52 protein-coding genes and 1 pseudogene are annotated in these 83,169 nt (G+C 46.6%); 29 read left to right on the top strand and 24 right to left on the bottom strand.

Translation table 11 applies throughout. The features are described from left to right. Positions 1-83 precede the first annotated feature (83 nt). The 3 genes from QT984_RS19340 to QT984_RS19330 form a co-directional block, all read right to left on the bottom strand. Positions 84-1,346 carry an MFS transporter gene (locus QT984_RS19340; protein WP_333053478.1) on the bottom strand — a complete coding sequence of 421 codons (1,263 nt, stop codon included), beginning with the start codon at positions 1,344-1,346 and terminating at the stop codon, positions 84-86. Between the two features lie 242 nt (positions 1,347-1,588). After that, on the bottom strand, positions 1,589-2,770 hold the full coding sequence (locus tag QT984_RS19335) for a PepSY-associated TM helix domain-containing protein (RefSeq protein WP_333053477.1): 1,182 nt from the start codon (positions 2,768-2,770) through the stop codon (positions 1,589-1,591). 273 nt (positions 2,771-3,043) lie between these two features. Continuing rightward, positions 3,044-5,812: a TonB-dependent receptor domain-containing protein gene (locus QT984_RS19330; RefSeq protein WP_333260278.1), complete on the bottom strand. Its 2,769-nt coding sequence runs from the start codon at positions 5,810-5,812 to the stop codon at positions 3,044-3,046. A gap of 551 nt (positions 5,813-6,363) precedes the next feature. Here QT984_RS19330 and QT984_RS19325 point away from each other — a divergent pair. The 11 genes from QT984_RS19325 (at position 6,364) to QT984_RS19275 (ending at position 43,094) form a co-directional block, all read left to right on the top strand. Next, positions 6,364-6,528 carry a hypothetical protein gene (locus QT984_RS19325; RefSeq protein ID WP_333053475.1) on the top strand — a complete coding sequence of 55 codons (165 nt, stop codon included), beginning with the start codon at positions 6,364-6,366 and terminating at the stop codon, positions 6,526-6,528. A gap of 94 nt (positions 6,529-6,622) precedes the next feature. Further along, positions 6,623-15,325: an amino acid adenylation domain-containing protein gene (locus tag QT984_RS19320; protein ID WP_333374692.1), complete on the top strand. Its 8,703-nt coding sequence runs from the start codon at positions 6,623-6,625 to the stop codon at positions 15,323-15,325. Between the two features lie 101 nt (positions 15,326-15,426). Beyond that, complete coding sequence (locus tag QT984_RS19315) at positions 15,427-20,115, top strand: amino acid adenylation domain-containing protein (RefSeq protein ID WP_333374690.1); 4,689 nt, start codon at positions 15,427-15,429, stop codon at positions 20,113-20,115. Between the two features lies 1 nt (position 20,116). Then, positions 20,117-23,389 (top strand): amino acid adenylation domain-containing protein, encoded by a 3,273-nt coding sequence (locus tag QT984_RS19310; protein WP_333374688.1) that lies wholly within the window; start codon positions 20,117-20,119, stop codon positions 23,387-23,389. A 204-nt stretch (positions 23,390-23,593) separates the two neighbouring features. After that, positions 23,594-25,282 (top strand): pyridoxal-dependent aspartate 1-decarboxylase PanP, encoded by a 1,689-nt coding sequence (panP, locus tag QT984_RS19305; RefSeq protein WP_333209374.1) that lies wholly within the window; start codon positions 23,594-23,596, stop codon positions 25,280-25,282. Then, on the top strand, positions 25,269-26,813 hold the full coding sequence (locus QT984_RS19300; RefSeq protein ID WP_333374685.1) for a condensation domain-containing protein: 1,545 nt from the start codon (positions 25,269-25,271) through the stop codon (positions 26,811-26,813). The genes panP and QT984_RS19300 overlap by 14 nt, the downstream gene beginning before the upstream one ends. A gap of 173 nt (positions 26,814-26,986) precedes the next feature. Continuing rightward, entirely contained in the window at positions 26,987-28,045 is a 1,059-nt protein-coding gene (locus tag QT984_RS19295; RefSeq protein WP_333374683.1) for a TauD/TfdA family dioxygenase, read from the top strand. 147 nt (positions 28,046-28,192) lie between these two features. Then, positions 28,193-31,435, top strand: coding sequence for an amino acid adenylation domain-containing protein (locus QT984_RS19290; protein ID WP_333374681.1), 3,243 nt, complete (start codon positions 28,193-28,195; stop codon positions 31,433-31,435). A 136-nt stretch (positions 31,436-31,571) separates the two neighbouring features. Then, on the top strand, positions 31,572-37,307 hold the full coding sequence (locus QT984_RS19285) for an amino acid adenylation domain-containing protein (protein WP_333374679.1): 5,736 nt from the start codon (positions 31,572-31,574) through the stop codon (positions 37,305-37,307). Positions 37,308-37,498: 191 nt separating this feature from the next. Beyond that, the gene (locus tag QT984_RS19280) at positions 37,499-41,848 is read left to right on the top strand and encodes an amino acid adenylation domain-containing protein (protein ID WP_333374677.1); all 4,350 of its coding nucleotides are present in this window, start codon (positions 37,499-37,501) and stop codon (positions 41,846-41,848) included. Positions 41,849-41,906: 58 nt separating this feature from the next. After that, positions 41,907-43,094, top strand: coding sequence for an aldo/keto reductase (locus QT984_RS19275; RefSeq protein WP_333053463.1), 1,188 nt, complete (start codon positions 41,907-41,909; stop codon positions 43,092-43,094). Positions 43,095-43,398: 304 nt separating this feature from the next. On the opposite strand, the gene QT984_RS19270 is transcribed toward QT984_RS19275, so the two are convergent. The 7 genes from QT984_RS19270 to QT984_RS19240 form a co-directional block, all read right to left on the bottom strand. Further along, the gene (locus QT984_RS19270; protein ID WP_333053462.1) at positions 43,399-44,439 is read right to left on the bottom strand and encodes a tetratricopeptide repeat protein; all 1,041 of its coding nucleotides are present in this window, start codon (positions 44,437-44,439) and stop codon (positions 43,399-43,401) included. A gap of 450 nt (positions 44,440-44,889) precedes the next feature. Then, a complete protein-coding gene (locus QT984_RS19265) occupies positions 44,890-45,663 on the bottom strand; it encodes a BMC domain-containing protein (protein WP_333053461.1) in 774 nt (257 codons plus the stop codon). A gap of 348 nt (positions 45,664-46,011) precedes the next feature. Beyond that, on the bottom strand, positions 46,012-46,701 hold the full coding sequence (locus tag QT984_RS19260; RefSeq protein WP_333374674.1) for a carbon dioxide concentrating mechanism protein: 690 nt from the start codon (positions 46,699-46,701) through the stop codon (positions 46,012-46,014). Positions 46,702-46,990: 289 nt separating this feature from the next. Continuing rightward, positions 46,991-48,628 carry a ribulose bisphosphate carboxylase small subunit gene (locus QT984_RS19255; protein ID WP_333053458.1) on the bottom strand — a complete coding sequence of 546 codons (1,638 nt, stop codon included), beginning with the start codon at positions 48,626-48,628 and terminating at the stop codon, positions 46,991-46,993. A gap of 118 nt (positions 48,629-48,746) precedes the next feature. Then, positions 48,747-49,052, bottom strand: a complete 306-nt coding sequence (locus QT984_RS19250; protein WP_006635057.1) for a EutN/CcmL family microcompartment protein — start codon at positions 49,050-49,052, stop codon at positions 48,747-48,749. A 404-nt stretch (positions 49,053-49,456) separates the two neighbouring features. Further along, complete coding sequence (locus tag QT984_RS19245; RefSeq protein WP_006635058.1) at positions 49,457-49,798, bottom strand: carbon dioxide-concentrating mechanism protein CcmK; 342 nt, start codon at positions 49,796-49,798, stop codon at positions 49,457-49,459. A gap of 96 nt (positions 49,799-49,894) precedes the next feature. Further along, positions 49,895-50,206: a carbon dioxide-concentrating mechanism protein CcmK gene (locus QT984_RS19240; protein ID WP_006635059.1), complete on the bottom strand. Its 312-nt coding sequence runs from the start codon at positions 50,204-50,206 to the stop codon at positions 49,895-49,897. A 623-nt stretch (positions 50,207-50,829) separates the two neighbouring features. On the opposite strand from QT984_RS19240, the gene QT984_RS19235 reads away from it, so the two are divergent. Continuing rightward, the gene (locus tag QT984_RS19235; protein ID WP_333053457.1) at positions 50,830-52,704 is read left to right on the top strand and encodes an NAD(P)H-quinone oxidoreductase subunit F; all 1,875 of its coding nucleotides are present in this window, start codon (positions 50,830-50,832) and stop codon (positions 52,702-52,704) included. 123 nt (positions 52,705-52,827) lie between these two features. On the opposite strand, the gene QT984_RS19230 is transcribed toward QT984_RS19235, so the two are convergent. Next, complete coding sequence (locus QT984_RS19230) at positions 52,828-53,439, bottom strand: Uma2 family endonuclease (RefSeq protein WP_333053456.1); 612 nt, start codon at positions 53,437-53,439, stop codon at positions 52,828-52,830. 230 nt (positions 53,440-53,669) lie between these two features. Between QT984_RS19230 and QT984_RS19225 the strand changes: the two genes are divergently transcribed. Further along, positions 53,670-55,184 carry an NADH-quinone oxidoreductase subunit M gene (locus tag QT984_RS19225; RefSeq protein WP_333374672.1) on the top strand — a complete coding sequence of 505 codons (1,515 nt, stop codon included), beginning with the start codon at positions 53,670-53,672 and terminating at the stop codon, positions 55,182-55,184. 312 nt (positions 55,185-55,496) lie between these two features. Continuing rightward, positions 55,497-56,663, top strand: a complete 1,167-nt coding sequence (locus tag QT984_RS19220; protein ID WP_333374670.1) for a CO2 hydration protein — start codon at positions 55,497-55,499, stop codon at positions 56,661-56,663. A gap of 482 nt (positions 56,664-57,145) precedes the next feature. Here the strand turns inward: QT984_RS19220 and QT984_RS19215 are convergent, their stop codons facing one another. The 5 genes and pseudogenes from QT984_RS19215 to argB all read right to left on the bottom strand — a co-directional run bounded on the left by QT984_RS19215 (position 57,146) and on the right by argB (position 61,259). Further along, positions 57,146-57,865 carry a PHP domain-containing protein gene (locus QT984_RS19215; protein ID WP_333053453.1) on the bottom strand — a complete coding sequence of 240 codons (720 nt, stop codon included), beginning with the start codon at positions 57,863-57,865 and terminating at the stop codon, positions 57,146-57,148. A 266-nt stretch (positions 57,866-58,131) separates the two neighbouring features. After that, a pseudogene (locus tag QT984_RS19210) lies at positions 58,132-59,241 on the bottom strand (IS630 family transposase). A gap of 278 nt (positions 59,242-59,519) precedes the next feature. After that, positions 59,520-59,765, bottom strand: a complete 246-nt coding sequence (locus QT984_RS19205) for a hypothetical protein (RefSeq protein ID WP_333053452.1) — start codon at positions 59,763-59,765, stop codon at positions 59,520-59,522. 155 nt (positions 59,766-59,920) lie between these two features. After that, positions 59,921-60,163: a DUF4926 domain-containing protein gene (locus tag QT984_RS19200; protein ID WP_333053451.1), complete on the bottom strand. Its 243-nt coding sequence runs from the start codon at positions 60,161-60,163 to the stop codon at positions 59,921-59,923. 184 nt (positions 60,164-60,347) lie between these two features. After that, positions 60,348-61,259: an acetylglutamate kinase gene (gene argB / locus QT984_RS19195; protein WP_333053450.1), complete on the bottom strand. Its 912-nt coding sequence runs from the start codon at positions 61,257-61,259 to the stop codon at positions 60,348-60,350. Between the two features lie 246 nt (positions 61,260-61,505). On the opposite strand from argB, the gene QT984_RS19190 reads away from it, so the two are divergent. Then, entirely contained in the window at positions 61,506-62,297 is a 792-nt protein-coding gene (locus QT984_RS19190; RefSeq protein ID WP_333053449.1) for an HAD family hydrolase, read from the top strand. A 196-nt stretch (positions 62,298-62,493) separates the two neighbouring features. On the opposite strand, the gene mreD is transcribed toward QT984_RS19190, so the two are convergent. The 3 genes from mreD to QT984_RS19175 all read right to left on the bottom strand — a co-directional run bounded on the left by mreD (position 62,494) and on the right by QT984_RS19175 (position 64,958). Beyond that, positions 62,494-63,060: a rod shape-determining protein MreD gene (gene mreD, locus QT984_RS19185; protein ID WP_333053448.1), complete on the bottom strand. Its 567-nt coding sequence runs from the start codon at positions 63,058-63,060 to the stop codon at positions 62,494-62,496. Then, positions 63,057-63,863 carry a rod shape-determining protein MreC gene (gene mreC / locus QT984_RS19180; RefSeq protein ID WP_333053446.1) on the bottom strand — a complete coding sequence of 269 codons (807 nt, stop codon included), beginning with the start codon at positions 63,861-63,863 and terminating at the stop codon, positions 63,057-63,059. The genes mreD and mreC overlap by 4 nt, the downstream gene beginning before the upstream one ends. Positions 63,864-63,950: 87 nt before the next feature. Further along, positions 63,951-64,958, bottom strand: a complete 1,008-nt coding sequence (locus QT984_RS19175; RefSeq protein ID WP_333053445.1) for a rod shape-determining protein — start codon at positions 64,956-64,958, stop codon at positions 63,951-63,953. Positions 64,959-65,288: 330 nt separating this feature from the next. On the opposite strand from QT984_RS19175, the gene QT984_RS19170 reads away from it, so the two are divergent. The 3 genes from QT984_RS19170 to QT984_RS19160 all read left to right on the top strand — a co-directional run bounded on the left by QT984_RS19170 (position 65,289) and on the right by QT984_RS19160 (position 66,761). After that, on the top strand, positions 65,289-65,648 hold the full coding sequence (locus QT984_RS19170) for a single-stranded DNA-binding protein (RefSeq protein ID WP_190663675.1): 360 nt from the start codon (positions 65,289-65,291) through the stop codon (positions 65,646-65,648). A 47-nt stretch (positions 65,649-65,695) separates the two neighbouring features. After that, on the top strand, positions 65,696-66,217 hold the full coding sequence (locus QT984_RS19165) for a tetratricopeptide repeat protein (protein ID WP_333211668.1): 522 nt from the start codon (positions 65,696-65,698) through the stop codon (positions 66,215-66,217). A gap of 178 nt (positions 66,218-66,395) precedes the next feature. Next, entirely contained in the window at positions 66,396-66,761 is a 366-nt protein-coding gene (locus tag QT984_RS19160; protein ID WP_333053442.1) for a hypothetical protein, read from the top strand. On the opposite strand, the gene tnpA is transcribed toward QT984_RS19160, so the two are convergent. Beyond that, positions 66,758-67,156 (bottom strand): IS200/IS605 family transposase, encoded by a 399-nt coding sequence (gene tnpA, locus QT984_RS19155; protein ID WP_333053441.1) that lies wholly within the window; start codon positions 67,154-67,156, stop codon positions 66,758-66,760. The genes QT984_RS19160 and tnpA overlap by 4 nt on opposite strands. A 52-nt stretch (positions 67,157-67,208) precedes the next feature. Between tnpA and QT984_RS19150 the strand changes: the two genes are divergently transcribed. The 8 genes from QT984_RS19150 to QT984_RS19115 all read left to right on the top strand — a co-directional run bounded on the left by QT984_RS19150 (position 67,209) and on the right by QT984_RS19115 (position 74,774). Next, complete coding sequence (locus QT984_RS19150) at positions 67,209-68,396, top strand: transposase (RefSeq protein ID WP_333053440.1); 1,188 nt, start codon at positions 67,209-67,211, stop codon at positions 68,394-68,396. Between the two features lie 75 nt (positions 68,397-68,471). Continuing rightward, positions 68,472-68,678, top strand: coding sequence for a hypothetical protein (locus QT984_RS19145; protein ID WP_333260253.1), 207 nt, complete (start codon positions 68,472-68,474; stop codon positions 68,676-68,678). Between the two features lie 4 nt (positions 68,679-68,682). Further along, complete coding sequence (locus QT984_RS19140) at positions 68,683-68,886, top strand: hypothetical protein (RefSeq protein WP_333260250.1); 204 nt, start codon at positions 68,683-68,685, stop codon at positions 68,884-68,886. Between the two features lie 138 nt (positions 68,887-69,024). Then, entirely contained in the window at positions 69,025-70,329 is a 1,305-nt protein-coding gene (locus QT984_RS19135; RefSeq protein ID WP_333339915.1) for a metallopeptidase TldD-related protein, read from the top strand. A 213-nt stretch (positions 70,330-70,542) separates the two neighbouring features. Next, positions 70,543-71,367 carry a DUF3153 domain-containing protein gene (locus QT984_RS19130; protein ID WP_333053436.1) on the top strand — a complete coding sequence of 275 codons (825 nt, stop codon included), beginning with the start codon at positions 70,543-70,545 and terminating at the stop codon, positions 71,365-71,367. A gap of 199 nt (positions 71,368-71,566) precedes the next feature. Beyond that, positions 71,567-71,956: a LapA family protein gene (locus QT984_RS19125; RefSeq protein WP_333211675.1), complete on the top strand. Its 390-nt coding sequence runs from the start codon at positions 71,567-71,569 to the stop codon at positions 71,954-71,956. An 87-nt stretch (positions 71,957-72,043) separates the two neighbouring features. Continuing rightward, entirely contained in the window at positions 72,044-72,859 is an 816-nt protein-coding gene (locus QT984_RS19120; protein ID WP_333053434.1) for a segregation/condensation protein A, read from the top strand. A gap of 751 nt (positions 72,860-73,610) precedes the next feature. After that, positions 73,611-74,774 (top strand): NDP-sugar synthase, encoded by a 1,164-nt coding sequence (locus tag QT984_RS19115; protein WP_333053433.1) that lies wholly within the window; start codon positions 73,611-73,613, stop codon positions 74,772-74,774. 392 nt (positions 74,775-75,166) lie between these two features. On the opposite strand, the gene speA is transcribed toward QT984_RS19115, so the two are convergent. The 3 genes from speA to QT984_RS19100 form a co-directional block, all read right to left on the bottom strand. Beyond that, positions 75,167-77,176: a biosynthetic arginine decarboxylase gene (speA, locus tag QT984_RS19110; RefSeq protein WP_333231378.1), complete on the bottom strand. Its 2,010-nt coding sequence runs from the start codon at positions 77,174-77,176 to the stop codon at positions 75,167-75,169. Positions 77,177-77,486: 310 nt separating this feature from the next. Next, on the bottom strand, positions 77,487-78,638 hold the full coding sequence (locus tag QT984_RS19105) for a helix-turn-helix domain-containing protein (protein ID WP_333053431.1): 1,152 nt from the start codon (positions 78,636-78,638) through the stop codon (positions 77,487-77,489). A 155-nt stretch (positions 78,639-78,793) separates the two neighbouring features. After that, positions 78,794-79,384: a DUF3611 family protein gene (locus QT984_RS19100; RefSeq protein ID WP_333053430.1), complete on the bottom strand. Its 591-nt coding sequence runs from the start codon at positions 79,382-79,384 to the stop codon at positions 78,794-78,796. Positions 79,385-79,551: 167 nt separating this feature from the next. On the opposite strand from QT984_RS19100, the gene QT984_RS19095 reads away from it, so the two are divergent. The 3 genes from QT984_RS19095 to QT984_RS19085 all read left to right on the top strand — a co-directional run bounded on the left by QT984_RS19095 (position 79,552) and on the right by QT984_RS19085 (position 81,311). Then, the gene (locus tag QT984_RS19095) at positions 79,552-79,722 is read left to right on the top strand and encodes a hypothetical protein (protein ID WP_172186391.1); all 171 of its coding nucleotides are present in this window, start codon (positions 79,552-79,554) and stop codon (positions 79,720-79,722) included. Positions 79,723-80,485: 763 nt separating this feature from the next. Then, positions 80,486-80,779 (top strand): hypothetical protein, encoded by a 294-nt coding sequence (locus tag QT984_RS19090; RefSeq protein WP_333053429.1) that lies wholly within the window; start codon positions 80,486-80,488, stop codon positions 80,777-80,779. Between the two features lie 103 nt (positions 80,780-80,882). After that, entirely contained in the window at positions 80,883-81,311 is a 429-nt protein-coding gene (locus QT984_RS19085; protein WP_333053428.1) for a heavy metal-responsive transcriptional regulator, read from the top strand. 444 nt (positions 81,312-81,755) lie between these two features. Here the strand turns inward: QT984_RS19085 and QT984_RS19080 are convergent, their stop codons facing one another. Further along, a complete protein-coding gene (locus QT984_RS19080) occupies positions 81,756-82,679 on the bottom strand; it encodes a fused MFS/spermidine synthase (RefSeq protein WP_333374665.1) in 924 nt (307 codons plus the stop codon). Positions 82,680-83,169 lie beyond the last annotated feature (490 nt).

Raw genomic sequence — 83,169 nt, 5'->3', positions numbered from 1 at the left:
ACTCGCAGCGGAGTCAGGCTAACCGTCCCTGGATAGGAGAACCTATCCATTTAGGCTAAACGAATCGCACACCGGAAACGATATTATCCATCGCGCAACAGCCGGCAAGCATACCCACCGACGGCAACAAGCAATAAGCCCAGCGAGGAGATAGCGTATAACAAAGCCATGCCAGCACCCGCACCTGTCCCCAGAATTGGGCCAAAAATAGCTGCTAAAAAACCGGACGGTTGCATGGCGGGTTCAAAGACGCGATCGGCAAGTGGCCCTGCGATCAATAAACCGATCGCAGACGCCAATTGCACGATAACTGCTCTGGTAGCAAAAACGCGCCCCTGTACTTCTGGTGCGACTTTCGCCAACCAAATCGCCTCGTTGGAACTGCCGAGGATGGGGAAATTGAAAGACGAACAAAATTGAGCGGGAATCCAGATAGAAAGGGCCTGGCCGAAAGCAAAGACTATTTTACTCAAGCCCGCGCCTGCCATGCCGAGCAGAAAGCCCCGGATTCGGCGTTTGGGGCCGCCCCATATACTGACGATCGATGCTCCTAAAACGCCGCCGGCGCCGGCGGCTGAAAGGATAGTACCGAGGATTCTGGCATTGTTGTCGGTGCGTGCCAGAATCATCGGTGAGTAGAGGGCCGCGCCGATGTCGTGAGCGAACCAGAATAGCGACACGGACACCAGCAAGGCAAGCAGGCTGGGACGATCGACGATGTAGCGGAATCCGAAGCTGAGTTCTTGCCATAGGTGAAAGCGAGTCGCTTGGGGATTGGAAGCGATCGCGGGCTGTGGTATTTTGACAGATACTAGGGTGGCGATCGCGATTGTAAAAGTTGCCAGGTCGATCGTAAAAATCCCGCCGGGCCCGATCGCAGAATAGAGAATCCCCGCCAGTGTCGGAGCAATAATACTCGCGCCGTAATTTGCCAAAAAACTTAAACTGCTAGCGCGGCTGTAATGCTTTTCTGGCATCATTGTGGCGATCGCTGCTGAGTAAGCTAACTGCTGAATTTGGTCAAAAATTCCGTTAATCGCAGCCGCTACATATATATGCCATATTTGCAGGTTTTGGCTGATATAAAGTAATAGGATAGTGAGCGTTAACAGAGCTGAAACCGCATCACCTATCCCCATCAAAAATTTTCGATTCCAGCGATCGACGAGAATGCCAGCAACCGGAGCGAGCAAGATGCGCGGCAATTGAGTAAAAAACATCAACAAAGCCAAAGCTGTCGCTTGACTGGTAGAGTCCCAAATCCAAATAGTCAGCGCAAACGCGGACATAGCGCTGCCAATCATCGAAGCAGTTTGTCCGAGCCAGAGTTGAATAAATTTTTGCATTAAAGAAGCGATTGATAGGATTTAAAATTGAGAGAATCGGGGTTTTTAGGCAGGAGAATGACCGAAAGCATCCAGGATACAAGCCTCCGGATTCATTCCTTCGCAGACTCAGGACCCAGAAATAAAAAACCTGTATCCGAGAAACTTGCCGAACGTATTTATCTCGCGCAAGTCAATGCTTCAATCTAAAATCGAAAATCGAAAATCGATTGACACCCGCATAAAACCACACATTGCTCTCATTAAAACCAAGGCCATTGCTGGCTAAGGGGAGATAATTCTTCATATTGCTGTCTCGCCTCCTTGCGGTAAAATTTCACCAAATGCCGCTGTCGCCACATCAGTACGCCCGTAACAAACAGTACGATCGCTGCTAATCCTGCGATCGTGTGTACCAGCCGCAAGTAAATTCCGCCATAGCTGCCAATATGTAGCGGATAAAGCGAGTTGAGAATTCGATTTGCGACAGAAGCTGAATTTACGCTGTCAGCCTGCAATATTTCGCCACTGTATTGGTCGAGATAAATGGTGCTAACCCCGTTTGGATGCGGCTCGTTGGGAAATTTTTTCCGTACTTTAAAAATGCCTTCAGGCGTCAAAGGCAGAGAAATAAAAGTAGTTTTAGCTTCGGGCCAAACGGTATTAACTTGGTGTAAGATTTCGTCAATGTTTTGCCTCGAACTGCTAGAGTGGGGATGAGAATTCAAGGCGGGCTGTGGCTTTTCATTGGTTAGCCAATACAATGTCGATTCAACCGGCGCATAAAAAATTATCGCTGTCCCTGTAGCGGAGATGAGTATGAGAAAAGCGACCGATACAATGCCAGAAACGTTATGTAAATCAAATACAGTCCGCTGCCAGTGAGCTTTCCAATTAACAGAAAATCCGCGAGCCAAATTGCGCCAGCCAGTCCACAATACCAAACCACTAAAAGTTAGGCATAGCATTACTAGACCGCAAATACCGACCACAAGATGACCGAATTCTCCTCCCGCTAATTCCGCGTGTAACGTAAAAATAAAACCTGTAAAAGTTTCTTTCTTAAGGCGCGAACCATTAATTTTTCCGCTGTAAGAATTGACATAAACGTTAACTATTTCTTCACTCTTAGACAGCATTGAAACTTGGCAAATATCCTTCCCTGAGCGTGGCAGCAAAATACTAAGAGCTTGATTTTGCGGATAAGCTTTTTCGACAATATGCAGGACATTTTCCAGCGGTATTCGTTCGGCTTGAGGAATTACTTGCAGGAGTTGGGGATTGAAGAACCGATCGATTTCTGGACTAAAAACCAGCAAGCTGCCCGTTAAAGCAATTACTGCTAGAAATATTCCTACTACCAACCCCAAATACAAGTGCAGTTTGAATGCGAGTTTGCGGAACTTCATCTCTAGATTTTTCTCAAAGCCGTTAACTGTTATCATTAAGGTAAAATCGGTAGTCCGACAGGGAATGAATTCCCTGTCTCAAAGCTAAAGTCCTCGCTATGAGGACTGAGAAAAACACTTTTCAACTCATTAGTCCTCTTTTAGAGGACTTTAGCTATTAGACAGGGGTTTCAACCCCTGGCGGACTGGCGGACTAGCGGGTGGCCGCGAGGACTGGCAGACTAACAGCTTAAATTGACACCAATGGGTTCTTGGAGTGTCCCTACGGGGGATATTGAATCTACTTCATAAACCTGCAATCTGCTGTAATTACCAGTTAAGGCGGTAATTAACACTGAGAGTCAAACCTCTGCCTGCATAATTAGCGCTGTCCGATCCAAATCCAGCTAAGTATTGGGAGATCACGGGAAAATATTGATTATTCAATAAATTCTCGACTTTGACTTGTAGCAGCCCCGATCCAATTTTAACCGCGCTGACGTAATCCAGTGTGAGATAGCTGCTAATCGGGCCGCCATCCGAGCCGTCTTTGAAGGCTTGATCGCGATTTCCAGAATATAATAACTGTAACCGATTGTTCCATCCCGGCAAAGTTTCGTTTTGAACATAAGCTGTTAGCTTGAGGGGTGGAATTCTGCTGCTATCGAGGGCGATGTAACGGTTGTCCTCCTCATATTCGCCATGAAGATAGGTAGCAGTCCCGCCGATCGACCATGCTCGTGCAGGTTGCCAATCCACAGTCCCTTCTAAGCCGTAAATGCGTTCTGGGGCGCGGATTAGTTCCAGGCGACCTGTGTTGCCAACTGGTTGAAAACTGATTCCTAGATCGGAGGTATTGTAAAAAGCGGCAAGCGACATTTGCACGGATCGCCACCCTCCTCGAATGCCAATTTCGTAGCTGTTGACTTTTTGCGGTTGAGTTACTTCTAACGAAGATTCAATTCCCACAAAATCGTCGGGGGGTTGGCGGAGAATGCGACCGAAATCTGGAACTGAGAAACCTTGAGAAAAGTTGCCAAATACGTTGAAGGTGTCATTAATTTTATAGACAGCCCCTGTATTAAATAGGGTGGCGTTAAATTTGCGATCGCCTCCTTCGATCTGGCGATCGTTAAAAGTGGTATAATCATTGACGTTTAACCCGACGCGTTCGTGACGTATCCCCCCACTTAGAATCACGATATCGTCAATATTCCATTCCAATTGACCGAAAAAGCCAAGGCTGTTGTAAGTGTAAGGAGGGACGAAAGGACGCTCGGAAATTTTCCGGTAAACCCTGCCACCACTTGCGTCAACTCTCTCTGGGTCGTACAGGTCGAAACGCTGTTTGCTATCTTCAGTAACATAGTCTGAACCCCAAGTTAATCGAAGATTTTCGGCACTGGATAAAGGAGTGGTGACCGCAAGCCTTCCTCCTATTTGTTCGTTCTCGGCTCGCGAACGAGCAACGCCGACAAACGGGCCAAAGAAATCGGACGTGCGAAAATCAGAGGGAACACTTACATTGGAATTCGTTCGATAGTAAATTTGACTTTGAAGGCTGCTGCCAAAAAGGTTTTGGTTGGTGTAACTGAGGTTGAGCTGTGTACTTCTATTTCCCGGTGTTTCCCCGTCAATATCCAAATCTCCGGTTCGGATGGCGCGGGCTTTTTGCCGTCCTTCCTGGTCGTCAACACTAAAGTCTGGAATCACATTGGGATCTTGAGTTTCCCGATAGTGATTGACAGTTAGTTGCAGCCGCTGGTTGGTGTCCAAATCTACCCCGACTTTGCCCATCACGTTGAAGAGGGTGCTGCTATCTCCGCCGAGTTCAAAATAGGGAATGCGCGAGCCTTTGGCATCGTAAAAAGCTCCACTTCTAGAGAGCGAGACAGTGCCCGTCAGATCGACATTGCCACTTCGGCCAGAAACCGTCTGCTGAGCGTTAAAGCTTAGAGCATCATCCGTGTTTGTTAAACCGCTACTGACGCCCACTTCAGTAACAGCACTTAGCCTTTCCTCAGTTGGCCGACGAGTAATAATATTAACCACGCCACCTGTAGCCTGAGCGCCGTAGATTGCTGTAGACCCCCGCACTACTTCAATGCGTTCGATCGCGCTGGGATCGATGTTTCTAAATTCTCTGCCAAACGATTGAAGATTGGTCGTTTGTGGCACGCCGTCAATCAGAACGGAAACATCCCTACCCCGCAAAGTTTGTCCATAAGTTGTAGTAAGTTGAGTCGGAGGCGCGAAACCGGGAACCTGATTTGCCAGAGCTTCCCCGATATTTCTCGATTGCCCTACCTGCTGCTGAAGTTCTTCGGAGTCTACCACCGTTATAGAGCGTGGCACGTTGGTCACTCTTTCGGCAGTTCGTGTTGCAGTGACGACGATTTCAATCGGGTCTCTCCCCGCCGGTGGTGTCCCAGGTGGCTGCGCTGTAGGCGGCAAGGGTTCTCCGGGTGTTCCAGGTGGCTGCGCTGTCGGCGGCAAGGGTGATCCGGGTGTCCCAGGTGGCTGCGCTGTAGGTGGCAAGGGTTCTCCGGGTGTTCCAGGTGGCTGCGCTGTCGGCGGTAAAGGTTCTGCAGGTATCTCTACCGGCTGCCCTGTCTGTGGGAAGGGTGCTGCAGGTGCCCCCGGCCGCTGTGTTGTAGGAGCAGGTGCCCCCGGGCGAGCCGTCATCTCCGAGGTGGGTTTTAAGCTGAGAATCAGACCCGCAGCATTAGGAATCACCCGTGCCACTGGTTGACCCCTCTCGCCAACGACTTTGATTCGGATGCTGTTGTTATCTAAAGGAGTAACGGTGACAGAAGCAATTCCGGCTGCAGGCTTGTCTTGACGAAACTCATTTCCCCCCGGTAGTCGCAGTTGAGCGGTGATGACATCAGCTTGTAAAGTTTCGCCAAAGCTGGCGCTGAAGACTTGCAGGGGTCTTCCATCTTCAGTATCTAGGATGATTTCAATGCCTTCTGACGTGGGCTTGAGGCGAACGCCCGTCACCTGCGCGATGTTGGAAGCGCACGCCGACTGAGCGACTAACGCCGACACGACTCCTGCCAGCCCAAGGCTATTTAATAATTTCTGCGATCTCTTCATTACTATTTAATCAACAATTAATGGAACTTCGGATATGTGGTTTGCGTTGCTTGCACAACAAAATGTGTGAGTGAGAGCGTTGCTGCTCTTCTCTGGCTCCTAAAACTGACCTGCGGAAGATACGACCTAGTTGTCGGGCGCAGTTCGATCCGATTCTCCCGTCGCTAGCAGCCTTTGTCTGGGAACACAGCAGGCGCGTGAGGGCGAAAGCCTCAGTCCGGTGGCGCTCTGGACGATCGACCACGGTTGGCACCTTCCTCGGTTAAAGGAAGTAGCCACTGGGTGCTTAATGAGAAAGTGCCTTAATTAGATAACAGAGCACTTGCATCTGTCAAGAGTTAACTAATGAAAATTTATTGCAGTTTAAGATAGGGGGTCTCACCCCTCTGTCGAGTTACACGCCACTTGCCTATTATGGTTGTTTGTCAGGGCTAGACAAACGATCGCCTAAAATGCTATGGCAAGAGTTAGAAAATATTGTCATATAGGGAAGGATAGGAGTCAATAAAGTTTTTCAACTACTCTTGACAATAAATATCATCTAGCCTACTATGCTTAAAGTCGATAGCCGTAAAGCCCCTGAAGCTGATATCGAAGCTGGCTCGGACCCAAATCGCCCCGGAGCCATTGCCGAACAGCCCGATCGACAACAAAACGTGAAAAGAAGCGCTAATACACGGATTGAAGACTCAAACGCGCTGATGAGAGACTCGTAACGCCCGAAAGCTATTCACAGAAAGTCTATGTGGAAAGAATTTGGCGGGACTGGTTGGCGTACTGCAAACAAGATTTATTAGGTAAAAAGAATCGATGAGTGACGCAAGAATTGAGGGAAACCAACTCACCGAAAGTTGTACGAATTTAGTAGAACTCCTACAAAACAGAGCGTTACACCAACCAGAGCAGAAATATACATTTCTGTTAGACGGAAAAACTGAAACCGCCAGTTTGACTTATCGAGAGTTAGATGCGATCGCCCGATCGCACGCCGTGCGACTTCAGACATTGGGGCTCAGTGGCGAACGAGCCTTACTGCTTTTCCCGCCAGGATTGGACTATCTCGCCGCCTTTTTTGGATGCTTGTACGCCAAAGTGATCGCGGTTCCCCTCTATCCACCGAAGCTGAAACGGAATTTAGCGAAAATTAGTGCGATCGCCCTAGATGCAGGAGCAACAGTTGCGATCGCACCCGCGCGACACCTGGAAAATTTAGAACAGCTATGCGAACAAGCGCCGGAACTCAAAGGGCTGCGCTGGCTGAGTGCAGAGGCGCTTTCGGATGACGGCGAAAAGTGGAAGCAGCCACCCATCCATCCCGACGAAGTAGCTTATCTTCAGTACACTTCCGGCTCAACCTCCACCCCCAAAGGCGTAATGGTGAGCCACGCCAACGTTTTGTACAACATCGAATACATTCACCGAGGCTTCGATCACGATGCCGAAAGCGTTGCCGTAACGTGGCTTCCCCCCTTTCACGACATGGGGTTAATTGACGGATTGCTCAAACCTTTGTATCTGGGAATTCCCTCTTACTTCATGCCGCCAGCGGCGTTTATTCAGAACCCGATGTGCTGGTTGGAAGCGATTTCGCGTTACAAAGCTACCCACAGCGGCGGGCCAAATTTTGCTTACGACTTGTGTGCTAGCAAAATCAGCAAAATGTTGCTAGCACAATTTGAGGATGATTATTGTGGGGTAGGCGTCGGGCCTGCTGTGAAAATACACCGGACGGGCGGGACGCCCATCCCACAAAACAATCAAAATCATCCCGCTATTATGCAGCGCGAAATTTTGGGCGATGGCCAAAAAATGCTCGACTTGAGTAGTTGGCGCGTGGCCTATAACGGTGCAGAACCCATCCACAAAGAAACCCTAGAGCGATTTACCAAAGCTTTTGAGCCCTGCGGTTTTCAGGCCGATGCCTTTTGTCCTGCTTACGGAATGGCAGAAACTACGCTAAAAATTGCCACGGTTCGCAGCGGGACAACACCGACTTTCTTACCTGTTGACGCTGGGGCGCTGGAAAATAATCACATTGTAGAAGTTGTCGAAGGCGAGGGGGGCGCGAGAACTTTAGTCGGCTGCGGTTTCCCTGAATTTGGCACTAAAGTTGCGATCGTCAATCCCGAAACTCTGACACAATGTCAGCCGCAACAAGTCGGAGAAATTTGGGTAGCTGGCGAAACAGTGGCGCGAGGCTATTGGAATCGCCCAGAAGAGACAGAAAAAACCTTTCAAGCATATCTTTCAGATACCAGCGAAGGGCCATTTTTGCGAACAGGAGATTTAGGCTTTTTACGCGATCGAGAACTGTTTATTACAGGGCGACTCAAAGATTTAATTATCATCCGAGGTCGCAATCTTTACCCCCAAGATATAGAAAGAACAGCAGAACGCAGCCATCCCAGTTTGCGGCCGGGGGCGATCGCGGCATTCTCGGTGGAAGTCGCAGGCGAAGAACAGCTCGTTATCGTGCCAGAATTACAATCTCGCAAAGCGCCGGATAATGCCGAGGAAATTATCAGCGCCATCCGCGAACGCATTGCTCAAGAATATGAAGTGCAAGTTTATGGAGTAGTGCTGATTAAGCCCGGAAGCATTCCGAAAACGACCAGCGGTAAAATTCAACGTCGCGCCGCCTATGCTGACTTTCTAGCTGACAATTTGGAAGTTGTTGCCAGTAGCATTTTAGAGCTAGCTGATTCGGTAGAAATCGACAATCAACTAACGCGAGAAATTCTGCTGACAGCCGAGTTAGAAGAACGGCAGCCGCTGCTTGAGGCTTACCTTTGGCAGCAGGTAAACCGCCGGGTAATGAATTCCCCGGCTAATAGCCAAAGTCGGCTAAAGCCGACTGAAATCGATCGACCTCTCAGTAGCTTTGGACTAGATTCTTTAAGAATTTTTGAGTTAAAAAATCAGATAGAGAGCGACTTTGGCGTTACTGTATCGGTTGCCGATTTGTTTGAAGATAGGAGCATTGCTCGACTGGCAGTGCAAATTCTAGAGCAACTGACAGGAAATACCAAAGCAGTCGTCCCAAGGCCAGTTTCTCGCCTACAAAATATTCCCCTGTCTTTTGCCCAAGAGCGCTTGTGGTTCTTCGACCAATTGGAACCCGGAAACCCGTTTTATAACCTCTGCGGTGCAGTTCAGATCACAGGGCAACTTAATGCAGAAGCACTTAGGAAAAGTATTGAGAAAATTATCGAGCGACACGAGATTTTAAGAACTGCGTTTGCTGGTGTTGAAAAAGAACAGATACAAGTTATTTTTGATGCGAAAAGTTTCCCATTACCGCTGATAGATTTGAGCCATTGCTCCCCTGCGAAACGCGAGAAAAAAGCGCAAAAAATGTCGGCGGAAGAAGCACAATTGCCCTTTGATTTAACTCAAACTAATCTGATCCGTGCCAAACTTCTACGTTTATCTGAAACAGAACATACCCTGCTTTTATCTGCCCACCATATCATTTTTGATGGATGGTCTTTGGGCGTATTTTTACGGGAATTAGCGGCATTTTATGAAGAATTTACTAATAAGAGTTTAGCCGATATTCCACCTCTGCCAATTCAGTATGCAGACTTTGCAACTTGGCAGCGCCAACAAATGCAGGGAGAAATATTAGAAACTCAACTTACTTACTGGAAGCAGCAGTTAAGTGGCAGCGCAGCGGTGCTAAATTTACCAACAGACTTTTCTCGTCCCGCTGTTCAAAGTTACAAGGGAGGTCGGCAATTATTTGAATTGCCAGAGCACTTAACCGAGGCAATTAGGCAATTGAGTCGCCGCGAAAAAACTACTTTCTTTATGACATTGCTGGCGGCATTCAAAACACTGCTTTACCGCTACACGGGCCAAGAAGATATCCTCGTCGGTTCACCAATTGCCAGCCGCAACAGCAGCGAAACCGAATCATTAATTGGATTTTTTGTCAATACTTTAGTTTTGCGGACTGACTTAAATGGAAATCCCACTTTTCGAGAGTTGCTGAGTCGAGTGCGAGAGGTTGCATTAGGCGCTTACGCGCATCAAGATGTACCGTTTGAGAAGTTGGTAGAAGAATTGCAGCCGAATCGAGATTTAAGTCACTCGCCGTTATTTCAGGTGATGTTTGCCTTTCAAAATGCCTCCGAATTCGCCTTAGAATTGCCCGGTTTAAGCCTGAACTGCCAACAGATTCACAGCGGCACAGCCAATTTCGATTTAACCTTGGAATTAGAAGCCACAGCAACGGATATTAGAGGCTGGTTTGAATACAGCTTAGACTTATTTGAATCGGCTACAATTGCGCGAATGGCAGGACACTTTCAGAACTTATTAGAAGGCATCGTGGCGAATCCCTCCGCGCGTCTATCAGATTTGCCCCTGCTTGCAGAAACAGAACGCCAGCAACTTCTATTTGAGTGGAATAACACTGGGATAAATTACTCCCAAAATGAGTGCGTTCACCGTTTGTTTGAAGCGCAGGCTGCGAAAACACCTGATGCGGTTGCGGTGCAATTTGAATGCCAAAGTTTGACTTATCGAGAACTGAACGATCGCGCGAATCAACTTGCCCATTATTTGCACTCTTTCGGCGTAAAACCAGATGCGATAGTCGGCGTTTATATGGAGCGATCGCTCGATGCGATCGTCGGGATTTTAGGCGTATTAAAAGCAGGCGGCGCTTATTTGCCCCTCGATCCCATCTATGCTAAAGAACGACTCGCCTTCATGTTAGAAGACGCTGGCGTTCAGGTACTGCTAACACAAGCAGAATTAAAAGCAGAAACGCCAGCCCAAAATAATATCTCTGTGATTTGCTTGGATGCAGAATGGCAGACGATCGCTCAACAAAACAAGTCAAATCCTGAAAGCGCCGTTTTGCCAGAAAACCTAGCTTATATCATATATACATCCGGGTCTACCGGCAAGCCAAAAGGAGTGATGGTGCAGCATCAATCTTTGGCGAATTATACCCAAGCTGCAAGTGTCGAATATGGCATCGAACCAGGCGATCGCATTCTCCAATTCGCTTCCCTCAGCTTCGACGCCAGCGCCGAAGAAATCTATCCCTGTTTAACGCGAGGCGCAACATTGGTACTGCGCGGAAATTCCATGTTAGACAGCATTTCTTCCTTCCTGAAAAAATGCCGGGAATGGCAAATCACCGTCTTAGATTTACCAACCGCTTACTGGCGCGAATTAACCGCCAGACTCAGCACCGAAAAAGCAGAATTTCCCCCATCAGTGCGCTTGACAATCATTGGCGGAGAAACCGCACTTTCAGCATCCCTGAATCAGTGGCAAAAATGCGTATCAGAAAAAGTGCGGCTAGTCAATACTTACGGCCCCACAGAAACAACCATTGTCGCCACGTGGTGCGACACTCTCCCCTCTGCGCCCTCTGCGCCCTCTGCGGTTAAAAACTCCCCAAAAACCTTGCCGATCGGACGCCCAATTCCAAATGCCCGCACCTATGTACTCGATGCTAACTTGCAACCCGTTCCCATCGGAATTCCCGGCGAACTATATATCGGAGGTGCGGGCGTTTCCAGAGGCTATCTCAACCGTTCAGAGTTGAATCGAGAAAAATTTATTCCCGATCCTTTTAGCAGCAAACAAGGCGTTCGCCTTTACAAAACAGGCGATTTAGTCCGCTATCTCCCCGACGGCAATTTAGAATTTCTCGATCGCACCGATCGCCAAGTAAAAATTCGCGGTTTCCGCATAGAGTTAGGAGAAATCGAATCCACACTCAGCCAACATCCAGACGTGCAAGAAGCAGTCATTCTCGCACGTGACGAAGATTCAGGCGGAAAGCGTTTAGTTGCTTACCTCGTTTTAAACTCAGCACTCAGCATTGGCAACTCCGCACTGATTAAAAATCTGCGTTCTTTTCTCCGGGAACAACTGCCAGATTATATGGTGCCTGCCAGTTTCATGTTTTTAGAAGCCATGCCATTAACGCCAAACGGCAAGGTAGATTTCAAAGCTTTTCCCGCACCGGAAACCAACAGTTTAGATGCAGATTTTATCGCTCCTGAGACTTTAGAAGAACAAGTATTAGCGGAGATTTGGGCTGAGGTTCTGGGTTTAAAACAGGTGGGAATTAATGACAATTTCTTCGAGTTGGGAGGTCACTCTTTGCTGGCAACTCAACTGATTGCCAAGGTGCGCGATCGCTTTCAAGTCGAGCTATCGTTGCGCTGCTTGTTTCAATCCCCCACAGTCGCTAGTCTAGCAGCGACGATCGCGGAAACTAAAAGCGAGCCAGATCGACAACCTATTAAATTACTGCCGACAATCGCCCCCGATCCTCAAAATCGCTACAAACCATTTCCGCTCAATGAAATGCAGCAGGCTTACTGGATCGGGAGAAATAGCTTCTTTGAAATGGGCAATGTGGCCATTCACGGCTATGTAGAAATTGAAAGCGACTCGTTAGATTTAGAGCGGTTTAGCCTCGCGTGGCAGCGAGTTGTACAGCGTCACGATATGCTGCGGGCGATCGTACTTCCGAATGGACAGCAGCAAATTCTGGAAAACGTACCCGCTTATAAAATTGAGGTTTTGGATTTGCGATCGATCGATCCAGAGGTTGCGGGCGAAAAACTCGAAGCAATTCGCGATCGCCTTTCCCACCAAGTGCTACCGCTCGATCGCTGGCCGCTGTTCGAGATTTGCGCTTCGCAAATAAACAATCGCCGCATCCGGCTCCACATCAGCATTGACGCCTTGTGCATAGACGGCTGGAGTTTTCAAATTTTGTTTGGCGATTTGGTAAAGTTTTACCGCAATCCCCATAGTGCGATCGCGCCATTGCAACTGTCTTTTCGCGACTGCGTGTTAGCGGCGATCGCTTTAGAAAACTCCCCATTTTACCAGCAATCCTTAGATTACTGGCGCACTCGCCTCAAAACCCTGCCACCAGCACCGGAATTGCCCCTCGCAAAACACCCGAATTCCTTAACGCAGCCGCGATTTAAACGCTGGAGCGATCGCTTAGATTTCTCAACTTGGGAGCGCCTCAAAACGCGCACAGCTCGCGCCAGCCTCACTCCTACGGGTTTATTGCTGGCCGCCTATGCGGAGGTTCTGTCTCTGTGGAGCAAAACGCCTCGGTTTACCCTCAACGTGCCGCGCTTTAATCGGTTGCCTTTGCATCCTCAAGTTGAGGAGATTATTGGAGAATTTGCGTCATTTACTCTGCTAGAAATAGATAACTCCAAGCGAGAGAGTTTTGAAGTACGAGCCAAGCGATTGCAAGAACAGCTTTGGCAAGATTTAGAACACCAATATGTCAGCGGCGTGCGCGTTTTGCGAGAACTCGCTCAAGCGCAAGGTACAACTGCAGCGCTGATGCCAGTCGTGTTTACGATCGATCCGCAAAACGCGCCTGGGGAAGATTCTTCTATCTTTTCTCTGATTCAAGAATTGGGAGAATTGGTTCACATTATCGGTCAAACTCCGCAAGTTTGGATAGACGCGCAATTTACCGAAACTGCTGAGGGGCTTTCTTTTAGCTGGGATGCAGTGGAAGAACTTTTCCCGCCAGGGATGATTGACGAGATGTTTGACGCCTATTGCCGCTTGTTGCAACGCCTCGCTAACGAGGAGGAAACTTGGCAGGAAACCGTGTCGTTTCAGCAAGCTTTTGCTAACAGCATTGAAGCACCCATTCCCGATGGATTGCTGCACGAATTGTTTGCTGAGAAAGTCGCCTTGCGATCGCACGAACCAGCCATCATTACGCGCGATCGTACCCTCACTTACGAGGAACTATATCGGCGATCGAATCAAGTCGGTCATCGCTTGCGAAAGCTGGGAGCTCGCCCTAACCAGTTGGTTGCCGTTGTCATGGAGAAAGGATGGGAGCAAATCGCCGCTGTCTTGGGAATTCTAGCCTCTGGAGCCGCTTATTTGCCTATCGATGCGGCGCTGCCCAAAGAGCGGCTTTGGTATTTATTGGAAAATGGTGAAGTTGAGATTGTTTTGACGCAATCTCAGTTAAATCAGCGATTGGAATGGCCGGAAAATGTGCGGCGAATTTGTCTTGATACTGAGGAATTAGCAACAGAAAGCGGCGAAGCTTTGGAATCAGTGCAGGAAGCGGAAGATTTAGCGTATGTGATTTATACTTCCGGCTCAACTGGCTTGCCGAAAGGCGTGGCGATCGCCCATCGCGGTGCAGTCAATGCGATCGCTCAGACCAACCAAGTGTTTAATGTGGCCGAGTGCGATCGCGCGATCTCCGTCACCGCACTGCACCACGATATGTCGGTTTACGATATCTTCGGCATCCTAGCAGCCGGAGGAGCGATCGTCATTCCCGATGCCGCCCAACGGCTAGACCCCGCTCACTGGGCGCAATTGATGGTAAAAGAGCGCGTCACCATTTGGAACTCGGTTCCCCCGATGATGGAAATGCTGCTCGATTACGCTGGCGGACGTTCTGAAGTGTTGCCAGAGTGCTTGCGCTGGGCGTTTCTCGGCGGAGATTGGATTCCAGTCACACTGCCTCAGAGGTTAAGGGCGATCGTCCGTGAATGTCGCGTTGTCAGCGTTGGCGGGCCAACCGAAACTACCCTTTGGAACATCTGGTATCCGGTAGAAACTGTTGACCCTTCTTGGAAGAGCATTCCTTACGGATCGCCGATCGCCAATACACGCTATTACATTTTGAATCAAAGGCTGGAAGACTGTCCTGTCTGGGTTGCTGGCGAGATGTGCTGTGCCGGAGTTGGACTGACAAAAGGATACTGGCGGAATGAAGAAAAAACCCGCGCCAGTTGCCTCACGCACCCCGTCACGGGCGATCGCTTGTACCGAACGGGAGATTTAGGGCGCTTCCTCCCTGACGGCAATATCGAATTTTTAGGGCGAGAAGATTTCCGCCTTAAAATTCGAGGATTCCGCATCGAACCAGGAGAAATTGAAGCTGCTTTGAACGAGTACCCAGCAGTGAAAGCATCCATTGTCACCGCCTTCGGAGAAAATCACAGTCAAAAGCGCTTAGTAGCATATATCGTTCCCCAACAAAACGCGGTCCCTGCGGTTGAAGAATTGCGCCAATTCCTGAGTGAAAAACTGCCAGATTATATGGTGCCGTCTGCATTTATAATTCTGGACGCGCTGCCGCTTTCGGCGAACGGCAAAGTTAACCGCAAGGCACTGCCTGAACCGGATGCCGCAATTCCCGAAGCAAAGATTTTTGTCGCACCGCGCACCCCTATTGAGGCAATGTTAGCGAGAATTTGCTGTGAGGTTCTCTGTATCGAACACTTAAGCATTACCGACAACTTTTTTGAACTAGGAGGAAATTCGCTGCTGGCAATTCAATTAGCAGCAAAGGTACGAGAATCTTGTCAGATAGAATTGCCTTTGTGCGATATTTTTGCAGGACGATCGCTCGCCGTACTTGCCGAAAATATTAATGATGCCAAAAACAAAAATGTGGTCGTTGAAGAACCCGCGATCGCGCCTGTTTCGCGATCGGCGTACCGCATGAAACTGTCCTCTTTGCGCTAACCACAAATCAGTGATGAATCATAGGTTAGCAGCCAATAACTCATAACCAATCCGCAAATATCGGCTGCAATCCCAATTACCAATTACCAGTTACTAATCCAATGACGGTGCATTTTTCCGAAAAACCTCTAACAGATACTCGCGACTCGGCAAATACTGCGGAAGAAGAAGTATTTGCATTTCCCACCTCTTTTGCTCAGCAAAGACTGTGGTTTATCGACCAATTTGAACCGGGAAACCCTTTTTACAACCTTCCGGCGGCTGTGTTACTAAAAGGCAGGCTAAATGTAGTAGTGCTTGAGCTAAGTTTCAAGGAAATTGTGCGCCGTCACGAAGCTTTGCGGACGACATTTGCCACTGTAGACGGTCAACCCGTGCAGGTAGTTGGTCAGCAATTTAATTTCGGGCTGCAAGTTTTAGACTTGCAAAAATGGGCGGAAAGTGAGCGAGAAAAAAAAGTAAAACAACTAGCTGCAGAAGAAGCTAGCAAACCTTTTGATTTAACCAAAGGGCCGCTGTTGCGAGCTAGTTTGCTACAGTTAGATGCTGAGGAATATGTCTTGCTGCTGACGCTACACCACATTATTTTTGATGGCTGGTCAATCGGAGTCTTTCTGCAAGAATTAGCAGCACTTTACGAAGCGTTTTTGATTGGCAAACCATCCCCACTTCCCGAACTTTCCATACAGTACGCCGATTTTGCTATTTGGCAGCGGGAATGGCTTGCGGGCGATCGCCTGCAAACTCAACTTAACTACTGGAAAAAGCAACTCAGCGGCGCTCCCCCCTTGCTGGAATTGCCAGCCGATCGCCCTCGTCCCCCCGCGCAAACCTATCGGGGCGCGAAAGAATCATTCCTCATCCCCAGAACGCTAGCGTCAGCCCTCAAAAAGCTCAGCCGCCAGGAAAATGTCACCCTGTTTATGACGCTGCTAGCAGCCTTTAAAACGTTGCTCTATCGCTATACAGGACAGGCAGATATCCCCGTTGGCTCTCCCATCGCCAACCGCAACCGAGCGGAAATTCAAGGGCTAATCGGGTTTTTTGTCAATACTTTGGTATTGCGAACTGATTTGTCAGGCGATCGCACTTTTCGGCAGTTGCTCGATCGCATTCGGGAGGTGAGTTTAGAAGCTTATGCTCACCAGGATTTGCCGTTTGAGAAACTGGTTGAAGAGTTGCAACCCGATCGCAATTTGAGCTACAATCCTCTGTTCCAAGTTGCTTTTGTTTTGCAAACTGCACCTGTTGCTGCGGAATCAATAGCCGGACTAAATCTCACTCTTTTAGATGTTGAGAATCAGACAGCAAAAGTAGACTTAACGCTGTATTTAGAAGAAAAGCAGGAAGAAATTAGCGGTCAGTTTGAATACAGCACCGATTTATTTGATGCGGTAACAATTAGGCGGATGGCGGGGCATTTTCTCACGTTGCTGGAGGGCATAGCTGCCAACCCAGATCGGCGGATTGAAGAGCTACCGTTGCTGGGGAAAAAAGAGCGGCATCAGTTATTAGTAGAGTGGAATGACACCCGCGCCGATTATTCGAGCGATCGCTGCATTCATCAATTATTTGAAGCGCAGGTCGATCGAACTCCCGATGCCATTGCAGTCGTATTTGAAGAGCAAAAACTCACCTACCGCGAACTGAATGAACGAGCGAACCAACTCGCGCATTACCTGCAAAAACTCGGCGTTAAACCCGAAGTTTTGGTGGGAATTTGTGTCGAGCGATCGCTTGATACGATCGTCGGTATTCTCGGAATTTTAAAAGCCGGGGGCGCTTACGTTCCGATCGATCCAGCCAACCCTCGCGATCGCCTTGCTTTTATACTCGAAGACGCGCAGGTAAATGTGCTGCTGACTGAGGAAAAGTTGTTGCAAACCCTTCCCAAATGCAGCGCCAAAATCCTTTGCCTCGATGCGGATAAAAGTGCTTTCTCCCAACACAGCAAAGAAAATCCCGCCAGCGGCACCACTGCCGAAAATCTCGCCTATATCATCTACACTTCTGGCTCAACTGGCATCCCCAAAGGCGTTTTAGTGCCTCACTCAAACGTCGTCCGCCTGTTTGCTGCTACCCAGTCGTGGTACAACTTCAACGAGCAAGATGTGTGGACGCTGTTTCACTCTTATGCTTTTGACTTCTCAGTCTGGGAAATTTGGGGCGCTTTACTCTACGGCGGGCGACTCGCGATCGTCCCTTATTCAGTCAGCCGATCGCCCCAAGATTTTTACAGCTTGCTATGCAAAGAACGAGTCACAGTTCTCAACCAAACTCCTTCTGCATTTTACCAGTTGATAAAGACAGAAGAATCTGTCGGAATTGGCGAAGATTTAAGCCTGCGCTTAGTAATTTTTGGGGGGGAAGCTTTAGACTTGCAAAGCTTAAAACCTTGGTTCGACCGGCACGGCGATCGGCATCCCCAACTTGTCAATATGTATGGCATTACAGAAACAACTGTCCACGTCACGTATCGGCCCCTGACTGCCGCTGATTTAAGTAAAAATGCCAGCCTTATTGGCCGGCCAATTCCTGACTTGCAAGTTTACCTGCTCGATCGCAACTCCCAACCCGTTCCGATCGGCATCCCTGGGGAAATTTACGTTGGTGGTGCTGGCGTCGCGCGGGGCTATCTCAATCAGCCAGAATTAACTGCCGATCGGTTTATTTCAAACCCATTTAATGACAGTTTGAAAGCGCGGTTGTACAAATCGGGAGACTTAGCTCGCTATCTGCCAAATGGCGATATTGAATACTTGGGACGAATTGACCACCAAGTAAAAGTGCGCGGTTTCCGCATCGAATTAGGAGAAATTGAAGCAGCGCTAGGACAGCATCCAGATGTCGCCCAGGCTGTGGTTGTAGTGCGAGAAGATGTACCGGGCGATAAGCGCTTGGTAGCTTATATCATTGCTAACTCAACAGCACAAAATAAGCCTTCAATACTGATTCACGAACTGCGCTGCCTTCTGAAAGAAAAATTGCCGGAATACATGGTGCCTGCTGCTTTCGTGACGCTGGAGGCGCTGCCTTTAACAAACAACGGTAAAGTCGATCGCCAAGCACTACCTGCACCGGATCGCGATCGGCCAGAACTCGAAGAGGCATTCGCCGCGCCAAGCACGGGTATTGAGAAAATTTTGGCAGAAATTTGGGCGCAAGTATTGGGGTTAGAACAAGTGGGAATTGACGACAATTTCTTTGAATTGGGCGGCGATTCTATCCTCAGCATTCAAGTCATTTCTAAAGCCAATCAAGCCGGGTTGCGGCTCACTCCAAAACAACTGTTTCAACACCAAACCATTGCACAGTTAGCAGCCGTCGCCGATACAGATGGAACCCAACAATCGGAACAGGGATTAATCATTGGCGAAGTGCCTCTGACACCGATTCAGCACTGGTTTTTTGAACAAAATCTCTCCGATCCGCACCACTGGAATCAGGCGGTGCTTTTAGAGTTGTGGCAACCTCTCGAACCTGCATTAATTGAGTCCGTTTTGCAAGAATTGCTGAAGCACCACGACGCGCTGCGCCTGCGTTTTGTGCGAGGAGAATCTGGCTGGCAGCAGGAACTCGCCCATCCCGACGAGGTTGCGACCTTTACCTGCATTGATTTGTCGTCGCTACCTCCAGAAGAACGAGAAGCCGCTTTCCAAACCGCCGCCACTCAGTTGCAAGCCAGTTTGAATTTGTCAGAGGGGCCATTACTTCGCGCTGCCCTATTTGACTTCGGCAAACATCAGCCAAATTGCTTGTTATTGGCCATTCATCACTTAGCGGTTGATGGGGTTTCGTGGCGAATTTTAATTGAGGATTTCCAGACAGCTTACGGGCAGATTAGCCGCGACGAAACAGTGGCGCTACCGCCCAAAACAACCTCCTTTAAGCAGTGGGCAGAACGCTTGCATGAGTGGGCGCGATCGCCCGAATTGCAGGGAGAGTTCGATTACTGGCTCGCCCTTTCTCACCAACCAACTTCTCCCTTGCCAGTCGATTATCCAAATGCAGACAATATAGTTGCATCTGAAAAGACAGTATCCGTTGCTTTGAGTGTTGAAGAAACAAAACTGCTCTTGCAAGAAGTACCTGCCGCCTACCGCACTCAAATTAATGATGTATTGCTAACTGCTTTAGGTCAAGCATTTGAACGCTGGACAGGCAATAACTCACTTTTACTTGACTTAGAAGGTCACGGGCGCGAAGATATATTTGAGGGAGTAGATTTGTCGCGCACAATCGGCTGGTTCACATCTGTTTTTCCCGTCCTGTTGAATTTAAAAAAACCTGCCGATCTAGGAGCAGCAATTAAATCAGTGAAAGAGCAATTACGCGCCGTGCCTAATCGCGGCGTTGGTTGCGGTGTCCTAGAATATTTAAACCCAGAAAATGTAAAGAATTTGCACAAATTGCCGCAAGCTGAGGTAAGCTTTAACTATCTCGGACAGTTTGACCAAGTGCTGCCGAAATCTTCATTATTTATGCTGTCATCCGAGCCTGTTGGCCCCCTTCGCAGCCCGCGCGGAAATCGGCGTTACCTGCTGGAAATTAACGGATTTGTTGCCAGCAACAAGCTGCAATTAGATTGGACGTACAGCGAAAGCATTCACCGACGAGAAAGCATTGAAAATTTGGCAACGGGCTTTATAGAATCGCTGCGATCGCTAATTCAATACTGTCAGTCCCCCGACGCCGGTGGCTGCACTCCTTCTGACTTTGCAGAGTTTAAGTGGAGCCAGTGGAACCAGGACGATTTAGACAACATTACCGCAATTTTGGCAGAGCTTTAATATGACCAAAGGCAATATCGAAGATTTTTATCCCCTCTCCCCAGCGCAGCAGGGCATTCTCTTTCATTCCCTTTACCAGCCAGAATCGGGCGTATATTTCGGGCAACTGCTGTGCGTCTTGCGCGGCGATCTCAATGTTTCTGCGTTGAGAAATAGTTGGCAAAAAGTTGTAGAGCGACATCCCATTTTGCGGACTTGTTTCCTGTGGGAAAAATTGAAAGAACCCGTGCAAGCGGTGCGTAAGCAGGCTGCATTATCTTGGCAGCAGATGGACTGGCGATCGCTCTCGGCCTCCGAACAACAACAGCAGCTAGAAACGTTCCTAAAAGCCGATCGCGAGCAGGGCTTTGACTTGAAATCAGCTCCCTTGATTCGCATTACACTGGCGCAGTTAGAAACAGATAGTTTTCAGTTTATTTTGAGCCACCACCACTTGGTTTTAGATGGGTGGTCGCTGGCGATCGTGCTTGAGGAAGTTTTTGCATTTTATCAAGCCTTCTCCCAGGGCGAGGAATTGCACCTCAAACGCCCTCGCCCTTATCGGGATTACATCGCGTGGCTGCACCAGCAAGATTTATCTGCGGCGGAGTCATTTTGGCGGCAAACTCTCAAAGGTTTTGCAGCTCCAACTGCGATCGGCCGGGGCAATATTGTCGCGGGAAACCGTTTAGAAAGTAGTGGCGAACAGCAGGTGATATTTTCTGCAACAGCCACCGCCGCACTGCAATCTGCCGCGCGGCAGCATCAGCTAACATTAAATACCCTCGTACAGGCAGCTTGGGCGCTACTTTTGAGCCGATACAGCGGCGAGGAAGATGTGGTTTTTGGTACGGTTGTCTCCGGGCGACCGCCAGAGTTAATGGGTGCTGAATCGGTAGTGGGGCTGTTCGTAAATCCTCTGCCAGTGCGCGTAAAAATTGACCCACAGGATTCTATTTTATCCTGCTTGAAAGAACTCCAAGCGCAACAAGTTGAGGCGCGACAATATGAGTACAGCCCCCTCGTTGAGGTGCAGGGGTGGAGCGAAGTTCCTCGGAGTTTACCTCTATTTGAGAGTTTTGTCGTTTTTGAAAATTATCCTTCGGATGCTTCTTTGCAGGAGAAGATTCAAAACTTAAAAGTAGAGAATATTCGCTCCTGGGAAACAACGAATTATCCTCTAACCGTGATGGCAATGCCCGGTGCCCAATTGACGCTAAAAATTGGTTACAGTAGCAGCCTCTTTGAAGACGCTGCTATCGCGCGAATGCTCGGACACCTGCACACTTTACTGGAGGAAATGACTGCCAATCCTGAGCGGAAACTGTCAGAATTGTCCCTATTGAGCGCCGCCGAACGCCAGCAATTACTTGTCCCGTGGAACGACACCCAAGCGGATTATCCCAGAAATTCCTCAATTCACGAATTATTTGCCGCGCAAACAGAGCGAACCCCAGATGCAGTGGCTGCAATTTGCGAAAATGAACAATTGACTTACCGCGAATTGAATGCCAAAGCCAATCAAATCGCGCATTACCTGCAATCTCTAGGCGTAAAACCCGAAGTTTTGGTGGGAATTTGCTTAGAGCGATCGCTGTCGATGCTGGTGGCCATTTTGGGCATTTTAAAAGTCGGTGCCGCTTACGTTCCTCTCGATCCTGCTTATCCCCAAGAACGCCGATCGTTCATGCTGGCCGACGCAAAAGTTCCGGTGCTTTTGACTCAAAAAAACCTCCTAGAAACCCTCCCCGAACACAGCGCTAAAGTCGTCTGTATCGACGCCGAATGGCAGGAAATTTGCCGCGAGATCGATCGCAACCCCGCTGTTAAAGTGGAAGCTGAAAACCTCGCTTACGTCCTCTACACTTCCGGCTCGACAGGCACTCCCAAAGGCGTACTCGGCACCCACCGAGGCACAGTCAATCGCTGTTTTTGGAACCCCTACCCTTTTATCGAATCTGATATTTGCTGTCAAAAAACGTCCTTAAATTTTGTCGATTCGGTTTGGGAAATCTTTGCTCCTTTGCTGCATGGGTTGCCCACTGTCATTATTCGCGATCGCTCCGTCAAAGATATTAACCAATTCCTTCAAACCTTATCAAAGCAAAAAGTAACCCGACTGGTGCTGGTTCCTTCTTTGTTGCGCGCTATCTTAGATGCTTTCCCTGATTTAGACAGGCGTTTGCCTCAATTAAAGTATTGGATTTGCAGCGGAGAAACTCTGCCGATCGAACTTTGCCAGCAATTTCGAGAGCAGATGCCCCAGCGGGTATTAATCAATCTTTATGGCTCTTCTGAAGTAGCTGCGGACGTGACGTGGTACGATGCAACTCACTGTGTCGAAAAAGTGCCAATTGGTCGCCCGATCGCCAACACGCAAATTTATCTGCTCGATCGCAATTTGCAACCCGTTCCGATAGGAGTTCCCGGCGAGATTTACGTCGGGGGCGATGGATTGGCAAAAGGCTACTTAAACCGCCCCGACTTAACCTCGGAAAAATTCATTTCTAACCCGTTTGGGCAAGAAAAATTAGATTTTGTCGGTAATTATCATCAAAAACTTTTGTTCAAAACAGGCGATATCGGTTGTTACCTGCCGGATGGTAATATAGAATTTCTGGGTCGGGGCGATTCCCAAGTAAAAATTCGCGGTTTCCGCATCGAACTCGGAGAAATAGAGGCAGCACTTTCTCAACATTATTCTGTGTCCACCGCTGCTGTTTTGCTTCAGGAAAATGCACCGGGCAGTCAACGCCTAGTCGCTTACCTAGTTCCTAACTCAGGGTTCAGAAATCAGCACCCAGAACTTATTTCCGAACTGCGTTCATTCTTGAAGCAAAAACTGCCCGATTACATGGTGCCTTCAGCTTTTATGCTATTAGATGCGCTGCCACTAACGCCCAACGGAAAAATTGACCGTCTCGCCTTATCTCAAAGGTGCGATTACGTTTCTGATGAAACAGCATTCACTGAGCCAAAAACGCCCACAGAGAAAGAAATTGCTGAGATTTGGACTGCTCTTTTAGGGCTAGAAAAAGTAGGAACTAACCAAAACTTTTTTGACCTCGGCGGTCACTCTCTGATGGCAACACAGTTAATATCGCGAGTGCGATCGTGCTTTGGGGTAGAGTTAGCGATGTGCGATTTTTTTGCCGATCCCACCATTCAGAATTTAGCTGAACTAATCGAGGAAGAAATTCTGGCAAACGCCGATGCTAACCAGATAGATGAATTGCTCGATCTCTTAGAAAAAGTGGATGAAGAGTCAGCACAAACTGTGATGGTGGCTGAGTAAATATCGGGTGGGTCAAAAAACACAAAAAGCCCTTTGCTCCTTAAGGGTTCGGTGGGTAATTGGAGATTTAAAAATCCCATTTAATATCCATTCCGGTTGTATCGGAATGATTAAACCGCAGAGGACACAGAGGATACAGAGAAAGGGAAGAGAGAGATGAATAATTCCGATGTTAACGAATTTGATATAACAGGATAAATTCGCATGAGTAAACTAACAGTAAAAGCCACAAAGTCTCAAGAGGTAATGCAGCAATTAAAAGCCTCTGTTATCCCAATTGAAGAAAAGTTAATGGAGCTATTCAGTGCCTCAGAAAAGTCATTTTTGGCAGAAGAAGCAATGGAGGAGCGAATTTCTGCCCTAGTTCAAGACTTTTTGTACGCAAAAACCGCTAGTACAGATATTGACTTAGAGTTAATTATTCAGCAGTTTAGGGAAAACAAAATTCCCGCCCTTCCTACAGATGTTGGGAATTATATCGATGATTTGACCCAAACCCTCGTTGCTCATTCCATCCACACATCTTCCCCGCGATATATCGGTCACATGACGAGTGCACTTCCCTATTTTGTGCGCCCGATCGCGAAGCTTGTAACCGCGATGAATCAAAATTTAGTCAAGATGGAAACTGCCAAAGTTTTAAGCCCCTGCGAGCGCCAGACTTTGGCAATGATGCACCGATTAATTTACGATTTTTCTGAGGATTTTTATAATCAGCACATTCAAAAAAATGAGAGCACGCTGGGTATCATGGTAACGGGCGGCACCCTAGCTAATATCACCGCCCTGTGGTGCGCTCGCAACGCTTCTTTAGGGCCAAAAAATGACTTTGGTGGCATTGAAAAAGAAGGCTTGTACGCAGCTTTAGAATTTTACGGCTACAAGGGAATGGTGATAATCGGATCGAGTTTGATGCACTATTCTTTTGAAAAAGCTGCCGGTTTATTAGGCATTGGCGATCGCAATCTCCTAAAAATCCCCACCGATTCCAATCACCGGATGGATTTGGCAGCGCTGCGCCAAACTGTGGCCGAATGTCGCGATCGCAACCTGCACATTCTGGCAATTATCGGTATCGCCGGCAGCACCGATTCGGGAAGTATCGATCCGCTACCAGAAATAGCCGCGATCGCCCAATCCGCAAACGCTCACTTTCACGTCGATGCCGCGTGGGGCGGCCCCGTGCTTTTTTCCCAACGTCACCGGCACAAATTAGCAGGCATTCAACTAGCAGATTCCGTCACCATAGATGGACACAAACAAATGTATTTGCCAATGGGAATCGGCATGGTTTTATTCCGCAATCCCCAAACCGCCAAAGTTATTGAAAAAAACGCACCCTACACGGTGCGAAAAGACTCGATCGATCTAGGCAAGCGCTCTCTCGAAGGCTCTCGATCGGGTGCGAGTTTGTTCTTGCAAGCCGCCTTGAATATCATCGGCCATCAAGGCTATGAGTTTTTGATAGATGGAGGCATCCATAAAACGCAGCACTTAGCCAATTTACTTCGGGAAAATCCAGCCTTTGAATTGCTGCTAGAACCAGAAATTAATATTCTTTTATACCGCTACATTCCAGAAACATTCAGGGAAAAAGCAGCCAAAAAACAACTAACCGAAGCAGACAACCACTTCATTAATGAATTTAACGAGCGCCTTCAGGAGGCCCAGCGGCAAGCCGGTCACACCTTCGTCTCGCGAACAACCTTACAAAACACCTGTTATGGCAAAACCATTCCCATTGTTGCTTTTCGAGTCGTCCTTGCCAACCCCCTTACTACTGAAGCAGATATCAATTTTGTTTTAAACGACCAGCTAAAAATAGCAGCAAAGCTTTCCTTAACTATCACAAACAGCGACCACTGCGAGGAAGTGAATTATGATGTCTACTAATCGTTCAGAACGACTAAAAAACCTCTCGCCCCAGAAGCGATCGCTCCTCCTCAAAGCATTGGGCAAAGAGGCAGTACAGGCTGAGCAATCTAAATGTATTCCCAGGCGATCGCAGCCAAATTCTGCTCCCCTTTCTTTTGCCCAGCAACGGCTGTGGTTTCTCGATCGATTGTCTCCCGAAAACCCTGCCTACAACCTTCCGGCTGCTGTGCGGTTGCAAGGGCAATTGAATTTGTCGGCACTGCAACAAACACTCAATGAAATTGTCAGGCGTCACGAAGTTTTACGAACTGCTTTTGCAGAAATGGACGGGGAACCTGTTCAACTGATTTCTCCTTCCTTGGATTTCGCTTTGTCGGTAGTAAACTTGCGACATTTACCAGAAACTGAGCAGCAAGCTGAAATTGAGCAGCGTACTTTAGAAGAAGCCCAACGCCCCTTTGACTTAACGCGATCGCCCTTACTGCGAGGCACTTTGCTGCAACTTAGTTCGGCAGAATATGTGTTGCTGCTGACGATACACCACATTATTTCTGATGGTTGGTCTATGGGGGTATTGGTGCGAGAAGTGGCCGCACTTTATGAAGCTTTTTCCACTGACAAACCCTCTGGGCTGCCTGAACTTTCCGTGCAGTATGCCGACTTCGCCAGTTGGCAGCGGCAGCATTTCCAGGGAGAGAAATTAGAAAAACAGCTCGCTTATTGGAAACAGCAATTGGGAGGCGATTTAGCTGTGCTGTCAACAGATAAGCAGCGCTCTCCCGTGCAAACTTTCCGAGGATCGCAGCAATCTTTTGTGATTTATGCTTCTTTAACTGAGAGACTGAAAGCGCTCAACCAGCAACAAGATGTCACCCTATTTATGACGTTGTTGGCAGCATTTCAATCCTTGCTATCCTGCCAAATAAAGCAAGATAACCTCGCTATTGGCTCTCCTATTGCCAATCGCAACCGCCTTGAATTAGAGGAACTAATTGGATTTTTTGTCAATACTTTAGTGCTGCGAATTGACACGGCAGGTAATCCAACTTTCCGCGAACTACTCGATCGAACACGGGAGGTAGCGTTAGCAGCTTACGCTCACCCGGATGTTCCTTTTGAAAAGCTCGTGGAGGAATTGCAGCCGGAGCGAAATCTCAGCTATAACCCGCTGTTTCAAGTGTGGTTTGTACTCCAGAATGCACCCATGCCACCCCTGGAGTTAGCTGGTTTGACCTTGAGCATTCTGGAATCCGATGTCGGTATGTCGAGACACGACTTAAGCCTCACTCTCTGGGAGGATTCAGAAGGAATTCAAGGCTTATTTGAGTACAAAACAGACTTATTTGAGGCTGCGACTATTGCCCGAATGGTGAGAGGTTTTCAAATCCTCCTCAACCAGGTAGTCATCCAGCCAGATATCAGAATCGACGAGTTGGCAGAAATTCTTGCCGAAGCAGAAAGGCAGCACCAAATCGAGCAGCAAAAACAAATTCATCTTTCGGGAATTCAAAAATTAAAAATGGCTAAACGCAAAGTTATGAAGAGTTGAAAAGGATGGCTCATATCAATTCCGGTTGCATTAGAATGATTAAACCGCAGAGTACGCAGAGAACGCAGAGGAAGAGAACAGAGAGATGAATAGTTCCGATGCTAACGGATTTGATATCAATCTCTCAGGTTTTTTCGGGAAAAAGAGATAAATTTTTCACCAAAGCAAAAATTATGACAAATACAGAAACAAAGAATCTCAATTCCCAAAAGTTAGGATCGGTTAGGCGCAAAGCCGTCAGCCTATCCTCAGAGGAATTAGTCAAAACCGCCTACCTCCAGCCCGAAAACTTTCTACCTCTAGTGGTTCAGCCAACAGTAGAAAAATTAAATCTCGCGGGTTGGGCTGCGAACAATTGCTCATTAATTGAAACGCAGTTATGGCAGCATGGAGGAATACTTTTTCGAGGCTTTGAAGTCGGCGGGGTGAATGGTTTCGAGCAGTTTATTCAAACTCTTGCTGGCGACTTGTTGGAATATTCTTTTCGCTCGACTCCGCGTAGCCAGGTGAGCGGAAATATTTACACTTCCACCGAGTATCCTGCCGAGCAATTCATCCCCCTGCACAATGAAATGGCTTATTCTCAAAATTGGCCGCTGAAAATTGCTTTTTTCTGCGTCAAGAAAGCCGAACAGGGAGGAGAAACTCCGATCGCAGACAGCCGCAAAGTCTTTAATCGCCTCGATTCAAAGATTAGAAAAGACTTCGTACAAAAAAAGGTTATGTATGTGCGAAATTACGGCGGTGGCGTAGATTTACCCTGGCAAAATGTCTTCAATACTGATAGCAAAATAGAGGTAGAAGAGTATTGCAAAAAAGCGGGAATTGAGTTAGAATGGAAAAGTGGCGATCGCTTGAGAACTCGGCAAATATGTCAAGCTGTCGCTCAGCACCCAAAAACGCAGGAAATGGTGTGGTTTAATCAAGCTCACCTCTTCCACATTTCCAATCTCGAACCCGCCGTTCGCAAAGAGCTTTTAACTTCTTTTAAAGAGGAAGATTTACCCCGCAATGCTTATTACGGCGATGGCTCGCCCATTGAAGATTTTATATTAGACGAAATTCGTCGCTGCTATCAGCAAGAAACGATTGTTTTCCCTTGGAAAGAAGGAGATGTCTTGCTGTTAGATAATATGCTAGCCGCGCACGGACGCACGCCATTCTCTGGTTCGCGTCGGGTTGTTGTCGGTATGGCAGAACCGTTTAGGGCGTGTTTTCAAACTCTTCTGTAGGTTGGGTTAAGCGTAGCGCAACCCAACAAATCTACAAAAAATGTTGGGTTTCGTTCCTCAACCCAACCTACAATTTAAGGCAATTCAGGGGAAAGAAAATACGCCCTAGCTGTCAAGACATTTAGGCTTATGAAAGGAACTTTAGAAATGCAAAACGAAACAATCGAAGGGTTTAGACTCTCTCCACAGCAACGGCATCTGTGGGGGTTACAGCAAAATAATCCTAAACAAATCTATCGCGTTCGAGGTGCAATTTTAATTACCGGAAATCTCGACAAAAAGATTCTTAAAAAGGCGCTGCAAAATGTCGTAAATCGGCACGAAATCCTGCGGACTAGCTTTCACTGCTTGCCTGGGATGACACTACCCCTGCAAGCGATCGCCAGCACTGGTGAAGTTCCTATCTCGGAACACAATCTGAGCGGTTTGTCTCCAGAAGAACAAGAGGCTAAAATTGAAGCGCTTTTTCAGGAACTAAACCAGCTTCCTTTTGATTTTGAGCGCGGCTCACTTTGGCACATCTCTTTAGTTACTCTGGCGGAAAACAAGCACCTATTGCTGGGGAACTTCTCTGCCTTAATTGCAGATAACGTCACCCTGAAAAATTTCACCCGCGAACTCAGTCTTTCCTACTCAGCCTGCGCGTGCGGGGAAGATTTCTCTGATGAGTCAATGCAATATGCCGATATTGCTGAGTGGCAAAATGAGCTACTAGAATCAGAAGAAACGGCAATCGGCCAAGAATACTGGCGAAAGCTGAACCTTGAATCTTGGGATTTATTAACACTTCCTTGGGAAAAGAAGAATGGAGAAGCGGAATTTAAGCCACAAGTAGAAAGGGTGGAAATTCGCGGTGATTTGTTGAACAGCCTAGAAGCGATCGCCCCAAAGCACAAAAGCGATATTTCTGCCTTCCTGCTGACTTGCTGGCAAATTCTCATTTGGCGGCTTACCAGAGAGCAAAACCCGATAATCGGCGTAGCGATTGACGGCAGAAAATATGAAGAATTAGAACACTCTCTGGGGCTGCTGTGCAAATACTTACCCCTACGATGCCCAGTGCAAGACGAGTTAAATTTCTCACAAGTGAGGCAGCAAGTTGAGCTTAATCTCAACGAGATGTACAACTGGCAAGAATATTTTAGCAGGGAAGAAATCTTAGAAAACGAAAAAACCAGCAGCTTTTGGCCCGTCTGCTTTGACTTCCAAGCAGAGCCTAACAACGATGATAACTCAGACGTTTCATTTTCCCTTATTCGGCAAGATGCCTGCCTACAACCATTCAAAATCAAGCTCTCCTGCCTTCGCCTGTGCAATTCCCTAAGCGCTGAATTTCACTATGATTCCGCTTTATTTGCTGCGGCAGATATAAAGCGCTTGTCAGAACACTTTCAGGCGCTTTTAGAAAGCACAGTCAAAAATCCAGAAGTCGCTATCAGTCAGGTAGACATACTGAGCGATCGCGATCGTCACCAGCTTCTCATTGACTTTAACCAAACCCAAAAAGATTACCCGAAAAATAAATGCGTTCATCAGCTTTTTGAAGAACAAGCAGAACGCAACCCGGACAAAATTGCCGTCGTCTTTGAAAGTGAACAAATCACCTACCGAGAACTCAACGATCGCGCCAATCAACTCGCCCATCACCTGCAAAACTTGGGAGTTGAACCAGAGGTCGTTGTTGGCATTTGCCTCGATCGCTCCTTAGAAACAATCGTAGGAATGCTGGGCGTACTCAAAGCCGGTGCCGCGTATTTACCGATCGATCCAACGACCCCAATAGAGCGCAAAGCGCTAATGCTAGAAGACGCTCAGGTGAAGGTTTTGCTCGTACAACAGCGGCTCATCGAAAGCTTGCCGAAAACTCAGGCAAATATTGTTTGCATCGATACAGATATTCCCACTGTTTCTGCATCTTACACGCCCCGTGTTTCTACAGACAATTTAGCTTACGTCATCTATACTTCCGGTTCCACTGGCATCCCCAAAGGAGTCGCGATCGAACACCGGCAACTGCTCAATTACCTGCACAGCATTCAAGAAAAATTAAACCTACCAGCCGATGCCAGTTTTGCTACCGCTTCCACCTTCGCCGCCGACTTAGGAAACACAGCCATTTTCCCCGCCCTTTGTTTCGGCGGTTGCCTGCATATTATCTCCCAACAACGCGCCACCGATCCAGAGGCACTGGGTGAATATTTCTGCCGCAATTCCATCGACTGCCTCAAAATAGTTCCCTCTCACCTAGCCGCCCTTTTAAATTCCTCTCAACCCCAGTCAATTTTGCCTGGTAAACGGCTTATTTTAGGAGGTGAATCGGCCAATTGGAGCTTAATTAAAACACTTCGCAATCTGGCTCCCAGTTGCTCAGTATTCAATCACTACGGGCCAACAGAAACAACTGTAGGTGTCCTGACTTATCAAGTCGAATTTGATAAAATTGGGTGCGATTTTGACACAGTTCCCCTCGGTCTTCCGATTGCCAACACTCAGATTTATATCTTGGATTCTTACTTGCAACCAGTGCCGATCGGCGTAGCTGGTGAACTGTACATCGGCGGTGAGAATTTGGGACGCGGATATCTTAACCGCCCTGAATTAACCGCAGAAAAATTTATTCGCAATCCATTTGACACGCAAGCAAAGACGCGACTGTACAAAACCGGCGACTTGGCTCGCTATTTGCCAGACGGAAACATCGAATTTATCGGGCGAATTGACGGCCAAGTAAAAATTCGCGGTTTCCGCATTGAATTGGGAGAAATTGAGGCGGTGCTGGGGCAACATCCAGATATCGCGCAGGCTGTAGTGGTGGCGCGGGAAGATGCGCCTGGTGAAAAGCGTCTCGTGGCTTATTTTGTTTCTAATCAGAAACAAGCACCTACCCACAAGGAAATTCGCAATTTTTTAACGTCAAAATTGCCGGAGTACATGGTGCCTTCTGCTTTTGTGATACTCAAAAGTTTTCCTTTAACTTCTAATGGAAAAGTAGACCGACGAGCGCTGCCCGCACCTGATGAAATGCGACCGGAGTTGATAGGAAACTTTGTCGCGCCTCGCACAAATATCGAGGAAGTTTTAGCCGCTATCTGGGCTGAAGTTCTCAAAATTGAAAAAGTCGGCATTTACGACAACTTTTTTGAATTAGGAGGGCATTCCTTATTAGCAACTCAAGTAATTTCCAGAGTGCGCCAAGCATTTCAGGTCGAGTTGCCTTTGCACCGTTTATTTGAGTCGGCCACTGTCGCCGATTTTGCAGTAGCGATCGCGCAAAAGCAAGTCGAACAAAGCGACAGTGAAATGCTAGCTCAAGTTTTAGCAGACCTCGATCAACTGTCAGAAACCGAAATACAGGAAATTCTCGCCCAACAAGGAGTCAATCGATTTTAGATTTTAGATTTTAGATTTTAGATTGACTTGCGCGAGATAAATGCGGGGGCTTGAGGATTTGAGATTTGAGATTTGGGATTGATTCCACGCATAAATCCGGGGCATTGTACCACCTTTGAAATTCGCTTGTCAGAAAATGAGTGATTTAATCGAACGCATCGCGGCTCTTTCTCCCCAAAAGCGCGAGTTGCTGTTGCAGCGACTCAACCAGAAAAAAGAAAGCGTTTCGCTAGAAAAAATTCTGCCTCAAAGTCGAGAGTCTAACACTTTTCCTCTGTCGTTTGCTCAACAGCGATTGTGGTTTTTTGAGCAACTAAATCCCGGCAACTTTACCTATCACATCCTCGCCGCCGTGCGTTTGACGGGAACACTTGACGCGACATCTCTCGATCGCAGTCTCAACGAACTTGTCAAGCGTCATGAAGTTTTGCGAACGGCTTTTAAGACAATAAACGGCCAACCCGTTCAGGCGATCGCTTCCAATCTGGAATTGCAAATTTTAGAAATAGATTTGCGATCGCTTCCTGAAACTGAACGATCGCGCGAAGTTGAACGGTTAATCGCCGCAGAAGCAAAGCTTGCTTTCGATCTCTCACAAGCACCCTTATTGCGTGCCAAATTGCTGCACTTGAGCGATTCCAACTGGGTGCTGCTATTGAGTACGCACCACATCATTTTCGATGCCTGGTCAATGGGAATATTCATCCAGGAACTCGCCACGTTTTATCAAGCCTTTTGCACTGGCAAACCTTCTCCCCTTCCCGAACTGTCGGTACAGTACGCAGACTTTGCAAGTTGGCAGCGCCAGTGGTTGCAGGGAGAAGTTTTAGAGACGCAGCTTGCTTACTGGAAAAAACAGCTCGGAGGGAATCTCCCGGTACTAAATTTGCCAACCGATCGCCCGCGATCGGCAGTACAAACCTTCCGAGGTGCGGTGCATAAATTCACCATTCCCAAGGCGATCGCAGAGGAAATGACTCTATTAAGCCAGCGGGAAAAAGCGACTTTATTTATGACGCTACTGGCAGCGTTTAAAACATTGATCTATCGCTACACCGGGCAAGAAGATATTTTAGTCGGCTCCCCCATTGCTAACCGCAACCGACGCGAAATCGAGGAATTAATTGGCTTATTTGCTAACACCTTAGTTTTCCGCACCAATCTGTCGAGCAACCCGACTTTTAAAGACTTACTGGGCCGCGTGCGAGAAGTAGCTCTCGGCGCATATAACCACCAGGATTTGCCCTTCGAGAAACTGGTAGAAATTATACACCACGAACGAGATTTAAGTCATAATCCCCTATTTCAGGTGTTGTTTTCTCTGCGAAATGTTCGGACGCCGCAGATAAAATTGCCAGGATTGACGTTGAGCAGTTTGGAAATAGAACGGAAAACGGCGAGATTTGATTTAGCGCTTGACTTGGAGGAAGGATTAGAGGGTATTAATGCAACGCTTGAGTATAGCCAAGATTTGTTTGATGCTAGCACTGCACGACGGATAGCCGGACATTTTCTAACCTTACTAGAAAGTATAGCTGCCAATCCCGAACAGCGCATTTCACATTTGCCAATCTTGACGAAACCTGAACAGCAGCAACTGCTGTTCGAGTGGAACAATACTCAATCGAATTTTCCGCAAGATAAGTGCATACATGAACTATTTGAAGCGCAGACAGAGCGGACGCCGGATGCGATCGCAGTCGTCTTTGAAAATGAACATCTGACTTACCGGGAACTGAACGAAAAAGCAAATAACCTCGCCAGTTACTTGCAAAAAATCGGTGTCAAACCAGAAGTTTTGGTGGGAATTTATGTCGATCGCTCCCTAGAAATGATGGTAGGGCTTCTCGGCATTCTCAAGGCTGGTGGCGCTTACGTTCCCCTCGATCCAGCGTATCCACCAGAGCGCCTGGGATTCATGCTGGAAGACGCGAAAATTTCAGTGTTACTCACTCAGAAAAAGCTATTAGAAACCCTGCCCAAAAATAGCGCCTCCCTCGTGTTTCTGGACGCAGATTTGGAAGGCATATCGAGCGGCGACGAGCCACTCGTGGGTTTACAAAATTCCTCCAATTTAGCCTATGTCATCTATACTTCAGGCTCAACAGGTAAACCCAAAGGAGTGCAAATTTCCCACGCCTCTGCCGTTAACTTCTTGAGTTCTATGCGCCAACAACTCGCGATCGCAGACGGCGATGTTTGGCTAGCAGTAACATCCTTATCTTTTGACATTGCAGCGCTGGAACTGTTCCTGCCTATTACAACAGGTTCTCGCGTTGTTGTAGCCAGCCGAGAAGTGGCATCTAACGGCGAAAAGCTTTTAGAAACATTAACAAATTCTGGCGCAAGCATTATGCAAGCTACTCCAGCCAGTTGGAAAATGCTTTTAGCAGCAGGATGGCAGGGAAACAATCAATTAAAAATACTGTGCGGGGGAGAAGCTTTACCCCGACATCTCGCCAATCAGTTGCTTTTGCGCGGCGCTTCTGTGTGGAATTTATACGGCCCTACAGAAACCACGATCTGGTCAACTCTCTATCAGGTCGATCGCAAAGATGAATCAGTTTCCATCGGTCGCCCGATCGCTAACACTCAAATTTTCATATTAGACCGCTATTTAATGCCGGTTCCCGTTGGCGTTTTTGGCGAACTGCACATCGGCGGTGCCGGCTTATCTAGAGGCTACCTAAACCGACCGGAACTGACCGCAGAGAAGTTTATTCCTAACCCCTTTGCAGAAGACCCAACTCATGCTTCATTCATCCTTAATTCTTCATCGTTTATTCTTTCAGAACGCCTCTATAAAACCGGGGACTTGGCTCGCTATCTCCCAGATGGAAACATTGAATTTATGGGGCGCAGCGACAACCAGGTGAAAGTTCGCGGATTTCGCATCGAATTAGGCGAAATTGAAGCGGTACTCAGCCAATACCCAGCCGTGCGAGAAGCGATCGCACTGGTTCGAGAAGACAATCCGGGCGACCAGCGTTTAGTAGCTTATATCGTTGCTAACTCAGCACTCAAAACTCAAGACTCAGAACTTATTAATGATTTGCGCTCTTACCTGAAACAAAAACTGCCGCAGTACATGATGCCGTCAGCGTTTGTGCTGCTGGAAGCAATGCCTTTAACGCCTAACGGAAAGATCGATCGGCGATCGCTAAGAGCACCTGACACAAACACAGCCGAATTAGAGAGCAATTTTACCGAGCCTCGAACTCCCGACGAGCAATTAATAGCAGAAATTTGGGCGGAAGTTCTCGGTTTAGAGCGAGTGGGAATTCACGATAACTTCTTTGAATTGGGAGGTCATTCATTGCTGGCTACTCAGGCGATTTCTCGCCTGCGAGAAGCTTTTCAAATTGAAGTACCCTTGCGCTCTCTTTTTGAATCGCCTACCGTCGCAACAGTCACCGAAAGCCTCTTGCAATATCGCGCCGATCAAAAACTGAAAGCACCCCCCATCAAGCCTGCGTCAAGGCAGGAAGAATTACCCCTTTCTTTTGCACAACAACGACTGTGGTTTCTCGACCAATTGCAGCCCGGGAATCCTGCCTATAATATCCCAGCAGCCGTGCGCTTGAAGGGGGCGCTCAATGTAGCGGTTCTAGAGCAAACTTTTCAGGAGATTATCAAGCGACACGAAGCATTGCGGACAACTTTTAATTCGGTGGAAGGACGACCCGCTCAGGTTATTATTTCATCTTTAAATTTCACATTGCCGATCGTAAACTTAAGAGAGTTATCGCAAGCTGAACGAGAAGCCGAGGCAATGCGACTCGCCGCTGAAGAAGCGCGACAGCCTTTTGACCTCACAAAATGGCCGTTACTGCGCGTCACATTGTTACATCTTGACGAGACAGAATACCTGCTGTTAGTGACAGTACACCACATCGTAGCTGATGGCTGGTCGATGGGGGTACTGGTGCGGGAAGTGGCGGCGCTTTATGAAGCTTTCTGCAGTGGCAAACCTTCTCCCCTACCCGAACTTTCTGTACAGTACGCAGACTATGCTGTTTGGCAAATAAACTGGCTGCAAGGCGAAGTTTTGGAAGCAAAACTCGCTGACTGGAAGCAGCAGTTGGGTCAAAATTTGCCCCCGCTGCAATTGCCAGCAAAACAACCGCGTTCTGCTGTTTCTAGCGATCGAGCTGAGATTCAAGAATTCCAGCTTGATTGGCAAGTTTCAGAAGCGCTAAACGCACTTAGTCGGCAACAAAATGTCACCTTATTTATGACGTTGTTGGCAGCACTTCAAACGCTGCTTTATCGCTACACAAATCAAGAAGATATTGTCGTCGGTACTGACCTGGCAAACCGCACACAAGTTGAGACAGAAGCTTTAATTGGTTTCTTTGTCAATATCCTCGTCTTGCGAACCGATATGCGCGGCAATCCTACATTTCGCCAACTGCTCGATCGAGTCCGCGAGGTGACATTAAAAGCTTACACTCACCAAGATTTGCCCTTCGACAAACTGGTAGAAGAACTGCGTCCCGATCGCACCCTGAGTCAAACACCGCTCTTTCAAGTTTTATTCGTCATGCAAAATGCGCCTATGCCGAATTTAGAAATGGCGGGTTTAACTTTAATCCCGGTTGAAATTGATAGCGGCACGGCTAAATTTGATTTGGCGCTATTTGTGTCGGAAACAAAGACAGGAATTGTCGGCAGTTGGAAGTATAATTCCGACCTATTTGACAGAGAGACGATCGCTCAAATGTCAAATCGCTTTGAAACCCTCCTCGGCAGCATTGTGGCGCAGCCTGACAGTCGTTTGAACACTTTAGAAATACTCACAGAAGCCCAGAAGCAGAAACAAGCCATGCAAGAATTAAAGCGTGAAAAAAGCAATTTTAGTAAGTTCAAAAGCGTCAAGCCGAAGCCAGTGGCTTTGCCGCAAGGCGAATTGATAAAAACCGAGTACCTGCACCCCGACGAACTCTTTCCTTTAGTGGCAAAACCCGCAGTAGCCGATGTCGATCTCGCAGACTGGGCGAAAAATAACCGCGAATTTATAGAAGCAAAATTGCTACAGCATGGAGGGATTCTTTTTCGAGGGTTCACCGGCCCTGTGGTTTCCGCATTCGAGCAGTTTGCACTCTCAATTTGTTCGGAATTATTTGGGGAGTACGGGGATTTGCCACGCGAAGGAGTTAGCGGAAAAGTTTACGGTTCAACTCCTTACCCAGCAGATAAAGCTATCTTATTTCACAGCGAGAGTTCGCACCTGCACCGCTGGCCGATGAAAATCTGGTTTTTCTGCGTTCAGCCAGCGCAACAAGGCGGAGAAACGCCGATTGTTGACTGCCGTAAAATTTACCAGTTGCTAGACCCGAAACTCAGAGAAAAATTTGCCCAAAAGCAAATTATGTACGTCCGTAACTACACAGACGGACTGGATGTAAGCTGGAAAGATTTTTTCCAAACAGAAGACAAATCTGTGGTTGAGGAATACTGCCGACAAGCTGGGATGGAATTTGAGTGGAAAGCAGGAAATAATTTGAGAACTCGCAAAATTCGCCCTGCAATTGCCAAGCACCCAAAAACCAAAGAAATGGTATTTTTCAATCAACTTCCCTTGCACCACATTTCCTGCTTAGATGCGGCAACCCGCGCTTCCTTGCTCTCTGTTTTTGGAGAAGAGAACCTCCCCCGCAATGTTTATTACGGTGACGGCACTCCTATTGAAGACTCAGTAATGGAAGAAATTCAGGCAGTGTACGCGCAAGCTGCTGTTAGTTTTCCCTGGCAAGCAGGAGACATCTTAATGCTAGATAATATGCTTGCCGCTCACAGTCGCAATCCATTTATCGGTTCGCGAAAAATTGTTGTAGCGATGGGCGAAATGATTCCTGAATCAGGAATTTAATTCCCTCTCATATCATGTCCGGTCGATTAGCCTGATTCCTGTAGGGGCGGGTTCACCAACAATATCTGCCAATAATTGACAATCTCAAAAACCCGCCCGGCCGGGATATTATGGTCAATCGATCGGGCATAATATCATCTCTTCCAGGCAAATGTAACGAGAATAAAGTAGTGCTTTGATAAAGAGGAACAATGCAAACAATTAATGGATTTCGCCTTTCACCCCAGCAAAAATATCTGTGGCTTTTGCAGCAAGACAGCCCTGCTTACCGCATTCAATCCGCTATTTCGATCGAGGGAAGTCTTCAAACTGATAACCTCAAGAAAGCTTTAGAAAAAGTTAGCGATCGCCACGAAATTATCCGCACAAGCTTTCAGCGAAAGGCCGGGCTAAAAATGCCAATACAAGTTATCTCCGAACATAGCTCTGTTTCGTGGAAGTGGGTTAACTTAAGTGAAGTGACTCCCCAGGAGCAAGAAGCCAAACTAGAAGAGATTTTTCAGCAAGAAAAGAGCGCTTTATTCAACTTCGAGCGCAATCCGGTTTGGCACTTGTCTTTAATTACACTTTCATCTGAGAGGCATATTTTACTGGTTAGTTTGCCCGCACTGTGCGCCGATAGTCGCACACTAAAAAATCTGGTTCAAGAAATCAGCCAGTGCTATGCCGCCTGCCTTCACGGCGAAGAAATTACCGATGAAGTTGTGCAATACATTCAATTTTCCGAATGGCAAAATGAATTGCTAGAAGATGAGGAAGCGGCGGAGGGCAAAGAATACTGGACTGGGCATAATTTTTCAGCGCTAGCGAGTTTAAGGTTGCCGTTTGAAAATAGATTAATTAACGCGCCAGCTCAATTTACTCCCCAAGCTTTTGAGGTCAAATTAGAGTTAGCTTTGCTGGTTCAAGTGGAAGCGATCGCCCGCCAGTACAACACCTCACTTTCTACATTCTTGCTCGCTTGCTGGAAAATTTTGCTCTGGCGCTTGATTGGCCAATCAGAGCTCACTGTTGGCGTGGCATTCGACGGTCGAAAATACGAAGAACTAGAGCCAGCGCTTGGGCTGTTTGCCAAATTTTTACCGCTGTGTAGCCAACTAACAGAAAACTTTTCCTTCGCGGAAACTTTGCAGCAAATTCAGCAGGAAGAACGCGATGCATACAAGTATCAGGAATATTTTTCCCACGAATATCTAGGCAACTCTTCCGGCTTTCCATTTGGTTTCGAGTTTGAGGAACAACTCGAAAAGCATTCGGCTAGTGGCGTATTTTTTTCGATTTACAAGCAGTATGCGTGCTGCGATCGCTTCAAAGTTAAACTCTCTTGCTACCGCCAAAATGACTCGATCGCCGCTGAGTTTTATTACGATCCTATCTTCCTGGCAGACAACAGTATCCGGTGTTTGGCAGAGCAATTTTACGCCTTGGTGCAAAGTGTAGCCAGCAACCCACAAACCGCAATCGGCAAGCTCGAAATGCTGAGCGATCGCGCCAGACATCAATTATTAGTAGAATTCAACAGCACAAAAGCAGATTACCAGCTCGATAAGTGTGTTCACCAGCTCTTTGAAGAACAAGCAGAGCGATCGCCCAACCGTATAGCTGCTGTTTGTGAAAATCAGCAAATTACTTACAGCGAACTCAACGCCCGCGCTAACAAAATCGCCCATTACTTGCAACAATTAGGTGTCAAGCCAGAGGTGATTGTCGGCATTTGCGTCGATCGCTCTTTAGAGGCGATCGCTGGAATTCTAGGCATCCTCAAAGCAGGTGGCGCGTACCTACCGCTCGACCCAGCCATGCCCAAAGAGCGTCTAGCATTGATGTTGCAAAATGCTCAGACTCCAGTGCTGTTAACGCAACAGCATCTCATCAAAAATTTGCCTGAAACTCAGGCACATATCGTCTGCTTAGATACAGACATTCCCTCTTTTTCTCCTACTACTTTCGTCTCTGCTTCTGGTGAAAATTTAGCTTACATTATCTATACCTCCGGTTCCACCGGCACCCCCAAAGGAGTCGCGATCGAACATCGGCAACTGCTCAATTACCTGCACGGAATTCAGGAAAAATTAAACCTGCCATCAGGTGCCAATTATGCCACCGTTTCTACCTTCGCAGCAGACTTAGGACACACTGTTATTTTTCCCGCTTTGTGTTCGGGTGGATGCCTGCACATCATCTCTCAAGAACGCGCAACAGATCCTCAAGCAATTGCGGCTTATTTTCAGCAACATTCTATCGATTGTTTGAAAATTGTTCCCTCTCACTTAAAAGCTTTGTTGAGCGCTTCTAACCCCGCGCAAATCTTACCGAAAAAGCGATTAATTCTCGGCGGTGAGCCTTTGATGTGGAATTTAATTGAAACAATTCAGAAATACAATCCAGACTGCTCGATCTTCAACCATTACGGGCCGACAGAAACAACTGTAGGCGTGCTGACTTATCAGGTAAAAATGCAAGGCGATCGCATTTCCCAGACAGTTCCTTTAGGTCGCCCACTACCCAACACGCAGATTTATTTGCTCGATTCGCACTTGCAGCCGGTTCCTGTAGGGGTAGCCGGTGAATTATATATTGCTGGTGCGGGATTGGCTCGCGGCTATCTAAACCAACCAGAACTCACCGCAGAAAAATTTATTTGCAAGTCATTGAATCAGGAACCGGAAACTCGACTTTACAAAACTGGCGACTTAGCTCGCTATTTGCCAGACGGAAATATAGAATTTATCGATCGCGTCGATCGCCAAGTAAAGCTGCGAGGTTTCCGCATTGAATTAGGAGAAATTGAGGCGGGGCTGTCTCATCATCCCTCTGTACGCGAGGCAGCCGTTTTACTTCAAGAAAATGAACCGGGAAATCAGCGTTTAGTCGCCTATATTGTTTCTCACTCAAAACCCAGCATTCAGGACTCACAACTAATTGAAAGCCTGCGTTCATTCCTCAAAGAACAACTGCCCGAATACATGATACCTTCTGCTTTTGTGGTTCTGAAAGCGCTGCCACTGACTCCCAATGGCAAAATAGACCGTCAAGCGCTTCCTGCACCGTCCGTAGCAGCCAATTTTACAGATACGTTTGTAGGCCCTCGCACTCCCGCTGAGGAGATTCTTGCCGAAATTTGGAGCCAGCTTCTCAACCTTAAACAGGTAGGAATTCACGACAATTTCTTTGACTTGGGGGGACACTCATTACTGATTACTCAGTTGTTAGCCAAAGTGCGAGAATGTTTTCAGGTGGAATTGCCTTTGCGCGTTTTGTTTGAAGCTCCTACTGTAGCTGGTTTAGCTGAAAAAATCGAAATGCAGCAAGGGGGCAACACAGCGGGCGATCGCACTGCAAGTTTCGATATTAATGCTGAAGTTGTTTTAGATCCGGCAATTCGCCCTGCAACTCCATTGAGCGAGCCAAAAACTGAACCAGCTTGCATTTTCTTAACAGGGGCGACGGGCTTTTTGGGAGCCTTTTTACTCCGCGATCTCTTGCAACAAACTCAAGCAGAAATTTATTGCCTAGTCCGTTCTGCCGATGCAGAATCAGCTAAAAAGCGGATTCAAAGCAGCCTCGAATCCTATTTAATTTGGGATGAAAGCAGCAGCGATCGCATTATCCCAATTGCTGGAGATCTGTCTCAATCACTTTTGGGGCTTTCCGAGGAGCAGTTCGGAGTTTTAGCCAGTAAAATTGATGTCATTTACCACAATGGCGCGTTTGTCAAGTTTACTTATCCCTACTCTGTTCTCAAACCGGCTAACGTTTTGGGGACGCAGGAAGTTCTGAGATTGGCGAGTCAAAGTAAGCTAAAACCAGTCCATTTAATTTCTACTATTTCCGTTTTTTCGGCAAAGGGAGAATCTGGGATTAAGCACGTGCGAGAGGAGGACGAACTCACTCCGGGAGAGGGTCTCAAAGGCGCTTACACTCAGACTAAGTGGGTGGCAGAAAAGTTAGTAGAGGTCGCGCGCGATCGCGGCATTCCTGTTACCATTTACAGGCCAGGTCGCATTTCTGGGGACAGCCAAACAGGGGCCTGCAATCCCAGTGATTTACTGTACAGGTTAATCGCTGGTTGCGTGCAACTTGGATGTGCACCCGATGACGATAAGCTGATGAATGTAGCGCCTGTTGACTATGTGAGCGGAGCGATCGTTCATCTTTCGAGCCAAAAAGAATTGCTCGGAAAGACGTTTCATTTAGTCAACACTCAGTCCTTTCAAATGAGCGAATTGCTTGGCTGGATTTGCTCAATGGGTTATCCAATCAAACGAGTTTCGTCTGAGACTTGGCAAGCAGAAATAATCAATCGCGCTGGAAATTCTCCCGCTCATGCTTTGTACCCGCTTGTCGGTCTTTTTTCCGAAAAAGTTTCTGATGCAGACATGGCTAAATCTGCGACGCTGCAATTTGATTGCCAGAATGCGTTGAAGGGACTTTCTGGAACGGACATTATCTGCCCGCAAGCGGATGCGAGTTTGTTTCGGACTTATTTTTCCTATCTTGTCGATCGCCAGTTAATAGAGGCTCCCAAACATCTGGTCTAAAAATGTAGAGGCGCGAGCGATCGCGTTTCTACCTTGGTCACTTTGAGGAAAATTTTCAATGAAGGAGGGCTTAAACTTAATGAATGTTAGCTTAGGAAATAATAATGCGATCGCGATCGCAGGCAGAGCTACCGCAGAAGGAACGCGGCGTTACAGGGAACGGCACAACAAAAACTGTGCAGCCGATCACTTCCGAGAAACTGGTTCGCTTGTGGCCAGCTCGATTGGAATTGGCACTTACCTTGGGGAACCAGATGAGTATACTGACACTCTGGTGGCGGAAGCTGTAGTGGAATCGGTTCGGCGGGGTGCCAACCTAATTGACTCAGCAATTAACTACCGCTACCAGTACGGAGAGCGGAGCGTAGGAAAGGCTATCCGCCGTCTCCTGGAATCGGGAGAAGCCTCAAGGGATGAACTAATTATCTGTACGAAAGGCGGCGTTGTTCCCCATCCAACTCCCAACCATGTAGAGTGGTTTTATCAGCAGTACGTCGAGCCAAACAACTCTACTATCAGCATGGCAGATTTGGCCCAGGAGCGTTACTGCATCCACCCAGAATACATTCAAGATCAGCTTAATTGGAGCCTCGCCAACCTCGGCATTGAGACAATCGATGTCTACTATCTTCACAATCCAGAAAAGCTACTTTCTCAAGTTGAACCCGATATTTTTTACAATCGGTTGCGAGAGGTTTTTGAGGTACTTGAAGGTGCGGTTTTAGCTGGAAAAATTGCTAATTACGGTGTGGCAACTTGGAATGCTTTTCGCGTACCTCCAACTGAAAAGTACCATATCGATCTGGCGCGTGCGAAGTCCATTGCTCGCGAAGTAGCTGGGAACAAAGAGGATGGGTTTCGGTTTATCCAGCTTCCTTTGAATATGGGGATGCCGGAAGCTGTGCTAAGCCCAACTCAAACAATCAAAGGAGAACAAGTCTCAGTATTGGAAGCTGCCGATCGCTTAGGCATTTGGGCGATCGCCAGTAGGTCGATCTGTGAAGCGCAGGTTATCGGTCAGATCCCAGAAAAGATTGCTTCTGCCTTTGGCGAAAGCTTGCGGACAGACTGCCAGCGGGCGCTCCAATATACCCGCAGCGCCCCTGGCCTCCTGAGTGCCCTTGTAGGGATGAAAGCGCCAAAACATATAGAAGAGAACCTAGCCCTTGCTGCTGTCGGGCGGCTTGGGAGAGCAAGGTTTCAGGAACTTACTGATTCAATTGTTCAAGTGTTAAACGGAAATTGAAGTTGCCCTTGCCGGAGAACGGCTGAACTTAAAATCTTCAATGGCATTATGGAATAGTTTCAGTTAATGTTTATGGTTCTTCCATACTTAGTGTGGGAGCATCTCAATGAAAGCAGGCCTCCGCTAGAAATTGGAGTTTTGAGGCAGGAGGCAGGAGGCAGGAGGGAAGAGGGAAGAGGAAGAAGGAAGGAGCCAGAAGAAGTGTTTTTACAAATATGAGATGCTCCCGATCGTGTGCTAAAATGAGATATTATTGTAACATTTTAGCCGACTAAGTACGCAAGCTCCCTGATTACTGAATAAATCAATCATTAATAAATTCACCTTCACAGATAATCGAGTCTCTGTTCTCCAAATCTTCTTGATTCCAGACCGCGTTTAATGCTGCAGAACTTAAGGAAGTTGACATCGTATTTAATGTTGTGTTGTAGTATTCCGCAGCATTATTAAGTTCCACCTGCGGCGCTTCCTTGAAGTATGAATTAATATCAGGCGTGCACCGCTGGGCTTGGTAGTATACATAAGCTTCAGCATTAATGCACATTACGTGGTAAAAATCCTTATTTGCTGCCGCAACATCTCCAAGTTTATACAGCGCTAAACCCCGGTTGAGATAAGCTTTAACATAGTTCGGATCGAGTTCTACTGCTTGGTCAAAGTCTTCAATTGCAAGCTGCATTTGTTTTAATTTATAGCGAACGCAACCTCTGTTATAATAGGCATAAACATTTTGTGGATCGATGGCGAGTGCAATGTTGTAATCGGCCATCGCCTGCGTATTGTCTCCTAGTTGGTGGTAACAGAGACCTCGATTTATGTAAGCTTTGATATATTTAGGATTCAACCGCAGCGTTTCGTTAAAGTTTTCCGTTGCTGCCTCTTTTTCTCCCAAAAGGTAGTAAGCGCGCCCCCGGTTGTAATAGGTTTTATAATTGTTGGAATTGATAGAGAGAGCTCGATTGTAGTCTTCTATTGCTTCTTCGTAGTTTCCTAAATTAGCAAGTACCAGTCCCCGGTTGTTGTAGATAGCGTGGCTGTTAGGCTTATTTGCTAAAGCACAGTTTAAATCTTCAATGGCTTTGTCGTGTTCTCCGAGATGACGCCAAGCATTGCCTCGATTCAGGTAAGCCTCGAAGAAATTAGGATTGATATCTAGGGCTTGGCTGAGGTCTGCGATCGCTTTTTGGTAGTCTTTCATGTAATAATACACCAAGCCGCGATTGTTATAGGCTTTGGCATCGGCGGGATTGAGTTGCAGTATGCGATCGAAATCGTCGATCGCCGCTTCATAGTTTCCTTTCTTGGCGCTGTGCAAACCGCGCTTGTAAAATTGTTTGAGGTTCATAGGTCAACTTTCAGGAGTGCTTGATTCTGGGGGTTGATTCCTGTGCTGTCAGTTTTGAGTTCGACAGCCGTTAATCTGTTGAAAGAGCATCCACCTGCGGTCAGAGTAACTCTTGAATGATTCCGGGCAATCTACCGTAAACAGGATTTTTGGTTTATTTTAACAGTAGTTAAATCATGTGGAAAGGCTTTGCACGTCGGCTGGATTTACTTATTAGTCAGTTCGATTGTTTACTCGATCGACTTGCTCTCAAAAGTCTAGTTTTACTTGGTGCTCGGTGTCTCTTGATGCAGCGACGATCGGCTAGATCGGCAAATTAAGTTTGAGACCGCTACTCAGTATAAATTGTTGCCAGCAGTCCTACCGAGTAAACTCTCTATTTTTTTGACAAATTTCGTCTCAGTATTTGCGACAGTACGTCTCTACAAACTTTTGTTGCCTAATTACCAATTACCGATTGATTTCCTCTTCCACATAAACTCTCAATTTCTCCAAATCTGGAAGTTCGATCAATTCTTGTTCCTTTTCCTTAACCGACATGGGCATCATCACAGGTTTACGCTGCTCGATCCAGCAACTCGCCAGCGGTAAAGTTTGTTCCAAATCTTCCAAAGGCCTCGGAATTACCATCACCGCGTTCAACTCGCCAATTCGCTCAGCTTCGTACATCCCGGCTTCTACGGCTACTGCTACATCTGCAACTGCACCGCGAATAATTGCCGTACACAAGCCGGCGCCTATTTTCTCGTAAGCTGCCAAGTGTACGTCTGCAGATTTGAGCATAGCATCGCAAGCACCGACCATTGCCGGAAATCCGCGGGTTTCGAGCAAACCGATCGCCTGATTGCTAAGCCGAGAATAACTGCCTTTTTCCGAAAGTTCAGTCAGCCGAAAGCCGATCGGCAAAACCACTTCCAAATTAGCCAAAGGTCTAGGAATCACTAACTTAGAAACAAACTGCCCGAACTGTTCGGCAGTTTGAGCTCCAGCTTCCACAGCCAAACGCACATCCGAAATTCTGCCCCGGACGATCGCGGTACAGTGACCGGAACCAATTTTTTCGTATCCTACTAAAATCACTCCTGCCGACTTGAGCATCATGTCAGCAGTCCCGACAATTGCCGGAAAACTCTTGGTCGATACCAAACCCAAAGCAGTGTCTTTGAAGTATTCCTGGCGCTGCGATCGCTCTTGGTGACTGTTACGATCTGTTTGTCCGTCCATCTTCTATTACCCTTAGAAACTTCCCAAAATAAAAATTTGTTGATAGTTTATAGTTTCTCAGATGAGAAGACAGACTGCACGAGCTACAAGACACTGATTGCTGCTGCAAGGTCTGACAAATTGCTGAGCTACCAATAATATGAGATTACCTATTTATATTTGATCTTTCTGCCTTTAGCATAGCTGGCTTTTGCCGAAATGACCGAAAGCATCGAGGATACCCGCCACGTGATTCATCCGTCCAGAAATAAAAAACCTGTATCCCATAAAGGAACCCCGAATTTATCTCGCGCAAGTCAATGCTTCAATCTCAAATCTAAAATCGAAAATCGCGCAATCGATTGACGGCTACCCGGAACCGCCCGATAGAGTTTGGCCGTTTTCCTCCGATCGATTAAAAGCTTGCCGGTGCGGAAACAGCGTCCCCAACAGCCGATTGATGTGAGCTTGGCCATATAGAATAGTTGGCGTTTCCCCTGGTTGGGGCGGCTCTGCGGTGGTGGGTTCCGGTGGCTCTGGGGCAGTCTCCGGCGCAGTTTGAGGCGGTGTTTGGGCGGGTTGTGGCGGCTCGATCGGCTCGATCGGTCGATCGACTGGTGGCGTAGTGGCTTCGGGGGTTTCTGGTGATGTTGGCGCTGCTGTTGGCGCTGCTGCTGTTGGTTCTGCTGTTGGTTCTGGGGCGACTTGGCGGCTGGTATCTCCCATTAGAGAACCTGCTGGCATAATTTGCATTTTGTCGATACAAGGATTGATTAGGGTCGTCGCGGCGCCAATACAGGCATTTTCCCCGATCGTTCCCGCACCTACCACCAGCACCCCTGCACCCAGAATTACGCCCGCCGCGATTTCCAGAGTACCTTCACGGGCGTGAAGGATAACTCCCATACCGATACAGGCACCGGCGGCGATCGAGATCCGGCTTCCGGGCTCTGCTTGCAGGATTGCTCCAGGGGCGATCGCCGCACCCTCATTCACAACTACATCGCCACTCATCAAAATCTGAGAGTTGCTACTTAATTGCAGTGGCGATAAATACATTCGACTTCACCATGAAAGGAGCTATTTTTTTCGATAAAACGACTTTAAATTATGGGTTTTCTCGACTGATAAATTTAACCATGTCAATCTAAGAAACGATAATTTACTAATACTGAGAAGCTTGATGATTTAACGTTTTATAGAAACTTTCCGAAGATTCTAGATTTTGACCAACATTTCTCATTCGAGCTTTTTAACTATCTCAAATCCAACTTAAATCCGCTGGGGTTTCTCCCGTTGGCCCCAACGCGAGGGCTTAACGGGAGAAACAAGCTAATTACCTAGCAAATTAAGGACGCTGGATAATTTCTTCGAGTACCCGGCGCTTCGCCTTGGAGTCGATGCCCAGCAAGCGGACGTACTCGCCGCTGTGTTCTTTGAGACAGCTTTCGAGGGCAGAAATCACTTCGGATTCGCGGTTGGATGCGATCGGGGCGCAACTGCTCCAAGAACCGGTGCGGAAACGGCGCGCGTCGGCGTGTTCCGTGCCAATTTTGTAGCCTTGGGAAAGCAGGTTGCGGATTTGGTCGATCGTCTTGCCGGTCAAACTGCCGCTGCTGGCCGAACCAGTCGAAGCTGCTTTGTATCCCGATGTTGCTGCAGGCTTAGCCGATTGAGCAACTGGGCCGTCGGGACGCTGAATAATTTCTTCAACCACGCGTCGCTTAGCTTTCGGGTCAATCCCGATCAAGCGCACGTACTCACCGGGGTACTCGTTCATCACAGCTTCCAAAGCGGCGATCGCCTCAGATTCGTTTCTGACTTGCAGCGAAGCCCCGCTTTGCCAAGAACTGGTGCGGAAGCGGCGCGCGTCGGCGTGTTCCGTGCCAATTTTGTAGCCTTGAGCTAGCAAGCCCCGAACCTGAGTCACTGTTTCGGCACTCAATTTTCCGCTTGACACGGAACCGCTATTGTGGTATGAAGCTTGTTGTGCAACTTTACCGTTAGATTGGTGAGTTTTCGCACCGTTAGAACCGTTAGAGCCGTTGTCTCCCGGTCTTTGGACGATTTCTTCTAGTACGCGGCGCTTGGCTTTGGTGTCAATCCCGATCAAGCGGACGTATTCTCCTTGGTGTTCGGCCATGCAAGCTGACAAAGCCGCGATCACTTCAGAGTCACGGGTTGAGGAAATCGGGCCGCAAGTACGCCAAGAACCGGTACGGAAGCGGCGTGCGTCGGCGTGTTCGGCTCCCACGCTGTATCCTTGAGCTAGTAAATTACGGATGCTATCGGCAAGAGTTGAACTCAATTGGGTGCCGGCATGGGTAGAATATTTGGTTTGAGTCATATTTGGGTTTTTAGTTTGCTCGTTGCGAATTGGTGCTAGACAGGCGATGTTCTCAGCGCAGCGATAACCCGTTCTCAGAGCGTCATTGATGCCGATGACATGGGTCGCAAATTGAATGTCAGAATCTTGAACGTCAGGCAAGCGATCGGCTTGCTTCTGATTAGTGATGATGGCTCCCGAAGGTACGTACTTACCGGGGGGAATCTCCACATCTTTAATTAGTACGTGCATCATGACAATGCAGCCGTTGCCCACTCTGGCATTGAACACCGTGGAGCGAAAGCCGATAAAGCAGTTGTCGCCCACGTAGGCCGGGCCGTGAATTAAACTCATGTGGGTGAGGGAAGTATTTTTCCCCACCCACACAGAATAGGATTTGTCGTCGTCTCCTGTGACACGGCCTTGTTCTAGGCCGTGAATCACTACTCCGTCTTGAATGTTGCTTCCTTGTCCGATATAAAAAGGAGTGCCTTCATCGGCGCGGATAGATGTCCCGGGGGCAATCATCACATTAGAACCGATATGCACATCCCCAATAATGTTAGAAAAGGAATGTACGAAGGCGGTGTCGTGAATTTTAGGCTCAGCCAAGTTTTTCGACCAAGGCGTCGGGGGAGCCGCAACGTTGCGGACTGCCATAAATTAAGTTCTCCTAAGCTGAAAAATCTTTTTGTTAGTTGTTAGTTGTTAGTTGTTAGTTGTTAGTTGTTAGTTGTTAGTTATTTTTCCACTAACTGCTAACTGCTAACGGTTGCAACTAGCCGTACGGGTCGTCTTTTTTACTGTAAATGAGGCGGTTTTCTACATTGACAGTATCTATAATGCCTACTACTAGAGCATCGATCGGACGGTTTTCGCTTCCGGGCGCGATCCGGGCTGCGCTGCCTCGGGTTACTAAAACCCATTCATCTATACCAGCGCCCACACAGTCAGCGGCTACCTCATAGCCGGGAACTGGCGAACCTTCCTCATCGATGAATTGCAGCAGTAGAAATTTCGATCCTCTCAGTGTCGGCTCTTTTTGGGTACTGACAACTGTGCCGAGAACTTTGGCCATTTGCATTTTAGGTAATAGGTAATAGGTAATTGGTAATTGTCATTTTTTCACTTAGTCACTTGTCGTTTTTAGATTTGCTTTCTTCTGTCTGCTCTGCGTCTTTTAGAGTTTTTCGTCTAGTAACTAATGACTCGCCAGAAACGGGTAAAATTCCCCACTTAAGTGGACGAGATCGAAATTTTAGACTAAGAGTTCAAGCTCCCCAATTCAATGCGAGAGTCAATCTAAAATCTAAAATCTAAAATCTAAAATCGACGGACTCATGATTCATGACTAATAACCAATATCCCATGCCCACCTCAATTAAAAATTAAAAATGCTAAATCAAAAACATCGCGATTTTTAATTTTTAATTACCAAACGCCCCTAACAGCCGTGAAGCGAAGCTATCCCGTAGGGAATCGCCTATCTTATGATCTGTTGAGAGGGCGAATGCCACTCACGCCTTCACGGAACTGTTCTACAGCTTCGGTGTAGCGAATCGGCAGCACGTACTCTAAGTTTTCGTGAGGGCGGGCGATAATGTGGGTGGACATCACTTGTCCGCCGTTAACGCGCTTCACTGACTCTACTCCGGCTGCGACAGAAGCTTGCACTTCCGAGACATCTCCTCTTACAATGACCGTAACCCGAGCGCTACCGATTTTTTCGTAGCCTACCAAGGTGACGCGGGCTGCTTTGACCATCGCGTCAGCGGCTTCTACCACTGCGGGGAAGCCTAGGGTTTCGATCATGCCAACTGCAATTGCCATTGGTTTTACTCCTGATTGAATATTTGGGGAACTAAACAGTTAATTTTTGACGATCGCACAAATTTTCCTTTAACGAAATTTTTGTGCGCTAAGAACTTAGTAGCCTCGGAACTGTTCTACTGCTTCTGTATATCGAATCGGCAGAACGTATTCTAGGTTTTCGTGGGGGCGAGCGATGATGTGGGTAGAGACGACTTCTCCGCCGTTGACCCGCTTGACGGATTCCACTCCGGCTGCGACTGAGGCTTGGACTTCCGACACGTTGCCGCGCACAATTACGGTGACGCGGGCGCTGCCGATTTTTTCATACCCCACGAGGGTAACGCGGGCAGCTTTGACCATAGCATCGGCAGCTTCCACCACAGCGGGAAAACCTTTTGTCTCAATCATTCCCACGGCAATTGACATTTTTGAATCTCCTTTGAGGATGAGCGAAATTACCGTTACAAATCTTTGAGAAATCTAAAAATTTGGACGGGGAGGCCCACATTTTTTAGTAAGGCAGTGTAAAGCTTCCTATCCTATAAGAATAGGGGAAGCTGTCCACCTTGACAATATAAACTAACATCATAATGTTTAATAACAAAAATTAAAATTTTTTATGTTACTTAAAATAATTTCATATTTATTTAATAATCTTAATATTTAGAGGGGTAGATACCGAGAGCGAGGGGGGATTAAAGTAAGTAAGAATACTCATAAAGTAGAGTTCGGTATGCGAAGCCGGAGCCGATCGCTGGCAGGAAATTAGGGGAGTTCAAAATGGGGATCGCGGGTAAATAGCCAAAAAAGGCAGTCTTGGCCCATCGGCAGACATTTTTTTCTTTGAGTGCCTCCTCTGCTCAGCTTATAAATTAGTGTTGAGATAATTATCAGTTTTGATGCTTTCATGTATAGTTAATCTGGACTGCAAATTATTTTGCCACAACTATACGATCGGGTTTAGTCAAAGTTTTAGGGCATCGCGCGATCGCCCGCTACTGTTTTTGTATAAAAGCAGCCAGTAATTTCAAGTTTAAGGCATAAATTAAATGACTCAATTTCTCCTCCAAGCCTGTTGGTGGGTACCTTTATATGGCTTAATAGGCGCAATTTTAACTTTGCCGTGGTCTACCGGCACCATTCGCAGAACAGGCCCAAGACCAGCAGCTTACTTCAATTTGCTGATGACAGTGGTGGCTTTCATACACGGATCAGTTATTTTTACAGCGACTTGGGATCAACCGCCGCAACAGTTGCTCGTGCACTGGGTGCAAGCAGCCGATTTAGATTTGTCTTTTGCAATAGAAATCTCCACGGTCAGCGTCGGAGCAATGGAGTTAGTTACACTTCTGAGTTTGCTAGCACAAATTTACGCTCTAGGCTACATGGAAAAAGACTGGGCGCTAGCTCGATTTTTTGGGCTGCTCGGTTTTTTTGAAGCAGCAATTAGCGGCATTGCTATTAGCGACTCACTGCTTCTAACTTACGCTTTATTGGAAATGCTGACGCTTTCAACTTACTTGCTAGTCGGGTTTTGGTACGCTCAACCGCTGGTAGTAACAGCCGCTAGAGATGCGTTTTTAACCAAGCGTGTAGGAGACGTGCCACTGCTGATGGGAGTAGTGACGCTTTCAACTTTAGCAGGAAGTTTGAATTTTTCCGATTTAGAAACATGGGCGGAAACTGCAACTTTGTCTCCCCTAGTGGCGACTCTTTTAGGTTTGGCTTTAATCTCCGCCCCTACAGCCAAGTGCGCTCAATTTCCCTTCCATTTGTGGCTCGACGAGGCGATGGAAGGGCCAAACCCGGCTTCGATTATGCGGAATACGGTAGTTGTGGGCGCTGGGGCTTATGTTTTGATTAAACTTCAGCCTGTTTTAGCGCTGTCGCCCGTGACGGATGGGGTGCTGGTGGTTTTGGGGGCGGTGACGGCTGTTGGCGCTTCCTTGGTGGCGATCGCCCAAATCGACCTCAAAAGAGCACTATCGCATTCTACCAGCGCTTCTTTGGGTTTGGTGTTTATCGCCGTGGGGCTAAATCAAGTTGACATTGCTTTACTGTTGCTGTTCGCGCACTCGATCGCCAAAGGCCTATTATTCATGAGCGTAGGGTCAATTATTACCACAACTAACACTCAAAATTTAACAGAAATGGGTGGGTTGTGGTCAAAGATGCCTGCCACGACTACGGCTTATTTAGTAGGCGCTGCGGGGATGGTAGCGTTGTTGCCTCTGGGCAACTTTTGGGCGATGCGACGCTGGCTCAACGGTTTTTGGACGGTGCCTTTGTGGCTGGTAATAGTGCTGCTTTTAGTTAACGGTTTGACAGCGCTAAATTTAACTCGCATATTCGGTTTAGTGTTTGTGGGAAAACCGCAGCCGAAAACTCGCAGAGCTCCAGAAGTTGGTTGGCCGATGGCTTTGCCGATGGTAATTCTGACAGTGATGGGGCTGTTGGTTCCTTGGATGTTGCAGCAGTGGCAACTGTTAATTAGTTGGACTGGCCCTTGGGCGGAAACGGGAGATTTTGATACTTTAAATTTGCTGTTGAAGACGCTGGATACACCGCTGTTGTTGTTATCTGGATTGATTGGCGTTGCGGTTGGGGTGGCGATTTATTGGTACGGGGTTTTACCTCGACCGGTACGGCTGCCGGTGCCAGCGTTGCAGGATTTGTTTGCTTACGATTTTTATATCGATCGAGTTTACCGCTTGACTGTCGTTTGGGCTGTGGCTTTTATTTCTAAAATCAGCGCTTGGACTGATAGGTATGTGGTGGACGGGGCGGTGAATTTGTTCGGTTTTGCCACAATTTTCAGCGGTGAAGGGTTGAAGTACAGCGGCACCGGTCAGTCGCAGTTTTATGTGTTGACTATTGTGGGGGGGGTTGCGGTGTTGCTGGGGTTGATTATTTGGCAGTTTTAAACAGCAGAGGTTGGCAGATGAATTTTTCGGGTTTGTCTGCTTTTTGTCTGATGTTATTTAATTTTAAACCGCAGATGAACGCAGATGATTTTATTCTGGGTTTGTCTGCTTTTTTATCTACTTTTATTCAAACTCGATCGGCCACAATTCGATCACTGGAACTTCCCAACCGGGCAAAAGTTCGGGAATTGAAATCATGTCGCCGTCTCTCAATACCACTGGATCTGCTTGGGGAGTGTAAATTGTTATTGTGCGCTTGTCAGGGTCGATTAATATTCCTACTTTGGCTCCTAGTTCGATAAATGATAAAATTTTTTCTCGCAGGGGTTTGAGGCGATCGGACTGAGATTTGATTTCTACAACTAAGTCGGGAACGAGTTCGGCAAAATACCTTTTACTTTGTTTGAGGCGATCGGCGGTTACAAACGAAACATCGGGTGCTGTAAGATTTGAATTGGGGAGAATAAACCCGCCACTGGACTCAAACACTCGTCCAAGTTTGCGGGGTTTGACCCAGTTTAGTAAAAGTCTGACTAACTCTGCCCCAATTTCGCTCGATACAATGTCTGATGGGCCCATAAGGATAATCTTCCCGTCTACGAGTTCTAATTGGTAGTCTAGATGCGCTTCCGAGAGTATACCTTGCAGTTGTTCCAAGTCGGCAACGGTGAGGCGGGTGGAAGGAGAACCGGATTTAATTTGCAAATCTTCTCGATCTGTAAGACTTGAGGTCATAGGAGGATTCCAGACACATTTGAATCTATGTTAACAAGAAAATGGGCCGATCGCTTTTTTATGCAGTTGCTTTGCGTTAATGTTAAATATATACCAATCCTTGCAGGAGTCGTAATTTTTTTACCCCACCCCAACCCTCCCCGATGCCTTGGGGAGGGAGTAAGAAATTCACAAATGATTTAGGATTGCTATATCTCTAAAAACTGCGTAATAAAGGAAAGTTTTAATTGATGCTCAGTGCTTTAATCTGGATACCTATGTTGGCCGCTGCCCTGATTGGGATCTGGCCTGGTTCAGTGAGTTCTAAAATAGTTCGGAATGTAGCGATCGCCATTGCGGGTATAACTTTTATTCTCTCGGTGATTTTGGCAGTTCAGTTTGATGCCAGTACCAGTCAGTTGCAGTTTGCGGAATTCATTCCTTGGATAGATGTTTTGGGATTGAATTACAATCTCGGTGTTGATGGTTTGGCTCTGCCTTTGGTAATTTTAAATACTCTGCTGACAGGAATAGCTATTTACGCTACGGATGAGTCGATCCGCAGACCTCGACTTTATTATTCTTTGATTTTGTTAATTACCGGCGGCGTAACAGGGGCTTTTTTATCTCAAAATTTGCTGCTGTTTTTCCTGTTTTTTGAGGTAGAATTGATTCCGCTTTACCTGTTAATTGCGATTTGGGGAGGCGAGCGCCGGGGTTATGCTGCTACTAAGTTTTTAATCTATACTGCATTTTCGGGAATTGTGCTCCTGGCTGCTTTCTTGGGTACTGGTTGGCTTAGCGGTGCTTCGAGTTTCGATATGGTTGGTGCAGCGGGCGCATCGCATTTACAAGGAGGATTGCCATTGCCTTTGGTAAGGCAAATTGTTTTGCTGGCAGGGGTGTTGCTGGCTTTTGGAATTAAGATGCCTTTGGTGCCTTTTCATACTTGGCTGCCGGATGCTCACGTAGAAGCTTCGACGCCGGTTTCGGTGCTGCTGGCGGGGGTGCTTTTGAAGCTGGGAACTTATGGGATGCTGCGTTTTGGTTTGGGTTTGTTTCCAGATGCGTGGGCGGTGGCGGCACCTTGGTTGGCGAGTTGGGCGGTGGTAAGCGTGCTTTACGGGGCGAGTTGCGCGATCGCCCAAAAAGATATGAAAAAAATTGTAGCTTACAGTTCGATCGCTCACATGGGCTACATTTTGTTAGCTAGCGCCGCAGCTACTCCGATTAGTATGCTGGGAACAGTTTTGCAAATGGTTAGCCACGGTTTAATTTCAGGGCTGCTATTTTTGAGTGTCGGCGTTATTTACAAAAAATCCGGCACCCGCAACATCGATGTGCTCAAAGGTTTGTTCAATCCCGATCGCGGTTTGCCGATGATTGGCAGTTTAATGATCCTCGGCGTGATGGCTAGTGCCGGCATTCCAGGTTTGGCTGGATTTATTGCTGAATTTTTGATATTTCGGGGCAGTTTGCCAGTGTTTCCCGTGCAAACTTTGCTCTGCATGATCGGCACTGGTTTAACTTCAGTTTACTTTTTAATTATGGTCAACCGCGCCTTTTTCGGCCGCCTTTCGGATGTGGTGGTAAATTTGCCGCAAGTCCGCTGGCGCGATCGCATTCCTTCGCTGGTTTTAGCAGTAATTATCGCCATCATGGGAGTGCAGCCGGGAGTTTTAGTTGCTTTGAGCGAAAAAACTGCGATCGGAATGGTAGCTAATGTGCCACCCCAAGTTAAAGTTATTGCTCAAAACTTGAAATAAAATATGACCTAAGTTTGTAGCATCTGACATCTTGCAGCAATATCAATAAGAGGATTTTTCGTGGGGTCGGGCGGGTTTATATAACCTATTTGCAAGCTTTAAGGCTGTTGGCGAACCCGCCCCTAGGGCTAATTGAGAATGGTGCAAGATATCAGTAGCATCGGACTTTAGTCCTATGGCAGTTTTCAATCCCATAAAATACAGCAGACGGCTGTAGGGACACGGCACTGCCGTGTCCCTACCTATTCCATTCATCAGTGTATCCGTGTTCAAATCCGTGTCGTGCCTTCCTTCAATTAAGGTTAAATAAAAATGAAAAGTACCGTATTAAAACCATCTTCCCATCCCCTATCCGCATACATTGACATCTTGGAATCAGGCCAAGCTTTACTGCCTGAATCTACGGAAAATGTAGTTGAAGTTGTCGGCGTGCTGAAAAGTTATGCTATTGTTTTAGATGCCTATTCTCGCAATCTCAATTATATTGCAGAAGAACAGTTTTTAGTGCTTTTTCCGTTTTTTAAATATTTCAATGGAGAGGTGACGCTGCCGAAATTAATTCGCTATTTGTGGCACGATCGCATAAATTTTGAGTATGCTGAGTATTGCATGAGAACAATGCTTTGGCACGGCGGCGGCGGTTTGGACAGTTATTTGGATTCCCCGGAATTTAGCAGTTTGGTCGAAAAGGCGATCGCTGCTAAATTGAAAGGCAATTTTTTCATGCAGGGACTAAACAAAACCTTTCCTAATTTTTTGCCGGAACAAGTGCGGATGCTGGCTTACTACACCGGTCTCGGTCAGTTTTGGCGGGTAATGAGCGATTTGTTTATGGACTTATCTGATTCCTACGATCGAGGGGAAACTAAGTCTATTTCTGATGTAGTTGATTTTGTCAAAGCCGGTTTAGTCGCCGCCGCCAGCCTACCGATTACCTACAGCGTCAAGATTCACAGTCAAGTCTACGATATCATTCCGGCCTCGGCTAACTTGACATTTTTACCAGATGTAGCGGTGCCTTATGTAGAGGCTGTTTTCTTTCGGGGCACAGCTTTTTTTGGCACAGTTTCCTACAACGCTCAAGCCCATCAAATCCCGGAAAAACAAAAAGATTTTGCCTACGGGGCTTTGTTTGCTGATCCATTACCTATTGGAGGTGCAGGGATTCCGCCAACTCAATTGATGCAAGATATGCGGCATTATTTGCCGGAGTATTTGCACGCAGTTTATCGCACTAGCTGTCGGGGTGAAGATGATCTGCGGGTGCAAATTTGCCAAAGTTTTCAGAAGTCGATGTTTTGCGTGACGACGGCGACTATTTTTGGTTTAGCACCTCATCCCATGAATACCTCCGATCCAGAGGAAAAAAAGGCTAATCGCGCTTATTTGGAAGGTTGGATGGATCGATTTGGAAATTCTCGCTTGGAGTGGGCAAATCAGCCAACGAACAGGGCCTGTCAGTTGTTCCCGGAACGGTAGAAGGGCGACTGGTTTTTAGGGCGCAATGTCTCTCGGAGTTGCAACGATATTACCTGAAGAAAGCAATTGCTTACTTTTGGATACCGAAAGCTCATTCTGGCGATCGCAATTATCTCACGTCCCGTAAAATAGCCGTTATCAGGCAAGTAGTAAAAACTTCAGTCCACAGACTTTTATGAGGACTGAAGTCCTCACTACCAAACAATTTTATAGTCATTTTAGCGCACCTAATATGACAATCAAGCATCCAGGATACCCGCCACGTGATTCATCCGTCCAGAAATAAAAAACCTGTATCAAATGAAACTTGCCGAACGTATTTATCCGTGCAGTCAATCTAAAATCTAAAATCTCAAATCTAAAATCGATTGACCTGATCAACTGTTTGTTTTCGGCTCATGGTGATTGCTTTCATAAGAGATATATCCGCTAACGCTTAGACTGGCAAGGACAGGATAAAGCACTTCTTATTTCCGAACTATTTAGATTCGGACTAAAAGACTCAGGCCGTGAGAGTCCGTGCCACAAGTTCCCAGCAAACCATAAGTTTCTGCTAAATCTTTGACTAAAGCAGTTTGTTTGGGGCTTGGTTTCCAAGGATTTGGATTACCGTAAGCATAGTAAATTTCTACACCGTCAATGCCGAAACGAGCTGCTTCTGGGATTAGTTGATCGGCAGTCGATCGATACCGGCAAGGATGTGCTAGAACTGCTAAACCTCCTGCTTCATGAATAGCTTCAATTACCCTGGCTGCTGAATAACAATAGGTGCCTTCTGTACTTTTACCTCGCAAGTAAGGTTTGAGACTGGGATTTTGCGGATCGAAGGCGTAACAGAGAATGTGTACCTCATTGTTGAGCAATTCGGCATTAATTTCAGCGCCTGTCCAGAGACTAGGTGCTTCACTATTTTTGTCAGGATGGTTTAATTTCCAATTATCCAGCCAAATTTGAGCTTTAACGTAGCCTTCGGTGCTGTGGTGGTCGGTGATAGCTAAGCCCTTGAGACCGCGGGCTATGGCTTGTTCCATCAATTTCTCTGGCTGCAATCGCCCGTCAGAGTAGACTGTGTGCATATGAAAATTATAGGAACCCGGACAGCTATCGGCATCAATTGTCTGGAAGACTTGTTTGAGTGCTGAGATATTCTGGGCTTCTGGTTTGAGACTAGAAGCGGGGGACGTAGCGAAATTGACAGCCATAAGCGTTATTATAGAAAAAACTAGCTTTGTTTAATATATCTAATAAATTCATATGTTGCACCTGTGGCAATAGTCGGCTGTAGGATTGAAACATCTGGCTGATTGTGGCGTTCGGCACAAGATATCAATTCACTCGCACATCTTGCACAATTCTCTATCCAGCATTTTATCGTCGGGTGGGGGCGGGTTTATGAGATTATTGATTTTAGGCAATTTATAGTTGGTAAAACTCGCCTCTACAGGTTTGGGGAAAATGCCAGCAGATATCAATTACTCCCACAATATTGCATCATTCTTAACAACAAGCTTTCCGGCCTCTTCCACAAAGAGTAAATTTTCTTGTAGGGAGTAGGGTTGGGCACTCTTAGCCCGCCCTCATTTAAAAGTTTATGTAACAGTGATTCTAGTTTTTCAATTCAAATAATCTATTAGCAACATATTCCTTGGCGGAATGCCATACTAATTCAACTACGTTATAGTCCGGGCTATATTTTGGCAAAAACTCTATGATTAGATTCGGCATTTCTGACGCTATTTTCTGCAAAGTCTCTGCTTTTTTATGAAAACTAGCGTTGTCCAAAAATATCACAAACTTACAGCCTTTATCTTGAAAGTCTTCCGCTAAATTTACTTGCAATATCCACTCGGCTTTTAAATCTTCATAAAATTTTTTCAGCACTGCATAAAAATTAGCATAATTCCCAGATGGAATAAAATATACCCGTTTTTTTTATCTTAATATCTTACTCCACCCATAACATTAATACGACTTTTTCGTCGCTCTCCTATGAATGTTACTTCGAGTTACTTTTATACACCAGTTCTTCCTTCTAATCACCCTTAAACTAAATGCACTATCGTTCTAAAACCATACCTGCAAAAGGTTTGGATATTACTTTTCTATTTTTAAATACTCCGCTAATTTATTTTTAAATCAACCCCCTTTATACCGTATATTGCTTAGACTCTAAGCTAGATTTAGCCGAAAAGAAAACATACTTTTTTGAGTTTAAAATCCTCCTAAATTGGGTACTACTCAGCTCTATTTCTGTCTGCTCTCCTAGATGTATTGCAAGTCTAGCTGTTGTCCATATTCCGAACTCATAACCATATTTCTCAGGCTCTATTTCAACTGTTTCTAAAAGTAAATCAATGTATTTTTATGTGGCTTTTCGGTAATTACCCTTCATCCTATTATCTTTAAAACTGTCTAAATTATCAGGATGACCATGAATGCGACCGTAGGCAACTTTTATGAGAGAACATCCAATTAGTTCAGCAGTCTGAGCTTGTGTATTTCCGTTGTTTAGTAATAAAAATATTAACGCTCTTTGTCGAATGTCTGGATGCTCATGGTCTTTTAATGCTTGTTGCAGAGTTTACTTTGTCTCGGAACTGAGAAAGTTTTTAGCAGGCATTCACTTTTTCTGAATATCATTATGTTATATTATACCAATATGCGTTTTAAATGCACAACAGCTTAGACACTTCTGTTGAGCTGTGATTGTGCCACCATTATAAACGCTGAAATCATCTGAGCTTAAGACCCCAGCAAATTCTGTACCCAGCATGGTTTCTAGTTCCACACGTCACAAAAGTATCCGCGGAATGGAATAAACAGAATCCCTCTCCACTAGCCGTCCATAGCCCTTCTTTAACCCCCATCAAACACTCTTAGCGTTTCATCTACATGAACATTTGATTGCACGCCCATTTCCACAGTGCATTTATAGCTGGCTTTACCGCTGCTGCTACTCGTTGATTGGTCTTTTGGAGTGCTCCTACTCCCACTTCTATCGTGTGATGGAGGAATCGAAGAAGCCTGACTGGTGGTTCGACTTTTTCCCGTAGCAATGGCTAGTTTTTCTTGCAATTCTTCAATTATTTTTTGCAGCCCCATTACGAGTTATACCAGTTCAGCTTGGCTCAACTGCTCGATTTGGATTTTTTCTTTCTGTCTGGTGGCTGCGGGCTTTTTCATTCGTTTATTTTACCAGCTTTTGATACTTAAGTCTTTTTTGACCTGAATCCTTACCTTCTATTGTCCTCACATTACTAAGCAACTGCAAGTTCATATTGCAGAACAAAAATTTCATCAGCTTTCAACATAGCCATAGCATATTCACTCCCTTGACTATCAGCAAACTCCACTAAATACTGACATTCCTTTCCCGTATCATACACTTCAACAATAGTTCCCACAAGTCCAACTGGTAAACTAGAAATAGATGCGTATTCTGGTTCCACTAGCGCTAATCGCGTATTGGCAATCGGCTTGAGAATCGCAACAGAATCCAAAACTCTAAAGTGTTTGATCGTAGTTTAAGAAAAGCTGAAATCCAACAACGGTTAGAAGTAGTTGAAGTAATTTCCTAGAAGTACCTTCTCAAGGTTTTTAGGGGCAGGTTTAGTTAGGATATACGCGATCGCAGCGAGTTTACCCATTTCACGCACCCGCCCTCCCCACGCTAGGATTTACCCCTTACTTAGGCCTTAAGTTCGCGCTGCTAAACTCAGAAGCCACAATCATCGACCCAATCCCCGCATCGGTAAATATTTCTTGCAGCAAAGCATGAGGAATTCGACCATCAATAATGTGAGCACCCTTCACACCCTGAGCCAAACTCCGCACACAACAGTTAACTTTGGGAATCATGCCCCCAGACACAACTCCCGACTCAACCAACTGTCTCGCTTCCTGAATATCTAACTTAGCAATCAGACTCTCTGGTTTGTGATAATCCTCTAAAATGCCCGCAGTATCTGTCATCAAAATCAACTTTTCCGCTCCCAAACCAGCGGCAATTTCCCCAGCTACCGTGTCAGCATTAATGTTGTAAGATTGACCGTTTTCATCGGCGGCCACGCTCGACACCACCGGAATATATCCGCTGTTCACCAAAGATTCCAAAATCTGGATTTTCACGCCGCTGACTTCACCCACAAACCCAATTCCTTCCCGCCCATCTGGACGAGCTTGAATCAGGTTGGCATCCTTGCCGCACAATCCCACTGCTTTGCCGCCGGCTTGGTTGATTAACGAAACAATTTCCTTATTTACTTTACCCACCAAAACCATTTCTACAACTTCCATTGTCGCCGCATCAGTCACCCGCAAACCATCCTTAAATTGCGGCTCAATTCCTAATTTTTCGAGCCAAATATTAATTTCCGGGCCGCCGCCGTGAACCACAACCGGACGCATCCCCACGCAAGCTAGCAGCACAATATCCCGAACCACCTTGTCTTTGAGATTGCTATCTTTCATCGCCGCACCGCCATATTTGACAACTATGGTGCGACCGGCAAAGTGTTGAATGTAAGGCAGTGCTTCGGACAGCACCTCTACTCGATTAGTGTCCGAATTCCTAACAAAATCGCTTTGTTTGAGCATGGGTAAATTACAGAAGACTAAAAACTTAATTCTAAACTTTAATGGCTAAAGCACATATTAACAGCCACAAAAATCACTTTTTCTCTGAATTTTATCGACGCGCAGGCTCGATCGCCCTTATTGATCCCAATCTTCAAAAAATTCATAGGTTTTTTTAATAAAAGCATTAAAATTTATGTATTATAACTTATACATTTTTTGCTACAGTCAAGAAATGTATAACTCCCTAGATTTACTTAACGTTTTATGTTAACTGCTGTCGCCCAAGACTCGGAAAACCTTCAGTACAACCTACCATCAGAGGCTGACTCGTCCCCCCGGATGACGGTATTTTGCGATTTAGACGGGCCCATAGTCGATGTTTCCGATCGCTACTATGCCACCTATCAACAGGGATTGGCCGATACTCAAGCAGCTTATCTCGATCGGGGAATCAACCTCAACCTTCAAATCCTCAGCAAACAGCAATTTTGGCAAATGAAGCAAAACCGCGTGCCCGATGCTGAAATAGCCAAAAGTTCCGGCTTGTCGGGAGAAGAAATTAACGTTTTTTTAGGATGCGTCAGTCAAATTGTCAATCAGCCAGACTTGTTGCACTTAGATCGCATCCAGCCGGGAGTGCAATGGGCGATCGGACTTCTGCACTCCCGCGGCGTGCGGCTGATTTTAGTCACCCTGCGGCCGAGAAATCAAGCCGTTCAACTGTTACAAAATTACGGTTTAGCCAGACTGTTTACCAGCATTCGCGGAACTCAGATGGCGGATGCGGCCTATCACAACTATACAGCCTTAAAAACTGAATTGTTGGCTGAAGTGGCACAAGAATTTGAGTCATCGCTGGGTTCGGCTTGGATGATCGGAGATACAGAAGCAGACATCCTCGCAGGAAAAGCATTGGGAATACCTACAATTGCCGTTACCTGCGGAATTCGCAGCCGATATCAACTGCAAAAGCACCAGCCTAATTTCATTCTCAGCGATTTGATTATTGCCGTTCATCACTTATTAGGTTCGGCGCAACAAGTAATAGTAGAATGACTACAGTTAACGAATGACTAATGACTGTTGACTGTTAACGGTTAACTGTTAACGAATGACTAATGACTGTTGACTGTTGACTGTTAACGAATGACTAATGACTGTTAACGAATGACTAATGACTAATGACTGATGACTGTTAACGAATGACTAATGACTGTTAACGAATGACTAATGACTAATGACTGATGACTGACTAAGATTTTTCTAAATTCCTGGTCATTTCCCACAAGCGATTGAGCGGAAAATAAATCACCGGAGCCCAAAGACTGCTAAGAATAGCAGAACACAAAGCCACTCGCTGGTGATAGCTCCAAATTTCCAGTAAAGCCCGATCGCCCATAGAAAAAAATTGCAGTCCCATCACCGTTTCCGCTACCACCGCCATCCCAAACACAATTAACGCGATCGGAATCGGATCTCTCTCAACAATATCTACCGGAATCGACCAGGTTTTCTGCAAAACAACTGTTAAGACTCCTACAACAACTAGACTGACAGCGTGGCTGGGATGAGGAGCCGTCATCGCATCTTGAAGGAACCCCAAAACCAAGCCCATGCTAGCGGCTCCCCAAACTGTACGTTTCCGCTTAATACTCCAAGCTACCAACCAAATTAACAGCCAGTTAGGCCCAATTCCCAACAATTCCATTCCCGGCATCCGAGTGGGCAATATCAGTATGCACAGCATCACAGATAGAAATGTAACTGCGAAGTTAAGAAATGGGCGCGATCGCGAAGACATCCGAGATAAAGCTTTCATTGTTGCTGTGCTCCCTCAGATGGTGCAGAAGATTGACTCTGCGAATCCTTCGGTTCGGCTTGCTTAGAGTGGGGGTAAACCACCGCCCACTCCAGAGCATTCATCGGTGCAGAAAACTCAACCACAGCCTCTGGAGCCGGAGTTTTATTCATATCCACCGAAACCACTTTTCCCACCGGCAAACCAGGAGGGAACAACTGACTGTAAGAAGAAGTTGAAACCACATCCCCAGGCTTGACATTGGGAACATTCTCAAAAAACTCCATCACCGCCTGATTTCCGCCTTTCCCGCGCATAAAACCCATGTGACGACTGCGGGTAATTCCCACACCCAATTGACTCGTAGCGTCGCTGACTAACAGCACCAAGCTAGTATTAGGAGTAACGCTGACTACTCTGCCTACTAAACCGCCGGGACTCATCACAGTAAAATCTGTTTTAATGCCATCATTACTGCCGCGCCCCAAGGTTACTTGCTGCCACCAGTGGTCGGCGCTGCGACCAACAATAGGAGCTACAATCCCTTTAGGTTTCTTAGCAGAAACGTAACCTAAAAGCTCTTTTAGCTTTTGATTTTGAGTCTCTGCTTCTAATAGTTGGGCTTGCAATTCTTGAGTTCGCGCCGAGATGAGTTCCTCTTGTCCAGAGCCGTTGGCGTGAAACGGACGAGTCACCCAATTGTAAACTTCAAATACTGCCGCACCTTGTGTTTGTCGAACTCCCCAAGCGGCAGTTACAGCTAAACCTAAAAGAGCTATTTGCAGCCGCAGATCCCACCACTTTCGGAATGTATTTTTTAGCATAATTTCACTAATCTAAAATTGTTAAGTCAGGATTTTAGATTTGAGATTGCAGCCGTATTTCTAAATCCACAATCCCAAATTTGTTAACTACATATTACGCGACGACTGCCCGCTGAAAACCCGTTCCAACTGTTTGTTTTCCAATACTCTACCAGTTCCCAAAACCACGCAGCACAGCGGATCGGCGGCCACGTGAGTGACAATTCCTGTTTCGTGACTGATCAGAGTATCTAAACCTTTCATCAGCGCGCCACCACCAGCCAGCATAATTCCCCTGTCAATAATATCTGCCGCTAATTCCGGCGGGGTGCGTTCCAATGTACGCTTGACAGCTTCCACAATTACTGAAAGCGGTTCCGACATACTTTCGCGAATTTCTGGGCCCTTGATAGTAACAGTTCGCGGCAAACCCGACAGTAAGTGCAAGCCCCGCACTTCCATCATTACATCGTCATCCTCTGGAGTTGGATATGCAGAACCAACCTGAATCTTAATTTCTTCAGCAGTGCGTTCGCCGATGACCAAATTGTGAACTTTTTTCATGTATTGGACGATCGCCTCATTGAGTTCGTCGCCGGCTACCCGCACAGACTCACTGATCACCGTACCTTGCAAACTCAAAACCGCAACTTCCGTAGTACCTCCGCCTATATCTATAATCATATTGCCAGTCGCCTCAGCAACAGGCAGTCCAGCCCCGATCGCCGCCGCGATGGGTTCATCAATTAACCGTACTTCTCTAGCACCAGCCTGAGTCGCCGCCTCAATGACAGCACGCCTCTCAACTCCCGTGACACCGCTGGGGATGCCAATAATTATCCGCGGCGAAACTAAGCTTCGGCCTTCGTGAACCCTGCGGATAAAAGTCTTGAGCATTAGTTCGGCCGTATCGAAGTCTGCAATTACCCCGTCGCGAAGCGGGCGCAGTGCTATGACATTCCCTGGCGTGCGGCCGAGCATTTTTTTAGCTTCTTCTCCAACAGCCAGCGGTATTTTTAACTCTTGGTCGATCGCCACTACAGAAGGTTCCTGCAGAACAATACCTTTGCCCGATACATAAACGAGCGTGTTAGCAGTACCGAGGTCGATACCCATATCTCTAGATAACGAAAATCGATTGAGAAGACCCACTGATTCGTACCCCCCCCAAAAACTAAAATACTATTGTGTGCAATAATGTTGTTACAAAAGTGTAACCGAGGTGGATTCTATTACGTTTTTCATCCTGAGTCTAGTCAGAAATGTACATTGTCGAGCTCAGGTTGAGCGCAGACTTGCCAATCATCCACCATCAATATGTTCTCCTAACTGGGTGTACAATCAGGATGAAGCCTCACAAGCGCTGTTCCAAGTTCAGTTTGGAGGCTAAGGCGCGTGTGGACTGTTTAACTACATCACCGATCGACCACATTCCCAAAAAAGTTTATGAGTCTTAATGTTGTAACTTTAGTAGGCCGCGTCGGCGGCGACCCGGACGTAAAGTATTTTGAGTCGGGTACAGTTAAGTGTAGTTTGACGCTGGCAGTGAACCGCAGAACTAAGAACAGCGATCAACCAGACTGGTTCAATCTGGAAATCTGGGGCAAAACAGCGCAGATTGCTGCTGACTACGTTCGCAAAGGCTCTCTAATTGGCGTAACAGGCTCTTTAAAGTTCGATCGCTGGCAAGACCGCAATACCGGTTCAAATCGCTCGAAGCCTGTAATTAAGGTAGACCATTTAGACTTGCTGGGTTCCAAACGCGACAACGAGTCGGGTATGTCGCAACACAACAGCGAATTCTAGCGTTTGGGGAATTTGGGAAGTAATATTTGTGAATTGGGTGGGTGCTCGTGACTTCAGAAAAGTTAGAAATTGTTCAAACTGAGTACCAAGCTGGGCAAGTAGCTTTTGAGAGTGGCCGGTATGCTCAAGCTGTGCAGAGTTTAGAAACAGCTACCGGTTTAGTCGATCGAAATTCCCGGTTGGGCGGCGAGGTGCAGATGTGGCTAGTGACAGCCTACGAAGCCTCTGGCAATACAGAAAGGGCGATCGAGCTTTGCCGCAAGCTCACCCGCCATCCCCGCCAAGAAACCCGCCAGCAAGCAAAGCGCTTGCTGTTCATTCTCGAAGCTCCCAAACTCACTATCCCTCCTGAATGGATGGTGAAAATCCCTGATTTGGCAGCTTTAGATGAAAATCAATCAATCAGTTTTCAATCCAATCCGAACGCTGATATCAAGTACGCTAAACCCAAGCCAGTCGTACCAGAGCCTGTAGATTTGAGTCAGGTTAATACGAAAGATAATAGGTTTATCTGGGTGGCGTTAATTGCGATCGGGCTAATTTTAGGCGGATTATTTCTTAGTTATTAATCATTTGTTTAATTTCATATGCGGTCGATTACCCAATATGGTAGGGGCGGGTTCACCAACAATACTCGCCAATAATTGACAATCTCAAAAACCCGCCCTGGTCGCTATATTATAGTCAATCGATCCGACATGATGATATCAAACCATTGCTTGCATAAGCCCTGAGAGAAGTTAAGCAATGCCTTTTAGCAATTATAAAAGTATCAGCGCGGTCGCCAAAGAATTCCAAATTAATTGCCTACGGGAGAATTTCATTGTCGAAACAGAATTTGCAGTCAGCGAAGTTTTTCGGAATGAATTAGAATTGATTTTCAATGAGGGAGTATTTGACAACTCGGAAATCGCCATTTGTGAAAATATCATTTATCCTGTATTAAAAGAAGTTTGGAAAAATTATCGCAGTAATTTTCTCCTCTGGAGTCACCAAACCTTAGTCTATAATGATAATCTGTCAGGAATTCCAGATTATATATTGGCGAAGCGCTCCCCCCTCGGCACAGTAGTTTTTGACCAAGAAACTGGGATACAAGCCCCGTCCTTTTAGGACGGCTTTTCTTGGTTTCTAATGTATTCCTTCAATACTTCTAGAGGTGCGCCACCTACGGAAACCGCAAAATAACTAGGACTCCATAAAGCTTCTTTGTGGGGTTTTTTGTATCCAGCCTGTCCGTAGCGACGACTAGAAACACCTTTGAGTGCATTAACTATTTGAGAAATAGATAATTTAGGCGGATACTCGATCAGCGCATGAACGTGATCGGCTTCCCCGTTGAACTCTAGCACTTGAAAGTTCATTTTTTGGGCTACATCTCGAAACGACTTTTCAATCAAATCAAGACTTTCGCTCGTGAATACAGACCGACGATATTTTGTTATACAGACCAAATATATTTTAAGTTCTGTAACAGAATGGCGTTCCCGACGGTAAACTGTTGTCATTGCTTGTCAACCAATATATAATTAAACCTACAGACCAACATTCAATATAACCATGAAGGCGAGATTCAAGTACAGATTTTATCCGACGACCGAACAAAAGCAGAGCTTGGCTCGGCTGTTTGGCTGCGTCCGGGTGGTTTGGAACGATAGTCTAGCCCTCTGCAAGCAGTCTGAAAAAAAGGCAAGTTCATCTGAGCTGCAAAAAATCATAATAACCCAAGCAAAAAACACCGAAGAAAGAGTTTGGCTGAGCGAAGTTTCTAATATCCCTCTACAGCAGTCTGTAGCGGATTTAGAAACAGCTTTCAAGAACTTCTTCGATTCCTGTAAAGGGAAGCGAAAGGGTCGTAAAGTGGGTTATCCTAAGTTCAAGAAAAGAACAAATAGCCAGTCTGCCAGATTTCGGATTGGAGGCTTTTCTTTTAAGAATGGCGGTGTGTATTTAGCCAAGATTGGTATTGTCAAGCCAATCTGGTCAAGAGAACTTCCATCTGAAGCTAGCTCAGTCACAGTAATCAAAGATTGTGCAAATCGTTATTTCCTAAGTTTTGTAGTAGAAGTTCAACCCGTTCACTCTGATGCCAAAAACCAAAGTATCGGAATTGATTTAGGAATAAAAACTTTTGCAGCAATGAGCAATGGAGAAAAAGCTGAAAGCCCTAGCTACCAAAAATTAGACCGGAAAATTCGCAAACTCCAGCGCCAATTAGCTCGTCAACCAAAAGACTCTAAAAGGAGAAACGTAACCCGAATTAAAATTGCTAAGTTGCACAATAAAATTGCCGATACCCGGAAAGATTTCCTGCACAAATTGTCAACTAAAGTAGTCAAGGAAAACCAAGTGATTATTTGGGAAGACCTCAATGTATCGGGAATGGTAAAAAACCGGAAACTTTCACGGGCAATTAGTCAGCAAGGATGGCGAGAATTTAGGACTCTCTGTGAGGCTAAATCTGAAAAGTTTGGTAGAGAGTTTCAAGTAATTAGTAGATGGGAACCTACTAGCCAAGTTTGTGCGGATTGTGGTTTTAAATGGGGCAAGATTGATTTGTCTATTCGTTCAGTGCTTTGTGTTAGTTGCGGTACTGAGCAGGATAGAGATCAAAACGCTTCGAGGAATATAGAGAAAGTCGGGATGGGGAATCGCCACGACTCTAAACGGACGCAGAGGGAGAGTGAGACTATTTCGGTAGCATCACCCGATGAAGCGTCAAGAATCACCGCTGCTTCAGCACGGTGAGTATTTCAAAAGCCCTATTTCATATTAGTTGAAGCCAAGAAAGAGAGCGCATTTGATGAAGGATGGGGGCAGTGTTTGGCAGAAATGATCGCCGTGCAGCGACTTAACAATGAACCGGAACAAACTATCTTTGGGATTGTTTCTAATGGGGCAATGTGGCAGTTTGGCAAGCTGAAATTAGAAATGTTTACTCAAAATAAAATTTTCTATACAATTCAGGACTTAGAGCGACTGTTTGCAGCAGTTAACTATGTTTTTAAACAGTGTGAATTACAATTATAGAGGAATGCTCTTCAGTTTTAGGCGCGGGTGTCGAGAAACCGGGTTTTTATGGAAATACTTCGCTGTAGCCGGCAGATTCACAAAAAACCCGGTTTCTAAGTTGAATTATTTACAGCAATCTTTGGAGATTTTACAGCATTTGCGATCGCCCGACGCGGAGACAGTGAGAGAAATTATTGCTATGGTTCAGCAGATGGCTGGGGATTGATGGATGCACTTCGACTAAAGAAACTGGGTTTTTCGCAGCTTTTCGGTGGTGTATCGATATTCTGGGAAAAAACCCGGTTTCTGGCAACACCCTAAATCGCTAAAATAAAGAAAAGACCAAACCAAAAAGGCGATTATTGTGAGCGATTCAACCATAGAACAGATATTAAAATTGGCATCTCAACGCGCGGATGCCGCTGAAGTATACTACCTGTCGAGTCAAGACACCCCCATCGAATTTGAAAACAATCGCCTCAAATCCCTGCAAACCAAAGCACTGCAAGGCGTAGCACTGCGGCTGATTTCGCACGGCAAAATCGGTTTTGCTAGTTCCACAGATTTAACGCGGATAGACGATTTAGTAGATGCAGCCATTCAAACAGCCGAAATCGGCGACCCCGCAGAATTTGAACTCGCCTCCGACTTCCACCTAAAAGGCCCGGAAACCACCTACACTCCGCCCACAACTCAAGAATTAGTCGAAAACGGCAAAAACCTGATCGAGCAAGTTCACGCCTACAATCCCGATATTATGGTAGATGTCGGCTTCCACGTCCGCAGCGGGCGCGTCAAAATTGCCACGACGCGAGACGTGTATGCCGAAAGAAGCAGCCAAATAGTCAGCGGGACGATCGCGGGAAATTTGGTAAAGGGAGAAGACTTTATGCAAGCATACAGTTACGATGTTGCGCGCGATCGTCCCCTGGATACCAACAGCATCCTCCAATCACTCCTCGAAAAATACCGCCTCGCCGAACATTCAGCCAGCATCACCAGCGGTTCCTACCCAGTATTATTTACCCCCAGAGCCGCCGCTAGCACCCTCGGTGGCCTCTTTGATACCATCCTTTCAGGCCAAGCAGTAGTTCAAAAAGCCTCTCCCCTAGCCGACAAAATCGGCGAAACCTTATTTGACGAACGCTTTACCTTTTTTGAAGACCCCACTTTAGGCCCTTCTGCTTGTCCCTTTGACGACGAAGGTACACCCACCACCCGCAAAGTCTTGATAGACAAAGGTACTGTCACCGGATTTTATTGGGATCGCAGGTGGGCCGCTCGCGCCGGTGTACAATCAACCGGCAACGGTTTTCGTGGCGGATTGTCTCGCCCCGGCCCTGATTTGACTAACTTTTGCATTTCCCCCGGAAATACCGCCACTCAAGACTTGATTGCTAGCATGGACGAAGGTCTAATAGTAGAACAGGTTTTAGGTGCCGGTCAGTCCAATCAGTTAGCTGGCGAATTTTCTGTCAATTTGGACTTAGGCTATAAAGTAGAAAAAGGCAAAATTGTGGGTCGCGTCAAGAATACAATGGTGGCAGGCAGCATTTTTGAAGCCTTTAAAAATTTGGCAGATTTAAGTAGCGAAGCCGAATGGGTAGGCGGTGCAGCCTATTTGCCAAGTATGCTGTTTCAACAGTTGGGTGTAGCTTCGAGGCAATAAGTTCAGTGCGTTTTTACTCGTTACCAGGCTCTGCCTGGTAATACAGATGATGAGGCTCTGCCTCGAATTTGGATGAAAGCTTGCGAGGCAAAGCGTCTGGACATGGGTTCCCAGGCAGAGCCTAGGAACCAGTTAAACAAACATAGAAACAGTGTCGGCAATTCAACGCTTTGCTAATTCATGCAAATAGGTAAAAATAGGGAAAAATATATAATGAAAGAGCAAAATGTCAAGGATGGAACTGGGAAGAAGAAAAAGCACTTTTTCTTTCTTTTACCTTTGGTTTTTTGCCTTTTAACTCTAGTGACTGGATGCGTTCAGTACGATGTCGGGGTCAACTTTGAGAGTCAAACTCGCGGCGAAATCGTGCAGCACATTAAACTAGGGGAAAGGTTGACGAGCTTCAGCAGCGAAACTGTTGCAGAATGGTTGAAAAGCGTAGAACGCCGGGTGAGGTTGCTGGACGGAAAAACTAAACGGGTTTCCCCCACAGAAGTTCTAGTGACGATTCCTTTCAATAATGGATCCGAGTTGCAAGACAAGTTCAACCAATTTTACAATCCGATCGCACCAACGACAAAATCTCTGGTTTCAAGTCGGCTAGAAACCGATTTGCCGAAGTTTGAATCTCACCTTAATGTCAAGCAGAATAATTTGTTATTGGTGCTGAGAAATCGGTTGAGTTTGGAATTGGATTTGCGCTCTCTTTCACTGCTTTCTTCTAATGGCAGTCTGCTGCTGAGTCCGGGGGGACTTTTGGAGCTAGACTTTAGCTTGAACACACCTTGGGGCGCCGAAAGTATTGAAACAGTCGCTGGTGCGCTGGTTCCCGAAAGCTATCAGCAAGGAAAACAGTTAGTTTGGAAGCTCAAACCCGGAGAAGTTAACTATTTGGAGGCGATATTCTGGATTCCCAGTCCCGTAGGAATTGGGGCGCTGATTATTGCCTTATTTGTGGCGGCGGGCATTGCTTTGAAATATCAAATATTGCCAGGGCTGGGAATCGGCAAGAAACCGCAAAACATCGGTCAAACCTAAAGAGGATATGTCCTAGAGGGGCGGCTTAACCAATCTCTTCAATCAACTCTCAGAGCTGCCATCAACCCGCCCCTCCCCGGATATTATGGTTAATTGACCCGATTAGATTTTATAAAAACACTGAGAATATATGCCTAAAAACAGTTGACAAATGGTAAATAATTTGCTTAACCTGAATTGAGAATTAGGAACAGAGAAAATGCGATCGCTAAATTTCTTCTTCATCTTTCTGATTTGCTTGGCTCTAGTATTATTCAGCATAGAAAATACACAGCCAGTCGTGATTCAAGTTATCGAAGGCGTCCAAGTTAAAGCTCCGCTGTGCGTAGAACTAATTGTAGCGATAGGATTAGGGGCAACACTAGCGTGGCTGTTCAGTCTGTGGTCGAGAATGCAGCGAACCCTCGCCTCGCGCCAACAACTCCGCCAAGTTCGCGAAAAAGAGCAGCGGATTCAGGAATTAGAACAAAATCTTGAACGCTATAAAGCCGAAGTAGAAGGCCAACAACCTTTGTTAGAAAGTGCAGAACCGATAAGTTTAGAAATAGCAGCCATTGAGGCCAAAGCTGCTGAAATGACCGCCAATTAATTTGATATGCTCTCTGGTTTTCTCCGAGGCAAAATCTAAAATCTAAAATCTAAAATCTAAAATCTAAAATCTAAAATCTAAAATCGAATGGCCGTTTCCCGAGACCAAGATGGTTTAGAAACGATTTCCGAGGGGATCGCAATTTTAATTGACCTCGCCGAACGGGGAGAAATTGATCCTTGGGACGTTAAGGTAATTGAAGTGTTCGATCGATGTCTGAGCAAGCTTACGAACGCCTGCGATACTGATCAGAGTAAGGATTTCTCCGATTTGTCCCACTCCGGCCAAGCGTTTTTGTACGCTTCAATGCTGGTTTTGCTCAAAGCAGAAAGTATCGTCCTCTCAGAACCCCCCGCGAATCCCGACGCCGACGAGCCTGCAGTAGAAGACGCAGAGCACTCAGGCGGGCGACACTTGCCGCAGCATTTAGAGCGGCAATTGCGCCGTCGCGGTGTAGCTCAACTACCGCAAAAACGACCGGTGACTCTCCCAGAACTGATTGAGCAGTTGCAGCTAATGAAAGCAGCAATGGAGCAGCAGACAGTTACCCCCCGGCGCCGCCCTACCTCAAAAATGCGATCGCAAGCGGCCCAGGCTATCTTTGAGCTAGCTCACCAAGAAAATCTCGTAGAAACTGCTAGTGAACTCGAACGGTTTCTGGCTCAGCGGGGCGCGGAAATTGACGAGGGTTGGCTGGACTTGGACAACTTGCTAGAGCTCTGGCATCATAAGGATTTGCACTCCTCTGTCAACCCAGAACACCCGGTATCCACTGGGGAAGTTCACTTGCCAAATCATGACCGCGTAGGTATTTTTTGGGCGTTGTTGCTACTATCGGCTCAGTCTAAAGTAGAGTTGCTTCAAGAGGAGTTTTATCAAGACCTCAAAATCCGCGCGCTTTGAGCTTAGAGGGTATTAGGTTCTCGGGCGAAACTAATAACTATGCCACTGCGTCGGTTAAAATTCCAGGGAGAATCTCGCTCTATGGCATTCTGTTGCTGAGTCCCGAATGCGGAGAGTGGCAGTGCGAAGTTCTTGGTGATTCCCTATTCCTGGTTTCTTAAATCTAGGTAAATTGGGGATAAATGATTGATAGCCTGGTACGATGTCGCCTATAAACTGGTCAGGATTTTGCTGTGATCGATCGATTCGACGATCGCCACCGCTAGCATCTAATTGTTCAGTTGATATCAGTTAACAGAGGGTTGAGGAAGTTAAGAGTCAGGAACTCAGGGCTAAAGCCACTGAGCTTGTAAGAAATTGCAAGCTGTTCTGACCAGACCCCTCGAAAGAGGAGACGTTATTTAGGTCACGACACCGGAGAATGCGACGCTAGTTTTCCGCTCTGTCATCTGCAATTAAACAGTTTTAAAGTCACTGAAACAGTGTTGCAGGTCTAACAAGCTTTTATAACCAGGTCGAAGCGAACATTACCCCGAAAGGGAGGCTCCATAAGAGCAAACATTATGCGTACAGAGTTGCAAGGTTTGAGGCGCTAACTGTCCTGCCGAAAGTGCATTACAAAAGTACACTCCTGTCGAGCAACTCCAAGGCGGTAATGGATACAGAAAGATTAAAGGCGGTTGAAACCGCCCGTGTCGTTTCCCTCTCAGGTCTTTCATACCCTGAGTTTCCCACTTACCGAGTTTTTCTTATGAAAGCGATGATTCTGGCGGCCGGTAAAGGCACTCGCGTCCGTCCTATTACTCAGACAATACCCAAACCGATGATTCCCATCCTGCAAAAGCCAGTGATGGAGTTTTTGGTTGAATTGCTCCGCCAGCACGGATTTGACCAGATTATGGTCAATGTTTCCCACCTGGCCGACGTGATTGAAAACTACTTTCGCGACGGTCAAAAGTTTGGGGTACAAATTGCCTATTCTTTTGAAGGGCGAATTGAGGAGGGAGAACTGATTGGAGAGGCTCTCGGTTCTGCTGGTGGCATGAAACGAATTCAGGATTTCTCGCCGTTTTTTGACGATACTTTTGTGGTGCTGTGCGGCGACGCTTTGATTGACTTGGACTTGACTGCTGCTGTGAAGTGGCACCGGGAAAAAGGGGCGATCGCTACTATTGTTATGAAATCGGTTCCCCGCGAGGAGGTTCCCAGTTACGGAGTGGTGGTAACAGACGAGTCTGGCAAAATTAAAGATTTCCAAGAAAAACCTTCTGTAGAGGAAGCTCTGAGTACCGACATTAACACTGGTATTTATATTTTTGAACCGGAAATATTCAAATACATCCCTTCGGGCCAGGAATACGATATCGGTTCGCAGTTATTTCCCAAGCTAGTAGCAGAAGGCGCGCCTTTTTACGGAATTAGCATGGACTTTGAGTGGGTGGATATCGGCAAAGTTCCTGACTATTGGCGGGCAATTCAGAGCGTGCTGCTGGGACAAGTTAAAAATGTTTCGATTCCGGGAATTGAAGTGCGCCCCGGCATTTACGCTGGTTTGAATGTAGCTGTTAACTGGGATAAAGTTGATATTACTGGGCCTGTTTACATAGGGGGGATGACGATCATTGAGGATGGAGCAAAAATTGTCGGCCCGACAATGATTGGCCCAAATTGTTGGCTTTGCAGTGGCGCCACTGTGGAAAACAGCGTGATTTTTGAGTATTCCCGTTTGGGCCCGGAGGTGCGGTTGGTTGACAAACTGGTGTTCGGGCGCTACTGCGTTGATAAAACCGGGGCTGCGATCGATTTGCAAGCGGCGGCTCTCGATTGGCTGATTACTGACGCTCGCCAAGTTTTACCCACTCAACACGGAGAAGAGCGGCGCGCGATATCTGAAATTCTCGGTAATGGTGGATAATTGCTAATTGCTAATTGCTAATTGCTAATTGCTCAAGGTAAGGTGCGCCTAGCGCACCCTACTTTTACATTTACGATCTCAGCTTTCAATTCTGGTTATGTGCTTAGGTTGCACCTCACCTCTTCCACCATTCTCGCTTAACAGGCTTTCCGGCCTGTTCCACAAGAAAATCTACTGTTTGTGGAACAGGCCGGAAAGCCTGTTCATAAAAGGCTTCTTGACAGTGGTGCAACATCTCAGTTGCACCCTACATCTTGCACCATTCTCAATTAGCCCTAGGGGCGGGTTCGCCAACAGCCTTAAAGCTTGCAAATAGGTTCTATAAACCCGCCCGATCCCACGAAAAATCCTCTTATTGATATTGCTGCAAGATGTCAGTTGCACCCTACATTTTAAGACTGAAGATAAGTATATTGGCTGAGACTCCGCTCATAATTTTGCAGCAAAAGTTGGGCCTCGGAAAGAGTAATTTTATTTTGCTGCAAAGCTGCTTCTGTCTGACGGCGGATGCTTTCCACCAAATTTTCTGAATCGTACTGTACGTAGCTAAGGACTTCTTTCATAGTGTCTCCTTTCACAACGTGTTCGATATGATAGCCAGAAGGTGTTAGCTGAATATGAACTGCATTAGCATCGCCGAATAAGTTGTGAAGGTTGCCCATAATTTCTTGATAAGCACCTCCCAAAAAGAGCGCCAAATAGTAAGGTTCTCCAGGTTTGAGAGTATGCAGTTCCAAAACCGACTTCACATCTCGCAAATCGATGAATTGGTCGATTTTGCCGTCGCTGTCGCAGGTAAGATCGGCTAAAATACCGCGTTGAGTTGGTTCTTCGTCGAGTCGGTTAATTGGCATAATTGGGAACAATTGGTTAATTGCCCAACTGTCCGGTACTGACTGGAAAACAGATAAGTTGATGTAATAAATGGACGCCATCACCTTTTCTAAGTCTTCCAAATCGTCAGATACGTATTCATTTTGCCGCGCGATCGCCTGTATTTTATCGCAGCAAGCCCAGTACAACTGTTCGGTTTTCGCCCGTTCCGCAATTCCCAAATAGCCTAAGTTAAATAAACTGACTGCTTCTTCCTTGAATTGGATAGCATCGTGATAAACTTCTTGGTAATTTTCGGGACTGATAGATTGGTAAATTTCGTAGAGATTGCGCGGAATTTGGTGCGCGTTTTCGTCTACTGGTTCGGGTACTTCTCTGGGGACATCGCTAGTACCGAGTACGTCAAAAACTAACACTGATTGGTGAGAAGCGATCGCCCGCCCGCTTTCGCTAATGATAATTGGAACCGGGATTTTCCGCTCGTCGCAGGCATCTTTCACTCCCGCTACTACGTCGTTAGCGTAGTTTTGCATATTGTAGTTTTTGGAAGCGTGGAAGTTTGTTTTAGACCCGTCGTAGTCAACGCCGAGGCCACCGCCTACGTCCAAGTAGTTCATATTAGCTCCCAATTTAGCTAATTCTACATAAATGTGGCTGGCTTCTCGAATGGCGTCTTTGATAACGCTAATTGAGGAAATTTGAGAGCCGATGTGGAAGTGCAGTAACTGCAAACAACCGAGCATTCCCGCTTTTTCTAGTTCGCCGACTGCACGCATAATTTCAGGAATTGTCAAGCCAAATTTTGCCCGATCGCCCGTGGAACCTCCCCAGCGGCCAACCCCTTTGGTAGTGAGTTTTGCTCGCACTCCCAAAATCGGTTTAATGCCTAATGCAATGCTTGCGGCGATTGCGAGTTCTACTTCCTCTATTTGCTCCAGCACAATTACGGAAGTTTGCCCTAGTCGCTGCGCCAAAATAGCAGTTTCGATGTATTCGCGGTCTTTGTAACCGTTACAAATTAATAAAGCGCCTGGGTTTTTTAAGGTCGCCAAAGCTATCATTAATTCCGGTTTAGATCCGGCTTCGAGCCCGAAGTGATGGGGTTGACCGAAACGCACCAAATCTTCAATTAATTGTCGGTGCTGGTTGCATTTAACTGGAAAGACACCGCGATAGACATTTTTGTAGTTGTACCGAGCGATCGCTCTGGCAAAACACGAATTTAAGCGCTCGATCCGGTCTTCCAAAATATCAGAAAATCGAATCAGCAGGGGCAAAGCCAAATTTCGCTGTTTTAGGGATTCTACCAGTTCGCACAAGTCCAGGGAACCGCCGCGATCGCCCTTGGGAGACACTGTAACGTGACCGGCTGCATTGATCGAAAAATACGGTTCGCCCCAACCTTGAATTCGGTAGAGTTTCTCACTATCTTCTATTGTCCAAGATGCTTGTGGCAGTTGAGCCGCCGTTACCAAAGCAGTGTCTGGTGCCACCGAACTCGTGACTGTTGGCGAGTGAGTCGATAGCGGATCGAGATCGGAGAAAGCAGCGGTAGCTGGGGAACTCATCTTATCAGAAACCTCTTTGAGGAGTGGTCAAATAGATAGTTTATCGCACATATCGGGTTTCCTGATGTAGTTGAAAAATCACTTTGGGTACACGGGCTGGCGATTTTAGATTTTAGATTTTAGATTTTAGATTTTAGAATTGAGTCTACAGATAGATGAAAAGCGGGGATTGAACTACAATCTCAACCGTATTTGCTTTGCGGGACTTATTTCTTCAAACAAATATCCCTATGCAGGTGAACTCGGAAACCGGGTTTCCGAGTTCACCTGCGCCAAGAGAGTTGTCGGACGATCGCTCGCCCGACACACACTAACCAAAAATCACCTCCGGCGGCGCCATGTCAGCGCCCATAATCATTCCCCCGGTCTTAGACTTCTTCAAGCCCGGTTGAGGTGCTTTTTCTGGGGTCTTCTGAGCCGGTGCAACTGAGGCTGGCGGTGTCACCTGCGGTTGAGGTACTGCCTGTGCTCCTGGCACCACGGGTTGCTGCGACAGCCAACCCAAACCCCCTACAGCCCCAGCCATCAAAGCGGTGTAGCCGATGTACAAATGCACCGGACGCATTTGAAAGCCTTCGCCTGAGTCGGAATCGGAAACAGACACATACATACTGGGAATTGGAGTCGGAGCGGGTTTGGGCAAAGCATTCGCCATAGCGCTGCCGTCTAGTCCCAAGGCGTCGCCTAGTCTGCGGATAAAACCTCTAACGTAAATATCTTGGGGCAGTTTGTCGATTTCCCCATTTTCGATCGATTCGATGTGGTGCAGCGGCACGAGAGTTTGACTGTGGAGTTGGAGCAGGGATAGGGAGCGAATTTGCCGTCCCTTACGCAATTCTTTACCCAACTCCCGCAGGCATTCTTCTCGCTGTTGAACGGCTAAAGCTGCTTCTTCTTCCTTGGTGAGTTTTTTCGGCTTTTTGGGAAAACCGAACCCTGGAAAGAATTTTCCGGGGACGGTGACAGTTGCAGGTAGAGCCGACTCGACTTTAATTTCGTCTTGGGGCGCTTGTTTGCTGTCTTCAGAAGTGTTAGTTTCTCGATCGGAATTTTCTTCTGTGTCGGACTCGGTTTGGGGGGGCGCTTCCACAGTAGCGCTGCGCCAATAGAAGACAGGAGCAGTTACTGGTGGCTCCAATTCTTGAATTTCTGTCACCGTCTCAATAGCGGGACTTACAGCAGTAACACTCTCTTGGGCTACTTGCGCTTCAATTTTGTTCTGTTTGGGAAATCGATCGAATGCGAGCTTGACGGCTTCTCTGCTAACTGCTCTAATTAAAATTTCGGCAGCGGAGGCTGCTTCGCCCAACATTGTTTGCAGGCTAGCTAGAGCGTGGCTATAGGTGTCGCTACAGAGGAGTTCAGCTTCTATTTGACCTAGAACAGAACGAAAACTTTCTTGAGAAATTTCAATAGTTGGGTGATCTGTCACCCCAAAATAAGCCTCGGGTTTCAGTGCCATGATATTCATGTTGTCTTGGTAGAAGGTATCTGAGTACGTTCTTCGACAGGTTGGCAGTGATTCCGGATGTCGGTTGGGGGAGAGTGGGAGAGTGGGGCATCGGGCATCGGGCATCGGGCATTGGGCATCGGGCATCGGTTGCCCCTCCCCAATAACTATTGTTTGTGGATGCGATCGAGCAACCAAAGAGCCCCGAAAATCCCGACAAAATGGGCAACTGTGGCGTGAGTATTGGCGAGTACCACAAATATATCTAGAGGCTGAATAAATCGACCCACATCAACTGCGGCACCGAACAAGGCTTGCGGCTGAGCTAGAGATTTCGCTAAAAGCGTGCCGCTGATGGCTTCTGCGCCGATCAGCGTCAGGATCATTCCTGACAAGTTGCTCATCAGTGCCAGCCGCACCTCTTTGATGGTGTCTGCTTTTTTGGGGCGCGCTGCGTTACCGGGCGATCGCAGTTGTCTCGACAAACGGGTGAAGCGGAAAGAGCGATATACGCTGTAAGCGAGTACGGCTAGCCCGCAAATGGCAAAAAAAACGCCCCCGCCGGTGCCGGCACTGGTTGAACGCCCAGCGACGGTAGTGCTGGGGAGGGCGAAGGGGATGGCAAAGAGCAAAATGATCCCCGCTACAACCGCTAGCACTAACTGTACCCAGAAGCAAACCCAGCCTGTTGTACGAAGGGCAAAGGCTACTCGCTGTACGGCGACAGGAAGCTTATCGTTATCTAACTGATTAGTCATATTTTGAGCGGGTATAATTAATTGGCATTAGTTGGCAGCAGTTTTTTCTCTTCGGGGACGGTTGACGGCGGTTAACCCTCTTTATAATAGAAGTAGCAATGTTTAAGATTTGTAACTAACATTGGATTTCACATTTGAATAGCGTCGATCGCCAGGTATCCAAAGCAATGACACAACTACAACCCACCGTCACTCCCAAACTGGAACAGCCAAAGTTTGGCTTCAACAGCTACGCGGAACGCCTTAACGGTCGAGCCGCGATGATCGGTTTTTCTCTAACTTTAATTATCGAGTATGTCACAGGCCAGGGCTTGCTGTCCTGGTTAGGTCTCAACTAATTTTAGCAATGGCGCGGTCAGCCTTACACTTTGTCTTGACTCGAACGGCAGCGGGTGTGGCTTCTGCTGACCGCGACAAATTCGGGAATTGATTAAAATATTAATTAGAAAGAAGCCCAGCGACTTCTCTGCCGAGAGAGTTCTGTTCCCGAATGCAATAGCTGGCTTTTGGAGGTATATATGGGGTGGAATTTTGATTTGACAAGCTTGGCAATTTTGCCTCGCTCCCGTACAATTCCCCACAGGCGAGAAGATTAATTTAGGTGAAGCTAGTCTTTGAGCTAGAAATCCCGATCGTTCCGCCAACTCTAAGTTTTAGAGATGGCTCTAATCGCTTAATGCTTTATTAAACTTGCCATCAAGCGAATTATGGCGACCATATTGACAGGCGCTCCGTTTTATGTAACATTCTCAGGATAATGCCGAAAACCAAGGCAAAAATTTTCTGGTTTGTAAACCACGGTCGATTTAAGACTGACCAGCCTATAACAAGGTCGAACGGGATACCACGATTCGTTAAATGGGTTGAAAATAATGGTTCAACAATGGCTAAAAGCTTCAAAAAGAATAGTTGTACTGACTAAAAAAATAGGGTGGGCTACACCCGAATTTACGCCTGTGGACAAGTAGGAGCCGACTCCCTTGGCAGAAGCAGGAATCAGACCCTCTAGAAAATACTTCTAGTTGAATGGTGAAACTGAGATAAGTTTAGCCAAGTTTTGTATAGCAGCTTGTAAATAAATATAGAACAGAGTAAAACCAAATGAATGCTTCATGGACGCGACTTTTGAGGTCAGCTTACCGTAAAGAGCCAATTACCAGCTTTGTTGTGACAGTGGGCGTTGTCGATGCAGCCATCGGCAGCATGGGTGCGAGTGGCTCTTTATTGGCTTTTGGGCTTGGCACCGCTGGGGTGGCGATGGCTCTCCGCTGGTGGCAATTTTACCGCTCTGCAGCCGAACAAACCGCACCTGCTCCCGAATACTATCTTCCTCCTCAGTCTTCTAGACCTCAGTTACCGGTGCTTAATGTGTCTAAAAAAAATCCTCCTTATTAAGATTACTGGGCAATGCTGACTGGGCGATGTGCCGATCGACTCCCTGGATCTGAGGCACCAAAAGATAGGGCAAGAAAGTCTTTCGATCTTGGATGCTTGGTTTATGAATATTTCTGTTGCCGAGAAACTGTACAAAATTGGCTCTGTAGCTGCCTGTAGCGGTTTGTCGGTCAAAACTGTTCGTTACTATGAGGAGATGGGCTTGCTGTCTCCTGCGGTGGAGCGATCGCCCGCGGGCTATCGCTTGTTTGGCGAAACCGTATTCAACAGGTTGGCGTTTATTAAACGATCTCAGACTCTGGGTTTGAGCCTTCAGGAAATTAAGGATATTTTAGAGGTTCGCGATCGGGGAGAGTTGCCTTGTTCTGAAGCGAAGCAGCATCTAACGGCTAAAGTAGAGGAAATTTCCGTGCAAATTGCAGCCTTAGAAACTTTGAAGAGGGAGTTGCAAGGCATTCTCAAGTGCTGGCAAGAGCAACCCTCGCAGGCGAGCATTACTAGCACGATTTGTCCGAACATTCAGCGGGATTGAGCAGCGGAAAGATACAAAAAAAGGGAAGGAATTATGGGTTTCCTTCCCTTGATGGTTTTGTTGGTGGTTTTGTGGGTGATTTTGTCGATCGTGTTGAGCTTTTAACTGTTTTCGCAGAGTTTGCTGTTGCTTTTTGAGTTGCCGAGCCCTGGCTGAGCCGCCTTTACCTTTGGAGTTTCTACCCTCGCTGCGAGGAGACTCCCAACTTTTTAGTCTCATGTTTTTCATTTTTTGCACTACTTCTATAATACACCGCCAGATTTTCACTGTCAAGTATTTTTTAGAGCGAAGTTTCGTAGTATCAACTGTTGAGTGATTGGGATTTGCTAAAGGCATAGCGATGGTGCGCCCCTAAACACTCTACAGCCCGATCGTGCCCCCATAAGCACCCTACAATTAGAGTTTTTTGTGGATTCCCTTAACAGCCCTAATTGTGTATATTTATCAGTCCAAATATCCGGCGGGTATTTCAGCATCTGTAAAAATTGGCAGCGTTTCCCAAATTTTCACCCATTCCGGAAATTGGGCTACTTTTTTTAGCTGGAGCGACATTTCTATTAAGGAAAATCCTAAATTGTGGAAATCTTGAATAAGTTCGGCTTTCAAGAAAATTTCATTTTTAGCTAAATCGGGAGCATTAGTCGCAATGACAACGCTGTTGCCGGTTTCTAAATTGCATATATAAACTTGTGCGAACACAGTTTGAATCGTTTTCACCGCTGCCGCATTAAACTCTTGTTTGTGGAACAGGTGGACAACTAGAACACCTGCGCTTGACAAGCGAGTTTTGCACAGTTTGTAAAATTCTTGTGTCACCAATTTATAGGGCATATAGCCGCTGCCAAAACCAGCATCCACGATAATTATATCGTTTTTTACTGTGGAATCTTGTTGGGCTAGATATTCGCGCCCGTCTTGAATGACTACTTTGAGTCTGTCGTCGAATTGAATGCCAAAAAATTTTTGAGCTACTTCGACTATTTTTTGGTCAATATCTGTACATTCGACTATCGCGTTAGGGAAATAGTGGTGGAAAATTCTGGGGAGGGTGCCGCCACCAAATCCGATTACATAGATTTTTTTTGGGTTAGTTTTCCAGACTAATGCTAGCAGCACGGATCGGGAATAGGGAAAAATTAAATTTAGTGGATTGTTGAGGTCTAGGATAGATTGAGCTACATTTGTGATTAAGGTTTCTCTGTCTGCTAAGAGCAGTAGTAGCACTGAGTTTATTTTTTTTACGGCGATGCAGTTGTCGCCGGAGTTTTGTTGAAATAGGAAGCCATCTGGCTGTTGCTGAAGCCAAGTGATTTGTTGGTTAATAGCTGCTAAGTTGCTGGTTTGTCGATCGCCTTTATAATCAGTCATACGATTTTAGATTTTAGATTTTAGATTTTAGATTCAGGGTAAACGAATCTTAACTTTAACCCAAAATATGCTACAGTTAGATCCGACTAATTTTTTATGTACTTTATTGTAGTTCAAGATTGTGATCGAGGGCAAGAGGTTTTAGTAAAGCTGTAACTTGGCAACAAAAACAAACAAACAAATAAATTCATTGCCAAAAGTGTATATTTTAAATACCATTTTTTTTTTAGTTTTTCCACATTGAACGACCTAAGAATAGAAAAAAGTAAAGAAGATTTGCTCAAAGATATTAGATCGATCGCGATTCTAGCTATCCAGACGCGGTGCCGACGGATGGGTGGCAAGAACAGCCTATGGTAACGCCAAATATGAATGGTTCAAAAGCTTTCTATAATTACCGGTATACCATCTCATGACCAAGAATTTCTTGATGGTACCCGCCACGTGATTTATCCGTGGAATCAATCCAAAATCTAAAATCTAAAATCCT

Origin of the sequence: Microcoleus sp. Z1_B2 (genome assembly GCF_036700325.1) — a bacterium.
Taxonomy (GTDB): Bacteria; Cyanobacteriota; Cyanobacteriia; order Cyanobacteriales; family Microcoleaceae; genus Microcoleus.
The sequence above is the reverse complement of the archived record's forward strand: the minus strand, read 5'-3'. Positions and strand labels throughout refer to the sequence as shown.

What these genes read in the sequence shown, in the direction of transcription:
- QT984_RS19115 (WP_333053433.1), top strand. Translation starts at nt 73,611, where the DNA reads ATGAAAGCGATGATTCTGGCGGCCGGTAAAGGCACTCGCGTCCGTCCT.
- QT984_RS19300 (WP_333374685.1), top strand. Translation starts at nt 25,269, where the DNA reads ATGATGTCTACTAATCGTTCAGAACGACTAAAAAACCTCTCGCCCCAG.
- argB (WP_333053450.1), bottom strand. Translation starts at nt 61,259, where the DNA reads ATGCTCAAACAAAGCGATTTTGTTAGGAATTCGGACACTAATCGAGTA.
- QT984_RS19310 (WP_333374688.1), top strand. Translation starts at nt 20,117, where the DNA reads ATGACCAAAGGCAATATCGAAGATTTTTATCCCCTCTCCCCAGCGCAG.
- QT984_RS19205 (WP_333053452.1), bottom strand. Translation starts at nt 59,765, where the DNA reads ATGGGGCTGCAAAAAATAATTGAAGAATTGCAAGAAAAACTAGCCATT.
- QT984_RS19220 (WP_333374670.1), top strand. Translation starts at nt 55,497, where the DNA reads ATGAAAAGTACCGTATTAAAACCATCTTCCCATCCCCTATCCGCATAC.
- QT984_RS19120 (WP_333053434.1), top strand. Translation starts at nt 72,044, where the DNA reads ATGGCCGTTTCCCGAGACCAAGATGGTTTAGAAACGATTTCCGAGGGG.
- QT984_RS19295 (WP_333374683.1), top strand. Translation starts at nt 26,987, where the DNA reads ATGACAAATACAGAAACAAAGAATCTCAATTCCCAAAAGTTAGGATCG.
- QT984_RS19290 (WP_333374681.1), top strand. Translation starts at nt 28,193, where the DNA reads ATGCAAAACGAAACAATCGAAGGGTTTAGACTCTCTCCACAGCAACGG.
- QT984_RS19330 (WP_333260278.1), bottom strand. Translation starts at nt 5,812, where the DNA reads ATGAAGAGATCGCAGAAATTATTAAATAGCCTTGGGCTGGCAGGAGTC.
- QT984_RS19150 (WP_333053440.1), top strand. Translation starts at nt 67,209, where the DNA reads ATGAAGGCGAGATTCAAGTACAGATTTTATCCGACGACCGAACAAAAG.
- QT984_RS19140 (WP_333260250.1), top strand. Translation starts at nt 68,683, where the DNA reads ATGCTCTTCAGTTTTAGGCGCGGGTGTCGAGAAACCGGGTTTTTATGG.
- QT984_RS19275 (WP_333053463.1), top strand. Translation starts at nt 41,907, where the DNA reads ATGAAGGAGGGCTTAAACTTAATGAATGTTAGCTTAGGAAATAATAAT.
- QT984_RS19240 (WP_006635059.1), bottom strand. Translation starts at nt 50,206, where the DNA reads ATGTCAATTGCCGTGGGAATGATTGAGACAAAAGGTTTTCCCGCTGTG.
- QT984_RS19175 (WP_333053445.1), bottom strand. Translation starts at nt 64,958, where the DNA reads ATGGGTATCGACCTCGGTACTGCTAACACGCTCGTTTATGTATCGGGC.
- QT984_RS19320 (WP_333374692.1), top strand. Translation starts at nt 6,623, where the DNA reads ATGAGTGACGCAAGAATTGAGGGAAACCAACTCACCGAAAGTTGTACG.
- QT984_RS19250 (WP_006635057.1), bottom strand. Translation starts at nt 49,052, where the DNA reads ATGCAAATGGCCAAAGTTCTCGGCACAGTTGTCAGTACCCAAAAAGAG.
- speA (WP_333231378.1), bottom strand. Translation starts at nt 77,176, where the DNA reads ATGAGTTCCCCAGCTACCGCTGCTTTCTCCGATCTCGATCCGCTATCG.
- QT984_RS19280 (WP_333374677.1), top strand. Translation starts at nt 37,499, where the DNA reads ATGCAAACAATTAATGGATTTCGCCTTTCACCCCAGCAAAAATATCTG.
- QT984_RS19325 (WP_333053475.1), top strand. Translation starts at nt 6,364, where the DNA reads ATGCTTAAAGTCGATAGCCGTAAAGCCCCTGAAGCTGATATCGAAGCT.
- QT984_RS19230 (WP_333053456.1), bottom strand. Translation starts at nt 53,439, where the DNA reads ATGACCTCAAGTCTTACAGATCGAGAAGATTTGCAAATTAAATCCGGT.
- QT984_RS19315 (WP_333374690.1), top strand. Translation starts at nt 15,427, where the DNA reads ATGACGGTGCATTTTTCCGAAAAACCTCTAACAGATACTCGCGACTCG.
- QT984_RS19265 (WP_333053461.1), bottom strand. Translation starts at nt 45,663, where the DNA reads ATGGACGGACAAACAGATCGTAACAGTCACCAAGAGCGATCGCAGCGC.
- mreC (WP_333053446.1), bottom strand. Translation starts at nt 63,863, where the DNA reads ATGCTAAAAAATACATTCCGAAAGTGGTGGGATCTGCGGCTGCAAATA.
- QT984_RS19080 (WP_333374665.1), bottom strand. Translation starts at nt 82,679, where the DNA reads ATGACTGATTATAAAGGCGATCGACAAACCAGCAACTTAGCAGCTATT.
- QT984_RS19340 (WP_333053478.1), bottom strand. Translation starts at nt 1,346, where the DNA reads ATGCAAAAATTTATTCAACTCTGGCTCGGACAAACTGCTTCGATGATT.
- QT984_RS19100 (WP_333053430.1), bottom strand. Translation starts at nt 79,384, where the DNA reads ATGACTAATCAGTTAGATAACGATAAGCTTCCTGTCGCCGTACAGCGA.
- QT984_RS19260 (WP_333374674.1), bottom strand. Translation starts at nt 46,701, where the DNA reads ATGTATTTATCGCCACTGCAATTAAGTAGCAACTCTCAGATTTTGATG.
- QT984_RS19085 (WP_333053428.1), top strand. Translation starts at nt 80,883, where the DNA reads ATGAATATTTCTGTTGCCGAGAAACTGTACAAAATTGGCTCTGTAGCT.
- QT984_RS19225 (WP_333374672.1), top strand. Translation starts at nt 53,670, where the DNA reads ATGCTCAGTGCTTTAATCTGGATACCTATGTTGGCCGCTGCCCTGATT.
- QT984_RS19285 (WP_333374679.1), top strand. Translation starts at nt 31,572, where the DNA reads ATGAGTGATTTAATCGAACGCATCGCGGCTCTTTCTCCCCAAAAGCGC.
- panP (WP_333209374.1), top strand. Translation starts at nt 23,594, where the DNA reads ATGAGTAAACTAACAGTAAAAGCCACAAAGTCTCAAGAGGTAATGCAG.
- QT984_RS19160 (WP_333053442.1), top strand. Translation starts at nt 66,396, where the DNA reads ATGCCTTTTAGCAATTATAAAAGTATCAGCGCGGTCGCCAAAGAATTC.
- QT984_RS19255 (WP_333053458.1), bottom strand. Translation starts at nt 48,628, where the DNA reads ATGGCAGTCCGCAACGTTGCGGCTCCCCCGACGCCTTGGTCGAAAAAC.
- QT984_RS19245 (WP_006635058.1), bottom strand. Translation starts at nt 49,798, where the DNA reads ATGGCAATTGCAGTTGGCATGATCGAAACCCTAGGCTTCCCCGCAGTG.
- QT984_RS19190 (WP_333053449.1), top strand. Translation starts at nt 61,506, where the DNA reads ATGTTAACTGCTGTCGCCCAAGACTCGGAAAACCTTCAGTACAACCTA.
- QT984_RS19170 (WP_190663675.1), top strand. Translation starts at nt 65,289, where the DNA reads ATGAGTCTTAATGTTGTAACTTTAGTAGGCCGCGTCGGCGGCGACCCG.
- tnpA (WP_333053441.1), bottom strand. Translation starts at nt 67,156, where the DNA reads ATGACAACAGTTTACCGTCGGGAACGCCATTCTGTTACAGAACTTAAA.
- QT984_RS19105 (WP_333053431.1), bottom strand. Translation starts at nt 78,638, where the DNA reads ATGGCACTGAAACCCGAGGCTTATTTTGGGGTGACAGATCACCCAACT.
- QT984_RS19095 (WP_172186391.1), top strand. Translation starts at nt 79,552, where the DNA reads ATGACACAACTACAACCCACCGTCACTCCCAAACTGGAACAGCCAAAG.
- mreD (WP_333053448.1), bottom strand. Translation starts at nt 63,060, where the DNA reads ATGAAAGCTTTATCTCGGATGTCTTCGCGATCGCGCCCATTTCTTAAC.
- QT984_RS19130 (WP_333053436.1), top strand. Translation starts at nt 70,543, where the DNA reads ATGAAAGAGCAAAATGTCAAGGATGGAACTGGGAAGAAGAAAAAGCAC.
- QT984_RS19270 (WP_333053462.1), bottom strand. Translation starts at nt 44,439, where the DNA reads ATGAACCTCAAACAATTTTACAAGCGCGGTTTGCACAGCGCCAAGAAA.
- QT984_RS19235 (WP_333053457.1), top strand. Translation starts at nt 50,830, where the DNA reads ATGACTCAATTTCTCCTCCAAGCCTGTTGGTGGGTACCTTTATATGGC.
- QT984_RS19125 (WP_333211675.1), top strand. Translation starts at nt 71,567, where the DNA reads ATGCGATCGCTAAATTTCTTCTTCATCTTTCTGATTTGCTTGGCTCTA.
- QT984_RS19215 (WP_333053453.1), bottom strand. Translation starts at nt 57,865, where the DNA reads ATGGCTGTCAATTTCGCTACGTCCCCCGCTTCTAGTCTCAAACCAGAA.
- QT984_RS19335 (WP_333053477.1), bottom strand. Translation starts at nt 2,770, where the DNA reads ATGATAACAGTTAACGGCTTTGAGAAAAATCTAGAGATGAAGTTCCGC.
- QT984_RS19090 (WP_333053429.1), top strand. Translation starts at nt 80,486, where the DNA reads ATGAATGCTTCATGGACGCGACTTTTGAGGTCAGCTTACCGTAAAGAG.